The 95,000-nt window shown below is 41.1% G+C and carries 95 protein-coding genes, 6 tRNA genes, 1 rRNA gene and 1 other annotated feature (1 of these 103 running past the window's edge); of the genes, 30 read left to right on the top strand and 72 right to left on the bottom strand.

The features are described 5' to 3' along the window. The 4 genes from AACQ49_RS16365 to rluD form a co-directional block, all read right to left on the bottom strand. Positions 1 to 487: ribosomal RNA gene (locus tag AACQ49_RS16365) — 16S ribosomal RNA — on the bottom strand; it reaches 1,056 nt to the left of the window's first position. A gap of 578 nt (positions 488 to 1,065) precedes the next feature. Continuing rightward, positions 1,066 to 3,642, bottom strand: coding sequence for an ATP-dependent chaperone ClpB (clpB, locus tag AACQ49_RS16360; protein WP_004244758.1), 2,577 nt, complete (start codon positions 3,640 to 3,642; stop codon positions 1,066 to 1,068). A 145-nt stretch (positions 3,643 to 3,787) separates the two neighbouring features. After that, complete coding sequence (gene yfiH, locus AACQ49_RS16355) at positions 3,788 to 4,519, bottom strand: purine nucleoside phosphorylase YfiH (RefSeq protein WP_004247410.1); 732 nt, start codon at positions 4,517 to 4,519, stop codon at positions 3,788 to 3,790. Then, complete coding sequence (gene rluD, locus AACQ49_RS16350) at positions 4,520 to 5,497, bottom strand: 23S rRNA pseudouridine(1911/1915/1917) synthase RluD (protein ID WP_004244761.1); 978 nt, start codon at positions 5,495 to 5,497, stop codon at positions 4,520 to 4,522. Between the two features lie 130 nt (positions 5,498 to 5,627). On the opposite strand from rluD, the gene bamD reads away from it, so the two are divergent. The 3 genes from bamD (at position 5,628) to pheA (ending at position 8,434) form a co-directional block, all read left to right on the top strand. Then, positions 5,628 to 6,362, top strand: coding sequence for an outer membrane protein assembly factor BamD (gene bamD / locus AACQ49_RS16345; protein ID WP_012367573.1), 735 nt, complete (start codon positions 5,628 to 5,630; stop codon positions 6,360 to 6,362). 269 nt (positions 6,363 to 6,631) lie between these two features. Further along, positions 6,632 to 6,967 carry a ribosome-associated translation inhibitor RaiA gene (raiA, locus tag AACQ49_RS16340; protein ID WP_004244763.1) on the top strand — a complete coding sequence of 112 codons (336 nt, stop codon included), beginning with the start codon at positions 6,632 to 6,634 and terminating at the stop codon, positions 6,965 to 6,967. 155 nt (positions 6,968 to 7,122) lie between these two features. Next, positions 7,123 to 7,241 (top strand) — a sequence feature (Phe leader region). Between the two features lie 35 nt (positions 7,242 to 7,276). Continuing rightward, on the top strand, positions 7,277 to 8,434 hold the full coding sequence (pheA, locus tag AACQ49_RS16335; protein ID WP_161779173.1) for a bifunctional chorismate mutase/prephenate dehydratase: 1,158 nt from the start codon (positions 7,277 to 7,279) through the stop codon (positions 8,432 to 8,434). 93 nt (positions 8,435 to 8,527) lie between these two features. Here pheA and AACQ49_RS16330 read toward each other — a convergent pair whose 3' ends face one another. Then, positions 8,528 to 9,868, bottom strand: coding sequence for an anaerobic C4-dicarboxylate transporter (locus AACQ49_RS16330; RefSeq protein WP_026090474.1), 1,341 nt, complete (start codon positions 9,866 to 9,868; stop codon positions 8,528 to 8,530). Positions 9,869 to 10,256: 388 nt separating this feature from the next. On the opposite strand from AACQ49_RS16330, the gene AACQ49_RS16325 reads away from it, so the two are divergent. Both AACQ49_RS16325 and AACQ49_RS16320 read left to right on the top strand, forming a co-directional pair. Next, positions 10,257 to 10,412, top strand: coding sequence for a hypothetical protein (locus tag AACQ49_RS16325; protein ID WP_339366799.1), 156 nt, complete (start codon positions 10,257 to 10,259; stop codon positions 10,410 to 10,412). A 29-nt stretch (positions 10,413 to 10,441) separates the two neighbouring features. Continuing rightward, on the top strand, positions 10,442 to 10,615 hold the full coding sequence (locus AACQ49_RS16320) for a hypothetical protein (protein ID WP_004244766.1): 174 nt from the start codon (positions 10,442 to 10,444) through the stop codon (positions 10,613 to 10,615). Between the two features lie 104 nt (positions 10,616 to 10,719). On the opposite strand, the gene tyrA is transcribed toward AACQ49_RS16320, so the two are convergent. The 7 genes from tyrA to ffh form a co-directional block, all read right to left on the bottom strand. Further along, positions 10,720 to 11,844, bottom strand: coding sequence for a bifunctional chorismate mutase/prephenate dehydrogenase (gene tyrA, locus AACQ49_RS16315; protein ID WP_004247406.1), 1,125 nt, complete (start codon positions 11,842 to 11,844; stop codon positions 10,720 to 10,722). A 35-nt stretch (positions 11,845 to 11,879) separates the two neighbouring features. Further along, positions 11,880 to 12,974, bottom strand: a complete 1,095-nt coding sequence (locus AACQ49_RS16310; protein ID WP_004247405.1) for a 3-deoxy-7-phosphoheptulonate synthase — start codon at positions 12,972 to 12,974, stop codon at positions 11,880 to 11,882. A gap of 450 nt (positions 12,975 to 13,424) precedes the next feature. Further along, positions 13,425 to 13,778 (bottom strand): 50S ribosomal protein L19, encoded by a 354-nt coding sequence (gene rplS / locus AACQ49_RS16305; protein WP_004244769.1) that lies wholly within the window; start codon positions 13,776 to 13,778, stop codon positions 13,425 to 13,427. 52 nt (positions 13,779 to 13,830) lie between these two features. Beyond that, positions 13,831 to 14,583, bottom strand: coding sequence for a tRNA (guanosine(37)-N1)-methyltransferase TrmD (trmD, locus tag AACQ49_RS16300; protein WP_004244770.1), 753 nt, complete (start codon positions 14,581 to 14,583; stop codon positions 13,831 to 13,833). 39 nt (positions 14,584 to 14,622) lie between these two features. Continuing rightward, on the bottom strand, positions 14,623 to 15,168 hold the full coding sequence (gene rimM / locus AACQ49_RS16295; RefSeq protein ID WP_004244771.1) for a ribosome maturation factor RimM: 546 nt from the start codon (positions 15,166 to 15,168) through the stop codon (positions 14,623 to 14,625). Positions 15,169 to 15,186: 18 nt separating this feature from the next. Beyond that, positions 15,187 to 15,435, bottom strand: a complete 249-nt coding sequence (gene rpsP / locus AACQ49_RS16290) for a 30S ribosomal protein S16 (protein WP_004244772.1) — start codon at positions 15,433 to 15,435, stop codon at positions 15,187 to 15,189. 137 nt (positions 15,436 to 15,572) lie between these two features. Next, the gene (gene ffh / locus AACQ49_RS16285; RefSeq protein ID WP_004244773.1) at positions 15,573 to 16,934 is read right to left on the bottom strand and encodes a signal recognition particle protein; all 1,362 of its coding nucleotides are present in this window, start codon (positions 16,932 to 16,934) and stop codon (positions 15,573 to 15,575) included. Positions 16,935 to 17,106: 172 nt separating this feature from the next. On the opposite strand from ffh, the gene AACQ49_RS16280 reads away from it, so the two are divergent. Both AACQ49_RS16280 and AACQ49_RS16275 read left to right on the top strand, forming a co-directional pair. After that, entirely contained in the window at positions 17,107 to 17,907 is an 801-nt protein-coding gene (locus tag AACQ49_RS16280; RefSeq protein ID WP_004244774.1) for a cytochrome C assembly family protein, read from the top strand. A gap of 35 nt (positions 17,908 to 17,942) precedes the next feature. After that, positions 17,943 to 19,217: an HlyC/CorC family transporter gene (locus AACQ49_RS16275; protein ID WP_004247404.1), complete on the top strand. Its 1,275-nt coding sequence runs from the start codon at positions 17,943 to 17,945 to the stop codon at positions 19,215 to 19,217. Between the two features lie 130 nt (positions 19,218 to 19,347). On the opposite strand, the gene luxS is transcribed toward AACQ49_RS16275, so the two are convergent. The 19 genes from luxS to gpt form a co-directional block, all read right to left on the bottom strand. Next, the gene (luxS, locus tag AACQ49_RS16270; protein ID WP_004244776.1) at positions 19,348 to 19,863 is read right to left on the bottom strand and encodes an S-ribosylhomocysteine lyase; all 516 of its coding nucleotides are present in this window, start codon (positions 19,861 to 19,863) and stop codon (positions 19,348 to 19,350) included. Between the two features lie 165 nt (positions 19,864 to 20,028). Further along, the gene (gene gshA / locus AACQ49_RS16265) at positions 20,029 to 21,609 is read right to left on the bottom strand and encodes a glutamate--cysteine ligase (RefSeq protein ID WP_004252262.1); all 1,581 of its coding nucleotides are present in this window, start codon (positions 21,607 to 21,609) and stop codon (positions 20,029 to 20,031) included. Positions 21,610 to 21,793: 184 nt separating this feature from the next. Then, positions 21,794 to 21,870, bottom strand: a tRNA-Arg gene (locus tag AACQ49_RS16260). Positions 21,871 to 21,913: 43 nt separating this feature from the next. Continuing rightward, positions 21,914 to 21,990: transfer RNA gene (locus AACQ49_RS16255), tRNA-Arg, on the bottom strand. A gap of 51 nt (positions 21,991 to 22,041) precedes the next feature. Next, positions 22,042 to 22,118, bottom strand: a tRNA-Arg gene (locus AACQ49_RS16250). An 89-nt stretch (positions 22,119 to 22,207) separates the two neighbouring features. Next, positions 22,208 to 22,284: transfer RNA gene (locus AACQ49_RS16245), tRNA-Arg, on the bottom strand. Between the two features lie 9 nt (positions 22,285 to 22,293). Beyond that, positions 22,294 to 22,386: transfer RNA gene (locus tag AACQ49_RS16240), tRNA-Ser, on the bottom strand. 465 nt (positions 22,387 to 22,851) lie between these two features. Further along, the gene (csrA, locus tag AACQ49_RS16235) at positions 22,852 to 23,040 is read right to left on the bottom strand and encodes a carbon storage regulator CsrA (protein WP_004244778.1); all 189 of its coding nucleotides are present in this window, start codon (positions 23,038 to 23,040) and stop codon (positions 22,852 to 22,854) included. A 217-nt stretch (positions 23,041 to 23,257) separates the two neighbouring features. After that, entirely contained in the window at positions 23,258 to 25,885 is a 2,628-nt protein-coding gene (alaS, locus tag AACQ49_RS16230) for an alanine--tRNA ligase (RefSeq protein WP_004244779.1), read from the bottom strand. A 900-nt stretch (positions 25,886 to 26,785) separates the two neighbouring features. Then, positions 26,786 to 27,853 (bottom strand): recombinase RecA, encoded by a 1,068-nt coding sequence (recA, locus tag AACQ49_RS16225; RefSeq protein ID WP_004247401.1) that lies wholly within the window; start codon positions 27,851 to 27,853, stop codon positions 26,786 to 26,788. Positions 27,854 to 27,960: 107 nt separating this feature from the next. Beyond that, a complete protein-coding gene (pncC, locus tag AACQ49_RS16220) occupies positions 27,961 to 28,467 on the bottom strand; it encodes a nicotinamide-nucleotide amidase (protein ID WP_012367572.1) in 507 nt (168 codons plus the stop codon). A gap of 32 nt (positions 28,468 to 28,499) precedes the next feature. Continuing rightward, positions 28,500 to 29,702: a lysophospholipid transporter LplT gene (gene lplT, locus AACQ49_RS16215; protein ID WP_004252263.1), complete on the bottom strand. Its 1,203-nt coding sequence runs from the start codon at positions 29,700 to 29,702 to the stop codon at positions 28,500 to 28,502. Next, on the bottom strand, positions 29,702 to 31,861 hold the full coding sequence (gene aas, locus AACQ49_RS16210; protein ID WP_080978924.1) for a bifunctional acyl-ACP--phospholipid O-acyltransferase/long-chain-fatty-acid--ACP ligase: 2,160 nt from the start codon (positions 31,859 to 31,861) through the stop codon (positions 29,702 to 29,704). Before aas ends, lplT begins: the two co-directional genes overlap by 1 nt. Positions 31,862 to 31,964: 103 nt before the next feature. After that, on the bottom strand, positions 31,965 to 32,477 hold the full coding sequence (gene aroL, locus AACQ49_RS16205) for a shikimate kinase AroL (RefSeq protein WP_161779172.1): 513 nt from the start codon (positions 32,475 to 32,477) through the stop codon (positions 31,965 to 31,967). Between the two features lie 144 nt (positions 32,478 to 32,621). Then, on the bottom strand, positions 32,622 to 33,875 hold the full coding sequence (gene proA / locus AACQ49_RS16200) for a glutamate-5-semialdehyde dehydrogenase (protein WP_049201001.1): 1,254 nt from the start codon (positions 33,873 to 33,875) through the stop codon (positions 32,622 to 32,624). Positions 33,876 to 33,886: 11 nt separating this feature from the next. Beyond that, positions 33,887 to 34,990 (bottom strand): glutamate 5-kinase, encoded by a 1,104-nt coding sequence (proB, locus tag AACQ49_RS16195; protein WP_004247396.1) that lies wholly within the window; start codon positions 34,988 to 34,990, stop codon positions 33,887 to 33,889. 112 nt (positions 34,991 to 35,102) lie between these two features. Continuing rightward, the gene (gene crl / locus AACQ49_RS16190; protein WP_012367569.1) at positions 35,103 to 35,504 is read right to left on the bottom strand and encodes a sigma factor-binding protein Crl; all 402 of its coding nucleotides are present in this window, start codon (positions 35,502 to 35,504) and stop codon (positions 35,103 to 35,105) included. Between the two features lie 71 nt (positions 35,505 to 35,575). After that, a complete protein-coding gene (frsA, locus tag AACQ49_RS16185; RefSeq protein WP_004247395.1) occupies positions 35,576 to 36,826 on the bottom strand; it encodes an esterase FrsA in 1,251 nt (416 codons plus the stop codon). Between the two features lie 232 nt (positions 36,827 to 37,058). Further along, on the bottom strand, positions 37,059 to 37,520 hold the full coding sequence (gene gpt / locus AACQ49_RS16180) for a xanthine phosphoribosyltransferase (RefSeq protein ID WP_004244790.1): 462 nt from the start codon (positions 37,518 to 37,520) through the stop codon (positions 37,059 to 37,061). Between the two features lie 352 nt (positions 37,521 to 37,872). Between gpt and AACQ49_RS16175 the strand changes: the two genes are divergently transcribed. Next, positions 37,873 to 39,330 carry an aminoacyl-histidine dipeptidase gene (locus tag AACQ49_RS16175; protein ID WP_004252266.1) on the top strand — a complete coding sequence of 486 codons (1,458 nt, stop codon included), beginning with the start codon at positions 37,873 to 37,875 and terminating at the stop codon, positions 39,328 to 39,330. A gap of 249 nt (positions 39,331 to 39,579) precedes the next feature. Beyond that, the gene (locus tag AACQ49_RS16170; RefSeq protein WP_161779171.1) at positions 39,580 to 41,742 is read left to right on the top strand and encodes a TonB-dependent siderophore receptor; all 2,163 of its coding nucleotides are present in this window, start codon (positions 39,580 to 39,582) and stop codon (positions 41,740 to 41,742) included. A gap of 76 nt (positions 41,743 to 41,818) precedes the next feature. On the opposite strand, the gene dinB is transcribed toward AACQ49_RS16170, so the two are convergent. Further along, positions 41,819 to 42,874 carry a DNA polymerase IV gene (dinB, locus tag AACQ49_RS16165; RefSeq protein WP_004244794.1) on the bottom strand — a complete coding sequence of 352 codons (1,056 nt, stop codon included), beginning with the start codon at positions 42,872 to 42,874 and terminating at the stop codon, positions 41,819 to 41,821. A gap of 235 nt (positions 42,875 to 43,109) precedes the next feature. Here dinB and AACQ49_RS16160 point away from each other — a divergent pair, with 235 nt between their 5' ends. Further along, the gene (locus AACQ49_RS16160; RefSeq protein ID WP_004244795.1) at positions 43,110 to 43,982 is read left to right on the top strand and encodes a glycerophosphodiester phosphodiesterase family protein; all 873 of its coding nucleotides are present in this window, start codon (positions 43,110 to 43,112) and stop codon (positions 43,980 to 43,982) included. A gap of 93 nt (positions 43,983 to 44,075) precedes the next feature. Beyond that, entirely contained in the window at positions 44,076 to 44,288 is a 213-nt protein-coding gene (locus AACQ49_RS16155; RefSeq protein WP_004244796.1) for a CsbD family protein, read from the top strand. A gap of 156 nt (positions 44,289 to 44,444) precedes the next feature. On the opposite strand, the gene nqrM is transcribed toward AACQ49_RS16155, so the two are convergent. The 8 genes from nqrM to AACQ49_RS16115 all read right to left on the bottom strand — a co-directional run bounded on the left by nqrM (position 44,445) and on the right by AACQ49_RS16115 (position 51,627). Further along, the gene (nqrM, locus tag AACQ49_RS16150; protein ID WP_004244797.1) at positions 44,445 to 44,672 is read right to left on the bottom strand and encodes a (Na+)-NQR maturation NqrM; all 228 of its coding nucleotides are present in this window, start codon (positions 44,670 to 44,672) and stop codon (positions 44,445 to 44,447) included. A 19-nt stretch (positions 44,673 to 44,691) separates the two neighbouring features. Continuing rightward, on the bottom strand, positions 44,692 to 45,714 hold the full coding sequence (locus AACQ49_RS16145; RefSeq protein ID WP_004244798.1) for an FAD:protein FMN transferase: 1,023 nt from the start codon (positions 45,712 to 45,714) through the stop codon (positions 44,692 to 44,694). Between the two features lie 85 nt (positions 45,715 to 45,799). Next, positions 45,800 to 47,026 carry an NADH:ubiquinone reductase (Na(+)-transporting) subunit F gene (gene nqrF / locus AACQ49_RS16140; RefSeq protein ID WP_004244799.1) on the bottom strand — a complete coding sequence of 409 codons (1,227 nt, stop codon included), beginning with the start codon at positions 47,024 to 47,026 and terminating at the stop codon, positions 45,800 to 45,802. A 16-nt stretch (positions 47,027 to 47,042) separates the two neighbouring features. Then, positions 47,043 to 47,639 (bottom strand): NADH:ubiquinone reductase (Na(+)-transporting) subunit E, encoded by a 597-nt coding sequence (gene nqrE / locus AACQ49_RS16135; RefSeq protein WP_004244800.1) that lies wholly within the window; start codon positions 47,637 to 47,639, stop codon positions 47,043 to 47,045. Positions 47,640 to 47,644: 5 nt separating this feature from the next. Next, positions 47,645 to 48,274, bottom strand: a complete 630-nt coding sequence (locus AACQ49_RS16130) for an NADH:ubiquinone reductase (Na(+)-transporting) subunit D (RefSeq protein ID WP_004244801.1) — start codon at positions 48,272 to 48,274, stop codon at positions 47,645 to 47,647. After that, a complete protein-coding gene (locus AACQ49_RS16125) occupies positions 48,267 to 49,052 on the bottom strand; it encodes a Na(+)-translocating NADH-quinone reductase subunit C (RefSeq protein WP_004244802.1) in 786 nt (261 codons plus the stop codon). The genes AACQ49_RS16130 and AACQ49_RS16125 overlap by 8 nt, the downstream gene beginning before the upstream one ends. Beyond that, a complete protein-coding gene (locus AACQ49_RS16120) occupies positions 49,045 to 50,283 on the bottom strand; it encodes an NADH:ubiquinone reductase (Na(+)-transporting) subunit B (protein WP_004244803.1) in 1,239 nt (412 codons plus the stop codon). Before AACQ49_RS16120 ends, AACQ49_RS16125 begins: the two co-directional genes overlap by 8 nt. A 3-nt stretch (positions 50,284 to 50,286) precedes the next feature. Then, positions 50,287 to 51,627 (bottom strand): Na(+)-translocating NADH-quinone reductase subunit A, encoded by a 1,341-nt coding sequence (locus AACQ49_RS16115; RefSeq protein ID WP_004247390.1) that lies wholly within the window; start codon positions 51,625 to 51,627, stop codon positions 50,287 to 50,289. 415 nt (positions 51,628 to 52,042) lie between these two features. On the opposite strand from AACQ49_RS16115, the gene AACQ49_RS16110 reads away from it, so the two are divergent. Beyond that, on the top strand, positions 52,043 to 52,795 hold the full coding sequence (locus AACQ49_RS16110; protein WP_161779170.1) for a L,D-transpeptidase family protein: 753 nt from the start codon (positions 52,043 to 52,045) through the stop codon (positions 52,793 to 52,795). On the opposite strand, the gene AACQ49_RS16105 is transcribed toward AACQ49_RS16110, so the two are convergent. Continuing rightward, positions 52,766 to 53,533 carry a class II glutamine amidotransferase gene (locus AACQ49_RS16105; protein WP_004244806.1) on the bottom strand — a complete coding sequence of 256 codons (768 nt, stop codon included), beginning with the start codon at positions 53,531 to 53,533 and terminating at the stop codon, positions 52,766 to 52,768. The genes AACQ49_RS16110 and AACQ49_RS16105 overlap by 30 nt on opposite strands. Before the next feature lie 58 nt (positions 53,534 to 53,591). Then, positions 53,592 to 54,170 carry a D-sedoheptulose 7-phosphate isomerase gene (lpcA, locus tag AACQ49_RS16100; RefSeq protein WP_004244807.1) on the bottom strand — a complete coding sequence of 193 codons (579 nt, stop codon included), beginning with the start codon at positions 54,168 to 54,170 and terminating at the stop codon, positions 53,592 to 53,594. A 238-nt stretch (positions 54,171 to 54,408) separates the two neighbouring features. Here lpcA and fadE point away from each other — a divergent pair, with 238 nt between their 5' ends. Beyond that, complete coding sequence (gene fadE / locus AACQ49_RS16095) at positions 54,409 to 56,856, top strand: acyl-CoA dehydrogenase FadE (RefSeq protein WP_004247387.1); 2,448 nt, start codon at positions 54,409 to 54,411, stop codon at positions 56,854 to 56,856. Positions 56,857 to 56,989: 133 nt separating this feature from the next. Here fadE and lysA read toward each other — a convergent pair whose 3' ends face one another. Further along, a complete protein-coding gene (gene lysA / locus AACQ49_RS16090; protein ID WP_161779169.1) occupies positions 56,990 to 58,234 on the bottom strand; it encodes a diaminopimelate decarboxylase in 1,245 nt (414 codons plus the stop codon). Positions 58,235 to 58,343: 109 nt separating this feature from the next. On the opposite strand from lysA, the gene AACQ49_RS16085 reads away from it, so the two are divergent. Continuing rightward, positions 58,344 to 59,270 (top strand): LysR family transcriptional regulator, encoded by a 927-nt coding sequence (locus AACQ49_RS16085; RefSeq protein ID WP_161779168.1) that lies wholly within the window; start codon positions 58,344 to 58,346, stop codon positions 59,268 to 59,270. Here the strand turns inward: AACQ49_RS16085 and AACQ49_RS16080 are convergent. Next, positions 59,247 to 60,167: a LysR family transcriptional regulator gene (locus AACQ49_RS16080; RefSeq protein WP_004244813.1), complete on the bottom strand. Its 921-nt coding sequence runs from the start codon at positions 60,165 to 60,167 to the stop codon at positions 59,247 to 59,249. The genes AACQ49_RS16085 and AACQ49_RS16080 overlap by 24 nt on opposite strands. A 104-nt stretch (positions 60,168 to 60,271) precedes the next feature. On the opposite strand from AACQ49_RS16080, the gene AACQ49_RS16075 reads away from it, so the two are divergent. After that, the gene (locus AACQ49_RS16075; RefSeq protein ID WP_004247385.1) at positions 60,272 to 61,144 is read left to right on the top strand and encodes an MBL fold metallo-hydrolase; all 873 of its coding nucleotides are present in this window, start codon (positions 60,272 to 60,274) and stop codon (positions 61,142 to 61,144) included. After that, on the top strand, positions 61,132 to 61,797 hold the full coding sequence (locus AACQ49_RS16070; protein ID WP_094959638.1) for a DsbA family protein: 666 nt from the start codon (positions 61,132 to 61,134) through the stop codon (positions 61,795 to 61,797). The genes AACQ49_RS16075 and AACQ49_RS16070 overlap by 13 nt, the downstream gene beginning before the upstream one ends. Before the next feature lie 101 nt (positions 61,798 to 61,898). On the opposite strand, the gene AACQ49_RS16065 is transcribed toward AACQ49_RS16070, so the two are convergent. Continuing rightward, the gene (locus AACQ49_RS16065) at positions 61,899 to 62,531 is read right to left on the bottom strand and encodes a prepilin peptidase (protein ID WP_060555293.1); all 633 of its coding nucleotides are present in this window, start codon (positions 62,529 to 62,531) and stop codon (positions 61,899 to 61,901) included. A 247-nt stretch (positions 62,532 to 62,778) separates the two neighbouring features. Between AACQ49_RS16065 and rsmE the strand changes: the two genes are divergently transcribed. The 4 genes from rsmE (at position 62,779) to ruvX (ending at position 65,572) form a co-directional block, all read left to right on the top strand. Continuing rightward, the gene (gene rsmE / locus AACQ49_RS16060; protein WP_004244819.1) at positions 62,779 to 63,510 is read left to right on the top strand and encodes a 16S rRNA (uracil(1498)-N(3))-methyltransferase; all 732 of its coding nucleotides are present in this window, start codon (positions 62,779 to 62,781) and stop codon (positions 63,508 to 63,510) included. 10 nt (positions 63,511 to 63,520) lie between these two features. Further along, positions 63,521 to 64,477 carry a glutathione synthase gene (gshB, locus tag AACQ49_RS16055; protein ID WP_004244820.1) on the top strand — a complete coding sequence of 319 codons (957 nt, stop codon included), beginning with the start codon at positions 63,521 to 63,523 and terminating at the stop codon, positions 64,475 to 64,477. 112 nt (positions 64,478 to 64,589) lie between these two features. After that, on the top strand, positions 64,590 to 65,153 hold the full coding sequence (locus tag AACQ49_RS16050; protein WP_049210105.1) for a YqgE/AlgH family protein: 564 nt from the start codon (positions 64,590 to 64,592) through the stop codon (positions 65,151 to 65,153). Then, positions 65,153 to 65,572 carry a Holliday junction resolvase RuvX gene (gene ruvX / locus AACQ49_RS16045; protein WP_004247382.1) on the top strand — a complete coding sequence of 140 codons (420 nt, stop codon included), beginning with the start codon at positions 65,153 to 65,155 and terminating at the stop codon, positions 65,570 to 65,572. The genes AACQ49_RS16050 and ruvX overlap by 1 nt, the downstream gene beginning before the upstream one ends. On the opposite strand, the gene AACQ49_RS16040 is transcribed toward ruvX, so the two are convergent. After that, positions 65,569 to 66,588 carry a type IV pilus twitching motility protein PilT gene (locus AACQ49_RS16040; protein ID WP_135091632.1) on the bottom strand — a complete coding sequence of 340 codons (1,020 nt, stop codon included), beginning with the start codon at positions 66,586 to 66,588 and terminating at the stop codon, positions 65,569 to 65,571. The genes ruvX and AACQ49_RS16040 overlap by 4 nt on opposite strands. A 21-nt stretch (positions 66,589 to 66,609) precedes the next feature. Between AACQ49_RS16040 and AACQ49_RS16035 the strand changes: the two genes are divergently transcribed. Genes AACQ49_RS16035 through hemW form a run of 5 tightly spaced genes read left to right on the top strand, consistent with a single transcriptional unit; the run spans position 66,610 to position 70,454 of the window. Further along, on the top strand, positions 66,610 to 67,308 hold the full coding sequence (locus tag AACQ49_RS16035; protein ID WP_049199026.1) for a YggS family pyridoxal phosphate-dependent enzyme: 699 nt from the start codon (positions 66,610 to 66,612) through the stop codon (positions 67,306 to 67,308). 18 nt (positions 67,309 to 67,326) lie between these two features. Next, positions 67,327 to 68,145 (top strand): pyrroline-5-carboxylate reductase, encoded by an 819-nt coding sequence (proC, locus tag AACQ49_RS16030; protein WP_004247380.1) that lies wholly within the window; start codon positions 67,327 to 67,329, stop codon positions 68,143 to 68,145. Between the two features lie 18 nt (positions 68,146 to 68,163). Then, positions 68,164 to 68,727, top strand: a complete 564-nt coding sequence (locus AACQ49_RS16025) for a YggT family protein (protein WP_161779167.1) — start codon at positions 68,164 to 68,166, stop codon at positions 68,725 to 68,727. 10 nt (positions 68,728 to 68,737) lie between these two features. Next, entirely contained in the window at positions 68,738 to 69,331 is a 594-nt protein-coding gene (locus tag AACQ49_RS16020) for an XTP/dITP diphosphatase (RefSeq protein ID WP_004244829.1), read from the top strand. Then, positions 69,324 to 70,454, top strand: coding sequence for a radical SAM family heme chaperone HemW (gene hemW / locus AACQ49_RS16015; protein WP_004244830.1), 1,131 nt, complete (start codon positions 69,324 to 69,326; stop codon positions 70,452 to 70,454). The genes AACQ49_RS16020 and hemW overlap by 8 nt, the downstream gene beginning before the upstream one ends. A 102-nt stretch (positions 70,455 to 70,556) precedes the next feature. Here hemW and AACQ49_RS16010 read toward each other — a convergent pair whose 3' ends face one another. From AACQ49_RS16010 to trmB, 5 genes are all read right to left on the bottom strand, one after another. Further along, positions 70,557 to 71,507 carry a siderophore ABC transporter substrate-binding protein gene (locus AACQ49_RS16010; RefSeq protein WP_004247378.1) on the bottom strand — a complete coding sequence of 317 codons (951 nt, stop codon included), beginning with the start codon at positions 71,505 to 71,507 and terminating at the stop codon, positions 70,557 to 70,559. 147 nt (positions 71,508 to 71,654) lie between these two features. Then, complete coding sequence (locus tag AACQ49_RS16005; RefSeq protein ID WP_161779166.1) at positions 71,655 to 72,392, bottom strand: DUF2884 family protein; 738 nt, start codon at positions 72,390 to 72,392, stop codon at positions 71,655 to 71,657. A gap of 72 nt (positions 72,393 to 72,464) precedes the next feature. Continuing rightward, positions 72,465 to 73,391, bottom strand: a complete 927-nt coding sequence (gene glsB / locus AACQ49_RS16000; RefSeq protein WP_004247376.1) for a glutaminase B — start codon at positions 73,389 to 73,391, stop codon at positions 72,465 to 72,467. A 76-nt stretch (positions 73,392 to 73,467) separates the two neighbouring features. Then, positions 73,468 to 73,794, bottom strand: a complete 327-nt coding sequence (locus AACQ49_RS15995) for a YggL family protein (protein ID WP_004244834.1) — start codon at positions 73,792 to 73,794, stop codon at positions 73,468 to 73,470. Beyond that, positions 73,794 to 74,513, bottom strand: coding sequence for a tRNA (guanosine(46)-N7)-methyltransferase TrmB (gene trmB, locus AACQ49_RS15990; protein WP_004244835.1), 720 nt, complete (start codon positions 74,511 to 74,513; stop codon positions 73,794 to 73,796). Before trmB ends, AACQ49_RS15995 begins: the two co-directional genes overlap by 1 nt. A gap of 215 nt (positions 74,514 to 74,728) precedes the next feature. Between trmB and mutY the strand changes: the two genes are divergently transcribed. From mutY to AACQ49_RS15970, 4 genes are all read left to right on the top strand, one after another. Continuing rightward, positions 74,729 to 75,769: an A/G-specific adenine glycosylase gene (gene mutY / locus AACQ49_RS15985; protein ID WP_036919900.1), complete on the top strand. Its 1,041-nt coding sequence runs from the start codon at positions 74,729 to 74,731 to the stop codon at positions 75,767 to 75,769. Between the two features lie 30 nt (positions 75,770 to 75,799). Continuing rightward, on the top strand, positions 75,800 to 76,072 hold the full coding sequence (locus tag AACQ49_RS15980; RefSeq protein ID WP_161779165.1) for an oxidative damage protection protein: 273 nt from the start codon (positions 75,800 to 75,802) through the stop codon (positions 76,070 to 76,072). Between the two features lie 62 nt (positions 76,073 to 76,134). Continuing rightward, the gene (gene mltC, locus AACQ49_RS15975) at positions 76,135 to 77,205 is read left to right on the top strand and encodes a membrane-bound lytic murein transglycosylase MltC (RefSeq protein WP_004244838.1); all 1,071 of its coding nucleotides are present in this window, start codon (positions 76,135 to 76,137) and stop codon (positions 77,203 to 77,205) included. A 261-nt stretch (positions 77,206 to 77,466) separates the two neighbouring features. Next, positions 77,467 to 77,542: transfer RNA gene (locus AACQ49_RS15970), tRNA-Phe, on the top strand. A gap of 233 nt (positions 77,543 to 77,775) precedes the next feature. On the opposite strand, the gene AACQ49_RS15965 is transcribed toward AACQ49_RS15970, so the two are convergent. The 17 genes from AACQ49_RS15965 to AACQ49_RS15885 all read right to left on the bottom strand — a co-directional run bounded on the left by AACQ49_RS15965 (position 77,776) and on the right by AACQ49_RS15885 (position 90,107). Beyond that, positions 77,776 to 78,846, bottom strand: a complete 1,071-nt coding sequence (locus tag AACQ49_RS15965) for a tyrosine-type recombinase/integrase (protein WP_000654298.1) — start codon at positions 78,844 to 78,846, stop codon at positions 77,776 to 77,778. Positions 78,847 to 78,861: 15 nt separating this feature from the next. Further along, positions 78,862 to 80,511: a TraI domain-containing protein gene (locus AACQ49_RS15960; RefSeq protein WP_237612830.1), complete on the bottom strand. Its 1,650-nt coding sequence runs from the start codon at positions 80,509 to 80,511 to the stop codon at positions 78,862 to 78,864. 118 nt (positions 80,512 to 80,629) lie between these two features. Beyond that, entirely contained in the window at positions 80,630 to 80,956 is a 327-nt protein-coding gene (locus AACQ49_RS15955; protein ID WP_042197653.1) for a hypothetical protein, read from the bottom strand. A 143-nt stretch (positions 80,957 to 81,099) separates the two neighbouring features. Continuing rightward, on the bottom strand, positions 81,100 to 82,101 hold the full coding sequence (locus tag AACQ49_RS15950; RefSeq protein WP_046334524.1) for a DUF1281 domain-containing protein: 1,002 nt from the start codon (positions 82,099 to 82,101) through the stop codon (positions 81,100 to 81,102). 84 nt (positions 82,102 to 82,185) lie between these two features. Beyond that, the gene (locus AACQ49_RS15945) at positions 82,186 to 82,485 is read right to left on the bottom strand and encodes a TA system toxin CbtA family protein (protein ID WP_001038587.1); all 300 of its coding nucleotides are present in this window, start codon (positions 82,483 to 82,485) and stop codon (positions 82,186 to 82,188) included. 9 nt (positions 82,486 to 82,494) lie between these two features. Continuing rightward, entirely contained in the window at positions 82,495 to 83,469 is a 975-nt protein-coding gene (locus AACQ49_RS15940) for an ArdC family protein (RefSeq protein WP_012368428.1), read from the bottom strand. Positions 83,470 to 83,621: 152 nt separating this feature from the next. Then, entirely contained in the window at positions 83,622 to 84,269 is a 648-nt protein-coding gene (locus AACQ49_RS15935; protein ID WP_161779164.1) for a hypothetical protein, read from the bottom strand. Continuing rightward, entirely contained in the window at positions 84,269 to 84,781 is a 513-nt protein-coding gene (locus tag AACQ49_RS15930) for a hypothetical protein (protein WP_000542402.1), read from the bottom strand. Before AACQ49_RS15930 ends, AACQ49_RS15935 begins: the two co-directional genes overlap by 1 nt. Before the next feature lie 110 nt (positions 84,782 to 84,891). Then, positions 84,892 to 85,248, bottom strand: a complete 357-nt coding sequence (locus AACQ49_RS15925) for a hypothetical protein (protein WP_004239684.1) — start codon at positions 85,246 to 85,248, stop codon at positions 84,892 to 84,894. A 96-nt stretch (positions 85,249 to 85,344) separates the two neighbouring features. Next, positions 85,345 to 85,515, bottom strand: coding sequence for a hypothetical protein (locus AACQ49_RS15920; protein WP_223302951.1), 171 nt, complete (start codon positions 85,513 to 85,515; stop codon positions 85,345 to 85,347). Between the two features lie 418 nt (positions 85,516 to 85,933). After that, the gene (locus AACQ49_RS15915) at positions 85,934 to 86,212 is read right to left on the bottom strand and encodes a hypothetical protein (protein WP_161779163.1); all 279 of its coding nucleotides are present in this window, start codon (positions 86,210 to 86,212) and stop codon (positions 85,934 to 85,936) included. A gap of 119 nt (positions 86,213 to 86,331) precedes the next feature. Then, positions 86,332 to 86,694, bottom strand: a complete 363-nt coding sequence (locus AACQ49_RS15910) for a hypothetical protein (protein WP_004245735.1) — start codon at positions 86,692 to 86,694, stop codon at positions 86,332 to 86,334. A 223-nt stretch (positions 86,695 to 86,917) separates the two neighbouring features. Continuing rightward, on the bottom strand, positions 86,918 to 87,046 hold the full coding sequence (locus tag AACQ49_RS15905) for a hypothetical protein (protein WP_012368430.1): 129 nt from the start codon (positions 87,044 to 87,046) through the stop codon (positions 86,918 to 86,920). Further along, on the bottom strand, positions 87,043 to 87,654 hold the full coding sequence (locus AACQ49_RS15900) for an SGNH/GDSL hydrolase family protein (protein WP_000861660.1): 612 nt from the start codon (positions 87,652 to 87,654) through the stop codon (positions 87,043 to 87,045). Before AACQ49_RS15900 ends, AACQ49_RS15905 begins: the two co-directional genes overlap by 4 nt. Before the next feature lie 7 nt (positions 87,655 to 87,661). Continuing rightward, entirely contained in the window at positions 87,662 to 88,570 is a 909-nt protein-coding gene (locus AACQ49_RS15895; protein WP_004252296.1) for an integrase domain-containing protein, read from the bottom strand. 998 nt (positions 88,571 to 89,568) lie between these two features. Further along, complete coding sequence (locus tag AACQ49_RS15890; RefSeq protein WP_046334522.1) at positions 89,569 to 89,808, bottom strand: hypothetical protein; 240 nt, start codon at positions 89,806 to 89,808, stop codon at positions 89,569 to 89,571. Further along, on the bottom strand, positions 89,808 to 90,107 hold the full coding sequence (locus tag AACQ49_RS15885; protein WP_046334521.1) for a hypothetical protein: 300 nt from the start codon (positions 90,105 to 90,107) through the stop codon (positions 89,808 to 89,810). The genes AACQ49_RS15890 and AACQ49_RS15885 overlap by 1 nt, the downstream gene beginning before the upstream one ends. Before the next feature lie 342 nt (positions 90,108 to 90,449). On the opposite strand from AACQ49_RS15885, the gene AACQ49_RS15880 reads away from it, so the two are divergent. Continuing rightward, complete coding sequence (locus AACQ49_RS15880) at positions 90,450 to 90,857, top strand: DUF3742 family protein (protein ID WP_004239694.1); 408 nt, start codon at positions 90,450 to 90,452, stop codon at positions 90,855 to 90,857. Between the two features lie 42 nt (positions 90,858 to 90,899). On the opposite strand, the gene AACQ49_RS15875 is transcribed toward AACQ49_RS15880, so the two are convergent. The 4 genes from AACQ49_RS15875 to AACQ49_RS15860 all read right to left on the bottom strand — a co-directional run. Next, complete coding sequence (locus AACQ49_RS15875; RefSeq protein WP_161779162.1) at positions 90,900 to 92,414, bottom strand: conjugal transfer protein TraG N-terminal domain-containing protein; 1,515 nt, start codon at positions 92,412 to 92,414, stop codon at positions 90,900 to 90,902. Further along, positions 92,411 to 92,749 (bottom strand): hypothetical protein, encoded by a 339-nt coding sequence (locus AACQ49_RS15870; protein WP_000160224.1) that lies wholly within the window; start codon positions 92,747 to 92,749, stop codon positions 92,411 to 92,413. The genes AACQ49_RS15875 and AACQ49_RS15870 overlap by 4 nt, the downstream gene beginning before the upstream one ends. Further along, on the bottom strand, positions 92,750 to 94,192 hold the full coding sequence (locus AACQ49_RS15865) for an integrating conjugative element protein (RefSeq protein ID WP_046334519.1): 1,443 nt from the start codon (positions 94,190 to 94,192) through the stop codon (positions 92,750 to 92,752). A 14-nt stretch (positions 94,193 to 94,206) separates the two neighbouring features. Continuing rightward, positions 94,207 to 95,000 (bottom strand): TIGR03756 family integrating conjugative element protein (locus AACQ49_RS15860; RefSeq protein WP_161779161.1); only part of this gene is annotated, 794 nt, incomplete at its 5' end.

The following is a 95,000-nucleotide window of genomic DNA, read 5'->3' as shown; positions in this document are numbered from 1 at the left end:
TAACGTCAATTGACAAGGGTATTAACCTTATCACCTTCCTCCCCGCTGAAAGTACTTTACAACCCTAAGGCCTTCTTCATACACGCGGCATGGCTGCATCAGGCTTGCGCCCATTGTGCAATATTCCCCACTGCTGCCTCCCGTAGGAGTCTGGGCCGTGTCTCAGTCCCAGTGTGGCTGATCATCCTCTCAGACCAGCTAGAGATCGTCGCCTAGGTGAGCCTTTACCCCACCTACTAGCTAATCCCATATGGGTTCATCCGATAGTGCAAGGTCCGAAGAGCCCCTGCTTTGGTCCGTAGACATTATGCGGTATTAGCCACCGTTTCCAGTAGTTATCCCCCTCTATCGGGCAGATCCCCATACATTACTCACCCGTCCGCCGCTCGTCAGCAAGAAAGCAAGCTTTCTCCTGTTACCGCTCGACTTGCATGTGTTAGGCCTGCCGCCAGCGTTCAATCTGAGCCATGATCAAACTCTTCAATTAAAAGTGTTTGATGCTCAAAGAAATCGAAAACTTAGCTTATTCATTATATGAATTAACTTGTTAGTCACTCTTCAAGACTTGATACATCTAATTTTTTAGAAGATATCGTCTCTGCGAGTGCCCACACAGATTGTCTGATAATTTGTTAAAGAGCAGTGCAACTGTCGCTGCCGTTTCCGGTCTTCCGCGTTGTTGCAAGGAGGTGCATTCTACATCTTCCTCATTCAGTGTCAAGCGCTAATTTATTAGGCTTTTCACTTTTTATTTTGTTCTCTCAGCCGGTTCGCTTAGCGCCCTGTGCCGTGACAACGAGGACGCATTATAGGGAGTTTTCTGAGGCTGGCAATAGTTTTTTGAAAAAAAATGTTCAACAGCATATTTAATAATCAGAGCATCGATTTTAGCGCTATTTATAAACATTTATTGCTCAAAAAATAGATCAAATAGGTACTCTTCTCTTTGTTCTGTTCATTTACCTTTAAAAACACAAAACTGCAGGCATAAAAAAGAGGCCTATTCAGGCCTCTTTTTCAATTTAATGACATCTTCTATATATCACTACTATATATAAAGATACTTTATGACTGTTTTGCAATGATCTGATTGTCATCTAAGTCCAAGATAATTTCTTTACCCGGAACTAATTTACCCGATAAGATATCTTGCGCTAATGGGTTTTCAACCTCTTGTTGGATAGCACGTTTCAATGGACGAGCACCATAGATTGGGTCGAATCCAACTTCACCCAGTTTTTCTAATGCTGCTCCCGTAATAGTCACGTGATAGCCACGCTCTTCTAAACGCTGATACAAACGACGTAATTGAATTTGAGCAATAGCGGCAATATTCTCTTTACCTAATGGATGGAATACCACTACCTCATCAATACGGTTAATAAATTCAGGTCTAAAGTGGTGACCAACAACATCCATAACAATAGTTTTCATTGCCGGATAATCAAGAGTACCGAAGCGCTCTTGAATTAAATCCGAGCCTAAGTTTGATGTCATAATGACTACGGTATTACGGAAATCAACGGTTCTACCTTGTCCATCTGTTAAGCGGCCATCGTCTAATACCTGTAATAAAATATTAAACACATCAGGATGCGCTTTTTCTACCTCATCTAATAAGATGACAGAATAAGGACGGCGACGAACAGCTTCTGTTAGGTAACCACCCTCTTCATAGCCCACATATCCTGGAGGCGCCCCCACTAAACGTGAAACAGAGTGTTTCTCCATAAACTCAGACATATCGATACGCACCATCGCATCATCACTATCAAACAAGAAATCAGCGAGCGCTTTACACAATTCAGTTTTACCAACCCCGGTTGGCCCTAAGAATAAGAACGAACCAATTGGGCGATTTGGATCTGATAATCCAGCACGGCTACGACGAATTGCGTTAGAGACTGCATTTACCGCCTCATCTTGGCCGATAACGCGTCTATGTAATTCCTGTTCCATTCTTAACAGTTTTTCACGCTCCCCTTCTAACATTCTAGACACAGGGATACCTGTCCAACGTGCTAAGATTTCAGCGATTTCAGCATCTGTTACTTTGTTACGTAACAGTTTCATATGCTTATCTTCAGTTTTATTGGCTTCAGCAAGTTGTTTTTCTAAAGTAGGAATTTGACCATATTGGATCTCTGACATTTTTGCCAAATCACCACTACGGCGAGCCTGCTCTAGTGCAATACGCGCTTGCTCTAATTCTGCTTTTATATGCTGAGTACCAGTAAGCTCTGCTTTTTCTGCTTTCCACTCTTCTTCTAAGCTAGAATACTCTTTCTCTTTTTCTGCAAGTTCTTCATTTAACATAGCTAAACGTTTTTTACTTGCATCATCAGATTCTTTTTGCAGTGCTTGCTGTTCAAGTTTTAGCTGAATAATTCTTCTATCCAGTCTATCTAATGCTTCTGGTTTTGAATCCATCTGCATACGTAGACTTGCACCAGCCTCATCGATTAAGTCAATTGCTTTATCTGGCAACATACGATCAGAAATATAACGATGAGACAAAGTAGCTGCTGCTACAATCGCCGGATCCGTAATTTGTACATGGTGATGCAATTCATAACGCTCTTTTAAACCACGCAAAATGGCGATGGTATCTTCTACCGTAGGCTCCGCCACATAAACTTTTTGGAAACGACGCTCTAAAGCCGCATCTTTTTCAATGTATTGGCGATACTCATCTAATGTAGTGGCGCCGACACAGTGTAATTCGCCACGTGCCAAAGCAGGTTTCAACATGTTCCCTGCATCCATCGCACCATCAGCTTTACCGGCACCAACCATAGTATGTAATTCATCAATAAACAGAATGACACTACCTTCCTGTTTAGATAAATCATTTAATACCGCTTTTAAACGCTCTTCAAATTCACCACGATATTTAGCCCCTGCTAATAAAGATCCCATATCAAGTGAAAGCACACGTTTATTTTTTAAACCTTCAGGAACTTCTCCATTAACGATCCGTTGAGCTAAACCTTCAACAATCGCGGTTTTACCTACACCAGGCTCACCAATTAATACTGGGTTATTTTTAGTACGACGTTGTAATACCTGGATTGTTCTTCTTATTTCTTCATCACGTCCAATAACGGGGTCAAGCTTGCCTTGTTCTGCTCGTTCTGTTAAATCAACAGTATATTTTTTCAATGCTTGACGTTGGTCTTCTGCATTTTGATCGTTCACTGTTTCTCCACCACGTATTTTTTCAATGGCTAATTCTAAACTGGCTTTGTTAGCTCCGGCGGCTTTTAGCATATCTGCAACCTGACCACCGCTTTCCATGGCAGCTAAAAGAAAAAGTTCTGATGAAATAAATTCATCACCTTTTTTCTGAGCTAACTTATCGCATAAATTAAGATGTTTAATTAAATCGTTTGAAGGGTGAACTTCTCCACCAGCACCTTCCACTTTTGGTAATCGAGATAATGCATCATTAATTCTTTCATTAAATTGTGAGGCATTAACACCTGTGGATGTTAATAGTGGGCGAATAGAGCCACCTTGTTGATTAAATAACGCACTCAGTAAATGTATGGGTTCTATAAATTGATTATCGTTCCCAAGTGCCAATGACTGGGCGTCTGCGAGAGCTTGCTGGAATTTATTGGTTAATTTATCCAGACGCATAACACCTCCAAGTAAAATTCGATTTAAAATTTATCACTGGAGAATAGATGAGGTCATTTAGACAATATTCAAGCTCAAAATGACAATTTTGAGCAAAAATATTTGCCTATATTTGGGATAAGGAAGAATAAACGTTGGAGAGCGTCTATTTGATCCAGATTAATGAGGCCATACGTCCGGTAGTATGTTCACGTCGATAGGAGAAAAAGCGTGATTTATCGCTAACAGTACAAAAGTCCCCACCATAAATCTGATTTACCCCACTTTCCTGCAGAATTATTCTCGCTAACATATAAATATTAGCTAAGTATTTGCCATTGTAGGAAATAAATGCGCTATCAAAGGCAATATTTTTTTCTACAAAAGCGAGACGGACTTCTGCTCCTACTTCAAAAGCATTAGGGCCTATTGCTGGCCCTAACCACGCCATAATCTTCTCATTAGAGGCTTTAAATTGAGCGAGTGTCTGTTGTAATACACCTTGGCAAAGCCCGCGCCATCCACCATGGGCAGCGCCAACTTCCGTTCCATCAATGGTACTAAATAGCACAGGTAAACAATCTGCGGTCATGATAGCGCACACCTTATTAGCACTAGAGGTGTAAAGGGCATCGCCTTCAACGGAATTATTGTCTTGATTATCCAAATTGACCACCTCAATACCATGAACCTGTGTTAACCATAATGGCATTTCAGGTAATTGAGCTTGTTGACAAATGATACGTCTATTTTGTTCTACCAATAGCGCATCATCGCCCACATGCGCTCCTAAATTAAGGCTGTTATAAGGTGGCAAACTGACACCGCCAGTTCTTAATGTGCTACATGCGCCAATATTGTCAGGCTGTGGCCAATCAGGATAAATCAATGAGGTCATTTACCAGTCCATTTCATCTTTAAACTGTTCTGCGTCCACTTTTAGTACGCGAATAAGTTCTACCATATCATCAGGCAACGGTGCATGCCATTCCATTTCAATTCCGGTAATAGGATGATAAAGGCGTAACATTGTGGCATGTAGTGCTTGTCGGTCAAAGCGACGTAACGTCTCACGAAATTCTTCACTAGCCCCTTTCAAAGGACGCGGTCTACCACCATACAGTTGATCACCAATTAATGGATGATGGATATGAGCCATATGGACACGAATTTGGTGAGTTCGACCGGTTTCTAGACGCAAACGTAAGCGGGTATGGGCACGGAAATGTTCCATAACACGATAATGCGTCACCGCAGGTTTTCCCATTGGGTGCACTGCCATATGGGTACGTTTGGTGGGATGTCGAGAAATTGGCTCATTAACCAGCCCTCCTGCTGTCATCCTTCCTGTTGCAACCGCTTCATATTCACGGGTGATTTCGCGACGCTGTAATGCTTCTACCAAGTGAGTTTGAGCGGGAACTGTTTTTGCAACAACCATCAAACCTGTTGTATCTTTATCTAAACGATGAACAATACCAGCACGGGGAACATTAACAATCTCTGGATAACGATAAAGAAGTGCATTTAATACGGTGCCATCAGGATTACCTGCACCGGGATGAACAACAAGATCTCTTGGTTTATTAATCACCAAAATATCATCATCTTCATAGACGATATTTAACGGAATATTCTGAGGCTCCCAACGAACATCCTCTTCGATTAAGGCATCGACTTCAATTTTTTCACCGCCAAGCATTTTTTCTTTTGGCTTATTGATGATTTTATCGTTAACCTGCACTCTATTGTCTAAGATCCACTCTTTTATGCGTGATCTTGAATAATCAGGGAACAATTCGGCCAAAGCCTGATCTAAGCGTTGACCCAGCTGTGAATCTGCGACTGTAGCATTAAGTCGTATTTGTTGAGACATAAATAGTTTCTATATTAAGTTAGTATTTTGACGGCACAGCCGTTTCATTTAAAATGAGTTATAGTATAACCGATTTCAGGGAGCTTCACGGAGAGACTCCCAAACCTATTCAGAGGATAATCAATACGTGATGAGACGCATGAAATACCTAGTGGCAGCGGCCACTGTAAGCCTGTTACTTTCTGGCTGTTCTAGTTCAGACAAAGACGCAACTGCTGATATGTCTCCTTCTGAGCTTTATGCAACAAGCCAAGAAAAATTGCTAGATGGCAATTATGGAGCGGCTATCAAACAACTGGAGTCTCTCGATAATCGCTATCCTTTTGGTCCTTACTCACAACAAGTTCAGCTTGATCTGATTTATGCTTATTATAAATCAGCTGAGTTACCAATGGCGATTTCCGCTATTGACCGCTTTATGCGATTAAACCCAACCCATCCGAATATTGACTATGTTCTATATATGCGTGGGTTAACCGCTCAGGCATTAGATGATAGTGCATTACAAGGATTCTTTGGTATTGATCGCTCAGACCGTGATCCTCAGCATGCAAGAGTGGCTTTCAAAGACTTTAGCCAGTTAGTTCGCTACTATCCTGATAGCCTCTACACAGCAGATGCCACAAAGCGTCTTGTTTTTCTTAAAAACCGTTTAGCGAAATATGAACTCTCTGTTGCGAAATTCTATACCAAACGAGGGGCTTATGTCGCGGTTATTAATCGAGTTGAACAAATGATGCGTGATTATCCAGATACCGAAGCTACACGTGAAGCGCTTGTGTATATGGAAAATGCCTACAAAAAACTAGGCTTAACTCAAGAAGCAGATAAAGTTGCCTCACTGATTGCAGCCAACCCTGCTTAAACATTTTTACTATCAAAAACAGCAGCCTAGCGCTGCTGTTTTTTTATGCTAATTCAAAGGCTAAAAACTTACTTTTCATCAGACCAACCCTCTTAATATGAACGAATAAACACGACTCTACAAGCACTCTTTTTCAGCTATTTATCATTTGTCACGTTTCTATTACTTGTTATATAAACTTCTAACAAAAAGTGATCTTGATCATGTTTTAAATTGTGTATCACGATATTCTGAACCTATCCAAGATGGAGTAATAAAGAGGTAACTATATGATTATAAATATCACTAGCAAACAAATGGACATTACCCCAGCACTACGTGAACACATTGAAAGCCGTTTAACTAAACTTAACAAATGGCAGGTAAATTTAATCAACCCTCATATTATTCTCACTAAGGATCCAAAAGGTTTTAGTGTTGATGCAAGTATTCATACTCCGAATGGACAACTTGTAGCAAACGCACAACATGTTGATATGTATGCGGCAATTAATGATCTCTTGGCAAAATTGGAACGTCAATTAAATAAAGTTCAGCATAAAAATGAGTCTCGACGTGCGGCCAATAGCTTAAAAGAAGAAAATTTACTCGTAAATGAAATATAAGTAGTGAAGCTTGATTAAAAATTAGAATAATTCACTGACTCAAAACGCCTCTGCGCATCCTCGTGATGCGCTTTTTATTGTATTTTTCTTGACTCCTCACCCATCATCATGTTTGATAGCTATATGTTAAATAGTTAATCAATCCATATAATGATGACTCACTCTTTTTTGCCATTCTTCTTTTTCTTTTTACTCTATTCTTAAAGAGGCTTTGTTTATTTCAGAAAGAAAAGTAAGAACGACAATAGCCTCCAAAAATGGAGGCTTTTTTATTTAAAATGGTACGATACAAAAGTATAGGGCACTAACATGGAAAAACTCGATTTATTAGCAATCAGAGATAAAATCACTGCGCTAGATTCTGAACTACTTTCACTATTAGCTCAAAGACGCCAATTATCGACTGAAGTTGCCCAATTTAAATTAAATACCCACCGCCCTATTCGAGATAAAAACCGTGAGCGTGAACTGCTTGAGCTATTAATCGAAAAAGGGAAAAACGTTGGATTAGATGGCTTTTATATCAGCCGTATTTTTCAAATGATCATCGAAGATTCGGTGCTCACGCAGCAAGCCATTTTACAGCAACACCTTAATGCGACTGCAAATGAATCTGCAAGAATTGCTTATTTAGGCCCTAAAGGTTCTTATTCTCATATTGCCGCTCGCCAATATGCAGCCCGCCATTTTGATACTTTTGTTGATTGCACTTGCCATAAATTTGAAGATATTTTTACACTGGTAGAAACAGGACAAGCAGATTACGGTTTACTACCTATTGAAAACACCAGTTCTGGTGCAATTAATGATGTTTATGATTTACTACAAACGACCTCGTTGTCGATTGTTGGCGAAATTCGTATTCCGATAAACCATGCTTTATTAACAGCAGTTAAGAGTAGCCTAGAAGAATTACACACTATTTATAGCCATCCACAACCCTTCCAACAGTGCAGTCACTATTTAAATCAATACCCTCACTGGAAAATTGAATATTGTGAAAGCACAGCTGCGGCAATGGAAAAAGTTGCATTAGCACAATCTCCCCATGTAGCCGCTATTGGCAGTGAAGCTGGCGGATCGCTTTATAATTTAACACCACTTGCTAGTAATTTAGCTAATCAACAAATTAATGTTACTCGTTTTATTGTGATTGCCCGTAAACCTATTGATGTATCAGAACAAGTACCTGCAAAAACCACCTTTTTAATGGCAACGGGGCAACAAGCAGGGGCATTAGTTGATGCTTTAATTACCTTAAAACAATACAGCATTATTATGACTAAATTAGAGTCTCGCCCAATACATGGTACACCTTGGGAAGAGATGTTTTATATTGATGTACAAGCTAATTTACGGGATATCAATATGCAAAAAGCATTACATGACTTATCAAAAACATCTCGTTCACTCAAAGTATTAGGATGCTATCCTTCAGAAAATATTGTACCCGTTGAAATACAATAGCTTATTACCCTACTTTATAACCAAAAGCCAGATAGCTTATTGTTATCTGGCTTTTCTACTTTTATGACTCTATTCCCAGGATAATTTAGCTAATTATAAAAAACCATACATAGCAGCAAATACCCAGCCAAAAATACAAGAAACAGTAACACCAATTAATCCCGGTAAAATAAAGCTATGATTAATAACAAAACGACCTATACGTGTTGTTCCTGAACGGTCAAATTGGATAGCGGCTAAATCACTGGGGTAAGTAGGAAGAATATAATAGCCATAACACGCCGGTGCTGAAGCAACAATATAGGCAGGATCAATACCAATACCTAAAGCCAAGGGGACTATTGCGGCTAATGCGGCGGCTTGTGAATTAACAAACTTAGAAACAAGTAATAAGACAACGGCATAAGCCCAAGGATACTCACGAACTAATTGTCCTAATGCAGCTTCTATTTCTTTCATATGTGCAGAGAACATGGTTTCTGCCATCCAAGCAATACCATAGACCGCCACAATGGCTATCATACCAGAGCGAAAAACTTCATTTTTAGAAATAAGTGAGGGATTAGTTTTACAAATAATAATAATAGAAGCGCCCGCTAATAACATAAACATTTGAATAACTAATACCATAGATAATGGTTTATTATTAAATACGGGACGTAATTCAGAAAATGCACCTAATACAGCAACAACCGCAATCGCACCTAAGAATATCCACATTGCTACCCAATTTTTCATTGGTAATTTCTTATCTAACAATGTTGCAGTATCACCATAAACGTAATCATGATTCTCTGGTATGGAAATAAAATCTTGGAAGCGCTGATCTTTATCTAACTCTTTACCTCTAAACCAGCTAAAAATCCCAATGGCTAAAATACCAATAAAGGTTGATGGAATGGTAATCGCTAATAAATCTAAAAATTCAAGATGCTTACCATTAAAAGTGACATTACCTAACATTGCCACTAAGGTGACGACCGCAACAGATACGGGACTTGCGATAATTCCCATTTGTGAACCAATGGTACTGGCTGCCATCGGTCTTTCTGGACGAATATTATTTTTAATCGATACATCATAGATAATAGGCAAAATGGTATAAACCACATGTCCAGTACCACATAATATAGTCAGGGTACAGGTAACGAGAGGTGCAACAATAGAAATATACTTCGGATTTTTTCTTAATAATTTTTCAGCTATTTGCAACATAACATCTAAACCACCCGATGCTTGTAACGTTGCAGATGCAGAGACGACAGCAATAATCACTAACATCACATCGACAGGCGGTTTACCCGGAGGTAAATTAAAAATAAAGACTAAAATAACCAGCCCCACTCCGCCTAATAGACCTAATGCAATTCCCCCTTTCCTTGCTCCATAAAATAAACAAACTAATATAATGGCTAGTTGTATTATAAAGTCCATCATTAACCCCTTAAAAAACGCATCGGAATAGAAATAAAAAATAATACAATTAAATCGTTAGCACTTTTTGCAAAAAAACAACGTCGACCAATATAATTTACGGCATCTGTTATAGGTATTTTTTTGATCGTTGTTATAGTTTTAATATCCGTTAATTATTTTATGCAAATTTAAGATCTCACCGACAAATAGTTTAAAAGGAAAAGACAATCTTGAACATTTATCATTAACTAATTAAACCCATAGACAACAATTACATAACAAATAAATTAAAAATAATATAATGTTGTCATTATTAGGTGATTACTAAAAATAGAAATTTCATTCATTTTTTCTAAATGTATATTGGTTTTATTCATTGTGAATATTGAATAAGTAAGGAATAGATATGCATACAATTATCATGTTACTGCTAGGTTTGAGCTATTTGAATTTCGTTGATAGTGCTCATAAAGGAAAAGGCTATTACTCCTATTCATTAGATCACCATATAAGTTCAACTCGCTGTACCGTAAGCCCATGCCCCGTTCCGAACGATTATTAAGTTATAACTATCAACGTTAGGAGAAGAAAATGAAGAAATTAATTATTTTTATACTATCAAGTTTATTCGCTTTTTATGCTAGCGCTTATACTTGGGATAATAAAATCAAAGATACCAGCACTGTTAATCAGTATTGTCAACATAATAGCAATACCCAACAATCTACTCGCTGTGTTTGGCCCCCTTGTGATGATGAGTGGTAATATTTATCGCAAGATATAACATATAAAATAAAAAACGAATAACATAACCTGTCATTCGTTTTTCTTACTATAAGTATTAGGTATAGCGTTTATGTATATTTATACTAAATCCGGCTATCATTGGCTTTTTGTAATAACGCACCACTCTCTTTCATAAATTGTGAAGCATAATCACCGAACCAATCACTTACATTATTAAATGAGCCAATAAATTCATCTTTTGTGTTTATATCTAATAAGGCTATAGCTTCACCTAATGAATGATGATATCTACGGATCAAGTTAATGTTTTCTTGTGAAGATAAAATAATATCGGCATATAATTGTGGATCTTGAGCAAAGAGCCTACCAATCATCGCTAGCTCTAAACGATAGATGGGAGAAGATAATCTTAATAAACTGGCTAAATCGACATTCTCTTTCACCAAATGTTGCCCATATGCAAAAGTAGTAAAATGTCGCAATGCTTGGATAAAACTCATATTTTTATCGTGCTCTTGTGCAGTAATAGCCTCTACTCTTGCTCCCCACACCATAAGTTGCTCAAGCAACCACTCAAAATGTGATAAATCTCGCCCTTCACAATAAGCGATTACTTGTTTTGCTAAACTTGGCACATCTGGACCAAACATTGGATGTAGTCCTAAAACAGGGCCATTATGTGCTTTTAACATCGCCTCTAAAGGCGCTTGCTTGATTGAGGCTAAATCTACCAATAAACAATTTTCTGGCAAGGGCGGTAATTGCTTAATAACATCAACCGTTAAATGGATTGGGACACTGATTATCACCATACCAGCATCCGCAAAAATAGCCGGAGATTTACTTTGCCACTCATCCGCTTCAAGACTTTCCACTTGATAGCCAGAAAGTGTAAAGAGACGAGAAAAAAGTCTCCCCATTTTTCCGTTCCCCCCCACAATGACAATTTTGCCTAATTGGGGATTAAGTGTTTTAAAGCCTTTATCATTTTCTTTGCTATATGACTCTCTCATTACTCGACGTAAAACATCTTCAATTAAATCAGCAGAAATACCCATTTTTTCAGCTTCATTACGTCGAGAAGCAAGCATTGCGGCTTCTCTATCTGGTGCATAGATAGGTAACCCGTGGCGATTTTTAACTTCTCCCACTTCTGCTACCAATTGCATTCTTTTGGCGAGTAAAGAAAGCAATGTTTTATCCACCTGATCAATTTGCTCTCGCAAATTTTGTAATTCTTCAGCCATCTATGCTTGCCTCTTCTTATTAAAGTGTTATTGGGTTAGCTAACTTTTCTTAGTTGCGCTGCACGCTGTGCTAAAACTGGCGAAATTTGCTGATGCAGATTTCTTAACACCGATTCAGTGGTTTCCCAGCTAATACATGCATCAGTAACAGAAACACCGTACTTCATCTCACTACGAGGCTGCTCTGATGACTGATTGCCTTCATTAATATGGCTTTCTAACATAATTCCTGTTATTGATTGATTACCTTTTTTAATTTGCTCAATCACTGAATCAACCACGACAGATTGACGACGAAAATCTTTATTTGAATTACCATGACTGCAATCAATCATCAATGATGGTGTTAATCCCGCTTTTATCATATGAGCTTCACATAACGCGACATCTTCTTCATGGTAATTAGGTTTCTTACCCCCACGCAAAATAACATGTCCATCAGGATTGCCTTGTGTTTGTAATAAACAGACTTGTCCTGATTGATTAATGCCCATAAAACGATGTGGCATAGAAGCCGCTTTCATCGCATTAATAGCCGTATCTAAATTACCATCTGTACCATTTTTAAAACCGACAGGCATTGATAAACCTGATGCCATTTCACGATGGGTTTGAGACTCGGTCGTTCTTGCCCCAATAGCTGACCAACTAAATAAATCACCTAAGTATTGAGGATTGTTAGGATCTAAGGCTTCCGTAGCTAAAGGTAAACCTAACTGAACCAACTCTGTTAATAGTTTACGGGCAATATGTAAGCCTTTTTCCATCTCAAAACTGCCATCCATAAACGGATCACTAATTAAACCTTTCCAACCAACTGTTGTACGAGGTTTTTCAAAATAGACACGCATCACAATATACAGACTATCACTTAACTCAGACGCTAAGACTTTTAGACGTTTTGCGTAATCTAACGCAACATCGACATCATGAATAGAACAAGGGCCACATACCACTAATAAACGCGGATCACGACGTTGAACAATTTCAGAAATAGTTTGACGTGATTGAGTAATGGCATGCAGATCATTACGACTCAACGGGTATTTTTGTTTTAACTCTTCCGGCGTAATTAACACCAGCTCTTCGCTGATGTTGACATTATTGAGTGCGTCTTTTTGCATGATCATAATCTTTACCTTTTTTATGTCTGTCATTGTGATTTTTGTGTGTCTAAACGATAAGATAACATGCAATGTAAAGAAATCAATCCATATTTTCAATAAAAAAGGTATAATCGTAATTATATGTTTACATAATAGAGGTATTGTTAGATTTATTTTTATAAATCAATAGATTATAAATATCAAAATAACACAAAAAATGTGACTAAGATAAAATAAAAATAGCAGACTGTAATTTTAATTTTACACCCGCAAGAAATTGGCCTTCACCTAGCAGATGAAACGACTTTATAAGAGATGTTATTTAATGATGAGAAAAATAGGCAAGGAGGTGAGTTATTGTCGAGTGCTTATAAAAAGATAGAAGACATTAGAGGAAATAGAGCAGGTTATAGTCAAAAAAAGGCCAGCTGATGCTGGCCTTTTAACCATAACTTTCGGATGTGCGAAAGCGTATTATTTAGCGTTAAGACGCTCTTTAATACGTGCAGCCTTACCTGAACGCTCACGCAGGTAGTACAGTTTAGCTTTACGAACCGCACCACGACGTTTAACTGTGATGCTATCTACGACTGGGGAGTGAGTTTGGAATACACGCTCAACACCTTCGCCATTAGAAATTTTACGAACAGTAAATGCAGAGTGCAGACCGCGGTTACGAATAGCGATAACCACGCCCTCGAATGCCTGCAGACGTTTTTTAGAACCTTCAACGACCCATACCTTAACTTCTACATTATCGCCTGGACGAAATGAAGGTACATCTTGCTTCATTTGTTCTTGTTCGATTTGTTTAATAATATTGCTCATAATAACTCTCTTACCCTAGGTAAACTGATATTAATGACACTTTGTGTCAGACTTACTCTGCTGTTCTTTGCAAATGTTCCTGCTGGAATTCTGCTAACAGCACTCTTTGCTCGTCAGTCAGAGCTAGGCTTTCCAGAAGCTCAGGTCTTCTTAGCCAGGTCCGGCCCAGCGATTGTTTCATACGCCAGCGATTAATATGAGCGTGATTACCAGACAGTAACACTGCCGGAACCGCCATACCATCTAACACCTCTGGACGAGTATAGTGAGGATGATCCAGTAATCCTTCTGCAAAAGAGTCTTCTTTCGCCGAAGCCGCATGTCCAAGAACACCAGGAACAAAACGTGCTACTGCATCTATCATTATCATGGCAGGGAGTTCCCCACCACTTAATACGTAATCACCAACAGACCACTCTTCATCGATTTCGGTCTGAATGACACGCTCATCTATTCCTTCGTATCGACCGCAAACCAGAATTAATTTCTCATTTGTGGCCAATTCGCAAACACCTTGTTGATCGAGTTTGCGCCCTTGAGGTGATAAATAAATCACCTTTGCACCATCACCTGCCGCAGCTTTTGCTTGATGAATAGCTTCCCTTAACGGTTGTACCATCATCAACATACCGGGACCACCGCCATAGGGGCGATCATCTACTGTATGATGTCTGTCATAAGTGAAATCTCGGGGATCCCAACATTCCACATTCAGCAGACCATGCTTCACTGCCCGACCAGTCACCCCGTACTCGGTTATAGCGCGGAACATTTCAGGAAATAGGCTAATTACCCCAATCCACATTTGCACTGTCCCACTGTTGAGAACCGTTAACCGGAGAATCTAAAAACCAGGATCCCAATCAACGATAATTTTTTTCGCTGAGAGATCGACTTTCTTGATAACCTGCCCATCAAGAAACGGAACTAACCGCTCCCTGACACCGAATGCATCTTTCAGATTTGCTTTGATTACCATGACGTCATTTGAGCCCGTTTCCATCATGTCGTTAACGACACCTAAATCGTAGCCCTTGTCAGTTTCTACCTGACAACCCATCAGATCTTTCCAGTAATACTCACCGTCTAGATCAGGAAGTTGTGTAGCACTTACGACAATTTCAAAATTAGTCAAAATATTTGCAGCATCTCTGTCGTCAATACCTTTTAGCTTGACGATAATATCTTGATTGTGGTGTTTCCAAGTTTCTATCTCAATGGATTCCCATTGACCATGTCGTTGAATAAACCACGGTTGATATTCAAAAATGTTTTCGGCATGTTCGGTGGAAGAAAAAACTCTGAGCCAACCACGGATCCCGTAAGGTGAGCCCAACTTACCCATAACAATAGGTTCTACAGGCTCTTTAAAGGTTTTTTGTTCGCTCATTGTTACCACCGCGACAGATTAAGCGCTTTTCTTCGCTGATTTGATCAGGCCAGCAACACGTTCTGAAACAGTTGCGCCTTGAGCAACCCAATGTTCAACACGGTCTACGTCTAAACGTAATTCTTCTGCATTACCGGTTGCCAGTGGGTTATAAAAACCTACACGTTCAATAAAACGACCATCACGCGCATTGCGGCTATCGGTCACGACTACTTGGTAAAACGGACGCTTTTTTGCGCCGCCACGAGCTAAACGAATTGTTACCATAACATCCTCATTAGTTAACAAAACAACCAGACCCCATCGAGGAATGGCGTCCGGTTGTCATATAAAAAGCCCGAAAAGTTTACTCACTTTGGCGAAAAAAGCAATCCAAAGCGACGTTTTTTTCGGACTTTTTGCTTTTAGCGACCTGGAAAGCCTGGTGGCATCATACCTTTCATGCCACGCATCATCTTAGCCAAGCCGCCCTTCTTCATCTTTTTCATCATACGTTGCATATCATCAAACTGCTTTAATAAGCGGTTGACGTCTTGCACTTGTGTTCCCGATCCCATCGCAATACGACGTTTACGAGAACCTTTGATGATTTCAGGTTTTTGGCGCTCTTTTTTCGTCATTGAGCTAATAATAGCTTCCATTTTGACTAAAATTGAGTCGTCCATTTGTGATTTCACCGCATCAGGCACCTGAGACATGCCGGGCATTTTACTTAGCATACTCGCCATGCCCCCCATGTTTTTCATTTGCTTTAACTGATCTAAGAAATCATTTAAATCAAAACCGTCCCCTTTTTTTAGTTTAGTTGCCAGCTTTTCAGCTTGCGCTCGGTCAACTTTACTTTCGATATCTTCAATTAATGAAAGAACATCGCCCATGCCTAAAATACGTGAGGCAATACGATCGGGATGGAAAGGTTCTAATGCTTCTGTTTTTTCACCAACACCGAGGAATTTAATTGGTTTCCCTGTGATATGACGAATAGATAATGCGGCACCACCACGAGCATCACCATCAACTTTAGTTAATACCACCCCTGTTAAAGGGAGTGCTTCATTAAAGGCTTTTGCGGTGTTAGCAGCATCTTGCCCTGTCATTGCATCAACAACGAATAGGGTTTCTACTGGATTGATTGCTTTATGAAGAAGTTGGATCTCCTCCATCATGCCTTCATCAACATGTAAACGACCCGCAGTATCCACCAGCAATACATCATAAAATTGGAGCTGAGCATGTTTTAACGCATTGCTAGCAATGGTGACGGGATTTTCTTGTACCGTTGAAGGGAAAAAGTCAACACCAACCGTTTCGGCTAAGGTTTCCAGTTGTTTAATCGCTGCGGGACGATAGACGTCAGCAGAAACTACTAATACTTTTTTCTTCTTTTTCTCTTTTAAAAATTTACCGAGTTTAGCAACACTTGTCGTTTTACCCGCACCCTGTAAACCAGCCATTAATACCACGGCAGGAGGCTGAGCTGAAAGGTCAAGATCGTTATTGACCTCTCCCATCGCATTTACCAGCTCATTTTGTACAATTTTGACAAACTCCTGACCTGGGGTCAGACTTTTGTTAACTTCATGACCTACTGCACTCTCTTTGACACGTGCAATAAACTCACGAACCACGGGCAAAGCCACATCAGCTTCTAATAAAGCCATACGCACTTCGCGCAGTGTGTCTTTAATGTTTTCTTCGGTCAGTCGGCCTCTGCCGCTGATATTGCGCAATGTGCGCGATAATCTGTCACTTAAATTCTCAAACATTATCTTAGCTCAGTGTTAAAGTTGGGCTTGTCTGTCGTCTATTTCATCGATTATATCACGATGACGCGCAGATCTCTGCATAGAGATTTACGCTTAATGACTTCAATAGTTGGAGCGGAATTCACCTAGCGCTATACTAAGCAATTATGTACCCTATTATGTAAGCGAAACTATGCCCGTTATATCAATCTCTATCGTTGCTGTCTGCGCTTATTTACTCAGTCTGGTGTTTATTCTCCCCAGTTTGCTGAGAAAAGAGCAAAATGGATACCGTGGATTAGCGCTGCTTTTTGCGGTGGTCGCCCTTGTGACCCATGCTATCTCATTAAAATTTTTGATTTTCCGTCCACATAGCGGGCAAAATCTGTCACTCACCAATTTAGGGGCGGTGGTCAGTTTAATGGTCTGCGTTATCATGACCATTGTTGCTTCCCGTGGTAGAGCTTGGTTTTTGCTGCCTATTGTTTATTGCTTTTCCATAGTCAATCTCATTATTGCCGCCTTGATGCCAGGTGAGTTTGTCACCCACCTTGAAAGTAGCACATCGCTCTTTATTCATATTGGGCTTGCTTTATTAAGTTACGCCACTTTGTTAATTGCTGCTTTATATGCCTTACAACTCAGCTGGCTCGACTATCAACTAAAAAATAAGAAACTAAAATTTTCACCACAAATGCCACCATTAATGTCAATTGAACGTAAAATGTTTCATATTACCCAAGTGGGGGTAGTATTACTGACATTAACCTTGTGTACCGGCCTGTTATATATGGATAATATCTTTGGTAAAGAAAATATCCATAAATCAATATTTTCTATTATTGCGTGGTTTGTCTACATCATTTTATTATGGGGACACTTCCGTGAGGGTTGGCGTGGGAAAAAAGTGGTTATTTTTAACCTGATCGGTGCCATTATTTTGACATTAGCTTTTTTTGGTAATCGTTTATTGCAAGAGTTAATGCTTAATTAATCTTTTCATTTTAAGGTAGCAAAAGGAACTCAATTTTGGAGCATGTGTCGACAACAACGCTCATTATCATACTTATCGGTATGATCTTTGCCTCAGCCTATTTTTCAGGCACTGAAACTAGCATGATGACTATCAATCGTTATCGGCTACGCCACGCGGCCAAGCAAGGTAATCGCTCAGCCAAAAGAGTAGAAAAACTATTACAGCGTCCCGATAGATTGATTAGCTTAGTATTAATTGGTAATAACCTGATTAATATTGTCGCCTCCGCTCTCGCCACTATTGTAGGAATGCGTTTATATGGTGATGCAGGAGTAGCTATTGCAACAGGTGTATTAACCTTTGTCATTCTTATTTTTGCTGAGGTACTACCAAAATCTATCGCAGCGCTTTATCCAGAACGTTTCGCTTATCCAAGTAGCGTTCTTTTGTCACCTTTACAGAAAATCATGTTGCCCGTTGTGTGGTTTTTTAACCAAATTACCTTAGTGTTTATGCGCATTTTCGGTATTAAATCCCCCGTAATACAGGGTAATGCGGTATCAAAAGAAGAACTACGCACCATTGTGAATGAATCAAAATCGAAACTGTCACAGCGTAACCAAAATATGCTAATTTCTATTTTGGATTTAGAAAAAGTGACCATTGGCGATATTATGGTACCAAGAAATGAAATTTTTGGTATTGATGTCAATGATGAGTGGAAATCCATTGTCAGACAGTTAACTCACTCCCCCCATGGGCGTATTGTCCTTTATCGTGATACCCTCGATGACGTCATTGGTATGCTACGAGTACGCGAAGCTTACCGTCTTATGACAGAGAAGAAAGAATTTACTAAACAAATTTTGATTAAAGCGGCTGATAAAATCTATTTTATCCCAGAAAGTACACCACTTAGCTTACAACTAGTTAATTTTCAACGTAATAATGAAAAAGCCGGTATTGTCGTCGATGAATATGGTGAAATTCAAGGATTAGTCACTGTTGAAGATATCCTAGAAGAGATTGTCGGTGATTTTACTACCTCAATGTCTCCTTCTTTAGCAGAAGAAGTGATCCCACAAAAGGATGGTTCACTATTAGTGGATGGCACAACCAATATCCGAGATATCAATAAAGCCTTTGCTTGCCATTTACCAGAAAATGAAGCTCGAACAATTAATGGGGTTATTATTGAAGAGTTGGGTGATTTACCCGTAGTAGGTGCCAAAATAACGATTGATGGTTATGAATTTGAAGTGTTGGAAGTGCAAGACAATGTGATTAAGAAAGCCTTGATCCGCCATCTTACGCCCTCTCGTCACTAGCGATTATTAATAGCGGTTCAATGCAATTGGCGTTGACCGTTATGATAAATCACCCATCAAATTAAAAGAGACAACAAATCAAGATCAAATAGCTTGAGTTATTGTCTCTTTATCTATAAAGCAACTGTAACTAGATTTGTAACTCTTTGAGTTTGTCTTCTGGTAGTGCTAATTCATCATTATGATTAATGCCAATAGTGTGAGATAAAATGTCTCGTGCAATATCTTGAGCTTCAGCTAACGAGTGCATTTCATAAGTCCCACATTGGTAGACATTAAGCTCAGGAATATGGTTTTGATCTTTAACCTTCAATACATCTTCCATAGCTGCCTTCCATGCATTAGCAACACGTTGCTCATCAGGCTGACCAATTAAGCTCATATAAAAGCCTGTACGACATCCCATTGGCGAAATATCGATGATCTCAACACCTTCACCATTTAAGTGATTACGCATGAAACCTGCAAATAAGTGCTCTAACGTATGAATTCCTTTCTCAGGCATGGCTTTTTTATTTGGGACAGTAAAGCGTAAGTCAAAAACGGTAATAGTATCACCAGAGGGTGTTTTCATCGTTTTAGCAACGCGTACCGCAGGTGCAGACATACGTGTATGGTCAACAGTAAAGCTATCCAATAACGGCATAAAAAACCTCCTAAGAAAATTTTTAAATATTTTTAAGAGAACATGAAACTTTCTGCGAGCGCCTCGGTCTTAGTAATGAATACGCGCAAAATGTTATCATCCCTATTTCTCTATAGAATTTATTCAGCCACACAAATTTTAGTGTGGCTTTTTTCTATCTGAGTTTTAAGAAGCCACACCATCATTATTTGGCCCAGCATGGAGCTTCAAATATTCATCGAAAGAAATGGTATCACTCTTTTCTAAGTCTGCCTGACGTTTAATAGATGAAATTCTCTCATGTTCAAAAGCATCATCTGTTAACACTTCATAAGCGGTATTGATTAATTGTTGATGATATTCTTCAGCTAAAGATAGACCATAACCGCCAATACCCTGTGCTTTAATTTTTTCTAATAATCTGCCAGAGAAGGTTAATTGCGGATTATCAAACATTTCCTCTAACTTAAGGCAAACTTCTAGATATTTAGTTCCAGAACAGCTATCTAATACCTTAGCTACGCGCTGTAAGTCAGCAAAAAGCGCTTTCCCCACTTGTGCTAATGGCTCTTTTCTTTCACCACAACCCATGCCAATAACTTGACCTGGCTTACGCCCTTCTAGAATAACGTTATTCCAATTTGCACGACAGCAGGCCAATTCTTCTGCATTCATTTCTGGTGCATCCGCTAATACACACCAAATCAAGAATAAATCTAAGAAACGGATTTGTGTTTCATCAACGCCGATAGGCGTAAATGGATTGATATCTAATGAGCGAACCTCGATATATTCGATACCACCACGTAATAATGCATCAGAAGGTGATTCATCCCCTTTGACTACGCGTTTAGGACGAATAGGCGCATATAATTCATTTTCAATTTGTAATACGTTAGTATTTAATTGAATATACTTACCGTCTTTCTTTACACCTAATTTAGCAAATTCTTCTGACGGTTTATGAATGGCCTTTTTCAAACCTTTCACATAAGTCTCTAGATGATTAAAAGTAATATCTAAATCACTCTGTGACTTATTGGTATAGCCTAAATCACTTAAGCGCAACGAAGTTGCATAAGGTAAGTATTTTGCGCCTTTAGGGGTATTTTCAAAGGGTAAATTGGTTTTTCGACCTTTTAAGAATGAACCACAAATAGCTGGCGAAGCACCAAAGAAAAAAGGAATTATCCAACCAAAACGGTAGTAATTACGGATCAAACGTAAATAACCGTCTGAAATCGCCTCTTTACCTGTTTCTTCATCGGTGATATTTGCCCACGCTTGCCAAAATTCGATAGGTAACGAAAAATTGTAATGCACACCAGAAATAGTTTGCATTAACGCACCATAACGATTTTTCAGCCCTTCACGATATAACGTCTTAAAACGCCCAACATTAGAGGTACCAAATTGCGCTAATGTTATTTTATCTTCGGCTTCAATAAAGCAAGGCATACTCATCGGCCACATACGCTCATTGGTTAAATGACGTGCCGTATAGCGATGCAAATCACTTAAAAAATGTAAGGTGTGATCAATATTATCGTCAACAGGAGTAATAAACTCTAACAGAGACTCAGCAAAATCTGTCGTGATCCACTTGTGAGTGAGTGACTTACCTAGCTCGACAGGGTGTCCTGTAGCCGCTAAATGACCATCAGGAGTAACTCTTAAGGTTTCTCGCTCTATACCACGGTGGATACCACATAAAACTTTAGGATGGGCTTCCAACCAAGAAAGCGCTTTAGATACGTCCGGGATCAAAGGTGACCTCCCGCGTTGGTTAATGTTAATAAGTAGATAACAGTTACTTTATCGCAAAGTCACCAAATTGTCGCTGATTAGATGATATCGGCGTTATTAGTTGATGCGAAACAAATCGATAAGATATAAACAATGCAGGAAAGAGAAAAAGCAAAAAGCCCCGCGATAAGCGAGGCTTTAAAGATGGTGCATCCTGGAGGATTCGAACCTCCGACCGCTCGGTTCGTAGCCGAGTACTCTATCCAGCTGAGCTAAGGATGCAGTCGTACTAATTTAACTAAGATAAGCTAACTTTATAAAAAGATGGTGCATCCTGGAGGATTCGAACCTCCGACCGCTCGGTTCGTAGCCGAGTACTCTATCCAGCTGAGCTAAGGATGCGTCGTTATCTTTTTGCCTCTCACATTACATTGTGCAATGTCGAGAAATAAGTGGTGCATCCTGGAGGATTCGAACCTCCGACCGCTCGGTTCGTAGCCGAGTACTCTATCCAGCTGAGCTAAGGATGCACGTTGTTTAATTTTACTCTTTTAATGCAAATTATTCACTATTTGCACCAAAATAAAAACCCCATACATTTAATCATGGGGTTGGAATATGGTGCATCCTGGAGGATTCGAACCTCCGACCGCTCGGTTCGTAGCCGAGTACTCTATCCAGCTGAGCTAAGGATGCAAATCTAAATGGCGGTGAGAGAGGGATTCGAACCCTCGATGCAGCTTTTGACCGCATACTCCCTTAGCAGGGGAGCGCCTTCAGCCTCTCGGCCATCTCACCATATTTAGAACCACTCGAAGAAGTTCTTTGTGAACATCTCGTCTCTGTGTGGCGCACATATTACTTTCTCAGCCTGAGAAGTCAAACAATTTTTCTCAACTTTTTACGAATATAGGTTCGTTTGAACACTTCACAAACAAACTGATGCGTTTATCAGCAAGAAAGGCTAAAAAAGAACTGAATACCATGATATCGCTGATGAAAAATCATTCAAGCATTTTATCTCATCGACGAATAATTTTATTCCCCCTACTAATAATTATGAATCGAATGATAAGCAGTAAAAAGACTTTCAATTCTGTCAATCAGAATAAGCGGATAGTGTAATAATAAATACAGTTCAAAAGAGCGAGGTGAAGAACGAGAAAGAAAATGGAAAGTTCTATAGAAAAGAAAAGCGCCCAGACCCGGCAAAAGTGTGGACGCTTACGAAGAAAGGGTAACTAGCTAAAAATAAGAGATTGCTTAGTAGTTATCTGTGGGCTGAGTTTTCTCGGCCTGAATTCGTTGATAGATCTCTTCACGATGGACAGATACTTCTTTGGGGGCATTTACGCCAATACGTACCTGATTACCTTTAACCCCTAAAACGGTTACGGTTACATCATCGCCTATCATAAGCGTTTCACCAACTCGACGAGTTAGAATAAGCATTCTTTGCTCCTTGAAAATTTACAAGAGTCGGGTCTCTAGAATTTCCCGGCCATTATCCATCATACATTGTCAATTCGTATAATCATTATTTATCACATATAGCCCATACTTCATAACAAAATATAAATTTTGTGATTGATTATTTAACGGATTGTCAATATTACATAAAGCGTTACCCCTAAAAACTAGGGATAACGCTTTTTCAGGTAGCTATCGCTTAAAGATGCGATTCTACCCACTCGTCAACACTCGCTAAAGCAGCGGGTAACGCTTCAACATCTGTACCACCAGCTTGTGCCATATCAGGGCGACCACCACCTTTACCACCGATTTGCTGAGCGACAAAACTAATTAGCTCACCTGCTTTTATTTTAGCAGTCAAATCCTTAGTCACACCGACAATTAAGCTCACTTTACCATCAGAAATAGTAGAAAGTACAATTATTGCTGAACCTAATTGATTTTTTAAATCATCAACCATTGTTCTTAACATTTTTGGTTCAACATTATTCAGTTCACGAACTAAAAGTTTGATACCTTTCACATTCTTAGCTTGGCTTCCTAACGAGGAGCTTTCTTGAGCTGCTTGCTGATCTTTCAGTTGTTGAAGTTCTTTTTCTAATGAACGGTATTTTTCTTGAACCGTTTTAATTTTCTCAACTAAATTACTACCATCACTTTTAAGTGCATGTGCCACAAGAGAAATCAGATCCGATTGCTCATGAACACTTTCAATCGCTGTAGCCCCCGTAATCGCTTCAATTCGGCGAATACCGGCCGCAGTCCCTGATTCACTCATAATGCGGAATAGACCAATATCACCCGTTCTGGCTGCGTGAGTACCACCACAAAGTTCAGTTGAGAAATCCCCCATGGTTAAAACACGAACACGTTCTTCATATTTCTCACCAAAGAGTGCCATCGCACCTTTTTGCTTCGCATCTTCAAGATCCATTAACTCGGTGACAACCGGCGAGTTAAGGCGGATTTGCGCGTTAACAATGTCTTCAATTTCACGTAACTGTTCTGGTTTTACTGCTTCAAAGTGAGAGAAGTCAAAACGCAGATATTTATCGTTAACTAAAGAGCCTTTCTGGGTAACATGAGTGCCTAATACTTGGCGTAATGCCGCATGCAATAAATGCGTTGCTGAGTGATTTAAGCGAATAGCATCACGACGAGCCACATCAATAACTGCATTGATCTTATGATTAACAATAAAAGATCCAGAAATGACTTTACCAATATGACCAATAGCCTTGCCATATTTTTGCGTGTCGGTAACTTCAAACTGGCTATCTTTGCCAATCAGAAGACCTTTATCACCTACTTGGCCACCAGACTCAGCATAAAAAGCCGTTTTATCTAAGAAGATAATCCCTTCTTCACCTGCTTTAAGCTCAGTGACTGTTTGACCATTATGGAAAATCGCATTAATAGTACCTTGTTGCTCATTATGGTCATAACCTGAGAAATCACTGCGACTATCGACTTTAATCAGTTCGTTATAGTCAGTACCAAAACCGCTAGATTCACGAGCACGTTTACGTTGCTCTTCCATTGCCAGTTCAAAGCCTTCTTCATCAACTTTGATATTTCTTTCACGGCAAACATCCGCAGTTAAATCTAATGGGAAACCATATGTATCATAAAGACGGAAAGCCGTTTCACCCGCTAAAGTATCACCGGTTAATTTTTCTAGCTCTTCATCTAATAATTGTAAACCGCGCTCTAAAGTACGTGCAAACTGCTCTTCTTCCGTTTTAAGTACTTTTTCAACGATTTCTTGTTGATTCTTAAGTTCTTTACCGGCTTCAGCCATTACATCAATAAGCGGTGCAACGAGTTTATAGAAGAAAGTATCTTTCGCACCTAACATATAACCATGGCGTACAGCACGACGGATAATACGACGTAGCACATAGCCTCGACCTTCATTAGAAGGAATGACACCATCACAAACAAGGAAAGAACAAGAACGGATATGGTCGGCAATCACACGTAATGATTTATTTGCTAAGTCTGTCGCATTAGTCACTTCAGCAACGGATTTAATGAGTGCGCGGAATAAATCAATATCATAGTTAGAGTTAACATGCTGTAGTACAGCAGTAATACGCTCTAATCCCATTCCCGTATCAACAGAAGGCTTCGGCAATGGATCCATCGTACCATCTGATTTACGGTTGAACTGCATAAAGACGATATTCCAGATCTCAATATAGCGATCACCGTCTTCTTCAGGTGTCCCTGGCGGTCCCCCCCAAATATGATCACCATGATCGTAAAATATCTCAGTACATGGACCACAAGGCCCCGTATCTCCCATTTGCCAGAAGTTATCTGAAGCAAATGGTGCGCCTTTATTATCACCAATACGAATAATGCGCTCAGCTGGAACACCGACTTCTTTATTCCAGATATCATAAGCTTCATCATCAGTGGCATAAACGGTTACCCAAAGTCTCTCTTTAGGTAAGTTAAACCACTCTTTGCCAGTTAATAATTCCCAGGCAAAGTTAATTGCATCATGTTTGAAATAGTCACCAAAACTAAAGTTACCTAACATTTCAAAAAATGTATGGTGACGTGCTGTATAACCCACATTTTCTAAATCATTATGTTTACCACCCGCGCGCACACAACGTTGCGCGGTTGTCGCTCGGGAATAAGGTCGGTTGTCCAATCCAAGAAATACATCTTTAAATTGGTTCATCCCTGCGTTTGTAAACAGCAATGTTGGATCATTATTTGGAACCAAAGAACTGCTTGGTACTATTTGATGTCCTTTAGTATGAAAAAAGTCGAGAAACGCCTGACGGATCTCAGCGGTGCTTTTGCTCATAATTATCCCGAAATCAAGCTGGAAAAACAGAAATTAGAAATCTAGTTAGAGGAGGTTTAGTTTTACCTCTACTTAGCCAACGAATACATAAGTAGGGATAAGATAGAATTTCTTCGCTCAGAAGTAAAACCCCCGATAAACTTATTCGAGTTGACATTGTAAATCGTCTAGTAGTTTTCTGAAAGTAGCAACATACTTCAAGATAGGTCGTTTTAACCAAATCGAGGCGAATTTTGTAAGATATGAGAAGGTAATGACGATAATTTCATAATAAAACTATTAAATAATTTTTTCGTCATTTTTAGTTTATTATCAATAGCATTTTGCTCATTTGCTCGCAACAGCTATCCTAAATCTGTATTATCAAAAAAAGCCAATATTCCCATTACATATTTAATTTTTCTGAATAAAATCCCGCCAGAATCATTTAACTAAATATATTTACTGATAAATTTAAAATAATAAAGTAGCAAAAATCCATTTCTCTCGTAGTCAAAGAGATTGATTATCTATATAGATAAATGCTAACAATTTATTTTAATGCTATTTTTTCAAACATGTAAAAGAAATATGATGTTATAAATAACCAATAGAATACATCACCAAATCTTCACTATATAAACACTTACATAGTGTAAAACCACCCAAAGATAAAAATATTGTTATTGCTGATAAAATAGTAATAAATTGCAAAAAAAAAGAAAAACAGTGAAAAATAAACTAATTTTTCACTACCACTGAGTGGTTAATTTTTACATAAAACAAAAAGGAAGCTTTTTTAAGGCTTCCTTTGATATCTGAATAAAATTTATACAAACAAGTTATTCAATGAGATGCTGTCGTGATGATAGCCAATGATTTAAGGTCTATTTTCACACAAACAGCATGACAACCAGCTAATTACTCTTTTGTGTCGTCAGCATCACTGTCTGACTCTTCACCTGCAAAATCCGCAGCACTTGTGAATTCACCAGCATGATTTAACAACATTTCACGCAATTTAGTGTTTAACTCATTGTACATTTCAGGATGTTCTTTTAAGTAATTGGTTGCGTTAGCTTTACCTTGACCAATTTTTTCGCCATTGTAGCTATACCAAGCACCTGCTTTCTCTACTAACTTATGTTTAACACCTAAATCAATCAGTTCGCCATAGGTATTAATACCTTCACCGTACATAATTTGGAATTCAGCTTGTTTAAACGGTGCAGCCACTTTATTTTTAACAACTTTAACGCGAGTCTCACTACCAATGACTTCATCACCATTTTTGACAGAGCCAATGCGACGAATGTCTAAACGAACAGAAGCATAGAATTTAAGCGCATTACCACCGGTCGTGGTTTCTGGGTTACCAAACATAACACCGATTTTCATACGAATTTGGTTAATGAAAATCAGTAGTGTGTTAGAGTTTTTAAGGTTACCCGCTAGTTTACGCATAGCTTGGCTCATCATACGTGCGGCTAAACCAACGTGTGAATCACCAATTTCACCTTCAATTTCAGCTTTTGGTGTTAATGCTGCCACGGAGTCCACGACAATAACATCGACCGCACCAGAGCGAGATAATGCATCACAAATTTCCAGTGCTTGTTCACCTGTGTCAGGTTGAGAGCAGAGTAGATTATCGATATCGACACCTAGCTTTTGAGCATAAATTGGGTCTAATGCATGTTCAGCATCAATAAATGCACAAATTTTTCCTTCACGCTGAGCAGAGGCAATAACTTGTAGAGTCAAGGTTGTTTTACCAGAAGATTCAGGGCCATAGATTTCAACAATACGGCCACGTGGCAATCCACCTGCACCTAAAGCAACGTCTAATGATAAAGATCCTGTAGAGATAGTTTCTACGTTCATGGAACGGTCTTCGCCCAGACGCATGATAGAACCTTTACCAAATTGCTTTTCAATTTGACCAAGTGCTGCGGCCAATGCTTTTTGTTTGTTTTCATCAATAGCCATGTTATCTCCCTCTGGGCAGTGAAGCATAAAGATGGGTCACTACCATTAAAACGTATATGATTTTGCTTGTTGAAACTCATTATACTGTATAATCATACAGTATCAAGTTAATTATTAATAATTTCTTTAAGAATTGATTTTAAAGAGAAAATCACAGATTGGGCTCTCACCTCCTCTCGTGATCCACTAAAAATACAGTGTTTAGCAACCACTCGAAGCCCCTCTGGGGTTTTTATTGCAAAGCCAAACCAAACTAAACCAACGGGCTTCTCTTCACTACCGCCGCCGGGACCTGCAATACCACTAACCGATACAGCATAGTCTGCATTTGCTGTTAGCAATGCCCCTTTTGCCATCTCACAGACAACTTGTTCACTCACGGCACCAAAATCAGACAATGTTTGCTCATCTACACCAATCATGTCATGTTTAGCTTGATTACTGTAAGTCACAAAACCTCGATGATAATAATCTGAGCTACCTGCTATATCAGTAATGACTTTTGCAATCCATCCTCCAGTACATGATTCTGCAGTAGTTAACGTTTTTTTTCGTTTTAGCAGTGCCTGACCGACTTCAATGCTCAGATGGGTCATTTCATCATTATTTATCATGAAGGTTGTTTCACCTCGACTCTCAATTAACGTTATTCAGCTCTCTTTCTTGTGCAATCCCACAACCATAATCCACCAATTGCTAGCGCAAAGATAGCACCAAAGCCAATACCAATTGTAATAACGGAAATACCCATACTGGTGACTAGCGAGAACAAACCTAGCATCAGTAACATTGCGGTATTCTCACCTAAATTTTGTACAGCAATGGCATTCCCCGCTCCCACACTATGCTTTCCTTTATCTTGTAGCAAAGCATTTAATGGTACAACAAAGAAGCCACCAAAAATGCCAATAACAACTAAGATAAAATAGGCTGGAATAATGGTGGTTTGTAATGAGAAGTAAACAACACCTAAGCCAATTAAAACCCCGGCAGGCATACAACGACGGACCGTTTTTAATGTGACAAACTTAGCGGCTAAACCAGCGCCAATCACGATACCAATCGCCACCATCGCATTTAATATTGTTGGTGTTGTATTATCAGTCATTCCCAAAGCTATTGGCACCCATTGCACTAATAGAAAACGCAATGTGACGCCGGCCCCCCAAAACATACTTGTTCCTACCAGAGAAAAACGGCTCTCTTTATCTCGCCATAAAGAGCCACAAGCAGCTAAGAATTGATTGAATATTTTTTTAATATTCCAGCCTCGACCTATTTGAGCAGGTGATAACTTGGGAATGCTAAAGTTAACCAATACAGCCAAAGCATACATTGTCGCACAGACAGCTAATGCTAAGATAATGCTCCAATCGGAAAGAAGCCCACCAATCACAGAGCCTAATAAAATTGCCGCAATAGTTGATGCTTCCATTAAGCCATTTGCTTTGACTAAACGCTCGCCATCGGTTAACTCACCTAAAATACCATATTTAGCAGGCGAATAAATGGCGGCGCCGATCCCCACTAAGGCGTAACCTAAGAATGGATCGGTTCCAATACAAATAAGAAAAGCACCGGCAAATTTTAACGCATTACCAGTAAGCATCACCCTACCTTTAGGCTGGCGATCGGCAACTTGTCCAACAAAAGGAGCTAAGAGAATATAAGCCAGCACAAACACCATTTGTAAAATAGGCTGGCTCCATTCTGGATAAAGTGCTGATTTAAATTGAGCGAGTATGGCAAATAACAAAGCATTATCCGCAAATGCAGAAAGAAACTGTGATAATAATACTGCTTTCATGCCCTTACTCAGTAATGGGGGCTGACTTATATTCTCTGACATTAATTATTTTCCTGTTCAGCGAGTTGCTTTAACGAGACAAAATCCGTTTTGCCACTTCCTAAAACAGGAATTTCTTTGAGAAAACGAATATCTTTTGGTACCGCAATTTCTGCCACACCAGTGGATTTAGCTAATGCCGATAACATACTGCGATCAAGTTGCTTATCGGTGGTAAAAAGCACTAATGACTCACCTCGACGTGGATCATTTACCGCCACCACAGCATGGTTGCCTTCCGAGGCTTTAGCCGCTAATTGCTCTACACTTTCAAGAGAAACCATTTCTCCTGCTATTTTTGCAAAACGTTTTACACGCCCTTTAATAGTGCAAAAACCTTCGCTATCAATAGCAACGATATCTCCCGTATCATACCAACCCGCTTCTTCGATGCCTTCGGCATTTATTGCTGTAGGCTGTTCTAATTTATAAGGGGACTCAACGCGCAAATAGCCAAGCATGATATTAGGACCACGCAGTTGTAATCTTCCACCATCCGTAATACCACTTATAGGAATTAAACGCCCTTCCATGCCTGGTAATAAACGCCCCACGGTATATGGCTTAGCACTCATTGGTACATTAATGGAGACAACAGGAGCACATTCAGTGACCCCATAACCTTCTAAAATACGAATACCAAATTTATCCTGCCATAATACTCGTGTCGATTCGGACAGTTTTTCCGCCCCTGCAACCACATATCTTAGTCGAGCAAAATCATAAGGATGAGCAAATTTGCCATAATTGCCTAAGAAAGTTGAAGTACCAAATAATACTGTACAATTTTGGTCATACACTAATTCAGGTACTACACGATAATGTAGTGGGCTTGGGTAGAGGAATACTCGTGCCCCTAAGCAGATAGGTGCTAATACACTTACCGTTAAACCGAAAGCATGGAATAACGGTAATGCAGCCATAAATTTATCTCTGGGTGAAAAGTCAGCAATAGCGCGAATTTGCTCTACATTCGCCAATAAACTGGAGTGGCTATGAACGACACCTTTCGGTGTGCCTTCAGATCCAGAAGTAAATAAGATAACTGCTGCGTCCGTCGATTTTTGCGCTAACATCGCTTTATGAGGAGTGAGTAAGTGCTGTGCAATCCAGCGTTTATCTTCTCTAGTAATGCTATCTTTGAGATCTTCAAGATAAACCCAGTTTGCATCCGGAGTCTGTTCTGGAATATGTAATAAATTTCCTTTCTCTAAAAATTGGCGTGAAGTAAAAATCGTTTTAATGGATGCCGCTTTCATGGCATTTTGTACACCTAAGCTACCCGCAGTATAGTTAAGCATCGCCACAACCCGTTGGCGCATCGTTGCCCCAAATAAAGCCGCAACCGTAACGGTAGTATTAGGAAGTAAAAGGCCAATTCGTTCATTAGGCTCGGTATAGCGTTCAATAATACGACTAACACCTAACATTTTTTTCAATAGGCCCTGATAACTATCCTCTTTCATATTAATATCTGAAATAAGAGGACTGAAACGACCAAACTGAGACATTCCTTGTAAAAATGCCTCATAGAGCGTGATATTAGGACGTGCTTGCATAATAGCATCCATCATAATATCACGGAGCTTTTCTCCCGATAAGCGACGGCGCTCTGCTGATTTTTCCGCTGTAGGCATAGGTAAATCAACCGCAGGTAGCACTTTTATTGTGATTTTAGGAAAGAGCTTTGCTTTTATATTTAACGTTTTACGCACTCGAGAAAAGTAGCTAAATTCAGCACCTTCTATTCTAACAGGGATAACTTTTGCCCCTGATTTAGCAGCAATAAACGCAGCACCTTCATAAATCTTCATCAAACCAATAGTTACCGTAATTCTCCCTTCAGGGAAAATAACAACAGGACGGCCTTTATCGACTTCTTTAACTAATTGGCGAACCGCCATTGGATTAGCGGGATCTAAAGGAACAATATCCGCATAACGATTGAGCCATTTGGTATGTTTGGCATTAGCCACTGAGGTGTAAACAGCAAAGACAGGGTTAATCGGTAAAAATAAACGCAATAATATACCATCAATAAACGATGTATGATTTGGCGTAATAATGCATTTTTCATATTGTGAAAACTGATTAATTAGTCCTTCAATTCTTACTCGAAATAAGAATTTAAATAGTGTTTTAAAAAACGCTATCAACATCATATCCATATCTCATTTTGCTATAATTAGCCTTACTATAAATAGGATATGATGAAAATAAAATAGTTGTCTTTTGTTTTCGTCTTTATATAGGACAACTTCCTAATTATTTAGCGAGTTTTGCGAGAATGACCTCAATAATATCATTAATAGATAATCCAGCATCAACAATAATATCTGCGCATTGCATATATAAAGGCTCACGCTTAATTAAAACATCGTGTATTTCTGAAACTAATGTTTTTCCCGTCAAGCTAGGTCTTTGTGCCTCATTAGGATCTTGAGATAAACGCTCAACTAAAGTTTCAAGTGAAGCTTGTAAATAAACAATTACACCTGAATTTTTCATATAAACACGATTTTTTTCTGCCAACACTATCCCTCCCCCCGTTGAAATAACTTGGTTAGGTTGGCTAACTTGAATAAGCGCACCTGATTCAAGTTGGCGAAAGACATCCCAACCTTCCGCTTCAACCATAGAAGAAATAGTTTGTTGATATTTATCTGTTATCCAATTATCTGTATCAATAAATTGATAATCTAAAGATAGAGAAAGCGCTTTACCTACTGTTGTTTTTCCTGCACCTCTAGGTCCTATAAGGTAAATTGTACTTTCCATAAATGCACTCTCTCCGCTGTGTTAACCTGCTAAATGGGTGTAATCTAAAATTTACAATGTGTAAAGTATTAAGTATCATACCTCACAATACAAAAAAATAAAGCCACACTTTATGAAAGTATGGCTTAGCTATTTAAGGGATTATTAGCGACGTAATGTATTGTCGCCGTAACCAATCCATTTATAGGTGGTTAGAGCATCTAATCCCATAGGGCCTCGTGCATGTAGCTTTTGTGTACTCACCGCTACTTCAGCACCTAAGCCAAACTGTCCACCATCTGTAAAACGTGTGCTAGCATTCACATATACCGCAGCAGAATCAACTTGGCGTACAAAGCGATCAGCATGACTGATAGATTGCGTTAAAATAGCATCTGAGTGCGCGGTACCATATTGGCGAATATGAGCAATTGCCGCCGTTAAATCATTAACGACTTCAACATTCAGATCCAGTGATAGCCATTCATCACAATAATCTGCTTCAGTCACATCGACGACCGTCGCACGTCCCTTTTTCAATGCAGTTATAGCGCGTTGACTGGCATGCAAAGTAACCTTTTGTGCTGCCATCGCATCACTTAATTGAGGTAAGAAACTCTCCGCAATAGCTTCATGTACCAATAACGTTTCTAACGAATTACATGCGCTTGGACGCTGTACTTTAGCATTAATAATAACATTTAATGCTTGGTCTAAATCAGCACTTTCGTCAACAAAGGTGTGACAAACACCAATCCCCCCCGTGATCACAGGAATAGTGGATTGTTCACGACATAACTTATGTAATCCTGCACCACCTCGAGGAATAAGCATATCAATATACTCATCCATTTTTAGCATTTTTGCGACTAATTCACGATCTGGCTTATCGATAGCTTGAATAGCAGCCGCAGGAATAGCGCATGTTTCTAGTGCTTGCTGGATCACCGCGACAACGGCTTGGTTAGTATGGTGAGTCTCTTTTCCGCCACGGAGAATAGCCGCATTCCCTGTTTTTAAGCATAAAGATGCTACATCTATAGTCACATTTGGACGAGCTTCGTAAATAACGCCAACAACCCCTAAAGGGACTCGGCGGCGTTCTAAACGTAAGCCACTGTCTAATAAACGACCATCTATCACTTGACCTACAGGATCTTCTAGATGACAAACTTGGCGAACATCAGCAGCGATCGCTTTTAAACGTTCTGATGTGAGTAATAAACGATCAAGCATTGCAGCATTAATATTAGACTCTCGTGCCGCAACCATATCTTTTTCATTAGCAGCAAGAATAATGGCTTCTTGCTGTTCTAATAAATCAGCGATGACTAACAGTGCCTGATTTTTTTGTTCGGTTGATAGCTGAGCTAAGTGCCAAGAAGCTTCTCGCGCCGCTTTTCCCATTTGTTCTAACATATTTATACTCCCTAGCTCACAATCATATCATCACGGTGAACCGCAACACTACCATACTCATAGCCTAAAATTTGACTAATCTCTTGCGAATGGTGCCCCGCAATTAAGCGTAGCGCATCACTATTATAATGCGCGACACCATGAGCAAGATCTTTTCCTTGCAAACTTTGAATGCGGATAACACACCCTCGAGAAAAGTCACCTTTAATTTCTTTAATACCTTTAGGTAAAAGAGAACTACCCTGCTCTTTAATCGCCTTTTCAGCCCCATTATCAACAATGATAACCCCTGCGACTGGAGCACCAAAAATCCATCGTTTACGCGTTTCAAGGGGGCTTTTTAAACCATGAAAGAGTGTTCCGACAGGTTCATTATCAATAACTTTACTGATAACATCAGGCTTAACACCGGCGGCAATAACAACGTCAATACCAGCACGCCCTGCAACAGTGGCCGCTTGTAACTTAGTTGCCATACCTCCAGTACCTAAACCAGAGACACTATCACCGGCCATTTGACGTAATTCATCGTTGATATCAAAAACTTCAGGAATAAGCTTCGCATCCGGATTGCTACGAGGATCGGCCGTATATAGACCTTCGATATCAGTAAGTAACAGGAGTTTATCAGCGCCACCTAAAATGGCAGCTAATGCCGAAAGATTGTCGTTATCCCCTACTTTTATTTCTGCAGTAGCAACGGCATCGTTTTCATTGATAACAGGAATAATCTTGTTATCTAATAATGCATGCAGTGTATCACGCGCATTCAAAAAACGTTCTCTATCTTCTATATCCGCGCGAGTTAATAACATTTGCCCAATATGAATACCATAAATAGCAAATAGCTGCTTCCATACCTGAATTAAAGCACTTTGCCCCACAGCGGCTAACAGTTGTTTAGATGCTATTGTTGCGGGCAAATCGGGGTAGTTTAAATATTCACGCCCTGCCGCTATTGCTCCCGACGTGACAATAATTATCCGGTGCCCTTTTTCGTGTTGTTTTGCACATTGGCGAACCAGCTCTACAATATGAGACTGATCCAGACGTCGTGAACCACCAGTCAGTACACTTGTCCCTAATTTAACAACCAGCGTTTGGCTGCTACTCATAACATTTACCATTTTTTGTTGATTTAAAAGATCATACACTGTTTTATCAGGAGAGAAGCGTTATGCCAACTGACATAACGCAAAATCTATGAAAAGTTGCCCTAACACAAAATTAGGGCTTAAGGGGAAGAGGAAAATTGCTCATTTTTTCATCTGGAACTAGCGTCATCTCTAATTCACTTACCGCCGCTTGTAGAAAATCATGAAAACGAATAAGTGTTTCATGTATTGATTCAATCACATCTTTTTTACTTATTACTTGATTAACCCAATCGCCATTTTTATCGAATAGGCCAACTTGGTAATAATAAATTAACTGTTCACCATTACGTTCAAGTTCCATCCACCAGCCCCAAAACTCTCGTTTTTCTGGTGTGACTTTCTTATTTACACAAACAGCTAAACAATCAAAAAAAAACTGGCTTTCTTGGCATTGTTGCTCACGGATATAAGGTCCTATTTGAGCAAAACGTTTTAATAACTTACCTCGGGTAGGGTGCAAAGATGAAGTCATAAATTCAGTCTCCTTATCACCTCTACTGTTATATAATCTATTATAATTAGCAAGTTATTGTTTGAAATTATTTATATTAATTTAGCATAGATCCAATCTGCGCTTTTAGTTAATGCCTGTTCAAGCCCTTTATAAAGTGGTTTTTCTTTTATTTCTACTATATCGCCATCCATAGAAGAGCGAGCAATGAGCTGCGAATCCTCTTTAGGACTAATTTCATCCCCTTTCCAATAAACACTCATCATCGGCACTGGCATACGACGACCAATCAACCCTTGGTTTTTCAGTGAATAACTACTTAACGATAGTCTGAGATTGTTTTCATCTATATTTAATAATCCTAAGCGGCTCGCCAGTACATCAAGATACATAATGGGGATTTTCTTCTGTAATTCCGCTTGAGTAAAAAAGGCATGAATTAATGGCCCTAATGCCACAACACCTTTAATCAATTTTGGATAAAGATAGGCTAAACGCACCGCAATATTGGCACCAAACCGAAATCCCATTACGCCCACTCGAGTGTGATCAATCCATGGAATATCTCCCAACTGCTGTAAAATATCGCCATGCAATTGACAGGTATTTTCGCTGAGTTTCTGCTTAACAGAATAACCGATAGATGGCATATCTACGGTTAACATCGCGATACCTTTTGGTGATAAGTAGCGCCTAAAAAAGTTAACATAATCACTTTGTAAACTATCTAACCCACCACAAAAAATGACTGTTGGATAAGGTCCTTTACACCCTTTAGGTAGATGTAAAAATCCACTGGTAGTTCCTTTACCTGTTAATTTAAACGTCAGTTTTTTTACTTCAAATGAAGAGAATTTCATGGCATTTTCAAAAGCTTTCATCGCCAATACTACCGCTTGATCAGCAAGAAAATCGCCATTAATAAATGGATAAGCAGCAATGCTATAAAGGTTTGCCGCTCGTAACCAACAATCAGCGGCTGCTTCCTCTGAGGTCTCTCGTAACGCTTTTTGTTGCCAAATCATTGCTTGATGAGACCATTCAAATGACCAGTTGCCACGTCGATAACCAACGACTGTATCAATAAATTTATCATCACTGCGTGGCGCATCAAAAATAGCAATGCGACTTAATACTTCTTCGATCTCTATGGGGGAAATACCTCGCCAGATCCACTGTAGACGTTGAATTGTGCGATACCAATTTTGCTGGCTCATCCCATTAAGTACAGAGTACGAATCAATATTAGATTTAGGGTGTGTGTACTGTATTAACGTTGAGGTTTCCGCATGTTTAGCACGAGGTTTAAATAACGTTTCAGAAAGATTTGTATTATTTGCCATATCACTCTTCAAATCAGTGTGTATCGTATAATGAGGCTCAAAATTCTGCTCATATCATAACATGGATTTCACTTCTACAGTGGAATAGCAGATCAACATCAGCACGAAGAGATAGGAAAAGCGTAAGATCATCAAAAATAAAGCCGATATAAAAAATCCTCGCATAGGAACTGGGGTCAGTTCAATAAACGAGGATTTTATCAATATATTTGGATTAATTGATTAAGATAAATTATTTTTTATCACAAACAGGGGGAACAAACATAACGCCCATATCCCAAGGTTGTTCAATCCAGGTATTTTGTGGAATATCAACCACAAAATCATCAACTAACGGACGCCCTTCTGGCTTAGCAAAGATAGTGACAAAATGTGCTTTCGGATACATTTCACGGATAACTTTTGCGGTGCCACCTGTATCAACTAAATCGTCAACAACGATAAAACCTTCACCATCACCTTCTGCTTTTTTTAAGATTTTGAGGTCACGTTGATGGTCATGATCATAGCTAGAAATACAGACAGTATCCACATGGCGGATACCCAATTCACGAGCAAGTAATGCGGCAGGAACTAATCCACCACGACTGACGGCAATAATGCCTGTCCATTGTTCGACTGGTAACAAACGTTGTGCCAATTGACGGGCATGTATTTGCAACATATCCCACGTTACAACATATTTTTCGCTCATAATATTGTGATCCTAGCTACTTGAAATTCGAGAGAAGCTTTTTTGCGGAAAAAAGGTTGCGCGAGATTATAGTGATTTGAGCGTTCAAAAACCAGAGAAAACATAAAAATGGTCGAGATAATCCTCATTTTTCCTGATATGTGTTTTTTTTGTCTAAAAAATACGCAATAAAAAAGCGAACACCAACACAGAAATCCAAATTATTAGATAGATACGTAAGAGAATGACGCATTCATCAAAAGAAAGTGATATTCTCAATTATATTTGGCGAATAACGCTCAGAATAATAAAGCTAACCCTTAAGAAAGCGGTAGGCTATTCATAACACAGATGCTGTTAGAGGAGATCCATCGTGTCTGAACTATCTACTCTATCCCCACAACCATTATGGGATATTTTTGCAAAAATTTGTTCAATTCCACACCCTTCATACCATGAAGAAGCCTTAGCGTCCCACATTATGGCTTGGGCGACAGAAAAAGGTTTATCTGTAGAGCGCGATGCGGTAGGAAATATTTTAATCCGTAAACCTGCCACCAAAGGTATGGAAGATCGTAAAACAGTCGTTTTACAAGCGCACTTAGATATGGTGCCACAAAAAAATAACGATACCGAACACGACTTTACCAAAGATCCTATCCAACCTTATATTGATGGTGAATGGGTAAAAGCGAAAGGCACCACATTAGGTGCAGATAATGGTGTTGGTATGGCTTCTGCACTTGCTGTATTAGCTGACGATACTGTTAAACATGGCCCCTTAGAAGTATTGTTAACCATGACAGAAGAAACTGGAATGGATGGTGCTTTTGGACTACAGCCTGGTTGGTTACAAGCAGATATTCTGATTAATACAGACTCAGAAGAAGAAGGCGAAATCTATATGGGTTGTGCCGGTGGTATTGATGTTAAAACCACGGTAGACCTCACTTATGAAGCTATTCCTGCAAACCATATCGTCAAAAAACTGGTACTAAAAGGCCTAAATGGTGGCCACTCAGGTGGTGATATTCATTTAGGTTTAGGTAATGCAAACAAATTATTAGCGCGTTTCCTTGCTGAACATGCGGATGAATTAGCACTAAAATTAATTGATTTCCATGGTGGTACACTGCGTAATGCTATCCCTCGTGAAGCGCATATTATTTTTGCTATTCCTGCGGATAAAGCGACTCAATTAAATAGCATTACCACAGAATTTGAAGCGCTATTAAAAAGTGAATTAGCCATTGCTGAAAAAAATCTAGCTATCGAATTAACAGATACTAGCACCGAAAAACCAGTATTTACTGCTGATTGTCAATCTCGCACTATCAATTTACTTAATGCCATGCCAAATGGTGTTATCCGCATGAGTGATGATGTGGAAGGTGTGGTTGAAACCTCATTAAACGTCGGTGTAGTGAGTATTGTTGACGATAAAGTAGAAATCCTATGTTTAATTCGCTCTCTGATTGATAGCGGTAAAACTTATGTTGTTAGCATGCTGACAGCATTAGCCAAACTTGCTCAAGCAGATATCGAAACCAAAGGTGGTTATCCTGGCTGGAAACCTGATGCGGATTCACCGGTTATGCACTTAGTACGTGACACTTATCAACAACTATTTGATAAAGTGCCAAATATTATGGTGATCCATGCAGGTCTTGAGTGCGGTCTATTTAAAAAACCTTATCCAGATATGGATATGGTCTCTATTGGGCCAACTATTCGCGGTGCACACTCACCGGATGAGCGAGTACACATTAAGAGTGTAGGTCAATACTGGCAATTACTGACTGCTATTTTAAAAGCGATCCCAGCTAAATAATTCTACTTAAAAATAGTTATCAAACCCGCTTAATAAGCGGGTTTTTTGTTATTTTATCTCCCTATAACTTATTCCCAACCCACCTTATAAAAGCCAATTCTTATACTATTTTGTAATAAAAAATTAATACTAATAAAAATAATTTATAGAATAATAATAATTATCATTAGTATTAATATTTACATAATGGTATTTTCACCATTACCGCATTTTAGGTAAAGAAAAATTAAAAATTTAAAGGGATCAACAGTGTCTAAAAAAATTATTGCTACCAACCTATTACTTGCTCTCCCCTTCAGTCTGTTATCGTTACAAATTCATGCCGCAATGACACAAAATTCACCTGATAAAATCATTGTTACCGCATCCCCCTCACAAGATCCGCAAGGACCAATTTCAGGTTTAGTGGCAACAAAAACACTATCAACAAATAAAATACTTAGTGATATAGATAAGACACCACAATCAATCAGTGTCATTACACGTGACCAGATGGATGCGCAAGATGTCAGTTCTGTCTCTCAAGCATTGCGGTATACACCTGGCGTTTTCACTGAATATCGCGGCAGTTCAAACCGAAATGATGAAATCTTTATTCGTGGATATAGCTATGCCCCCCGTTTTCTTGATGGACTTAGTTATGGTATGGGAGCCTCATCTTCTACAGGAGCTATTGACCCTTGGCTATTAGAGAGAGTTGAGCTGATCCGTGGCCCGTCTTCTGTTCTATATGGTCAATTAAATCCAGGTGGTCTTGTGGCAATGACCAGCAAAAGACCCTCTTCAACAACCATTAATCATATTCAAGCACGTGTAGGAAATGATAAATTAGCAGAGACAGCTTTTGATTTTGCAGGCTCATTAAGTGATGATAATCGTATTCTCTATCGCCTTAATGGATTAGCAAAAACACAACATACTCAAATTAAAGACTATAAAGAAGAACGATTTGCCCTTGCCCCTGCCATCACTTTTTTGCCAAATGAGCAGACACGTTTAACGTTATTAAGTTTTATTCAACAAGAGCCCGAAGCGGGATACCGTAATTTTTTGCCAGCTTATGGTACGGTCAAAAAAACACCCGAAGGCACCATTCCATTTGATTTCAATGTAAATAATGCTGATTATCACCAATCATGGCGCCAACAATATGGCGTTGGTTATGAATTTGAACATGAATTTAATGATAGATTAAAATTGATCCAAAATGCCCGTTATAGCCATATCAAACAAAAATATAAATATCTTGTTTTTGGTTCATTAAGAAAAGATAACCCTTATATTCTTGAGCGCCGAGCTCAACAGGAAAAACGAGAAACAGATACATTTGGTATTGATACTCGACTACAAGCTGATTTTGATACTGAAAAATTAGCGCATACAGTAATTATAGGTATTGATTATCAATGGAGTAAAAATAAAGACAATTTATTGCAAGCGATGGGCCCAGAATATGATCTGGATTGGCGAAATCCTAATTATCATTATCCTATTGATATCAGTTTACAAAAACCGGTGACAAATCAATTACAAAAACACGACCAGTTAGGGATCTATTTGCAAGATCAGATCCAATGGAAAAACTGGATCTTATTAGGGGGATTACGCCAAGATTGGGCGCAAGTTCGTACCTATGATCACATCAAAAGCAGCAAAGACCAACAAGACGACCAGAAGCTAACCGGTCGAGTGGGTCTACTCTATGCCTTTGATAATGGTATTTCACCTTATATTAGTTATAGCACCTCTTTTGAACCTAATTTACAGACACGAAGAGCTCCGGGTAGTGCACCATTTGAGCCAAGTGAAGGACGTCAATTAGAAGCAGGAATAAAATACCTCACCCCAAATGAACAGACATTAGCAACACTCTCTATTTACCAATTACAACAACGTAATGTGACTAACTATAACGCTGAAAAAGCCTATTTTGAGCCAGTAGGTGAAATTAGAAGCCGTGGTATTGAAGCGCAAATTAATAGCCAATTAACTGAAAATATATCATTTATTAGTAGCTATGCTTATACCGATACTGAAGTGAGAAAAACCATCACCGCAGGTACACAAGGAAAAGAATTACCACGGGTTCCTAAACATATGGCATCATTTTGGGGGCAGTATGATGAAACATCAGGGCTATTTAATGGTGCTAAAGCGGGCTTTGGTGTGAGATATATCGGTGTATCTCAAGGTGACACTAAAAATACGATTAGTGTACCTGCAGTCACTTTGTATGATGCCATGGTAGGTTATTCTTTAGGCGAGTTATCCTCCTCTTTAAAAGGGGCTGAAGTTCAACTAAATATGAATAATATTGCCAACAAACACTATGTTGCCTCTTGTGCGGGTGAAACTGCCTGTTTTTATGGCATTGGCAGAACCATGACAGCAACGATAAATTACCGCTGGTGATCATCTATTAATTAAAAAGTATATTTAAATACATTAACCATAGTGCGCCTTGATGCTCGCTATGGTTTTTTAATACTTATAATGCTAAAAGAAGTTGTCGTTCCATTTGTGGATCTTGCAACGTAACATGAAAACCGACTAATCTTACTCCCCTGCCATTTCGACGTTCATGCCATGCCTGATAAGCAATATCAATTAAATCCGTTTTTTCTAAAATAGGATGAGAATGCTCTTGGGTGGTTAACTGGAAATCATCAAATTTTAATTTAACCCCTTGTCTCGCAATTCTAAGATCAGGTTTCACTCGGCTTAATCGTTTTTCTAATTCATCATATAATCCATCAAGCAATGCTAAACACTCATCCCATGAATCAATATCTTCAGCTAGTGTGCGCTCAACACCAACAGATTTTCTTAAACGTTCAGGATTGATTAATCGCTCATCAATACCATGGCTACGCTCCCATAAGCTTTGCCCAAATTTACCTAGATTTCTCACTAAGGAAATAACATCCGTACCACGAACATCAGCACAGGTTTCTAATCCCATCTCTTGTAATCGAGCAAAGGTGACTTTTCCTACTCCCGGAATTTTATTTAATGGTAATTTTAAAATAAAGTCATCCATCTGTTCAGGGGTGATCACATATTGTCCATTCGGTTTATTTAAATCAGATGCTATTTTGGCGAGAAACTTAATCGGCGCAATACCGGCGGAAGCCGTGAGGTTAAGTTCAGCAAAAATTTGCTGGCGGATCTGTTGCGCTATCAATGTGGCAGAGCCGTGACAGTGTTTGCTATCAGACACATCAAGATAAGCTTCATCTAATGAAAGCGGCTCTATTAAATCTGTATAACGGGCAAATATTTGACGAATTTTAGCTGAAGTCTCTTTATATAATGCCATGCGACCGGGCAATACTTTTAAATGAGGGCATAATTTTAATGCCGTAGCCGTTGACATGGCACTACGGACACCAAAACGGCGAGCAGGATAATTAGCAGTACAGATAACACCTCGACGAGAAGCATTACCACCGACTGCAATAGGGATCTCTTTTAATGTAGGGTTATCTCTCATTTCAATCGCAGCATAGAAACAATCCATATCGACATGAATAATTTTCCGCATACAATCACCTCACGCTATTTACTGTTTAAATATACAGTAAATAGCCATTAACTACAATTTTTATTCCCTGATCTATACCTATTTTAAGTGATATTAGTGATTATTATTTTAATTAAGTACGTTTGTTTATAGAAATGTCACACAGTAATGATAGATTACTTTTAACTTATTCTGCTCTTTTTATTTTTATCGTAATTATTTGAAAATCAAATATAAAACAAGGAAATAGAGTTATATGATCAAAATATTTATTGCAATTTCATTCCTCTTTTACTCAGTATTTGTTATGGCTTCTCCTAAAATTATTGCACACAGAGGTGGCACAGCGGATGCACCTGAAAATACCGAAATTGCTATCAAAACAGCACTAAGCAATCAAGCTGATGCAATTTGGATAACCGTTCAACTGTCTAAAGATAATGTCCCTGTTCTTTATCGTCCAAGTGATCTAAAAAGCCTCACTAACGGGCAAGGGGCAATTTCAACCTTTACCGCCAAAGAATTGGCGCAATGGGATGCAGGATATAAATATGGGGAAGCACAACAATTTCCATATCGCAATAAAGGAGTTACTATCCCGACATTGGAGTATATTCTGACTCAATTTCCTAAAACACAATTCTATATTGACTTAAAATCACCTGATGCCGATCCCGTTATACAAGGCAAAGCATTAGCTTCGGTATTAAGCAAACATAATGCGTTAGAAAGAACGCGTGTTTATTCTACCAATAGTGCTTTTTTAGATGCGTTACCTGATAACGTACAACGCTTTGAAAGTCGTGATGTTACCCGCGATATCTTAGCCAATATTACTATGGGGCATATCTGTTTACTGCCAGAAAATCTTGATATCACACGTTGGTATGGCCTTGAACTGCACAGAAAAGTTGAGGTGGTTGAAAAATATACCTTAGGTGAAGCTCGTTCAGCGGCTGTATTAAGTTGGGACAAAGATGCGATGTCTTGTTTTCGTGCGGGGGGTAATGCGCATATCGTTTTATTCGGTATCAATACTGAGAAAGATTATTTGCAAGCAGTAGAATTAGGTGCTGATGCAGTTATGGTTGATTCTCCAGCTAAAATAAAAGCATTCAGAAAAGAGTAAACATCGTTGCGACATTGGCGCTTTTTTACCTTACTACATTTCTCTTCTACACTTAATAGTGTCAATAAACAGAAATAAGTTAGGTGGAATAAGATGTTAAATAATAAAGCTTCTGGTGACTGGAATTTATTTAAAGGAAAAGTGAAAGAAAAATGGGGAAAACTCACCCATGATGAACTGGATATTATTGAAGGAACCAGAGAGCAACTGATAGGGAAACTCCAAGAGCATTATGGCTATTCTTATGATGAAGCGAAAAAAGAAGTATTAGAGTGGGAAGGCAGTAACCCTTATCCTTGGAAGTAGCAGCGACTTAATCACGCTATTAAAAAGCTTAATATCCTTATCTGAAAGCGATTTTTCTAAACAAAAAAGAGTGGCGTATAAAATATACGTCACTCTTTTATTTTAGCTATTACTTGATAAATCCATCGTTAGCAAAAAAATGCATCGATAACCAAATTATAAGATGCGGTTTTTCTGCAATAGCTCTTGGCGAGCAGCTTCTTTCGCCATTCTTTTTTTACGAGCATCACAAGGTTCAGGACAATCACACTCTTTCTCAATACCAATAGAGCCTAAACCACCACAACTGCCCTGAATACTTTTACGTTTAACAATATATCCTAAAGCCATTCCAAAGAATGCCAGTAAGAACAAGATGAAGGCAAAAAGAAATATTTTTAACATAACCTTCTCTCCTTAAATTCTACTTTTTCAAGAATGGGGCGAATGCCTTACTATAACGCTCTTCAAACCCATTTTCAGTTTTAACTATCATAAAAACAGGAATATTTAATTTATTTGCTACCTCTAAGCCCTTTTCAGGCCCCAGAACATTTAGCCCTGTTGATAGACCATCAGCACTCATACAAGTAGGTACAATTACGGTAATAGAAGCAAGGTTATGTTTGATTGGGCGACCTGTTGTAGGATCAATCGTATGAGAAAAACGAACGCCATCTTCTTCAAAATAGTTACGATAATCCCCCGATGTCGCAATCGAATTATCACCCGGTTCAATAATTAATTGTACGCTCTGTGTGGTGCCATCATTAGCAGGTTTTTCAATCGCAATGCGCCAAGGTTTATCATTACCATTAACACCTTGTGTTCTCACCTCACCACCAATATCAACCATATAGTTGGTAATATTTTGAGAAATCAAATATTCGGCAACAGCATCAACACCGTAACCTTTAGCAATAGAAGAGAGATCAACATAAAGCTCAGGTATTTTTTTAATTAATGTATTACCTTCCACTGCAAGGTAATCAATTCCCGTCCATTTTTTACGTTTAGCTAGTTCATCGGCTGAAGGTTGATGAGTAAAACGTCCTTCAGGGCCAAATCCCCATAAATTGACTAAAGGCCCAACAGTAACATCTAAAGCCCCATCCGTAATTTTATTAATACGTATCGCTTCACTAACGACTTTAGCAGTAGCGGGTGAAACTGGGAATGGCGTATTAATTTCACGACTTTGATTGAAACGACTTAATTCAGATTGAGGACGATACGTTGACATTTGATCGTTCACTTCTTCAAGAATACGATCGATTTCTGTTTGTAAGACGCTTTGTGAAGGTGAATCACTACTAGGAACATATTTAATTGAATAGTAAGTTCCCATCGTTTCGCCTTCTAACACCTGCTGTTTTTCACCACAGGCTGATAAGAAAACCAGTGCACATAGCATCAAGATCCCATGCATCATCTTTCTTTTTAACATATATCTCTCTTCTGATCATGAGCGCCCACATTAGTGGGCGCTTGTCATTTCATACTGTTATGCTTTATCTACTTTATGTGAAAAATCAACCACCAAAGTCATCCAGCATAATATTTTCATCTTCTACGCCTAAATCTTTAAGCATTTTGATCACCGCAGCATTCATCACTGGTGGTCCACACATATAGAATTCACAATCTTCTGGTGCTGGATGATCTTTAAGGTAGTTTTCATAGAGCACATTGTGAATAAAGCCGGTGTAACCCGTCCAATTATCTTCCGGTAATGCATCTGACAGCGCAACATGCCAAGTAAAGTTTTCATTCTCTTTAGCCAGCATATCAAAATCTTCTGTATAGAACATTTCACGCACAGAACGAGCACCATACCAGAAGCTAATTTTACGTTTAGAATGTAAGCGTTTTAGCTGATCAAAAATATGTGAACGCATCGGTGCCATACCAGCACCACCACCAATGAAGATCATTTCCGCATCAGTTTCTTTTGCGAAGAATTCACCAAACGGCCCTGAAATTGTCACTTTATCACCCGGTTTTAATGACCAAATATAAGATGACATAATTCCCGGTGGCACATCAGGATTACGTGGTGGCGGTGTCGCAATACGCACGTTTAACATGATAATGCCATGCTCTTCAGGGTAGTTCGCCATGGAGTATGCACGCACTGTGGTCTCTTTAACTTCAGAAACATAGCGGAATAAATTAAATTTATCCCAATCTTCACGATACTCTTCAGGAACATCAAAATCTTCATAGCGCACTGTGTGAGGAGGACATTCAATCTGAATAAAGCCCCCAGCACGGAAAGGTACCACTTCACCTTCAGGAATTTTTAATACCAACTCTTTAATAAACGTGGCTTTGTTATCATTTGAGATAACTTCACATTCCCATTTTTTAATCCCGAAGATCTCTTCCGGTAGCTCTAATTTCAGATTATTTTTAACATTAACCTGACAAGCTAAACGGCAACCTTCTTTAGCTTCACGCTTATTAATATGAGAAAGCTCAGTAGGAAGAATATCTCCACCACCTTCAAGTACTTTTACGCGGCATTGACCACAAGAGCCACCACCACCACATGCAGATGAGATAAAAATACCTTCGTTTGATAATACGTTGAGTAATTTATCACCGGCTGGCGCATGGAAACTTTTTTCAGGATCTCCATTCACCTCAACTTCAATATCCCCTGTATTGACTAACTTTGATTTTGCAAACAAAATCAATGCAGTTAGCACCAATACAATCAGGGTAAACATCGCAACACCTAGAATAATTATATCCATGAGTTCTTCTCACCCTTTATAGCTGAACACCAGAGAAGGACATGAAACCTAATGCCATCAACCCTGTGGTGACAAAAGTAACTCCTAATCCCTTCATACCTGACGGTACATCCGCGTATTTCATTTTTTCGCGAATAGAAGCCAGTAATACGATAGCTAACATCCAGCCAATTCCAGAGCCGAAACCATATACAATAGATTCACTAAAGTTATAGTCACGTTGTGCCATAAAGGACACACCACCAAAAATAGCGCAGTTAACAGTGATCAGTGGCAAGAAGATCCCCAATGCGTTATATAGCGAAGGGAAGTAGCGATCTAAAATCATCTCGAGGATCTGTACCAGAGCCGCAATCACACCAATGAAAGTAATAAAGTTTAAGAAACTTAAATCAACACCTTCCATTAATGCATTTGCGCGTAGTACATAGTTGTAAACCAAGTTATTCAAAGGTACAGAAAGCCCCAGAACAACGGTTACCGCAATACCTAATCCAAATGCTGTTTTTACATTTTTAGATACCGCAAGGAAAGTACACATCCCTAAGAAGAACGCCAGTGCCATATTTTCAATAAAAACAGCACGAACAAATAAGCTTATATAATGTTCCATGGCAATTAGTCCTCTTCAACCTGTGCAGGTTTTAATGTACGTAATCCCCAAATTAGCAAGCCAATAATAAAGAAAGCACTTGGCGCTAATAGGAATAAGCCATTAGGTTGATACCAACCGCCGTTTTGGATAGATTCCATCACCGTAATGCCAAATAATTTACCTGAACCAAATAGCTCACGTAAAAATCCAACAAGGATCAAGATAACTCCATATCCTAGGCCATTACCGATACCATCCATAAAGCTTTCGATAGGTGGTGACTTCATCGCATAGGCTTCAGCGCGTCCCATCACGATACAGTTAGTAATGATAAGACCAACGAAAACAGAAAGCTGTTTAGATATTTCATAAGCGTACGCTTGTAAAACTTGGTCTACCACAATTACTAATGAAGCAATGATCGCCATTTGCACAATAATACGTACACTGCTGGGGATATAGTTGCGGATCAGTGAAATAAAGAAGTTTGAGAATGCCGTCACTAATGTTACCGCAATGGTCATTACTAATGCCGTCTCAAGCTTGGTTGTTACTGCTAATGCAGAACAGACCCCTAATACCTGTAAGGCAATCGGGTTATTATCTAACAACGGCCCGAGTAAAACGCGTTTGATCTCTTTTGTATCAGCCATTGATCTCTCCTTCACGAACTTTTTTCAGGAATGGGCCGAAACCTTTATCACCTAACCAAAAATCGAACATATGTTGAACGCCGTTAGAGGTTAAGGTTGCACCTGAAAGGCCATCAATACCATAAGGACTATCTGATGCCCCGCCACGTACGATTTTAATAGCAGGCACACCTTCTTCATTCAGTAAGCGTTTACCTTTCCACTGTGCCTTCCATTGCGGATTATCAACTTCTCCACCTAGCCCCGGCGTTTCACCATGAGAATAATAGGTAATCCCCTTCGCTGTTACACCATCAATATCTACCGCAACAAAGGCATACATGACCGACCATAGGCCTGAACCATAGACGGGCAGTACCACTTCTTGGGTTTTACCTTGATCATCAAGAACAAAGTAAACTTCTGCGGTATTGGCGCGACGACGAATTTTTGCAATATCTTCTTCAGGTGATAGTGCGATAGAGGTTTCATCGCTACGTAGTTCGCTATTTAAATCAAAGTCGCCTTTACTGTCTGTCAATTCGCCAGTTTTGAAGTTTACAATCTTAGCTTTAATGCGTGTATCGTAAACTTTGAGTACTTCACTGGCGCTCATCTTAGGCACCAATAAACCAGCAACATCTAGAATATTACGTTGTTTATCCAGTAGCTTTTGCTCTTCTTGCTTAGATTTAAGTCCAACAGCAGAGCCAGCCACTACCACGGAACAAACAAGACATAGAATAAATACAACGAGGAACGTTCTTCCGACGCTATCTTTGTTTTTTTCTTTAGCCACGAGCTTTTCTCCGCTTAATATTCGCCTGAACAACCACATAGTCAAACAGCGGTGCAAATAAGTTGGCGAATAAGATTGCTAGCATCATTCCTTCTGGGTAAGCCGGATTGACGACACGGATTAGCACAGCCATTACGCCAATTAAAATACCGTAAGCCCATTTGCCTTTATCAGTGAATGAAGCTGATACCGGATCGGTTGCCATAAACATCATACCAAATGCAAAGCCACCTAATACGAGGTGCCAGTGCCAAGGCATTGAGAATAATGGATTAGAGTCAGAACCAATCAAGTTAAACAGATATGACATTGCAATCATACCCACCATCACACCGGCAACAATGCGCCATGATGCGATACGAGCAAATAAAATGATTGCGCCGCCAATTAGGATCATCAGTGTTGAGACTTCACCAATAGAACCAGGGATATTTCCAAGGAATGCATCCATCCAAGAAATAGGCTGCTGAGTGACATTATTTAACAATGCACTTTGACCAGAAACAGACCATTGAGAGAGAGGAGTTGCACCAGAGAAACCATCAGCGGCAGTCCAAACAAGATCACCTGAAATTTGTGCCGGATAAGCAAAGAAGAGGAAAGCACGCCCTGCTAATGCGGGGTTTAAGAAGTTACGTCCTGTTCCACCAAAAATCTCTTTTGCAATTACGACACCAAAGGTGATACCTAAAGCAGCCTGCCATAATGGTAATGTGGGCGGCACAATTAACGCAAACAGAATAGAAGTAACAAAGAAACCTTCGTTAATTTCATGTCCGCGAATAAGGGAAAATAACACTTCCCAGAAACCACCTACCGCAAATACAACAAGATAGATAGGTAAAAAGTAAGTTGCCCCAAGGAGCATTTTACTTCCCCACCCAGCATCTGGTGTCAATGATGCACCTAAATACTGTGCAAGTGCATAGTGCCAATCAGAAGCAATCACTTGCTGTAACTCAGCACCACTATACAACTGATTAAGAGCAGGGATCGCTTGTTGACCAACGTTATACATTCCCCAGAACATCGCTGGGAAAACAGATAACCAAACAAGGATCATCATACGTTTTAGATCGATGGTATCGCGTACATGCGAACCATTACGTGTCACCGTACCCGGCGTATAAAAAACCGTTGTGACCGCTTCATAGAGTACATACCACTTGGCGTATTTACCACCGGGCTCAAAATGGTGCTCTACTTTTTCAAATAAATTTTTCAACCCCATGAGTTACCCTTCCTGCTCAATTTTGGTCAATACTTGGCGCAGTGCTGGGCCATACTCATATTTGCTTGGACAAACATAAGTACATAATCCCAAATCTTCTTCGTCCAATTCCAAACAACCTAATGCTTGAGCACTGTCAGTATCACCGACAATCAAATCACGTAACAAATGTGTTGCCATAATGTCTAATGGCATAACACGCTCATAGTTACCAATTGGCACCATTGAACGTTCACCACCATTCATTGTGGTTGTAAATGCAAAACGTTTGTTCTTTAAGAAGTGACCAATTGTGGTACGTGTAATGGAGAATTTATTAGTACCTGGATAACCCCAACCAAATAACTCTTTTTCACGACCTTCGCGTAATACAGAGACTTGGTTATGAAAACGGCCTAAATAGTGATGCGCTTCGTCCGATTTCCAACCCCATAAAATAGAGCCAGAAATAATACGATTATCACCATCGACTAATTGATCTTTCGTTAATTCATAAAGATCAGCACCTAAACAGGTACGTAATAATCGAGGGGCTTTAACTTGAGGTCCCGCTAATGCAACAACACGCTCGGTATATAAAGAGCCTGTAGTAAAGAGATACCCTATCGCAATAACATCTTGGTAGTTAAGATGCCATACCATTTTTTTCGCGCTGACTGGCTCTAAGAAATGGATATGAGTACCCACTAATCCCGCAGGATGAGGGCCAACAAATTGGTTATAGCTAATTTGTCCATCATTGAGTTTAGCCGGTGCTTTTTCACCATGACAAACATGCACCTTACCCTCTGTTAATTTACTTAAAACAATCAGACCATCGTTAAAAGCCTGCTCGTTTTGTTCAATGATCACAGTAGGATCTGCCGCTAATGGATTAGTATCCATCGCAGTGACAAAAATTGCCACCGGCGTGGTTCCTAATTTAGGGGAACGACTGTATGGACGTGTTCTTAACGCTGTCCATAAACCTGAATTTACTAGGTTTGTTTCTACCTGTTCACGGGTCAATTCTGAAAGTGATGAGCTATCATAACTGTCGAAAGTGACTTCTTCATCGCCGTCAACTTCAATAACAACGGATTGAAGTACACGGCGCTCACCGCGGTTAATGGCAACAACTTTACCACACGCAGGGCTTGTGAATATTACACCGGGGTTCTTTTTATCTTCAAAAAGAACCTGCCCTTTTTTAACATGCTCACCTTCCGAAACCATCATAGAAGGACGCATTCCGACATATTCTTCACCTAGCAAAGCTACGTGTCGAATCGCGGGTCCGTCTTCTATCACTTGGGCAGGCGCTCCTGCAATTGGGAGGTCGAGTCCTTTTTTAATTTTAATCATAAGATTTGCACAAGTTTATCAGTTAAACCCTAAGCTACAAATTCACCCCGAAAATGTAGCGACTCTGTAATAAAAACACCTTAAGGTAGTTTGATACCCTAAGTTATTTATCTCCGATAATTGTTACTATTTTCTCTTATTCTGCCGATCTGAATTTTATCATCTCAGTTTCAGCCTGTCTGACTATTCGAGTGATTTAGCTCAAGCAAATGGGAATATTATTTTGACTGAAACGTTAACAATTCGCATAAACCGAATTAAAATATCACATTTCTCGACCAACGATTAAGTTTTATACAGAATATTTTGTAATAGAAAAGAAACCATAGTAGATTTAAATTTACAAATTGATTGCTTCATTGCAATCTACAATCTAGTTTATCAACAAATTTTAAGCCTTTTTTTTGATAAAACCATGACCAGTCACGCAAAACAATTAATCATATTTTTAACAATAATATTAACCTCATTATTTGTTAACGCTGAAAATAGTTCAAAACTTCTTATCAAACCTGTTAAAAAAAGTACAGGAGAGCCCATCTATATTCAAATATTTAAAGAAGAAAACTTACTAGAACTGTATATAGAAAAACAGGATGGACAATTAGAGAAAATACGTACTTATCCCATTTGTAGCTATTCGGGAGGATTAGGTCCGAAGAAATATCAAGGTGATTTAAAAAGTCCCGAAGGCTTTTATCAAGTTAATCAAACTCAGCTTAACCCAAATAGTCGGTTTTATCGAGCAATTAACCTAGGATTTCCTAATCAATACGATCAAGAGCAAGGTTATACCGGTGATTTCTTGATGATCCACGGTGCTTGTAAATCAGTGGGTTGCTACGCAATGACCGATACTGTGATGGATGAAATCTACCAATATGCCGAACTTGCGCTGAAAAATGGCCAACAGAGCATTAATATTCATATTTTCCCTTTTAAAATGACAGCCGAAAATATGAAAAAATTCCAATACTCTGCCAATATGGATTTTTGGCAACAGTTAGCACCTGCTTACCAATATGTGGAAGAATACAAAAAGATCCCATCGATTAGTGTAAAAAACGGTCGCTATTTGGTGAATAATCGTGAGGCTATTTCTACATTAAATTTAGCTAAAAGTATCGATAGTAAATGGTTACAAAATTCGCAACCCACGATCAAATAAAACAAACTCACCAACAGGAATTTTTTGCCAAGATTCATTACCTGTTAAGGGTAATGTCGATATTACCGACACAATATCATCCGCTTTAGTGTGTTGCTGAAAATCAATTTCAATATCTTGATCCAGCAATTTGGCCTTACCAAAAGGAGCTTTACGGGTTATCCAGTGTAAATTAGTTGAACAATATGCCATAACAAACCGGCCATCGGATAACAACATATTAAACACACCTTTTTGTCGCAATTGATCAGCTAAAATAGCAATGAAACGAAAGACCGCTGGCCAATTAGATGGTGTTCTCTGGTAACGCTTTTCAAGCTGATTTAATATCCAGCAAAAGGCTTTTTCACTATCAGTCTGTCCTACCGCTCTAAAACGCCCTGTATCCAGTGATTGATAACCTTTAAGTTGTCCATTATGAGCATAAGTCCAATTTTTACCCCACAGTTCACGGGTAAAAGGATGCGTATTTTCTAAACTGACATTACCTCGATTAGCTTGGCGAATATGCGCAATGACAGCATGTGATTTAATGGGGTATTCTTGTACAAAACGAGCGACGGGTGAAACGGCACTAGCTTGTGGATCTTTAAATGTACGACATCCTAATCCTTCATAAAAGGTGATACCCCAGCCGTCTTTATGAGGGCCAGTTTTACCACCACGAGGAATGAGGCCACTTAAACTAAAATTGATATCAGTGGGTACATTTGCACTCATGCCCAACAATTCACACATCGCCCGCTCCTACTTACTCACGCTTTAATTATTCATATAAGGCAATATTACTATATCGTTATTTTTCCATTTCTTTTTCAATCAGCTGGATCAGAATATGAATAACTTTGATATGGATTTCTTGAATACGGTCGGCATAACCAAAATGAGGGACACGAATTTCAATATCTGCACTCCCTGCCATTTTTCCGCCATCTTTACCTGTTAGAGTAATAACTTTCATACCTTTTTCACGAGCGGCACTAATGGCTTTAATAATATTGCCTGAATTACCGGAAGTTGAGATCCCCAGTAATACGTCACCCTCTTTACCTACCGCTTCCACATAACGTGAAAAAACATATTCATAACCAAAGTCGTTACTCACACAAGAAATATGGCTCACATCAGAAATTGCGATAGCAGGATAACCGGGTCTATTTTCACGATAGCGCCCCGTTAATTCTTCTGCAAAATGCATGGCATCACAGTGTGATCCCCCATTACCACAGGATAAAACTTTGCCGCCTGCTTTAAATGAGTCTGCTAATAATACAGCTGCTTTTTGAATGGCTTCAATATTCGCATCATCTTGTAAAAAACGAGAGAGTGTATCTGCCGCTTCAGTTAATTCGCCACGAATAAGATCTTGGTACATAGGATTTTTACTCCAGAAAAGGGATCAAAAAATATCTATTTCTCAGTGTAACGGATCCAATGATACGAAAGAAGCACCTCTTTACCTACAAATGCTAACTTCTCTCATTTACGAATAATTTGTGAGCTACATTGTAATTAGAATGTAAAAATATTGCTAAAACTTGGTGACTGCATTAGATCTAAATAACACATAACAGGTCTGACCTCTGATGTCTTGCAAATACAGGAGTTTTATTATGACCCTACTCAGTATTGTGCTTTTCTTAGTTCTCATCGGTATACTTAGTTACCGAAAATACAGCCTTGTAGTAAGCAGTATCTTACTTATTGCTTATACTTTCGTGATGGGTTTAGCCAATATCTGGAGCTACTGGCTATTACTGCCCGTTGCATTGATATTATTACCATTCACTCTTCCTTCTATTCGCAAAGCATATATCTCAGCCCCTGCACTAAAGGCTTTCCAAAAAGTGATGCCATCTATGTCTAAGACAGAGCAAGAGGCCATTGATGCGGGAACAACATGGTGGGAAGGTGAATTATTCCGTGGAGCACCAGATTGGAAACAACTTCACAATTATCCTAAGCCACAACTTACCGCTGAAGAACAAGCTTTTCTGGATGGTCCAGTTGAAGAAGTTTGTCGCATGACCAATGATTTCCAAATCACACATGAACTAGCTGATTTACCTCCTGAGATTTGGCAATATTTAAAAGACCATCGTTTCTTTGCGATGATTATCAAAAAAGAGTATGGCGGATTAGAGTTTTCTGCCTATGCACAATCTCGTGTACTGCAAAAGCTCGCGGGTGTTTCTGGTATTCTCGCCATCACTGTAGGTGTACCTAATTCATTAGGTCCAGGTGAGTTATTGCAACATTATGGTACTGATGAGCAGAAAAAACGTTACTTACCTGGTTTAGCCAAAGGTGATGAAATTCCATGCTTTGCATTAACCAGCCCTGAAGCAGGCTCTGATGCTGGCGCTATCCCCGATAGTGGTGTGGTTTGTATGGGGGAGTGGCAAGGTGAGCAAGTCCTTGGTATTCGTCTCACATGGAATAAACGCTATATTACTTTAGCACCTATAGCCACAGTATTAGGACTCGCTTTTAAACTTCGCGATCCAGACCATCTACTGAGTGATGATGAAAACCCCGGTATTACTTGTGCTTTAATTCCAACCGACGTAAAAGGGGTAGAAATTGGTCATCGCCATTTCCCACTCAATGTTCCTTTTATGAATGGTCCCACTCGTGGTAAAGATGTTTTCGTTCCTATCGATTTTATTATCGGTGGTCCAAAAATGGCAGGCCAAGGTTGGAGAATGCTGGTGGAATGTCTTTCAGTCGGTCGTGGTATCACACTGCCATCTAACTCCACTGGAGGCTTAAAAAGTGCAGCAATGGCAACAGGTGCTTACTCTCGAATTCGTCGTCAATTTAAGCTTCCTATCGGGAAGATGGAAGGAATTGAAGAGCCATTAGCGCGCCTTGCTGGTAATGCTTATCTCTTGGACGCAGCTTCAACCTTAATTACCACAGGTATTATGTTAGGAGAAAAGCCTGCCGTACTTTCTGCAATCGTAAAATATCATTGTACCCATAGAGCGCAACGCGGGATTATTGATGCAATGGATATTGTTGGTGGAAAAGGGATTTGTCTTGGCCCTTCTAACTTTGTGGCTCGCTCTTATCAAGGCTCCCCCATCGCCATTACAGTGGAAGGCGCTAATATTCTCACTCGTAGCATGATCATTTATGGACAAGGGGCTATTCGTTGCCACCCTTATGTTTTAGATGAAATTGCAGCAGCTAGAGATAACAACTTACACGACTTTGATCATGCCTTATTTGGTCACTTAGGCCATGTTGCCAGTAATACATTACGTAGCCTTTGGTTAGGTATCACTAATGGTCGCTTAAGTACCGCGCCAACAAAAGATGAAACTCGTCGTTATTACCAACAAATTAACCGGCTCAGTGCCAACATGGCGTTACTTTCTGATGTTGCCATGGGGGTTTTAGGTGGTAGTTTAAAACGTCGTGAACGTATTTCTGCAAGGCTTGGCGATATTTTAAGTCATATTTTCCTCGCCTCTGCGGTGCTAAAACGTTATGAGGATGAAGGTCGTAATACCGCTGATTTACCACTGGTACACTGGAGTATTAAAGAGTGTTTATACCAAGCAGAAAATGCCATTGATGAGCTATTACGCAATTTCCCAAATCGTTTTATTGCAGGAGCCCTGCGCGCCATTATTTTCCCTCTAGGTAAAGTGCAGAAACTGCCTTCAGATAAGTTAGATAGTAAAGTGGCTCAAATTATCCAACAACCTTCTGAAACCCGTGATCGTATTGGTAAAGGGCAATTCCTCACACCCAGTGAGCACAATCCTCATGGCTTAATGGAAGAAGCTCTGCTCGATATTTTAGCCGCAGAGCCACTGTTTGAACGTATCTGTCGACTCTATGAAAAGAAATTTAGCTTCACTCAATTAGATAAATTAGCGGATAAGGCTTTAGCTGATAAACGAGTGACTCCCGAAGAAGCAGATATCTTACGCAAAGCGGAGCAAAGCCGTTTACGTAGTATTAATGTGGATGAATTTGACTTTGATGCCTTGGCGGTGCCGGCAAAAAAGTCGTCAACTGATACAATAAAAACAGATAAAGCAGCCTAATTATGCCGTTATGTTCGTCAATAAATAGTCTGCCATTTAACGACTGAAACACGGATACAACACCTCATTATTTTAATTTAATAATGAGGTGTTTTTTATTGGGAGATGATCACACTGGGAGGAATAGTAAAAGTTACAGGTTAATTTCTAGCGCTAATAGCTCTTCAATGGTTTGACGACGTCTAATTAATTGAGGTATGCCCTGTGAAATTAACACTTCAGGAATAAGGGGACGACTATTATAGTTAGATGACATTGATGCACCATAAGCCCCCGTATCATGAATAACTAAGTAATCACCAACTTCTGCCGGAGGCAATAAACGAGGAGCAACCATTCCTCCTTCTTGCTGGGTAAACACATCACCAGATTCACAAAGAGGCCCTGCAACTATGGTTTCTTGTTGAAACTCGCTAGATTTTAATTGGCCGTATTTATCTAATAATGTGATTTGATGGTAACTACCATACATAGCTGGGCGCATTAAATCACTAAACCCTGCATCCACCAGCACATAATGACGATTTCCCATCGACTTAACCGCCCTTACTTGTGACACTAACACGCCAGACTCAGCCACTAAAAAGCGTCCTGGTTCAATTTCCAGTTCAATATCATGCCCAAGGTGTTGCGCTATACGTTGACGCGCACTATCCCATAAAGAGAAATAGTGGTTTAAATCGACTCTTTTATCTCCTTGCTGATAAGGTGTTGACAATCCCCCACCGGCCGAGATGGCTTTAATATCAACATTAGAGGTGAGTACTTGCTCAACCATTGCATCACAGACACTCGCTAAATGTTGATAATCAACCCCTGAGCCAATATGCATATGGAAACCAACCAAACTCAAATTGTATTGATTAATTACCGCTAATGCTTCTGGCACATCTTCATACCAAATACCATGTTTGCTATTTTCCCCACCCGTATTGGTCTTTTGGCTATGTCCATGACCAAACCCAGGATTTATTCTTATCCACACCGCGTGCCCTTGATGACGTTCTCCAAGTTGGCGAAGCATATCAATAGAACCTGCATTAACCGGAATATCTAATTCAACCACACGTTCAATCGTTTTTTCATCGAGTAAATCGGCGGTAAAGATAATTTCACTACGCTCGCGACCACCTTGGAAACCGGCAACCAACGCCCGCTCAATTTCACCTAGTGAGACAGAATCAACTTTAACGCCCTGCTGTTTCATTAACCGTAAAATATGAATGTTAGAGCAGGCTTTTTGTGCAAAACGAACCACATCAAAGGCTTTTAATTGCTCAATATGTTCAGAAATAGTCTCACCTTGATAGATCCATAATGGCGTGCCATAAGTTTGTGCTAATTGAGATAGGATCGCATTGTTGGATATTGTCATCATTTTTTACTCAGCAATGTAGGGTGAATAAAAATATTATTAAGCAATTAAAGCGGGAATAAAAATATCAAATTAGCTATAGTCTATTCATCTGTGATATAGGATAAAATTTATGAAAACTCCATTTAGTTGGCGACATATTGAAATTTTTCATGCAGTGATGACCACACAAAACCTAACCGAAGCGGCAGATTTACTGAAAACGTCTCAACCCACAGTCAGTCGCGAACTATCACGTCTTGAACAGCTATTGTCATTTAAGCTATTTGATAGAATTAAAGGTCGCCTACAACCTACCACGGAGGGATTAAGATTTTTTGAAGAGGTACAGCGCTCTTATTATGGACTTGAGCGCATTATTACCGCAGCCAATAGTATTCGCCATTTTCATCAAGCGGAATTAAATATCACCTGTTTACCGGCATTTGCTCAATCACTATTACCCTCAATTTGCCAACAATTTCTCAGCCAATATCCCGAGGTTAATTTAACGATAGTGCCACAGGAGTCTCCTTTATTAGAGGAGTGGTTATCTGCACAACATTATGACTTAGGGCTAACAGAGCACACACAAACACCTGCCGGAACCCAACAAGAAACACTGCTAACGTTAAATGAAGTCGCTATTTTGCCAAAGTCTCATGTATTAAGTAAAAAAGCATTACTACAGCCACAAGACTTTCATCAAACTCGTTTTATCAGCTTATCTGCTAATGATAGTTATCGACAACTTATTGATGCTATGTTTATTAAACAGGGGATCACTCGACAATTGATCATGGAAACACAAAGTGCGGCCTCAATTTGTGCCATGGTGAGTAAAGGCATTGGTGTTTCTATCGTTAACCCTATTACTGCCCTTGATTATCAATATAGTGATCTCTGTATACGGCCACTGAGTTTTACCATTCCATTTACGGTGAGTTTGATCACACCATCTCATCGCCCCTCATCACAACTTGTGCGCTATTTTATTGATGTGATGAAAACCACTTTAGCCAATTATCCAAAACAATTAACTCACGCGTTCACCCGATAATGACAACCAATGAGGCGAAGAGGCAAACCAGTCAACCAGAAAATCCAGTAAAACACGCACGGCTGCGGGCATATTTTGTCGGCTCGCTAACACGGCATAAATTCCCATAGGCTGTGGCTGATAATCCGCTAACAAAATTTCTAACTCACCCCGTTCAAGATAGGGTTTTGCCGAGCAGTAAGGTTGTAAGGAGACTCCGGCACCTTGCAAAGTGGCTTGCAATAACACAACCGACTCATTGGCACTTAAATTACCACCTACAGGAACAGAATAACGCTCATCACCTAAACTAAACTCCCACAAGCTACTGCCAAAAAAGCGATATGTGAGACATTGATGATAAGTCAAATCATCCGGCGTGTTAGGGATACCATGTTTAGCTAAATAATCTTTATGAGCACAAACCACAGAAAGACATTTTGCTAAAGGGCGGGCTATCAGATTAGGCTCTAAATGGTTGGTAATACGCAATGCAATATCAATACGCTCTTCAATAAGATTGACTGTCTGATTAGATATCTGCAAATCGACTGCAATAAGAGGATAAAGTTGTATAAATTCAGTTATAGCCACAGATAATGCACAATTAGCGAGTGATTGTGCCGTTGTAATACGCACCAGCCCACTGATTTGGTGACTCTCTTTGGGAATATTCGCGGGAATACGCTCGGCCATCTCTAGCAGTTGTAAACTTTGTTGATAAACTAATTCTCCCACGGAAGTCAGACTCTGCTTACGGGTTGTTCTATGCAACAAACGCACCCCAGCCCACTCCTCCATTTCATTAAGATAGCGCGTCACCATTGCTCTAGACATACCTAGATAATCAGCAGCTTTAATCATGCTACCTTGCTTAACGATGGTCACAAAAACCTCTGATGCTTTAATTTTGTCCATATTATTTGCTCGATTTATGCAACAATGTATTCACCAAAACAGGGTTTTTCTCCCATTTCATGCAACCTATTATAGAACGCATCAACATGATGGAGAAAATAAAGATGAAAAAATTACTTCCTTTAACACTTGCAACTACTGCGTTTTTCGCCACTTCTGTTATGGCAACAGAGTTAACATTAGATATCTACAATCCCGGTGATGCCAGTGTATTCCCTGTTTCATCTGAAATCATTTATGGTGATAAAGATGCTGTCTTAATCGATGCTCAATTCCAAAAAAATGATGCTCAAGCCTTAGTCGATAAAATTAAAGCATCAGGGAAAAATTTAACTTATATCTATATCAGCCATTCTGATCCCGATTTTTATTTTGGGTTAGATGTCATTACTGAAGCATTTCCAAATGCTAAAGTGATTGCCTCAGCTCCCACCGTCAAAATCATTAATGAAACCCAAGCAGGAAAACTTGCCTACTGGGGGCCTGTCCTCAAAGACAATGCCCCTAAAAAAGTTATCATTCCTGAAGTCGTTACTGGTGATAGTTTTTCTCTTGAAGGTGAAAAACTCTATATCAAAGGATTAGATAGCCAATCTCCAGAAAGAACCTATGTTTATGTGCCAAAACTGAATGCTATTATGGGTGGGGTAATACTGTCTGAAAATATTCATGTGTGGCTAGCAGATACTCAATCTAAAGCACAACGCCAATATTGGCTAGAAGCGTTACAACAGATTAAAACGTTATCACCTAAAACGGTTATTCCGGGACATTATGTTCCAAAAAGCAATTATGATATGCGTTCTGTTGATTTCACAATGAATTACCTTAAAGAGGCAGAAACTAAACTCGCTGAAACTCAAAACTCAGAACAATTTATTGCTGCGATGGAAAAAAGTTATCCTGACTTAGCAGATAAATCGAGTTTAGAGCTTAGCGCAAAAGTCCTTAAAGGAGAGATGAAATGGCCTCAGTAAGCCATGTGAACCAAGAAAATAGCACCAAAAAGCTGCACTATATTTACGATCCACTTTGTGGGTGGTGCTACGGCATTGCCCCACTTATTGAAGTAGTGAGTCACGAATACCCACATGTACTAACACTACATGGTGGGGGATTATTTACCCCGACAAGAAAAGTGACAGGGGGCGATGCATGGAAAGAGCATGTTACCCCTATCGATGAACGTATTAGCCAGTTATCGGGGCAAGTTTTTAGTCAGCAATACCGCAATAACCTCGCCAATACAGAGATGACATTAAACTCACTGATGCCAATTGCAGCGATATTGGTAGCAAGAAAAATGGGCGATAGAGATGTTATGTTATTAAAAGCGTTACAAGATGCCTATTATCTTGATGGATTAAATATTAGTGATAAAGATGTGCTATTTTTTATCGTACAAAAACTCGGGTTTGATATCACCCTTTTTTCGACGCTATTTACGCAAGTAAATGAGTATGAAATAACTCAACATATACAGCAAACTCAACAATTAATGCATCAAGTAAATGGTCGTGGTTTCCCAACGCTATGTATTGAAGATAACCAAACCTACCAGTTGATCCCAGTAGAGAATTATTTTGGCGATACAAAAAGTTGGACTTCTTTTCTAAAACAAACGCTGTAATACCTTACTGAAAATAGAGTAAATAATGATAGAGACTTGAAGGTGTAGACAAATTCTACACCTCACTCTTATTTAATATTCAGCAAGAAATATTAGCCTATTCAATACATTATTATTGTCTTTACTCTTAAAACAACTATCGCTGAAAATGCAAGGCAAGAGCCAAAGGCAATCTGCTTTATCTTCACATTAGTAAAAGCCCAAATAAGCATATAAATAACAATCCCTAATAGTGCAGCGAAAAAGAGGATATAAGGTAATAGTTCTGTTCCACACCAAGCGCCTATGGCACTAAAAAGCTTTACATCCCCGAACCCCAAAATAGCCTCTTGATATATCCAATAACCGAGCCAATAAATACTATAAAAAAACAAGCTTGCGACTAAACAGCCATAAAAAGAGCAAGTTGAAGAAATCACGCCATAAGGCGTTAAATTAAGCGTAATTCCAAAGAAAAGTAACCAAAAAGTTAAGTTATCAGGTAGCTGAAGATAATCTGCATCGAAAAACGAGAGAGTTAAGAGGTAAAAACTAAACAATAGAAATAATATTAATAATGAATAATTAGAAATAGTAAAAGACCAATAAAAACAGATAATTAAATAGACTTGCCACAATTGCTGATAACGAATAGGTGAGAGGCGTGCTAAAACAGAGGTAGAGAAATAATCGCTATACCCTTTTAAAAAGGTAAAAAAGGCCATTGTAATCATGATGTTTTGCGGTAATAACATAAATATCTATCCTTGATATTTGCGAGTTCCTAATCTAGGACTCTAAAATAGAATGCTATTACTTCCAAGCAATGGTTGTTTTATCATATTGCAAACATGAAGTTTTACGACAAATCTCGCAAATAAAATCCAGCTATAATGATAGAAAAAGCCACCTGATAACTTGCATGAGCTAATGGCATGCGTATGATGCATATCACAATATCTTGTTTATCATGGTTAACATTTTACGTAAGGGTTTCACGTTATGCGTATTCCTCGCATTTATCATCCAGAGCCACTCAGTGCAGGTACACAAACTTCATTAGCAGAAGAAGCTGCAAATCACGTTGGACGAGTATTAAGAATGTCAAAAGGCCAAAAACTGGCACTTTTTGATGGCTCCAATCAAGTATTTGATGCTGATATTATCGAAAGCAGCAAAAAATCAGTGATTGTGCAGATTAATGAAGGACAAATGGATGATAGAGAATCCCCACTTGATCTCCATTTAGGCCAAGTACTTTCACGTGGTGAAAAAATGGAGTTTACTATCCAAAAGTCCGTTGAATTAGGTGTTAACACTATTACTCCGCTGATCTCTGAACGTTGTGGTGTTAAACTAGATCCTAGTCGTTTAGAAAAAAAGCATCAGCAATGGCAAAAAATTATTATCTCAGCCTGTGAACAATGTGGCAGAAATAAAATTCCACAGCTTATGCCGGTGATGTCATTAGAGGCGTGGTGTGCCCAAACGGATGATAGCTTAAAACTTAATTTACACCCTAGAGCAAGCCAAAGTATTAATACCTTGCCACTTCCAGTTAAAAAAGTACGACTATTAATTGGCCCTGAGGGGGGATTATCCCCTGAAGAAATTGCCATGACAGCAAAATACCATTTTACTGATATTTTATTAGGTCCTCGTGTATTAAGAACTGAAACAACAGCACTCACCGCAATCACCGCTTTGCAGGTTCGGTTCGGCGATCTGGGATAAAGGAGAAATAATGATTAAATTAGGTATTGTGATGGATCCTATTTCATCCATCAAAATTAAAAAAGATACCAGCTTTGCCATGTTACTCGAAGCACAGCGCCGTGGTTGGGAAATCCATTATATGGAAATGAACGATCTTTATCTTAATCAAGGTGAAGCCCGTGCTCACACACGTCTGTTAAGTGTAGAAGAAAACCCTGAAAAGTGGTTTGAATTTGGTCAAGAGCAAGATATTGCGTTAGGCTCCCTTGATACCATTTTAATGCGTAAAGATCCCCCATTCGATACCGAATTTATCTATGCTACCTATATTCTTGAACGTGCTGAAGATATGGGGACTTTAATTGTTAATAAACCACAAAGCTTACGTGATTGTAATGAAAAACTCTTTACAGCATGGTTCCCTTCATTAACGCCAAATACATTAGTCACTCGAGAAGCCAAACACCTTCGTGCTTTCCATGAAAAACATGGTGATGTGATTTTTAAACCACTTGACGGTATGGGTGGCGCTTCTATTTTCCGCCTGAAAAAAGATGATCCAAACGTCGGTGTTATTATCGAAACCTTAACAGAGCACGGTCACCGTTTCTGTATGGCTCAGAATTTCTTACCAGAAATTGTTGATGGTGATAAACGTATTCTGGTAGTTGATGGAGAGCCGGTTCCTTATTGCTTAGCCCGTATCCCTGCCAAAGGGGAAACCCGTGGTAACTTAGCTGCAGGTGGCCGTGGAGAAGCGCGCCCATTAACAGAAAGCGATTGGGCAATTGCACGCCAAGTAGCACCTATCTTAAAACAAAAAGGCCTTATTTTTGTTGGATTAGATGTTATTGGTGATCGTTTAACGGAAATTAATGTTACAAGCCCAACTTGTGCACGTGAGATTGAAGCAGCTTATCCTGAGGTTTCTATTACAGGTATGTTAATGGATGCTATTGAAGCTCGCCTTAACAAGAAAAACTAATTTTTAAACGATGTGTTTTAAGGTTTAAAAGTCTTTACCTAGCCCTTATATTAAACATTATCAATAGGGCTAGGTTTTTTAATAAAAACAATCAGAGAACAGTATTACTATTATGAATTTACTCAACCATTTTCTTATTGCTATGCCATCATTAAGCGATCCGCTCTTTCAACGCTCGGTCGTCTATGTTTGCGAACATAATGAAAACGGTGCAATGGGTTTAGTTATTAATAAGCCGATTGAAGATATCTCTATTGAAAGTGTCTTAGAGCAGTTGGAGATATTCTCAGCAGATAGAGATAGTGCGATTAGCTTACAAAAACCGGTTATGTCTGGTGGCCCTGTAGCGGAAGAGCATGGTTTTATCTTACACACCCCTGTTTCTGGTTTTAGCTCAAGTATTAAAATCAGCGATAGCACCATGATCACCACATCAAAAGATGTGCTAGAAACATTAGGCACAGCAAGACAGCCTGAAAAAACCTTAGTCTCATTAGGATATTCCAGTTGGGAAAAAGGCCAGCTTGAGAGAGAAATTTTAGAAAATAGTTGGCTTACCGTTGAAGCAATCCCACAAATCATTTTTGATACCCCAATTGCAGAGCGTTGGCATAAAGCCGCCGAACTAATTGGTATCGATATCCACACAATTTCACCAACGGCTGGTCATGCATAATGTCAAATAGAACGGTAATGGGGTTTGATTTTGGCACCAAAAGTATTGGAGCCGCAATAGGTCAAGAAGTTACAGGGACAGCAAGGCCATTAGCCTCCTTTAAAGCTAAAGATGGTATTCCAGATTGGAGTCAAATCGAAAAAATCATTAAAGAATGGCAGCCGGATTTAGTGGTGGTGGGTTTGCCTCTTAATATGGACGGTACAGAACAGCTAGTGACTACCCAAGCCAAAAAATTTGCTAATCGCTTACATGGACGCTTTGGCGTACAAATCGCCTTACATGATGAGCGCCTTAGCACAGTAGAAGCCCGTGCTCACCTTTTTGAACAAGGGGGGTATCGCTCTTTAGATAAAGGCAGTGTTGATGCAACTTCTGCCGTTATTATTTTAGAAAGCTGGTTTGAACGGCAGTATTAATTTTCTTCATTGATGTGCTCATTGAGCAAACCTTCATATTGACGTTGTTGGCGACTTAAAGTGAAGGTTTGCATGCCATATTCAAACCCAGTTTGCATTAATGTCGTCACTTGATGATATTTCCCTTCTCTGATCAGATGTGCAATCCCCTGCGTCATATACATCACTTCAAACAGGGCAACACGCCCGCCTTGTGTTGCTGGAACCAATTGCTGAGAAATAATTGCTTTTAAGCTTCCAGCTAATTGTGCCGAGATCCATTGTCGTTCATTGGATGAAAATACATTAGTGACACGCTCTAACGTTTGAACAACGCCTTGCGTATGTAATGTTGCTAGTACTAAATGCCCCGTTTCAGCCGCAATTAATGCCATTTTAATACTTTCTAGATCTCTTAATTCCCCTAGCATAATTACATCGGGATCTTGACGTAATGCGGCTTTTATTGCACTCGCTATATTTTGTACATCGCGCCCTATTTCACGTTGTTGGATAATGCTTTGCTTATTGGTGTAAATAAACTCTATTGGCGCTTCCAAAGTAAGAATATGCTGACGCTTATGCTGATTGAGATAATCAATCATCGCTGCTAATGTGGATGATTTACCACTCCCTGTTGCTCCCGTCACTAAAATAAGTCCATTAGAAACATTATCTAATAATGCAGTGATTGATTTTGGTACGCGTAGTGATGTTAATGTCGGGAGCTGTGAATTTATCACTCTTAGTACTGCGGATATCCCTAATTGTTGGCGAAATAAATTCACTCGTAAGCGCTGCCCCTCAGCAAGAGTTATCGCCGTATCAACTTGCCCCTCCTTACCAAAAAATTGCAATTGCGCTGTGGTCAGATAAGGTGTTATCCATTTGAATAGCGTATCAGAAGTAATAGGTTTACATTGATTTTGTTGATAAAGTACGCCATTGATCCGTAATCGTGGCACATCGCCACAACAAAGGTGCAGATCGGAAGCATTATGCTTTACACTATATATAATTAATTTTTCCATATTCATCTTATTATCTCCTGAGTTGCCATGAATACTATTAAACAGAATCTCGTCAATGTCAGGTCTCACATTGACACCGCAGCGCAAAAATGCGGACGTTCTCCAGACGAAATAACTCTACTTGCAGTTAGTAAAACTAAGCCTGTGAGCGATATCGAAAAAGCAATTGCATGTGGACAAACTGAATTTGGTGAAAACTATGTGCAGGAAGGTGTAGATAAAATCAGCTATTTTGCTGAAAACAAAAATTTAGTTTGGCACTTTATTGGCCCATTGCAGTCCAATAAAACACGTCTTGTTGCTGAACATTTTGCCTGGTGCCATACCATAGATAGATTAAAAATAGCGCAAAGATTAAGTGATCAACGTCCAACTAAGTTACCGCCACTCAATGTTTTGATCCAAATAAATATTAGTGATGAAAACAGTAAATCAGGGATCTCTCTTACCGAGCTTGATGGCCTTGCTGCACAAATATCCATTCTGCCAGGGATCAAACTGCGCGGACTAATGGCTATTCCTGCCCCAGAAAATGACTATAACAAGCAAGTCGAGGTACTAGAAAAAATGCATCAGGCATTTAAACAGTTACAAAATCAGTACCCCGATATTGATACATTGTCGATGGGAATGACTGGTGATATGGAAGCAGCAATTGCCTGTGGCTCAACACTGGTACGCATTGGAACGGCCATTTTTGGCGCTCGTGATTACGCCAATAAATAAAAAAGAGGTTAAATTAGTATGGAACATCGCAATATCGCTTTTATTGGTGCTGGAAATATGGCACACGCTATTATTGCAGGACTGATTAATGGTGGTTATCCCGCAAAAAACATTACGGTAAGTTCACCTTCTGAGGTTCGACGTGAGCCTTTAGAAAAAGAGTTTGCCATACAGAGTACTTGCGACAACATCAGTGCTGTTGAAAATGCCGATGTCATCGTATTAGCCGTCAAACCGCAAATGATGGCTGAAGTTTGTAAGCCATTACAACATATCGATTTTAGTCAAAAATTAGTACTAACCATTGCCGCGGGTATTCCAGCTTCTCGTTATAATGATTATTTAGCCACTTCGCTACGACTGATCCGCATCATGCCAAATACCCCAGCACTGGTTGGCAAAGGGTTAAGCGGTATGTTTGCTCAAAACACTATTACCCCTGAAGATAAACAATTTGCTGATGCGTTAATGAAAAGTGTCGGTACGACGGTTTGGGTAGAGCAAGAATCAGCTATCAATGATATTATCGCCGTTGCGGGTAGTGCGCCTGCTTATTTCTTCTTGTTTATGGAATCTATGCAACAAGAAGCCGAGCGCTTAGGTTTTTCAGCCGACGTAGCAAGAGCTATTGTACAACAAGCAGCCAGTGGCTCTACTGCATTAGCTGAAAAACAAAATAGCTTACCTTTTTCAACATTACGTGAACAAGTAACGTCAAAAGGTGGCACAACAGCTGCAGCATTGGCACAATTCTATGCAGGTAAATTACCTGAGAATGTTGCTTTAGCGATGCAAGCGGCGATTAAACGAGCGCAAGAAATGGAAAAACAGTTTTAATTTCATCAGGGCCAACTAATGAACTTTTTAAATTTCGTCATTCTGACTCTTATTCAACTCTATATTTCCGTGCTACTACTTCGTGTATGGATGCAATGTGTAAGAGCTGATTTTTATAATCCGTTTTCACAATTTGTGGTTAAAATTACCCAACCTGTTGTGCGTCCATTAAGAAGAATTATCCCCTCTATTGGCTCTATTGATAGTGCTTCGGTCATCTTGGCATATGTTTTAGTGTTATTAGAAATTATCCTCCCTTCTTACTTATCCGGAGCAGGTGGTGCTATTCCGTTTTCTTTAGTCCTACCCTTCGCATTTATTGAATTACTCACCGCAGCAGGTAAGATTATTTTTTGGATGATTATCATCCGTGCAATTCTCAGTTGGGTCAGTCAAGGACGTAATCCTATCGATCATCTGCTCTTCCAATTAACTGAGCCTTTAATGGCCCCTATTCGCCGTGTTATTCCGGCAATGGGAGGATTAGATTTCTCAGCCATGATTGTTATCCTGATCCTTTATGCCCTTAATTATTTACGTGTAGATGTTTTACAGTGGCTAATCAACATGACACTTTACTAAGGAAGATAATATGCAAAAAGTGGTTCTTGCTACTGGAAACCCCGGTAAAGTAACAGAGTTAGCCTCATTACTCGCTGATTTTGGTTTAGATATTGTCGCACAAACTGAGCTAGGTGTTGGCTCAGTTGAAGAAACAGGTCTTACTTTTGTAGAAAACGCACTAATTAAGGCGCGTCATGCTGCCAAAGTAACAGGTTTACCGGCTATAGCTGATGATTCGGGGATCTCGGTTGATGCATTAGGTGGTGCTCCGGGCATTTACTCTGCTCGTTATGCTGGTATTGAGGCAACCGATCAGCAAAATGTAGATAAATTACTCGAAGCAATGAAAGATGTTCCCGCAGAGAAACGTCAAGCTCAGTTTAACTGTGTGTTAGTTTATCTACGCCATGAAAACGATCCCACTCCTCTGATTTTCCATGGTATTTGGCAAGGTGTGTTAACTCAAGAAATGCAAGGTGATGGTGGATTTGGTTATGATCCTATTTTCTTTATCCCTGAGCTAAATTGCACTGCGGCACAATTAACCAGAGAGCAAAAAAATCAATACTCTCACCGTGGTAAAGCACTAAAACTAATGTTGGATGCACTTAAGAATGCTTAAGTTACCACCATTAAGTTTGTATATTCATATTCCTTGGTGTGTACAAAAATGCCCTTATTGTGATTTTAATTCTCACACCTTAAAAGGCGAAGTTCCACATCAGGAATATGTGCAACATCTGCTCAATGATTTAGATGCTGATCTTACTCATGTTGGCTCTCGTGAAGTGCAAACTATCTTTATTGGTGGTGGCACGCCAAGCCTATTAAGTGCTGAATCAATGGCCGATTTACTGTATGGCGTAAAAGAGCGCATAGCCGTTGCTCCTGATGCTGAAATTACGATGGAAGCCAATCCTGGTACGGTTGAAGCTGAACGATTTGCCGGTTTTCAACGGGCGGGAATTAACCGTATATCCATTGGCGTACAAAGTTTTGGTAATGATAAACTGATCCGCTTAGGGCGCATTCATGATGCCGATGAAGCTAAAAATGCCGCGAGACTAGCAAAAGAGTTAGGCTTACGTAGCTTTAATCTTGATTTAATGCATGGCTTACCTGACCAATCATTATCTCAAGCACTCTCAGATCTACAGCAAGCAATCGCTTTATCTCCCCCACATCTTTCTTGGTATCAATTAACTATTGAACCCAATACACAATTTGGCTCCCGTCCGCCTAAATTACCTGATGATGATATGTTATGGGATATTTTTTCTGAAGGTGACAAATTACTTACCGCAGCAGGATATCAACAATATGAAACATCGGCTTATTGTAAGCCAGGTTTTCAATGTCAACATAACCTAAACTATTGGCGTTTTGGGGATTATTTAGGTATTGGCTGTGGTGCTCATGGAAAAATAAGTTTTGCCGATGGCCGAATTATGAGAACGGTAAAAACCAAACATCCTAAAGGTTTTATGGCAGGACGTTATCTTCACCAGCAAAATTGGGTTGATAATGATGACCGTCCATTTGAATTTTTTATGAACCGTTTTCGGTTATTAGAAGCTTTTCCTCGGCAAGATTTTAGCGACTACACGGGGCTTGCACAAGAGACTATCCGTAGGCAAATTGATGAAGCACTCGCATTAGGTTATATCAGTGAAACAGAAACCCATTGGCAGATAACGCCCCACGGTAAACTGTTTCTTAATTCATTACTTGAACTCTTTCTTTAATACGATAATTCACTTATTTCGTTAATAAACAAATGCCCATACTGTTCATTTACACTATGGGCATAATTTATTTATCGGCGCTTATAACCACTATCACTGATTTTAAAGTGCACTTTGCACCGCTTCAATTTGCTGAGTAAGACTTTCTAATCCACCACCAGAGAGATACCAAAGATCAGATTGCAGATAAACAATACCACCATTTTTATAAGCAGAAGTTGTTTTCACTTCATCATTTTCAAAGGTGTTTTTCTCTAATTTACCGGCACCAATGGCTTCACTGCGATCGATAATAAAAATAACATCCGGATTTACTTTGGCGATCATTTCAGAAGTAACCACGCGACGTTTGCCTTTCTCTTCTTCAGCAACAGGTGGTAATTCTGCTTTCTTCGCTTTAACCACATCGTAAATCACGCTTTGGTTATTGGGCATTAAATTGCCTGCATTGTGCAGTAAGACCAACACTTTTTTATCTGATCCTGCCGCTTTTTTCTGAGCCTGTTCAATCACGGTATTCAATGTTGCTAATTGTGCTTGAGTAGCTTGTTGCTTATCAAATAATTCACCTATTAATTGAATATTCGCTTCCACTGAATCAAGATAATTCGCACTATTTGCGCCTAAATTAATCGTGGGGGCAATGTTTGTGAGTTTCTCATAAGAAGCGCCTTGACGACCGGTAATAATAATTAAATCAGGTTTAAGCTCAGCGAGTTTCTCAAAATCAGGGGCTTTCATTCCCCCAACATTAGCTACATCATTCGCAATACGCCCTTTAATATATTCAGGTGCATTTCCTAATGGTAAACCAACCACTTTATCCGCTAAACCTAATGCAACTAAAGAGTCATATAGACCAAAATCAAATAGTACAACCTTAGACGGATTTTTAGATACTGCGGTTTCACCTAATAAGTGCTTGATAACAACTTTATCATTTTGCTGTTCAACAATTTGATTAGGCTGGTATGTAACTGAGGTATTACTTAATGCAGAAAAACTGCTAACTGACAGAAGAGAGGCAGTAACTAACGCAAGGATCTTTTTCATGAATTTAGCCCTGTTTAAGTGGAATACTTAAGCAGGGCATTCTAAACAGCTTACTTTACATGTCAATCGAATAAGAATGATTTTCATTGTTATTTTCAACTATTGTGAATCAACAATCTATAACTCTTATTTACTATAAGGATAAAGCTATTTGTTTAGTGAATTTATCAATTCGACACGTTGGTTTTCCATTTGGGTGATTTTATTACATGCCTGCTGCCCAAATTGATTAAATGAAGCTTCTTGTTGCTTCCACTCTTTTCCGATGATTTGTTGAAAACCATCAAGATTACCTAATAATCCACTTAAGGCTTTTTTCCTATCACCACTCGCAGCAGCTAGTAATTGTTTTTGACCTAATTCATTAATGCTATCTTGCAACATCCCCCCAAGGCTACTCTCAATTATTTCTCGCCCTTTGGTTTCGACCTGTTTAATCGCTTGAGCATGGAATGTGACATTATCAGGCTTGAGCGAAATAACAGTATCCATTTGTTGATTAAGATTTTTTTCTAAGTCACTTAAGCGCTTTAAAATACGGCTATCTTGCCCAAAGGCTTCAATAACAACTTTATCCAGTACTTTTCTTGACTCTTGTAATTTAATTCCCGTCTCTTTTCTTAACCAAGGGATATCTTGCCTAACTGTCGCTTGATATTTTTTTGCAATAGCTTGTTGCTCAGGGGTTAGTGTGACGCTCTTTTCATCGCGCAGTAACGTGCCATCGGGATAAATAACAAGTAAACCATTAGAGCCGGCCACTTCAACAAATTCAGGTGTAATACGTAAATCATCTTTTGGCGTGACAGCACAGTCAAAACTGGGTGCAGCAGTGGCTGAACTTGCGACAAAAACCAATGCAACGACCAACTTTTTAAATCCCATAATCGCTCTCCTAGAAGCGTATTGAACTACTTTTTTTACCTAACATTGCGCATTATTGGCGTCTACAGCCACTTAAAATATTGAGCGCCCTACTTTGTTTGCTAATAATTCAAGGGCAGCACACCCCGCCAATGAGTTACCAGATTTATCCAGCTCTGGTGACCATACTGCTACGGTAAAGGCATCAGGAACCACAGCAATAATACCGCCTCCCACCCCAGACTTACCGGGAATACCGATACGGAAAGCAAACTCTCCCGCACCATCATACATACCACAAGTTAACATTAACGCATTTATTTGTCGGGCTTGTCTTGGCGTAATAATCTGATTTTTACTTCCAACACATATTCCTTGATTCGCTAAGTAGCTAAAACAACGAACAAGCTCTACACAACTCATTTCAATCGAGCAATAGTGAAAATAGGTTTCTAATACGGTGATAACATCATTATCAAAATTATCAAACGATTTCATCAGATAGGCAATGGCAGCATTGCGACTTAAATGTTCCATCTCTGATTTTGCCACAACGGTGTTATAGCAAATATCAGCTGTATTCGTCAGTGCACGAATAACTTCTAACATTCTCTGTTTTGGCGCGCTTAATCGCGATTGCAACATATCCGTAATCACTATCGCTCCAGCATTGATAAAAGGATTACGTGGTATCCCTTTTTCCATTTCTAACTGGATTAACGAATTAAAAGGTAATCCTGAAGGCTCTTTGCCTACTCGTTGCCAAATCTCGCTTTCATCATAACGTGTTAACGCAAGGGTTAAGCTAAGTACTTTTGATATAGACTGAATAGAGAAACGTTTATCGGCCATACCCGCTTGATAAAGCTCACCATCAACCGTATACACGGCCATAGCCAGTTGATTAGCAGGTACTTGAGCGAGAGCAGGAATATAATCTGCTACTTTTCCTTGCCCAATTAAAGGACGAATTTGTTGCAATATATCTGACAATAATGCGTTAGATAACGTTGTAGTCACAGCTGATTCCCTAGACAGACAAGGGCATCCTGTTGGATGCCCTTGTGATTATTTGCTAAAAATGTATAACTTTTTATTAGTCCCACCAAACGTCAAATAGTTCAGAGGTCTGTACATCTTGCATATTTTTTTCTTTTAAGTAGTTTTCTACTAATTGACGATGCTCTTCGGTACATTTGCCAATTTTTTGTAGACAGATCAGGCCTTCCCAACTCAGATAACCACTCGCATCAAATGCCAGCCCATTTGGCTCTATCACATTAAGGATAAAGTCATCAACAAAGCTGTCGACCTCCTCAATAGGGGTATTTTCTGGGAACGTCCATTTAACTGAAAAACCTAATTCCTGAAATTCATCGATACGCATTTTTTTGCGTAAACGGCGACTACGCTGTTTAGCCATTATTTTACCCTCTTAAACATAAGATCCCATACTCCATGCCCTAAACGATGACCGCGTTGTTCAAACTTAGTCACGGGGCGTGTTTCTGGTCGTGGTACATAATCCTGAGTTTCTGATAAGTTCTGATATCCATCAACACTTGTCATAACTTCAAGCATATGTTCTGCATAGGGTTCCCAATCTGTTGCCATATGGAAAACACCGTTTGGCGCTAATTTAGTTAAAATTAACTCTGCAAATGGTACTTGCACAATACGACGTTTATTATGACGCGCTTTGTGCCATGGATCAGGAAAAAACAACTGAACCATCTGTAAACTATTATCTGGGATCATGTGATTGAGTACTTCTATCGCATCATGACACATAACTCGCAGATTTGAGATATTCTCTTCTTGTGCACTGGCAAGGCAAGCACCTACACCGGGGGCATGTACCTCAATACCAAAGTAATTATTTTCTGGCGAATTTTTTGCCATAGTCACCAACGAAGCGCCCATTCCAAAACCAATTTCTAAAACAACAGGGGCGTTACGTCCAAAAACCTGACTGAAGTCGATAGGTTCCGGTTGATATTCAATGCCAAAGATAGGCCATTGCTTTTCTAATGCTTGTTCCTGACGAGGAGTTAAACGGCCTTGTCGGCGAACAAAACTACGAACGCGTCGTAAAGCACGCCCTTCTTCATTGAATTCCGGAGAAATTACATTCTTGATCATGTCTAATACTGTCAGTCGTTAGGCCAATTATTAACTTAATAACGTTATAATGTCGTTATAGTATACATTTAAGCGACATTATCCAAAGATAGCCAATTTTAGCAAGAGTCACCTATATAAGCATCACTCTATAAGATAAATATTAAGGGTGTTTACAGTTTATGCTCTCTGTGGTGCAATCTTACCCTTATACAGATCTGAGTTAAAAATAAAATATGATGGAAGCACAGCAGTTCTCGCAAGTCGTACTCGACTGGTATCACAAATACGGGCGCAAAACATTACCTTGGCAACAAGAAAAAACGCCTTATCACGTTTGGTTATCTGAGGTGATGTTACAACAAACTCAAGTTGCCACGGTGATCCCTTATTTTGAGCGTTTTATTGCGCGTTTTCCGAATGTTAGCGCATTAGCGAAAGCGCCACTTGATGAGGTGCTACATTTATGGACGGGTTTAGGTTATTACGCCCGCGCCAGAAACTTACATAAGGCGGCACAACACATTGTAGATAAGCATCAAGGACAGTTTCCTGATACCTTTGAGGACGTTTGTGCTTTACCGGGTGTGGGACGCTCTACAGCAGGGGCTATTTTATCGCTATCACTAAAAAAGCCTTACCCTATTCTTGATGGCAATGTAAAACGTGTTTTAGCGCGTTGTTATGCTGTAGAAGGTTGGCCGGGTAAAAAAGAAGTTGAAAATAAATTATGGGAAATCAGTGAACAAGTCACCCCAACCAAAGGGGTTGAATATTTTAATCAAGCAATGATGGATTTAGGGGCAATGGTTTGTACGCGAACAAAACCAAAATGCGAACTTTGCCCTTTAAATACAGGTTGTATTGCTTATGCTCACCATAGTTGGGCGGATTATCCGGGGAAAAAACCTAAAAAGGCTATTCCGGAAAAAACAACTTATTTTCTTATTTTACAATATGATAATCTGGTCTGGTTAGATAAAAGACCACCAGCAGGAATATGGGGAGGACTGTTCGCCTTTCCTCAGTTTGAAACAAAAATGCTTTTAGAACAGTGGCTAGCTGAACATGCTCTTGAAAATAACAAAACTGAGCAATTAATTTCATTTAGACATACTTTTAGCCATTTTCATTTAGATATAGTACCAATTTGCGTAAAACTCTCCACGTTTACTTCTCTGATGGAGGCGCAACAAGGACTTTGGTATAACTTACAAACCCCGGCAAGCGTAGGGCTTGCGGCACCTGTAGAGAATTTACTTAGACAATTAGCCTAAGCTAATACCGGCGATATTTGAGGATTTATTATGAGTAGAACTATTTTTTGTACTTTCCTAAATAAAGAAGCGGATGGACTTGATTTTCAGTTATATCCAGGAGAGCTTGGAAAACGCATTTTCAATGAGATTTCTAAAGAAGCTTGGGGTCAATGGATGGCAAAGCAAACCATGCTTATCAATGAGAAAAAACTCAACACAATGAATCCTGACGATCGCAAATTATTAGAACAAGAGATGGTAAAATTTTTATTTGAAGGCCACGATGTTCATATTGACGGCTACACACCACCTGAAAAATAATATCCATTTTCCAGAGCCATTACGGCTCTGGAGTTTTATTCACCAGAGCGATGCAATAGACCATGAAAAAAATCCTTCTCTTGCTGATTATCGCCCCTCTACTCATCTCATGTAGTAGTAAACCCACTAAAACTTTTGAGCCTGATTACAGCAAAGACACCAATGCATTCGATATATTAATGGGACAATTTGCCAATAATATCGAGATGATTTGGGGAATGCAGGAAGTATTAATCGCAGGCCCTAAAGACTACGTAAAATATACGGACGCTTATAGAACTCGTAGCCATATTAATTTTGAAGCGGGTACTATCACTATTGAAACCCTAGGGGGTGACGCGCCTCAATTCCAATTACATAAAGCGATTGTCACGACATTGCTTATGGGAGAAGATCCCGGCTCTATCGACCTCTACTCTGATGTAAATAATATTCCCCACAGTACAGAGCCTTTTTTATTAGGACAAGTACTTGATAATACAGGGCAGCCTATACGCTGGGAGTGGCGAGCAAATAAATTTGCAGATTATCTAATTGCCAATAAATTACAAAAACGTCAATCAGGGCTGAACACTATTTGGTATGTCACTATTAACTTAGTACCTAACCACTTAGATAAACGTGCACATAAATATTTACCTTATGTACAACAAGCCGCGGCCAAGTATGGTGTTGAACCTTCCCTGATCCTTGCCATTATGCAAATTGAATCCAGCTTCAACCCCTATGCGGTAAGTAGCTCAGATGCACTAGGTTTAATGCAAATTATGCCAGCAACAGCCGGACGAGATGTATTTCGTATGCAAGGTAAATCAGGGCAGCCAAGTCGCAGTTACTTATTTGATCCGGCAAATAATATCGATGTTGGTACAGCGTATATCTCGATATTACAAAATAGCTACTTAGGTGACATTAAAGATCCCGTTTCTCGTCGCTATGCGGTGATACAGGCTTATAATGGTGGTGCGGGTAGTGTCTTACGCATCTTCCACAGTGATAAGAAAAAAGCAGCCGCGATGATTAATAACTTAGCGCCAACGGAAGTTTATACGACATTGCGCAATAAACATCCGGCCGACCAATCACGGCGTTATCTTGAAAAGGTAAGCACCGCACAACGTAACTATCGTTAACCATTATTATGTTTAAAAATAAAGCTTACCCAATCAATTTGGGTAAGCTTTTTTTGTTATCAGTGCCCTACTTTTGTTCACTTCGCTACATTTTTTCTTTATTGCTCTGCGACAACAAAAATCACTTCAGTACTCTTTTTACTCATTTTGTGAAAAAAAGAGTCTTTTATTAATCAATGAGATTAAAAAAACAGCGATTGAACAGTTTTGTGATAAATAACGTTGACGAAGACGGTGAGATCGGGTTTAATACGCCCCGTTGCCCGGATAGCTCAGTCGGTAGAGCAGGGGATTGAAAATCCCCGTGTCCTTGGTTCGATTCCGAGTCCGGGCACCATCTTTCCTTTCGGAAATGGTGTAACCGTTTCCCTAGCACGGTCGCTGGAAGTGAGATCTCCAACGCTCGGTTAAAACTTGAATTTCAGTTGTAATCACGTTCATGACTTCTCACGTGGTTGACAATGATTTATCAAGTAAGGGTGTTTTCCTAGAACACCCTTCTCAATCAAATCCAGCTTATACACAAAGTTGATAAAATAGTCAACTTTGTGTAAATATTTTTTATTTATATCACATCCTCTGTCTTTTTGATGCTAGCCTTGTAAGTTCACCACCTAATCCCATTGTTAAAAACTCACCTAACTCATTCTCCAAGATCCTGACTGTACTGTATGCATCCAGAGCAATATATTCCATAGTTGAAGAGAGACTACGGTGTCCTAACATCTGTTTCGTCAATTGCATATTACGTTCAGGATGTTTCATTAATGTCGTCGCCAGTGTATGTCTGAAACGATGGGGACTGACATGAAATCCACATTCCTTTGATAAACGACGGAAAAAAGAACGTATCGTCTGACTGAGTGGAGTTTCAGAGCGGGATAGTCGTTTATGATAAAGACGATGAACATCAAACAAAATATCGTTTTTATCCGCCCCGTGACAACGCATTTCCTCAACCAAGGGCGCCAGTAAACAACGTAGTGGCTGAACAAAAGCAATCTGATATTCCCGGTGATTTTTACTGCTTTCACTGCGCAATGTGATCGTACACTCCTCAAAATCCAGATCGCCAATATGCAGGTTAATCAGCTGGTTAAAACGAATAGCCGTCAGCCTCAGCGTTTCCAGCACAGCAAACCAGAATCGAGTGGGATAAACCGCACATGCCTGAAAGTGAGCCTGATCAGGTGGCAGCATATTTTCCTGTTGCTGAAATTGTTCCAGAATACGATAAATCGTTCTCAGTTGTGATTGTGTATAGACTTTTTTCTGTTTTTCACCTGGTTCAATTTGTGTTTCTGAGAACGGGTTTTCTTTAAGTGAAACAATCCCTTTTTTGATCCAATAATTATACAGAGACTGCATATGCCTGGTTTTTGTGTTCCATGTCCGTTCCCGGACTTTCTGAATATTCAGCTCATTTCTTCGCCATCTCAGCACATGCTCATGTGTCACTTCATCCGGTAGCGGTAACGCATTTTCACAAACTCCGCAATAACGCAGAAAAAGACGTACCATCTTACGGTATGTTTTCTCCGTATCCGGCCGTAATACTTTATTGTAAAAGTAATTACTCAGCATTTGCTCCCATACATCCACTTTCTGCTGATGTTCATCAGAACTGTGATTATCTTTCATAAACACCTCCTGCTTTTAACTTCCGACAATACGAATAAACAATGATTCCTCCGGCATATTCATGCCAAAAATCTGACGTCCTTTAATCATGTAACCATTGATTTTTTTATGGGATAACGTAATTAATGTTTTGTTATCACTCAGCGGATTCAGTTTTTCACCATAAATTCGAGCCCTGAAATGCCCTGTTTGTCGGGTATCATGACGAATAATCCGGTGCAATTTAAGGGATTCAAAAGAAGAAATAATATGGCCGATATCATCCGGATTTTTACCCGCCTCCTGTATGTACTGATAAAAAACAGCCGGACTCTGGCAAAACAAATACTCCATGACACAGTGAACCTTCGCATCCGGCGTATTTATTGCCAGTTTTCCGCCCAATAATCCGGACTTAAACCACGCCCAGAAAGCCTCTCCTTCATTTTTTATACTCAGACAGTTTTCGCGCTGTTCATCCTTCTCATCACGATTGCCCGTCTGAGTATCAGATAAGATTTCCGGCATTAAACCTGATAATTCAAGTGCATATTTCATATCCTCAGATAACGGAGGAGACATATCTGAGACAGTTTTTTCATCAGCAGAATCAAGTGCCCCATGGACAACCGCACCTTCTGCTTCTGCAACTACCATTAGCGGTATATCGCAGTGAATTCCGTTCTCTGTTTTTTCTGAAGTAACAGACTCCGGAGGCAATACAGATGTTACAGACGGAGTTTCAGGTTGTGGCTTTTGCGCCAATTCAGCAGGCGCCGATGACGCGATATCATTCTCCGGCTGCCCTGATAGCACTGAAGACGAAGCATCAGGCGCTGACATAGAAACAACGGAAGAAAATGCCGGCAATGCACCGGCGGGGAACGCAGCCAGAGCCTCATTCAGCACACGCTGTAAATCATTATCACCGTTTACCTGCTCGGTCACCACGTCAGACAACGCCTGAAGCGCCTTTGGTGTACCCGACAACCAGTGGATTACCTTCTCCGGTAATAGCCGGAAAGCCATCATGGCCCCCGTCGTCCGGCGAAAATGCGTCATATCCGGCATCGGCTCATGAAAGCGAAAACGATACGGTACGGTGGGCACACTCATCCCCGGCTGCCACGCCGACAGGCTGTTCAGTTGTCCCTCAAACTGTGCCGTTAACGGTAACCAGTAAAACAGTCCGGTATAAAAAACACACACATTCCAGGCGCTGAACTGACGGCTCTGCTCTTCCGACGGAAGCCCGCGGGGCAGCATCTCTTTCTGGGACATCCGCATACACCAGGCTGTCGTATTCAGCGTTAAATCCAGCAATCCCCCTTCGCCGGCATATTTCCCGGTTTTTGATGCCGGCACACACTGAAGTCGTTCTGCCAGCGTCTGCAAAGGAGACAGGCAAAGTGCCCGGTACTGGTTATCCGGTAACGCTACCACCCGGCTGATTTGCTGTAACCAGTTTTGCCGCTGCGGTGTGGTCAGCAATACGTCAGCTGCCTGCGGTAAATAAAAGCCGTCACTGTCACGGATAAATAATGGCCTTTCCTGCGTGTTTCCCGGGGAAACACGCAATGTTTTCTCTTCCGCTTTCCGGGAAAGCGATTTACGAAACCACGGTAACATCGGTGTTACTGCCTCTTTAATTCGGTAAAAACAACAACGCAACATTAAATAAAACATAAATTATTTTAATATCAGGATAAGAATAAATAATAAATGCACCTTATTTTCATTACGTTAACTCATCCACAAAAATAATTCCGGCAACAAAACAGAAGATTACATGAATAATGTTTTATTATTCTGTCTCTGTCTGTTTCTGCTGCCAGGCACGGATGGCCTTTTCATACGCGTCCGCATTCACATGCTCCCGGGTCATTCCGCATTGCAGAATATTTTCCCGACCTGACCAGAAGCCCGCATTTCTGTTTCTTTCCACCAACTGACATTCCGTCAGGTAATAACGCCCCCGCTCAGCCTGGCGCTGTTCATCCCAGACCAGGAAAACGCCCACAACCAGAATCAGTGGCAACAAAAGTCCGGCTGTGACAAAAAAAGGAAACAGAATTTCATTCCAAAAATCCTGAGCCCACTCCCTCACACCCTGCCCAAATTCACATCTCATCACACTCTCCCCCATCTCATTCAATGACGGCATCACGATAACAATGCGGGAATAAAACAAAAGCCGAAATTAGTTTTCCGAAAAAAATAAAAAAACCCGGTATCACTACCGGGTTTTCAGTCAGTTAAATCAGTACGGAAACCTCACCCTCCGTAATGTGGCAATGAATCAAGAATATAGTCCGGTCCCGTCACATCCTGGAAACCGTCCTCATTCTCTTCATCACTGAACTCAATCTCATCAGATTCATGGTCGGTTAACCGGCCATGGTCATACTCGCTGTATCCGCAGAAACCACAGCCTTCTTCGGCATAGACATGACGGACCTGACAGCGGAAACGCGCAGACAGAGCACACAAAACCGCTGCTGACGGCGGCCCCCACGGAGTATCAAACTCTGCGGATAACTCCGTCGCATACCCGCCATCAATACAGTGAAAACCACTGCCGTTCGGCCATTTCACACCATAACGGCACTGATAAAGGTGATATGTACTGTTACCGGGGGCAAACGCCTGCCAGCGCGCCTGCCGCCAGATGACCTCCGGTGTTTTCCATAAACAGCCGTTAAAACCGTGTAATTCAGCCGCAAGGCTGGTCGGTAACAGAGTCCGCATATCCATCGGTATGGCTTCTCCGGTACTGCGAAGGTACTGAATATCCTCCCAGGCTGTCGCCACCCGGCTCTCATCCTCTCCGGTAAACCGGTTAAGCCAGTCAAAACTGCTTCCCGATAACAACGGGGACAGTCTCGCTTTCTGCGTCGCCGTCAGCGAGTCCCAGGAATGGTACGCCCCGCCTTCAGATAACCATATCTGATACCACTGATGGATTTGCTGACAACATGACGGTGTCAAATCCGGTGCAGTCATCAGCAGGTCAACCCAGTGCGTGAAAGCCGTGTTTCCCGGGGAAACAGGCCCGGTTGCACCGTATGAAGTCAGTTCCGGTAACGGCGGAAAAGACAGCGGTCTGACCGGTTTCAGTATCCCCGCGCAGCCGGCCAGCAACAAATGCAGACTTTGTGCTATCGCCGTCTGCCAGGCGGGTATCCCATCATCCGCATATATCCAGTGTTTAAGAGCCGGCATATCCGCCGCGTTGTGTAAGGTGATGTCAAGTCGGTTCGAGCACCAGTTTGGCATGATGATGTCCTCTTTTCAGAATAAAAAAGAGGGCTTATCCCGTGAGGAACAAGCCCTCACGGGAAAGATGTCAGTCGTTAATCGTTAAGGATTATCCGGCATGACATCCGGGTTAATGGCACCGCTCAGCTGAGCCTGTGCAAGTAAGGCATCGCTGTCACTGACATACGGGGATGCCGGCAGATAACAGGATGCATTCAGTTTATCCAGGTGGTACTTATCCACCAGACGGTTGACCACCGATACCGGCGATATCCCGAGTTCAATCATCCGGGACACCTCAGCATCATCGGACAATCCGGTATCACTCAGCGTAATGCCGTAATGCACTTGCAGTAACTGATGTACCAGTAACTGAAAGCGGATAATGGTCATTTTGTTCATCGCAGTCTCCTACGCGGCCTGTCGGGATGCGGCCACATTCAGTAAAAACTCACAGGCCTGGCGGGCCTGCCCGGCGGCCCGGAACAACGCTTTTTTGTCCGATTTCAGTACCCGCAGCCAGCTGTCAAGATAGCTTTCATGGTTCACTTCTCCCTCGACGCTTAACTGCGCACAAAGAAAAGCGCTGCCCATTTCCGCAACCAGCTCCTCAAAACTGTACAGCGGGTCACCAAACTTCAGGGACGATGAGGTGATGCCTTCACGGGCCAGCCTAGACGGATGACCGGTACTGTGCACCAACTCATGCAGTAAGGTGGCCTGGTAATCGGCATTCCGGTCAAACTGTGACGACAGCGGCATCACAATCCGGTCCTGTGACGGACTGTAATACGCCCGGTTCTGCGCCGCACTGGTCACCTTCACGCCGCTGGCATTCAGGATATCCAGCACCCGGTGCGTGGCCGGCAGGGTTATCCCTGCTGTCTCCTCTCCGGGTAGTCGCCGGTTTTCGTAAAAATGCGCCGGCAGGTCATCACACTGGGCTATGTTAAATAACGGATTCGCCTTTATCATCGGCACCTCCGTCATCACCACCTCACCGTGTTCATCCCGCAGCAGCTCACCGTGACGGTCTTTTGCCGGCACCTTCACCGGTTTGAATATCACAGTATTCGTCGCCATTTCGCCTTTACGGACATGGCCACCCAGTTGCTGTGCCTGACGGTAAGTCAGCCAGATATCGTAACCAAAGCCCTGCTCCGCCGCCGACAACCATAACAGCAGCACATTTATCCCCTGGTAGGAATGACCGGTCAGGGCGTTCACCGGAAAACCGGTGCCTGTCCCTTCCGACGGCCGCCATGGTCGTTTCCACGGACGGGTGCCTTTTTCCAGCGCGGCCACAATACGGTCAGTCACTTCCTGATAAATATCGCGAACCGGCTTATCCGCTGCCGGACGGCGTTTACGGTCAGATTTTTTCATCGGAATACCCTCAATAAAAAAGGTGTATCCCGTCCTGACGGTGAGATACACCATCAGGTGAAAAAACAATATGGTTAATTTTCAACCGGCGTTTCCAGTGGAAACACTGATTAAAATGTGTTCAGTGCTTCCCGGGGAAACACCTTACCTGATTACCACCAGGCCACAAAAAACAGTGACTCTGCGTCAAAGTCAAACGTCTCCGTTATCTCTGACAGCCAGCGTCTGACGCTTTCCACATCAGCCCAGTACGCCTCATCATAAGCCGTTGAACCAAAGAAAAAGCCCTCAGTGGTCGGGAACCGTGTCTGACAGTTTTCCGGTGTCAGTGCCTGCAAGTCCTGCTGTAAAGCCCGCAGATGGGCCTCTGTCACCAGCACCTTTTCACAGTTCTCAAAAGCCCCGATATGGTCATGCACCCACTTAAACAGCGCATTAACCTTACGGAAATACCCGACTTCAATATCGCCGTCGCTGTCCGCTTCTGCGTAACGTGAGGCGGGTATCCGGCTTTTGTCTGTACCACGCTTTTCACTGGCATAAAAGTAAATATCGAGTCCCTTCTGCTCAGCATCTCTGACACACGATAACGCACACGCCAGCGTGTCCCAGTTGATCCCCAGCTCCGCATCAAAATGATGTGCAACATGCGTTAATGTTGCCCGTGTCTCTGCCGGACAAGCCGTTTCATCAACATAGGTAACATCATCGGGGAACCACATCTCACACAAGACGAATGCCTCCGGATTGCAGCGGGATAAATCCGCTATCAGTTCCCGTATCGTACAGGCTCTGGCCATTATCCTGCCTCCGGTAAACCTATCCCTTCCGGTAACGTCAGGATAAGATAAGGAAATACCTGACTGACATAGTCCAGCACCGGCTGCCAGTCCCGGATATCCCCGTCAGAAGAGACCGAAAAATATCCCGGGCACAGGTTGTACAACAACAGTAATGCCGCGACTACAAACACGTCATAGGGTTTGTATGCTGTCTTGCAGAAATCCCAGTAGTCCTCTACGGGGATTTCGCGCTGAACAATAAACGTCTCATGATTCATGTCATCAGCCGCATTACCGTTAAAACAAAGCGCCTCACCGTCGTCGGTGAATAATGAGCCATCATTCAGCCGTTTTTCCTCCAGGCCATCACACAACACAATAGGTTTATCTGGGTATCCGCCGCAAATCTGCTCTGCGGATATGGGATTGGCCAGATAGTGGTGATAGAGCTTGTCCAGATGTTCACGGAAGTTCTGCCACATCAGGGGGTCAACGCTTTGTTTTTGTGTAAAATAATGTGTATATCCCATGTGATAAATCCTCATTCTGATTAAAAAAATGGCGGATTCATCTCCTGACGGAAATCAATCCGCCGGGCGGGGTCATAACAAAAAGTCAATGGTGCTATCAGTACAACAAATCAGCGACACCAGGCATAACGCACCTGTGCCAGCTGGTATGTCAGTGCAAATCCGGCACGGGAGGCCGCTTTTATGGAACAAAATGTCCTGCTGTCCAGCGAGGTTATCAACGAATGAAAGCGGTATTCTTTCGAATGCGCGCCCAGACGTACAGTAATGCGGATCCTGAACTGCCGGGGATTCACTTTCACCACCGTCGCACGGTAAGCGCGCCGGCCGGTTCGGTTACTTATCCACGGTAATTCACCGGGTATCCCTGACGAAACAAACGGTATACGGTCATAAAAACGGTACAGCCGTTGCATGATCAGACTCAGAAATGAAAACGGTTTGTTTTCTGGCAGTAAAACAGACATGTGTGTTTCTCCGGTAAAAAAAGACGGAGAAACGTCCACCTGACGGGGAGTTTCCCCGTCGGGTAGGTAAGTAAAAAAAGAATGAATGCCGGCAAATCAGTCGCTCAGTTCGATACCGACAAGGTATTCATCAGCCATCTCCATTGCCATCCATTCACTGACGGTCTCATCCAAGCCGGCTTCACAGCCTTTCTGCCAGATCACTGCATCAATCCGCTGACCGATATCCGGTAAACGGCGAAGCAGACATGCCGGCCAGGGTCTCATCAGACCATCCGCACGCCACAGTAATAATCTGCCGTAAGCAAATCCGGCATCATAAAGCGTACACTTCATCAGCGAAATGGAATGAGGGCGGTTTTGCTCACCGGCATACCTTTCAGCCAGTTTCAAATCAGCCTCAACATTTCGCAGTGTCCGGGCTTCCTCAACCAGCCACATCAGCCATTCCCAACTCCGGGAATAGCGACAGACGTGATCGGCCACAAAGAACAGTCCGCGGGTAATGCCATAAATCATGGTTATCAAACCTGATCAGTAAATGGAAGCAGCCCCATTTCAGGGTAGCTGACTGACACCTGTGAGTCCGTTAAATCAGTCGGTTACATGCTTTTCATTTTCGTGTTGCAGGCAGCAGCGGTAACCCCAGCGCCAGGCTTCATTCCAGATTTCCGGATCGAGCCGCTCAGCGATGACTGTCAGCCGGTGAAGCAAAAATGCGGGGGCACCGGTTTGCGAGTCCATAGTAAATCAGGGCGCCAAAACGAAATGCCGTTGTATACAAATCAAGCTCAATAAACGGCAGTTCTCTGTAATCTCCGCTCTGATACATCCGTTTTTCGTCCAAACGTATCACCTCCAGTTCTTCTGCGGTGATTTTCAGCATCCGGGCATCATTAGCAACGGCCTTCAGTTGCTGAGAAACACTGGAATGCGGAAATAAATAACTGGCAATACCAGACATTACGTGGGCAACACCATAATTCAATGTAAAAGAGTCATAAGGGCTATCCTCAGATAAGGGAATACAGCCCTCACGGGATGTTTTCCCGTATGGGTCATAAAATCAGTGAATGTCCGCCGTTAAGCACCAAACATCAGCGCTTCAACCGGATCTTCAAACTGTGCATTTTTGATCGCATCGTTGTAGATACGGCGAAAGTCAGACGCATAAGGCGTTTGCTCAGCCGCTTTCCAGACAGCGCGGACCATTTTCTCAAGATGTGGACGGGTAAAATCAGCCTCCACAGATAACGCGCCCAGTTGCTCTGCAACGGCACTGATTATCCAGAAGTTTGGCGGAAAATTATCTTCGTCCGGGTGCTCGCCAATATCCAGACGGACAAAAGCAAGAACCATGTCGAGCTCACCTGAGAGGTGATGCAGTTGCGTGAGAGAGTGCAGATCGTCAAAAAAAGACGATTCCGGAAATGTAGATACCTTCATTGAATTTCTCCTGAAAAAACGGAGAAATTCCCTGATGACGGGTGATTTCCCCGTCAGCGGGCAGGTTATATGAAGCGTTGCGTAAAAATAATCCTGATGATAACGCTATTCTGTTATCACCCTCCGTCAATTTCAAGGACGAACGGAGTTCTGTCATCGCCCGTAGGCTCCCGTCTCAGATGACCCGAGGATTGGCAGTGGCAATCACCCGTAGGCGTTCCTCTCAGATTGCCGGAACATTGGCATTGTTGTCACCCGTAGGCGCTTCTCTCAGACAACCGAAGCATTGGCAAGTTGCATTACGCAACGAGATAAGCAGATTCATTTTTAGCCGTTTTTTTATCTTTGTCAATCCTGCCCATTCAGGATTTTTACCACTTCTCTGATCACCCGTACTCCCCCTTTACGGGTAATATGTATTCCATCATCAGTTCGTACAGTTTCATTATGAATAACAGATTGCCATTGCGTTCCTAATATATGAGGCTGATTAATATCCAGATAATGAATATTTAATAACATCGCACTGTGTTTAATTATATGCCGGGTATGTATTAAATAACGTTCATGTTCCGGATTTTTTAAATGTGGTGGAGATATCCAGACAATTGTCGCTAATGGATTTTCACTTTGAATTTCAGCAATGAATTGAAATACCAGACTGTAATATTTCAGCCATTCATCCGAACCATATTGAACAAAATCATTTGTTCCGAGACTAATAATCACATTATCAAACTCCCGCAAATCGAAATTATTCACGAAAGCGATCCAATCTTTTTTACTTTTATTTATTAACCCCGAACCGGAAACATATTCTGTTTTTATTTTTTCATCCAAAACATATTTTGCTGACATTTCATAAACAGCCGTTAATGAATCACCTAAAAATAACGTCTTCGCCATTAACGGAAAACAAAAAGCAAAATTAATAAACAAAATAATTAAACAGACTTTCATTTTTATCTTATTCCTCAATATCCCCTTTCTGACTATAAACCCGTTTAATATAATCGCCACGACCGTCACCATGCCCTAAATCCATGGAGGTTAATGCATAGGCTTCCTTTTGACTGAATCCCTGACTGAGATAATATTTTTCAACATCCTGAGCATAGGCATACCGTAAACCATGATTTGATTCTTCGTGAATAAATCCGCCTATCCGTCGCATCACATTAATATAACGATCTTTGGCAGAATGTAATGACGGACGATTAATTAAATAACCGTTATGTTTATCCGCATATTCAATGGCTTTATTAATTAATGTTAATACACGGGCTTTATCCGGCACTAATGCTTCACGGGGTCTGCCTCCTTTTGTCCCAAAAACCACATGAACGCGATCTTTACCGTTTTTAAGCGCCTGTTGCCAGGTCCGTAATGATTTTACTGACTGCACGGCTTCTTCATTTCTCAATCCCAGACTACGGGATAACTGCATAGTTAATGCCACCCCCTGATCATAAGGCTCAATCCGAGCGAGCGCTTCGTGAAAGCGCTCGTCCGATATCGCGGTACGGGTGCCAGCCCTGCTGGCACCTGAAAGCCCCAGCGCCTCATTACTGAGGCGCTCATGTTTAGGGTCAGCCAGTTTATGACGTCCGGCAACACGAAATATCGCCCGGATAGCCGACATTTCGTTTTGACAGCTGCGTAAACTGATATTCTGTTCTCTGCGGGCATGGATATACATTTCAATATGGCGGGATTTCAGTTGCTCAACAGATCGTATCTGAATATTCAACCCGGCCAGCTCTGCCGCAACCCGTTCTGCAATTTTGACCCGGTCTGCAATGGTTTTAAAGCTCCCTCCGGCCTGACGTGCAAGGATATGCATTTCACGGGACAGGGCTTTTGCTCTTCTGGACATTCTCTGATTCTCCGCCTCTTTCGCTCTCAACTGGTTACCTTTTCCCGGCGCGACGGTTTTATATTGCGCATCCTGCGACCTGACAGATACCTGAGCACCGGGGCGATAAAAGGTTGAGTTGTTGAGAGGTATCAAATCAGTTCTCTGAACTGTTTGCGGTCATCAGACCGGCCCCCGTTATCAGGGCACCTCCGTCCGTCAGTTTCCTGACGTCGCCTTGGTATCGTGTCGTTTTTTCTCCTTTTTTCATAATGTTATACGTTTTTATCATCATATAAACGTTGAGCGTTGAAAGACTTTCAGCCGTTCTGAGCAATGCATTACATGTCTGTCAGATTGTCAGTTTTGCTGTAAGACCAGTATTGAAGCGTTCTGAGCGTATGCACTTGCGTGCGTCACTTTGTCTTCGTTTCACTTGACGAAAGTGACGCACGCCCATCATTCTGCTGCTCAATGTATTGCTCCGAAGATGCCGCTTTCCAAAGCTGCGCAATGGAAACGCGTCATACCGGGCATACAAAGGTTGCAGAAAGCAGGACGTATTCGTCAGAACACATCAGAAGAGGCAGATACACGTTATCGCATACTCTGCTTTTTTGTGGATATCCGGGTGACCGGATAGCTGTGACATGGTCACTGAAGTGCAGTTAATCCTGATGATAACGCTATTCTGTTATCACCCTCCGTCGATTTCAAGGACGAACGGAGTTCTGTCATCGCCCGTAGGCCCTCGTCTCAGATGACCCGAGGATTGGCAGTGGCAATCACCCGTAGGCGCTTCTCTCAGACAACCGAAGCATTGGCAATGTTGCATTAAGCAACGGTGTAACGTGGTAAATTTAATCAAACTTTCTTTTTTCGTCAATACCCGATAAAGAAAAAGGAGAATATTTTACATCCTCCTTTTTCTCTTTATTAAATATCCCCTTGTTGGTTCTTCATCGTATTAATAATCAATGCCATCTTTAATCACGAAAACTCAACAATCAGATATGTTTTTATTTGGATTTATCATAAACATCCCAAACAGGCGGTTTATTTTTCATAGAGTCAACAGAAACACGTAAGAAGGGCATATTAGTTTTAGATGTTAAAATAAAATCCAAGGACATTCTATTACAAACAGAAAAAAAACGTTTTTGTTCTTCATCAGTAAAATTTTTTTGTTTTGGGAATATAAATAAACTCCCTAAACTAACCTGACAATGTATATAACATTTCTCACCAAACCAGCTCACTAACTTATCATAATATTTTTTTCAGTAATCGTAGTCAAATATTCTTTTCTGTAAAATTTAATACCTCTCTCGATCATTAACCAAAAGAAACTTTCTTTATTCTCAGAATAAAAATTATTACAATCCCTATTACCTTCCAAAGCATCATTGTCATTTTTTTTATTATATAAACATCCTTTGTTACCATTTAATGTTGTTTTTCTCCTTGAGTATTGCTTCCTTATTTTACTGAACCAACCCCTCCTCCTCCACAAATACCCCGCCCCTATTAAGACCACAAACCAAAAAATAAAATTCATATTATCATCTCCTATATACAAGGACTCGGATACATATTAAAAACTTACTTAAACTGACATAAAAAATCAAATTCAATAAATCCATCCAGATGAAAGAATAAGATTTTTATATGAAGGCAACAAAAAAGTTATACACATACCCACCGCCACCATCAGGGCCGATGCCCTGTACGCTCCCGTTTACCCGATTGCTTGTTGGCATCGGGTTGCACTGGCTTGGTGACCGTGGATATGTGCATAACTCACAAGATGTAGACAATGATTAAAAATCGACCTAAAATTGTATTAACGATAGACGACAAGCATGAGATAAATCAGACTCACTGATTACCGGAGGGGGAAATGAGTGATAAAACAGCCGCTTCCAGAGGAGAACGCTGGGGCATAAAAGCAGCTTATAAAGCAAAATGGCTAATCAAAAAATTGAAGGCTTTCGATAAGAACTGTGTGGCAAGCGCCAAAAGCAAAAATATGCCGGGTTGGCTGGGGCATATTCCACTGGTATCTATAACTCTCGCAGTCATCGCGTTACTGGCTTATTTCAGTTTGTACATCCTATTTACCTTTGGAGCGTTGGTGATTTTATTTTCTGTAATAGAACACATTGATATTTCTTCAGGAAATAACATTCAATCCACTGATAACAATAATGAATGGCAATCCAATCTCGTTGGCAATAGTGACGACTTTAGAAATGGCAACCAAGGTTTTGGATATTATATGAACGGAATAAATATTGACGAAGATTAGCCAGCCACAAAACTAAATTTTGCAGCTGGCTTCAAAATATTATTAGTTAACTTTTTTAGAAATAGCTTGTTCTGCTAACTGTCCTCCTTTCCCCCCCGCACTATGCGCAGGTGAAGTCGCGTTAGATGTCATATTACCTAGCTCGGACCCAACTTTAGCTCCAGCCCAACCAAATGCTGTCAACCACAACGCCGGCAACACCAAAAACATCGTTCCCATTACCAGGTTCATAATGACATCATCAGACGTGTTCTGAAGCCCGTTAATATTCCACTGACTGTGCGTATCGGAATTATACAGTGCCTCCATCATCCAGCTGTCTATCCAGCGTGCCAGCTCCCACCAGAATGTCAGAAAGTTCAGCGCAAATATCACAAACGTCACCGTTATCGCCGTCTTAAATTCATACGCCGAAAACATCAGCACCATCGGGATCATGATATACACCGCCATTAACATCAGCCCCTGCACCATCGGTAAGGACTGTCGCATCGTATCAAAGGCAGGGAATGCCCCCAGTGACGCCAGCGAAGTCCCGGCTCCCCCTCCCATTCTGGCCAGCTCATTCATCACCGTCATATCCGCATTACCCCCGTATCCCCGGTATACCCGGCCGCCGGAGACATCCAGATTCGCCGGACTCACCAGCCGGCGGACGATGGCCTCCTCAAACTCTTTCGAGTTTTTATTAATCAGCTTCATCGCCGCCCGGGCACGCAGCCACATCCCTTCATCGGTCTGCTCTTTGACAAGTTTCAGTAACCCTGCATTCGCATCATTCCACCACTGATAACAGGTCGGGTAACCGTTGCCGTTGACATTCGCATACCCGTCATCCCGGTCGGCATCCCAGGGAAAGCCCGCCCGCGGTGTCCGTGACTGGATCTGATGATATTCCCCTTTCATAAAGGTGGCCGAGCCTATCCAGGTGATATCCTGTAACGTTTTTTCATCCTGTGTTTTTCCCTGATCTTTCGCTTTCCAGTCATACAGGGCACGTGAGTAACAGTCATCCGTAAAATCCTGAAGTGCGGCAGCCAGCGCCGGATTTTTAATGTTGCTGTGCTGCACCTCAAAACGCACCTGACGCAAATCCGGCCGGCACGGAATGCTGGCCACCGCCGCCTGAGTCACCCCTTTCGACAGCTTATGTACCAGCATCCACCACAGCGGGATTTTGGCTGTCTGATTATCCAGTGACGACACCACGCCGCTGTAACCGGATTCCGCCGGCTTCACCGGGGTCCAGGTGCCGCAGGTTTTGGTCCGGCTGGTATCAAATTGCAGGGTACTGACACTCACCTCCATCAACGGCACACAACAAAACAGGATCACCACAAAGGCGCCGTAAAGCGCGTTCTCGATACGCACAATTGCCAGTGAACCTTTGTTACCCTCATCCTCCCCCTCTTCCCGCACTTTCAGCCAGATCCCCAGCACTTTAAAGACCAGCGGCAGCGCAAACAGCCCGGTGCTGGTCAGTACCGACCACAATCCGTTATTCACCACCCAGGCCAGCAGCGTGAGAAAATACTCGAGATAACTGTTTGTCATCATAAGCCGTCACCTCCCGCCCAGACTGACCATTCACTCACCGCCACAAAGGCGGCCATCGCCAGCCCGCTGCGTTTCAGACTGCGCCGGGCCGTCTCACTGACTTTCGGGTGGTGATACAGTTTCCATAATCCAACCGCCACGGCTCCGTACAACACACACCGCCAGACCAGCCAGAACCAGCGGGCACGGTAAAACGCCCGGCGCAGACTGTCCGCCTCACCGTAATAACTCAGCCCCAGCTGAGCCACCGCCAGCAACACCACCATACTGAGCAGGGTCAGCCCGGTTACTTTCAGCACCGGCCATAACCGGCGCCCGGTTTTTCCTTTCGTCATTTAACGTCCTCCGGTGTCACTGTTTTGCTCCAGTCCCTGTACACGCACATCCGTATTATCTGGGGTCTGGGTGGCAGGGTTCGCCTGTGTCCGTTGCTGATCACGCTCAATCACCGTCAGCATCGCGTTATTGGCAATGGATTTACGCACTTCCATTTCCGTTTGCAGCATCCCGATTTCGCGATCCAGCTGGTCAACCGACTGGTTACCGATCTCCTGGGCTTTCGGAAAATTACCGGCATTCGGCTCCCCCTGGCCGGTGATCAGCATCCGGCGCATCGTCAGCGCCAGCTCCATCGTGTCCGCCATCGCCAGCTCACCGGCCAGACGCTGTGTTAATGCCGTTTTATCCGGATCCCGGCGCAGCGCTTCAATCACCCCCCGGGAGACCGTCAGGCTGCCGGTTTTCAGTTTCGCCAACTCTGCTGCCCCGACCGCGCCCCGGCTGTTCACCAGTTTATGCAGCTGTTCCAAATTTTCCCGGGTGGTGGTCTCCAGCACCGGTGCCAGCCCGGTTCCCGGCTGGGAACTGCCCGGTTGCTCCGCCTCACCGCCGCTCTGACAATCCGCCGGATTGGTGCAGGTGCGGACCGATTTGCTGCCCAGCACCTGTGTGACCACCTGAGCGGCTTCCTCACTGTTGGCAAAGCGCCTGCAAGCGGCTCCGTTACACTGGCTGGCCGGCACCGGGGCCGTACTGGTTGCCGGCAGACCGTTCATGATATTAAAGCCGGCCTGTGCAAAATCCTGCGCCGGCTGAATCGCAGGCTGACCAACCCCACCGCGCTGTTTCCCGCCTATCCATACAACCCCTTTATCGCCACTGCTTTGCTGAATTTGCTGGTCAGTTTTTACCGCATCCCCGTCACTGTTATTGATGATATTCTTTGCTTCTTCGAGGATCGCCGCCTGCGTCCACTGATTATTTTCTGAAAAGTCCATCATCCGTTTAGCCATGTTCTGACAGTTCAGCTGCGCCTTATCAAACGCCACATTAGCCTGCAACACCCCGTTGGTCAGCATTTCATACAGGCCGGGATTCGCCCGCTGGATAGCCATCGCCGGCAGACTGGCCACCGCCCCGGTGGCATTCTGGATCACCTCACTCATCAGATTCTTAAAGCCGGCTGTCACCCCGTTCAGCTGGTTGCCCACCGTGGTTTTGATATCAAAATTGCCGCACATCAGATCACTGTTCCAGCCCATGCTCATCCCCAGACGTTGCAGATTACTGCGCCCCGGCGGCTGGGATAACACCGTGCCGCCGCCCAGGTTGTAGTACAGTTTGTCGGAGACCGCGCCGGAAACATTTGCGCCGTAGCCGATATCATTCGCACCGGCAGAAAAATCCAGCCCGGCCCGGACAGAAAATGCCGGTACACTGCATAACACCATCAGTGTCAGCGCCGGCGGAAAAAACGTGTGTCGTTTTGCTTTCATCATCTTAAAATCCCTGCTTAAAACGTTGTGCTGTACAGAAATTTTTGCCCCATGCGCTTGCAGCAGCTGTACGGCTGCCACAATGCCCAGGCATAATTACCGTCCTGTGCCTGTGCTCCGCCCTCATCCGGAAACACCGCACAGCTGTTTTTCAGCCCCGGCGACAGGCGCTGCCATTTATGGTTTTTTGTCCCGGTATTCTCCGTCACCGCGTCCGGCGGCCAATAGCCATCCCGGCGGTTGCCTTTCAGGGGCACATAGGTATGCGCCTGCCCGGTGCGGGTCATAATATCTGCCACGCGCTGCGCCACCACAGCCGCCGCTTTATCCCCGTCCTGCTGGTTGACAAAACCGCTGCGCGGATAGAGATTTCCCCACATGTTGCCCCGGCTCTGCCCCCCGATTTCCCGTTTCCCGGGAATTATCGCTTCCGGATACGCCATTTCCGGCACACCGAGCCGCCACGGCACACTGTCGAGCGTGCTCAGGTAATAAGGAAACAGCGGTGTGGCTGCGCTGTCACAGGAATACCCCGGAATACTGCCGCCGATAAGGGTGGTTGCCGGATGACCGATAGCATCCGCATAAAAAAAGTGCAGGGCGGTTTTACGTTTTGCCTCAAACTTCTGTTCACTGTTTCCGCCCCCGGCAGATACCCCGCTCAGCACGCCGGTCACGGCATTTTCAATCCCGCCGGCCGCCCCGCTGACCAGTGACATTTCCCGCCACGGGTTTTCACCCGGGGCATGGTAGGCCGAGACCACCGCCTGCGGAATAAAATGTGACACCCGGACAGATGTCCGGATACGGC

The sequence above is a fragment of the Proteus sp. G2675 genome (assembly GCF_963886535.1).
Classification (GTDB): domain Bacteria; phylum Pseudomonadota; class Gammaproteobacteria; order Enterobacterales; family Enterobacteriaceae; genus Proteus; species Proteus mirabilis.
The sequence above is the reverse complement of the archived record's forward strand: the minus strand, read 5'-3'. Positions and strand labels throughout refer to the sequence as shown.

What these genes read in the sequence shown, in the direction of transcription:
- clpB (WP_004244758.1), bottom strand. Translation starts at nt 3,642, where the DNA reads ATGCGTCTGGATAAATTAACCAATAAATTCCAGCAAGCTCTCGCAGAC.
- yfiH (WP_004247410.1), bottom strand. Translation starts at nt 4,519, where the DNA reads ATGACCTCATTGATTTATCCTGATTGGCCACAGCCTGACAATATTGGC.
- rluD (WP_004244761.1), bottom strand. Translation starts at nt 5,497, where the DNA reads ATGTCTCAACAAATACGACTTAATGCTACAGTCGCAGATTCACAGCTG.
- bamD (WP_012367573.1), top strand. Translation starts at nt 5,628, where the DNA reads ATGAGACGCATGAAATACCTAGTGGCAGCGGCCACTGTAAGCCTGTTA.
- raiA (WP_004244763.1), top strand. Translation starts at nt 6,632, where the DNA reads ATGATTATAAATATCACTAGCAAACAAATGGACATTACCCCAGCACTA.
- pheA (WP_161779173.1), top strand. Translation starts at nt 7,277, where the DNA reads ATGGAAAAACTCGATTTATTAGCAATCAGAGATAAAATCACTGCGCTA.
- AACQ49_RS16330 (WP_026090474.1), bottom strand. Translation starts at nt 9,868, where the DNA reads ATGGACTTTATAATACAACTAGCCATTATATTAGTTTGTTTATTTTAT.
- AACQ49_RS16325 (WP_339366799.1), top strand. Translation starts at nt 10,257, where the DNA reads ATGCATACAATTATCATGTTACTGCTAGGTTTGAGCTATTTGAATTTC.
- AACQ49_RS16320 (WP_004244766.1), top strand. Translation starts at nt 10,442, where the DNA reads ATGAAGAAATTAATTATTTTTATACTATCAAGTTTATTCGCTTTTTAT.
- tyrA (WP_004247406.1), bottom strand. Translation starts at nt 11,844, where the DNA reads ATGGCTGAAGAATTACAAAATTTGCGAGAGCAAATTGATCAGGTGGAT.
- AACQ49_RS16310 (WP_004247405.1), bottom strand. Translation starts at nt 12,974, where the DNA reads ATGATCATGCAAAAAGACGCACTCAATAATGTCAACATCAGCGAAGAG.
- rplS (WP_004244769.1), bottom strand. Translation starts at nt 13,778, where the DNA reads ATGAGCAATATTATTAAACAAATCGAACAAGAACAAATGAAGCAAGAT.
- trmD (WP_004244770.1), bottom strand. Translation starts at nt 14,583, where the DNA reads ATGTGGATTGGGGTAATTAGCCTATTTCCTGAAATGTTCCGCGCTATA.
- rimM (WP_004244771.1), bottom strand. Translation starts at nt 15,168, where the DNA reads ATGAGCGAACAAAAAACCTTTAAAGAGCCTGTAGAACCTATTGTTATG.
- rpsP (WP_004244772.1), bottom strand. Translation starts at nt 15,435, where the DNA reads ATGGTAACAATTCGTTTAGCTCGTGGCGGCGCAAAAAAGCGTCCGTTT.
- ffh (WP_004244773.1), bottom strand. Translation starts at nt 16,934, where the DNA reads ATGTTTGAGAATTTAAGTGACAGATTATCGCGCACATTGCGCAATATC.
- AACQ49_RS16280 (WP_004244774.1), top strand. Translation starts at nt 17,107, where the DNA reads ATGCCCGTTATATCAATCTCTATCGTTGCTGTCTGCGCTTATTTACTC.
- luxS (WP_004244776.1), bottom strand. Translation starts at nt 19,863, where the DNA reads ATGCCGTTATTGGATAGCTTTACTGTTGACCATACACGTATGTCTGCA.
- csrA (WP_004244778.1), bottom strand. Translation starts at nt 23,040, where the DNA reads ATGCTTATTCTAACTCGTCGAGTTGGTGAAACGCTTATGATAGGCGAT.
- alaS (WP_004244779.1), bottom strand. Translation starts at nt 25,885, where the DNA reads ATGAGCAAAAGCACCGCTGAGATCCGTCAGGCGTTTCTCGACTTTTTT.
- recA (WP_004247401.1), bottom strand. Translation starts at nt 27,853, where the DNA reads ATGGCTATTGATGAAAACAAACAAAAAGCATTGGCCGCAGCACTTGGT.
- pncC (WP_012367572.1), bottom strand. Translation starts at nt 28,467, where the DNA reads ATGATAAATAATGATGAAATGACCCATCTGAGCATTGAAGTCGGTCAG.
- lplT (WP_004252263.1), bottom strand. Translation starts at nt 29,702, where the DNA reads ATGTCAGAGAATATAAGTCAGCCCCCATTACTGAGTAAGGGCATGAAA.
- aas (WP_080978924.1), bottom strand. Translation starts at nt 31,861, where the DNA reads ATGATGTTGATAGCGTTTTTTAAAACACTATTTAAATTCTTATTTCGA.
- aroL (WP_161779172.1), bottom strand. Translation starts at nt 32,477, where the DNA reads ATGGAAAGTACAATTTACCTTATAGGACCTAGAGGTGCAGGAAAAACA.
- proA (WP_049201001.1), bottom strand. Translation starts at nt 33,875, where the DNA reads ATGTTAGAACAAATGGGAAAAGCGGCGCGAGAAGCTTCTTGGCACTTA.
- proB (WP_004247396.1), bottom strand. Translation starts at nt 34,990, where the DNA reads ATGAGTAGCAGCCAAACGCTGGTTGTTAAATTAGGGACAAGTGTACTG.
- crl (WP_012367569.1), bottom strand. Translation starts at nt 35,504, where the DNA reads ATGACTTCATCTTTGCACCCTACCCGAGGTAAGTTATTAAAACGTTTT.
- frsA (WP_004247395.1), bottom strand. Translation starts at nt 36,826, where the DNA reads ATGGCAAATAATACAAATCTTTCTGAAACGTTATTTAAACCTCGTGCT.
- gpt (WP_004244790.1), bottom strand. Translation starts at nt 37,520, where the DNA reads ATGAGCGAAAAATATGTTGTAACGTGGGATATGTTGCAAATACATGCC.
- dinB (WP_004244794.1), bottom strand. Translation starts at nt 42,874, where the DNA reads ATGCGGAAAATTATTCATGTCGATATGGATTGTTTCTATGCTGCGATT.
- AACQ49_RS16160 (WP_004244795.1), top strand. Translation starts at nt 43,110, where the DNA reads ATGATCAAAATATTTATTGCAATTTCATTCCTCTTTTACTCAGTATTT.
- AACQ49_RS16155 (WP_004244796.1), top strand. Translation starts at nt 44,076, where the DNA reads ATGTTAAATAATAAAGCTTCTGGTGACTGGAATTTATTTAAAGGAAAA.
- nqrM (WP_004244797.1), bottom strand. Translation starts at nt 44,672, where the DNA reads ATGTTAAAAATATTTCTTTTTGCCTTCATCTTGTTCTTACTGGCATTC.
- AACQ49_RS16145 (WP_004244798.1), bottom strand. Translation starts at nt 45,714, where the DNA reads ATGTTAAAAAGAAAGATGATGCATGGGATCTTGATGCTATGTGCACTG.
- nqrF (WP_004244799.1), bottom strand. Translation starts at nt 47,026, where the DNA reads ATGGATATAATTATTCTAGGTGTTGCGATGTTTACCCTGATTGTATTG.
- nqrE (WP_004244800.1), bottom strand. Translation starts at nt 47,639, where the DNA reads ATGGAACATTATATAAGCTTATTTGTTCGTGCTGTTTTTATTGAAAAT.
- AACQ49_RS16130 (WP_004244801.1), bottom strand. Translation starts at nt 48,274, where the DNA reads ATGGCTGATACAAAAGAGATCAAACGCGTTTTACTCGGGCCGTTGTTA.
- AACQ49_RS16120 (WP_004244803.1), bottom strand. Translation starts at nt 50,283, where the DNA reads ATGGGGTTGAAAAATTTATTTGAAAAAGTAGAGCACCATTTTGAGCCC.
- AACQ49_RS16115 (WP_004247390.1), bottom strand. Translation starts at nt 51,627, where the DNA reads ATGATTAAAATTAAAAAAGGACTCGACCTCCCAATTGCAGGAGCGCCT.
- AACQ49_RS16110 (WP_161779170.1), top strand. Translation starts at nt 52,043, where the DNA reads ATGACCAGTCACGCAAAACAATTAATCATATTTTTAACAATAATATTA.
- AACQ49_RS16105 (WP_004244806.1), bottom strand. Translation starts at nt 53,533, where the DNA reads ATGTGTGAATTGTTGGGCATGAGTGCAAATGTACCCACTGATATCAAT.
- lpcA (WP_004244807.1), bottom strand. Translation starts at nt 54,170, where the DNA reads ATGTACCAAGATCTTATTCGTGGCGAATTAACTGAAGCGGCAGATACA.
- fadE (WP_004247387.1), top strand. Translation starts at nt 54,409, where the DNA reads ATGACCCTACTCAGTATTGTGCTTTTCTTAGTTCTCATCGGTATACTT.
- lysA (WP_161779169.1), bottom strand. Translation starts at nt 58,234, where the DNA reads ATGATGACAATATCCAACAATGCGATCCTATCTCAATTAGCACAAACT.
- AACQ49_RS16085 (WP_161779168.1), top strand. Translation starts at nt 58,344, where the DNA reads ATGAAAACTCCATTTAGTTGGCGACATATTGAAATTTTTCATGCAGTG.
- AACQ49_RS16080 (WP_004244813.1), bottom strand. Translation starts at nt 60,167, where the DNA reads ATGGACAAAATTAAAGCATCAGAGGTTTTTGTGACCATCGTTAAGCAA.
- AACQ49_RS16075 (WP_004247385.1), top strand. Translation starts at nt 60,272, where the DNA reads ATGAAAAAATTACTTCCTTTAACACTTGCAACTACTGCGTTTTTCGCC.
- AACQ49_RS16070 (WP_094959638.1), top strand. Translation starts at nt 61,132, where the DNA reads ATGGCCTCAGTAAGCCATGTGAACCAAGAAAATAGCACCAAAAAGCTG.
- AACQ49_RS16065 (WP_060555293.1), bottom strand. Translation starts at nt 62,531, where the DNA reads ATGTTATTACCGCAAAACATCATGATTACAATGGCCTTTTTTACCTTT.
- rsmE (WP_004244819.1), top strand. Translation starts at nt 62,779, where the DNA reads ATGCGTATTCCTCGCATTTATCATCCAGAGCCACTCAGTGCAGGTACA.
- gshB (WP_004244820.1), top strand. Translation starts at nt 63,521, where the DNA reads ATGATTAAATTAGGTATTGTGATGGATCCTATTTCATCCATCAAAATT.
- AACQ49_RS16050 (WP_049210105.1), top strand. Translation starts at nt 64,590, where the DNA reads ATGAATTTACTCAACCATTTTCTTATTGCTATGCCATCATTAAGCGAT.
- ruvX (WP_004247382.1), top strand. Translation starts at nt 65,153, where the DNA reads ATGTCAAATAGAACGGTAATGGGGTTTGATTTTGGCACCAAAAGTATT.
- AACQ49_RS16040 (WP_135091632.1), bottom strand. Translation starts at nt 66,588, where the DNA reads ATGAATATGGAAAAATTAATTATATATAGTGTAAAGCATAATGCTTCC.
- AACQ49_RS16035 (WP_049199026.1), top strand. Translation starts at nt 66,610, where the DNA reads ATGAATACTATTAAACAGAATCTCGTCAATGTCAGGTCTCACATTGAC.
- proC (WP_004247380.1), top strand. Translation starts at nt 67,327, where the DNA reads ATGGAACATCGCAATATCGCTTTTATTGGTGCTGGAAATATGGCACAC.
- AACQ49_RS16025 (WP_161779167.1), top strand. Translation starts at nt 68,164, where the DNA reads ATGAACTTTTTAAATTTCGTCATTCTGACTCTTATTCAACTCTATATT.
- AACQ49_RS16020 (WP_004244829.1), top strand. Translation starts at nt 68,738, where the DNA reads ATGCAAAAAGTGGTTCTTGCTACTGGAAACCCCGGTAAAGTAACAGAG.
- hemW (WP_004244830.1), top strand. Translation starts at nt 69,324, where the DNA reads ATGCTTAAGTTACCACCATTAAGTTTGTATATTCATATTCCTTGGTGT.
- AACQ49_RS16010 (WP_004247378.1), bottom strand. Translation starts at nt 71,507, where the DNA reads ATGAAAAAGATCCTTGCGTTAGTTACTGCCTCTCTTCTGTCAGTTAGC.
- AACQ49_RS16005 (WP_161779166.1), bottom strand. Translation starts at nt 72,392, where the DNA reads ATGGGATTTAAAAAGTTGGTCGTTGCATTGGTTTTTGTCGCAAGTTCA.
- AACQ49_RS15995 (WP_004244834.1), bottom strand. Translation starts at nt 73,794, where the DNA reads ATGGCTAAACAGCGTAGTCGCCGTTTACGCAAAAAAATGCGTATCGAT.
- trmB (WP_004244835.1), bottom strand. Translation starts at nt 74,513, where the DNA reads ATGATCAAGAATGTAATTTCTCCGGAATTCAATGAAGAAGGGCGTGCT.
- mutY (WP_036919900.1), top strand. Translation starts at nt 74,729, where the DNA reads ATGATGGAAGCACAGCAGTTCTCGCAAGTCGTACTCGACTGGTATCAC.
- AACQ49_RS15980 (WP_161779165.1), top strand. Translation starts at nt 75,800, where the DNA reads ATGAGTAGAACTATTTTTTGTACTTTCCTAAATAAAGAAGCGGATGGA.
- mltC (WP_004244838.1), top strand. Translation starts at nt 76,135, where the DNA reads ATGAAAAAAATCCTTCTCTTGCTGATTATCGCCCCTCTACTCATCTCA.
- AACQ49_RS15965 (WP_000654298.1), bottom strand. Translation starts at nt 78,846, where the DNA reads ATGAAAGATAATCACAGTTCTGATGAACATCAGCAGAAAGTGGATGTA.
- AACQ49_RS15960 (WP_237612830.1), bottom strand. Translation starts at nt 80,511, where the DNA reads ATGTTTTATTTAATGTTGCGTTGTTGTTTTTACCGAATTAAAGAGGCA.
- AACQ49_RS15955 (WP_042197653.1), bottom strand. Translation starts at nt 80,956, where the DNA reads ATGAGATGTGAATTTGGGCAGGGTGTGAGGGAGTGGGCTCAGGATTTT.
- AACQ49_RS15950 (WP_046334524.1), bottom strand. Translation starts at nt 82,101, where the DNA reads ATGCCAAACTGGTGCTCGAACCGACTTGACATCACCTTACACAACGCG.
- AACQ49_RS15945 (WP_001038587.1), bottom strand. Translation starts at nt 82,485, where the DNA reads ATGAACAAAATGACCATTATCCGCTTTCAGTTACTGGTACATCAGTTA.
- AACQ49_RS15940 (WP_012368428.1), bottom strand. Translation starts at nt 83,469, where the DNA reads ATGAAAAAATCTGACCGTAAACGCCGTCCGGCAGCGGATAAGCCGGTT.
- AACQ49_RS15935 (WP_161779164.1), bottom strand. Translation starts at nt 84,269, where the DNA reads ATGGCCAGAGCCTGTACGATACGGGAACTGATAGCGGATTTATCCCGC.
- AACQ49_RS15930 (WP_000542402.1), bottom strand. Translation starts at nt 84,781, where the DNA reads ATGGGATATACACATTATTTTACACAAAAACAAAGCGTTGACCCCCTG.
- AACQ49_RS15925 (WP_004239684.1), bottom strand. Translation starts at nt 85,248, where the DNA reads ATGTCTGTTTTACTGCCAGAAAACAAACCGTTTTCATTTCTGAGTCTG.
- AACQ49_RS15920 (WP_223302951.1), bottom strand. Translation starts at nt 85,515, where the DNA reads ATGAGACCCTGGCCGGCATGTCTGCTTCGCCGTTTACCGGATATCGGT.
- AACQ49_RS15915 (WP_161779163.1), bottom strand. Translation starts at nt 86,212, where the DNA reads ATGTCTGGTATTGCCAGTTATTTATTTCCGCATTCCAGTGTTTCTCAG.
- AACQ49_RS15910 (WP_004245735.1), bottom strand. Translation starts at nt 86,694, where the DNA reads ATGAAGGTATCTACATTTCCGGAATCGTCTTTTTTTGACGATCTGCAC.
- AACQ49_RS15900 (WP_000861660.1), bottom strand. Translation starts at nt 87,654, where the DNA reads ATGAAAGTCTGTTTAATTATTTTGTTTATTAATTTTGCTTTTTGTTTT.
- AACQ49_RS15895 (WP_004252296.1), bottom strand. Translation starts at nt 88,570, where the DNA reads ATGTCCAGAAGAGCAAAAGCCCTGTCCCGTGAAATGCATATCCTTGCA.
- AACQ49_RS15885 (WP_046334521.1), bottom strand. Translation starts at nt 90,107, where the DNA reads ATGAATTTTATTTTTTGGTTTGTGGTCTTAATAGGGGCGGGGTATTTG.
- AACQ49_RS15880 (WP_004239694.1), top strand. Translation starts at nt 90,450, where the DNA reads ATGAGTGATAAAACAGCCGCTTCCAGAGGAGAACGCTGGGGCATAAAA.
- AACQ49_RS15875 (WP_161779162.1), bottom strand. Translation starts at nt 92,414, where the DNA reads ATGATGACAAACAGTTATCTCGAGTATTTTCTCACGCTGCTGGCCTGG.
- AACQ49_RS15870 (WP_000160224.1), bottom strand. Translation starts at nt 92,749, where the DNA reads ATGACGAAAGGAAAAACCGGGCGCCGGTTATGGCCGGTGCTGAAAGTA.
- AACQ49_RS15865 (WP_046334519.1), bottom strand. Translation starts at nt 94,192, where the DNA reads ATGATGAAAGCAAAACGACACACGTTTTTTCCGCCGGCGCTGACACTG.